At 52.6% G+C, this 114325-nt stretch carries 106 protein-coding genes, 7 tRNA genes, 13 pseudogenes and 1 riboswitch (2 of these 127 only partly in view); of the genes and pseudogenes, 57 read left to right on the plus strand and 69 right to left on the minus strand.

Going from position 1 to position 114325, the window contains the following annotated elements; all coding sequences use genetic code 11:
• Positions 1 to 784 carry the 3' portion of a c-type cytochrome biogenesis protein CcsB gene (gene ccsB / locus HT085_RS00535; protein ID WP_003687361.1) on the plus strand. Its footprint begins 404 nt before the window's first position, so the window shows 784 of its 1188 coding nt (coding positions 405-1188); its start codon lies beyond the left edge, outside the window; it ends in the stop codon at positions 782 to 784.
• Positions 785 to 899: 115 nt separating this feature from the next.
• Positions 900 to 1964 (plus strand): tRNA (adenosine(37)-N6)-threonylcarbamoyltransferase complex transferase subunit TsaD, encoded by a 1065-nt coding sequence (gene tsaD, locus HT085_RS00540; RefSeq protein WP_003687363.1) that lies wholly within the window; start codon positions 900 to 902, stop codon positions 1962 to 1964.
• 44 nt (positions 1965 to 2008) lie between these two features.
• Here the strand turns inward: tsaD and HT085_RS00545 are convergent, their stop codons facing one another.
• Positions 2009 to 2857 carry a lysophospholipid acyltransferase family protein gene (locus tag HT085_RS00545; RefSeq protein WP_020996767.1) on the minus strand — a complete coding sequence of 283 codons (849 nt, stop codon included), beginning with the start codon at positions 2855 to 2857 and terminating at the stop codon, positions 2009 to 2011.
• A gap of 97 nt (positions 2858 to 2954) precedes the next feature.
• Positions 2955 to 3064: riboswitch (SAM-I-IV-variant riboswitch) on the plus strand.
• Between the two features lie 183 nt (positions 3065 to 3247).
• Between HT085_RS00545 and metK the strand changes: the two genes are divergently transcribed.
• Positions 3248 to 4417: a methionine adenosyltransferase gene (gene metK / locus HT085_RS00550; RefSeq protein ID WP_003687370.1), complete on the plus strand. Its 1170-nt coding sequence runs from the start codon at positions 3248 to 3250 to the stop codon at positions 4415 to 4417.
• Positions 4418 to 4481: 64 nt separating this feature from the next.
• Here the strand turns inward: metK and dacB are convergent, their stop codons facing one another.
• On the minus strand, positions 4482 to 5891 hold the full coding sequence (dacB, locus tag HT085_RS00555; RefSeq protein WP_003700891.1) for a D-alanyl-D-alanine carboxypeptidase/D-alanyl-D-alanine endopeptidase: 1410 nt from the start codon (positions 5889 to 5891) through the stop codon (positions 4482 to 4484).
• Between the two features lie 158 nt (positions 5892 to 6049).
• Between dacB and HT085_RS00560 the strand changes: the two genes are divergently transcribed.
• From HT085_RS00560 to HT085_RS00575, 4 genes are all read left to right on the plus strand, one after another.
• Positions 6050 to 6622, plus strand: coding sequence for an NADPH-dependent FMN reductase (locus tag HT085_RS00560; RefSeq protein ID WP_003704526.1), 573 nt, complete (start codon positions 6050 to 6052; stop codon positions 6620 to 6622).
• Positions 6623 to 6999: 377 nt separating this feature from the next.
• Entirely contained in the window at positions 7000 to 8313 is a 1314-nt protein-coding gene (locus HT085_RS00565; RefSeq protein WP_003690578.1) for a CitMHS family transporter, read from the plus strand.
• 267 nt (positions 8314 to 8580) lie between these two features.
• Positions 8581 to 9210, plus strand: a complete 630-nt coding sequence (locus HT085_RS00570; protein WP_003687375.1) for a response regulator transcription factor — start codon at positions 8581 to 8583, stop codon at positions 9208 to 9210.
• An 81-nt stretch (positions 9211 to 9291) separates the two neighbouring features.
• Entirely contained in the window at positions 9292 to 10542 is a 1251-nt protein-coding gene (locus HT085_RS00575; RefSeq protein ID WP_025455763.1) for an ATP-binding protein, read from the plus strand.
• 34 nt (positions 10543 to 10576) lie between these two features.
• Here the strand turns inward: HT085_RS00575 and rng are convergent, their stop codons facing one another.
• Positions 10577 to 12070 (minus strand): ribonuclease G, encoded by a 1494-nt coding sequence (gene rng / locus HT085_RS00580; protein WP_003687377.1) that lies wholly within the window; start codon positions 12068 to 12070, stop codon positions 10577 to 10579.
• 218 nt (positions 12071 to 12288) lie between these two features.
• Here rng and grxC point away from each other — a divergent pair, with 218 nt between their 5' ends.
• The 3 genes from grxC to recG all read left to right on the plus strand — a co-directional run bounded on the left by grxC (position 12289) and on the right by recG (position 15138).
• Positions 12289 to 12546: a glutaredoxin 3 gene (gene grxC / locus HT085_RS00585; RefSeq protein ID WP_003687379.1), complete on the plus strand. Its 258-nt coding sequence runs from the start codon at positions 12289 to 12291 to the stop codon at positions 12544 to 12546.
• 20 nt (positions 12547 to 12566) lie between these two features.
• On the plus strand, positions 12567 to 13010 hold the full coding sequence (gene secB / locus HT085_RS00590; RefSeq protein ID WP_003687381.1) for a protein-export chaperone SecB: 444 nt from the start codon (positions 12567 to 12569) through the stop codon (positions 13008 to 13010).
• A gap of 85 nt (positions 13011 to 13095) precedes the next feature.
• A complete protein-coding gene (gene recG, locus HT085_RS00595; RefSeq protein ID WP_003690581.1) occupies positions 13096 to 15138 on the plus strand; it encodes an ATP-dependent DNA helicase RecG in 2043 nt (680 codons plus the stop codon).
• Positions 15139 to 15731: 593 nt separating this feature from the next.
• On the opposite strand, the gene argC is transcribed toward recG, so the two are convergent.
• Positions 15732 to 16775, minus strand: coding sequence for an N-acetyl-gamma-glutamyl-phosphate reductase (argC, locus tag HT085_RS00600; RefSeq protein WP_003687386.1), 1044 nt, complete (start codon positions 16773 to 16775; stop codon positions 15732 to 15734).
• Positions 16772 to 17053 carry a hypothetical protein gene (locus tag HT085_RS00605; protein WP_002221438.1) on the minus strand — a complete coding sequence of 94 codons (282 nt, stop codon included), beginning with the start codon at positions 17051 to 17053 and terminating at the stop codon, positions 16772 to 16774. The genes argC and HT085_RS00605 overlap by 4 nt, the downstream gene beginning before the upstream one ends.
• Positions 17054 to 17304: 251 nt before the next feature.
• On the opposite strand from HT085_RS00605, the gene HT085_RS00610 reads away from it, so the two are divergent.
• The 7 genes and pseudogenes from HT085_RS00610 to HT085_RS00640 all read left to right on the plus strand — a co-directional run.
• Complete coding sequence (locus HT085_RS00610) at positions 17305 to 18459, plus strand: cupin domain-containing protein (RefSeq protein WP_003690582.1); 1155 nt, start codon at positions 17305 to 17307, stop codon at positions 18457 to 18459.
• Positions 18460 to 18467: 8 nt separating this feature from the next.
• Positions 18468 to 18695, plus strand: a complete 228-nt coding sequence (locus tag HT085_RS00615) for a hypothetical protein (RefSeq protein ID WP_003694773.1) — start codon at positions 18468 to 18470, stop codon at positions 18693 to 18695.
• Positions 18696 to 18769: 74 nt separating this feature from the next.
• Positions 18770 to 19042 carry a hypothetical protein gene (locus HT085_RS00620; RefSeq protein ID WP_226888059.1) on the plus strand — a complete coding sequence of 91 codons (273 nt, stop codon included), beginning with the start codon at positions 18770 to 18772 and terminating at the stop codon, positions 19040 to 19042.
• Positions 19043 to 19102: 60 nt separating this feature from the next.
• Positions 19103 to 20377, plus strand: a complete 1275-nt coding sequence (locus HT085_RS00625) for an HlyD family secretion protein (protein ID WP_003690587.1) — start codon at positions 19103 to 19105, stop codon at positions 20375 to 20377.
• Positions 20378 to 20561: 184 nt separating this feature from the next.
• On the plus strand, positions 20562 to 20909 hold the full coding sequence (locus HT085_RS00630) for a hypothetical protein (RefSeq protein WP_003687399.1): 348 nt from the start codon (positions 20562 to 20564) through the stop codon (positions 20907 to 20909).
• Positions 20910 to 20922: 13 nt separating this feature from the next.
• Positions 20923 to 21138 carry a hypothetical protein gene (locus HT085_RS00635; RefSeq protein WP_003687400.1) on the plus strand — a complete coding sequence of 72 codons (216 nt, stop codon included), beginning with the start codon at positions 20923 to 20925 and terminating at the stop codon, positions 21136 to 21138.
• A gap of 101 nt (positions 21139 to 21239) precedes the next feature.
• Positions 21240 to 22958: pseudogene (locus tag HT085_RS00640) on the plus strand (peptidase domain-containing ABC transporter); the annotation flags it as partial.
• On the opposite strand, the pseudogene HT085_RS00645 reads toward HT085_RS00640, so the two are convergent.
• A pseudogene (locus HT085_RS00645) lies at positions 22959 to 23075 on the minus strand (IS5/IS1182 family transposase); the annotation flags it as partial.
• 78 nt (positions 23076 to 23153) lie between these two features.
• Between HT085_RS00645 and HT085_RS00650 the strand changes: the two are divergent.
• Positions 23154 to 23435, plus strand: a complete 282-nt coding sequence (locus HT085_RS00650; protein WP_003696701.1) for an ATP-binding cassette domain-containing protein — start codon at positions 23154 to 23156, stop codon at positions 23433 to 23435.
• 20 nt (positions 23436 to 23455) lie between these two features.
• Here the strand turns inward: HT085_RS00650 and HT085_RS00655 are convergent, their stop codons facing one another.
• A complete protein-coding gene (locus tag HT085_RS00655) occupies positions 23456 to 24682 on the minus strand; it encodes a YihY family inner membrane protein (protein WP_003690589.1) in 1227 nt (408 codons plus the stop codon).
• Between the two features lie 98 nt (positions 24683 to 24780).
• Between HT085_RS00655 and HT085_RS00660 the strand changes: the two are divergent.
• The 6 genes and pseudogenes from HT085_RS00660 to HT085_RS00685 all read left to right on the plus strand — a co-directional run.
• Positions 24781 to 24967 (plus strand): annotated as a pseudogene (locus HT085_RS00660) (NAD(P)H:quinone oxidoreductase); the annotation flags it as partial.
• A 203-nt stretch (positions 24968 to 25170) separates the two neighbouring features.
• Positions 25171 to 25830, plus strand: a complete 660-nt coding sequence (gene queC, locus HT085_RS00665; protein ID WP_003690590.1) for a 7-cyano-7-deazaguanine synthase QueC — start codon at positions 25171 to 25173, stop codon at positions 25828 to 25830.
• 27 nt (positions 25831 to 25857) lie between these two features.
• On the plus strand, positions 25858 to 26373 hold the full coding sequence (locus tag HT085_RS00670; protein ID WP_003687408.1) for a DUF1543 domain-containing protein: 516 nt from the start codon (positions 25858 to 25860) through the stop codon (positions 26371 to 26373).
• A gap of 87 nt (positions 26374 to 26460) precedes the next feature.
• Entirely contained in the window at positions 26461 to 26895 is a 435-nt protein-coding gene (gene queD, locus HT085_RS00675) for a 6-carboxytetrahydropterin synthase QueD (RefSeq protein ID WP_003690591.1), read from the plus strand.
• A gap of 270 nt (positions 26896 to 27165) precedes the next feature.
• The gene (locus tag HT085_RS00680; RefSeq protein WP_003690592.1) at positions 27166 to 27534 is read left to right on the plus strand and encodes a DUF1304 domain-containing protein; all 369 of its coding nucleotides are present in this window, start codon (positions 27166 to 27168) and stop codon (positions 27532 to 27534) included.
• Complete coding sequence (locus HT085_RS00685) at positions 27531 to 28169, plus strand: 7-carboxy-7-deazaguanine synthase QueE (RefSeq protein ID WP_012503371.1); 639 nt, start codon at positions 27531 to 27533, stop codon at positions 28167 to 28169. Before HT085_RS00680 ends, HT085_RS00685 begins: the two co-directional genes overlap by 4 nt.
• A 335-nt stretch (positions 28170 to 28504) precedes the next feature.
• Here the strand turns inward: HT085_RS00685 and HT085_RS00690 are convergent.
• The 6 genes from HT085_RS00690 to HT085_RS00715 all read right to left on the minus strand — a co-directional run bounded on the left by HT085_RS00690 (position 28505) and on the right by HT085_RS00715 (position 34397).
• A tRNA-Pro gene (locus HT085_RS00690) sits at positions 28505 to 28581 on the minus strand.
• 224 nt (positions 28582 to 28805) lie between these two features.
• The gene (gene nagZ, locus HT085_RS00695) at positions 28806 to 29891 is read right to left on the minus strand and encodes a beta-N-acetylhexosaminidase (protein ID WP_003690594.1); all 1086 of its coding nucleotides are present in this window, start codon (positions 29889 to 29891) and stop codon (positions 28806 to 28808) included.
• A gap of 56 nt (positions 29892 to 29947) precedes the next feature.
• Positions 29948 to 31468, minus strand: a complete 1521-nt coding sequence (locus tag HT085_RS00700) for a Na+/H+ antiporter NhaC family protein (RefSeq protein WP_003690595.1) — start codon at positions 31466 to 31468, stop codon at positions 29948 to 29950.
• A gap of 202 nt (positions 31469 to 31670) precedes the next feature.
• On the minus strand, positions 31671 to 33170 hold the full coding sequence (locus HT085_RS00705; protein WP_003687423.1) for a DegQ family serine endoprotease: 1500 nt from the start codon (positions 33168 to 33170) through the stop codon (positions 31671 to 31673).
• 137 nt (positions 33171 to 33307) lie between these two features.
• Complete coding sequence (nth, locus tag HT085_RS00710) at positions 33308 to 33937, minus strand: endonuclease III (RefSeq protein WP_003687424.1); 630 nt, start codon at positions 33935 to 33937, stop codon at positions 33308 to 33310.
• A gap of 46 nt (positions 33938 to 33983) precedes the next feature.
• A complete protein-coding gene (locus HT085_RS00715; protein ID WP_003687428.1) occupies positions 33984 to 34397 on the minus strand; it encodes a YqaA family protein in 414 nt (137 codons plus the stop codon).
• 436 nt (positions 34398 to 34833) lie between these two features.
• Here HT085_RS00715 and HT085_RS00720 point away from each other — a divergent pair, with 436 nt between their 5' ends.
• Positions 34834 to 36057: a sugar MFS transporter gene (locus HT085_RS00720; RefSeq protein WP_010356724.1), complete on the plus strand. Its 1224-nt coding sequence runs from the start codon at positions 34834 to 34836 to the stop codon at positions 36055 to 36057.
• 289 nt (positions 36058 to 36346) lie between these two features.
• Complete coding sequence (gene nhaC, locus HT085_RS00725) at positions 36347 to 37726, plus strand: Na+/H+ antiporter NhaC (RefSeq protein WP_003687433.1); 1380 nt, start codon at positions 36347 to 36349, stop codon at positions 37724 to 37726.
• A gap of 142 nt (positions 37727 to 37868) precedes the next feature.
• Here the strand turns inward: nhaC and HT085_RS00730 are convergent, their stop codons facing one another.
• Positions 37869 to 38693 (minus strand): CorC family transporter, encoded by an 825-nt coding sequence (locus tag HT085_RS00730; protein ID WP_003687434.1) that lies wholly within the window; start codon positions 38691 to 38693, stop codon positions 37869 to 37871.
• Between the two features lies 1 nt (position 38694).
• Positions 38695 to 39210 carry an rRNA maturation RNase YbeY gene (gene ybeY / locus HT085_RS00735; RefSeq protein WP_025455764.1) on the minus strand — a complete coding sequence of 172 codons (516 nt, stop codon included), beginning with the start codon at positions 39208 to 39210 and terminating at the stop codon, positions 38695 to 38697.
• 118 nt (positions 39211 to 39328) lie between these two features.
• On the opposite strand from ybeY, the gene hemC reads away from it, so the two are divergent.
• Entirely contained in the window at positions 39329 to 40264 is a 936-nt protein-coding gene (hemC, locus tag HT085_RS00740; protein ID WP_003696714.1) for a hydroxymethylbilane synthase, read from the plus strand.
• A 285-nt stretch (positions 40265 to 40549) separates the two neighbouring features.
• On the opposite strand, the pseudogene HT085_RS00745 reads toward hemC, so the two are convergent.
• Positions 40550 to 40915 (minus strand): annotated as a pseudogene (locus tag HT085_RS00745) (transposase); the annotation flags it as partial.
• A gap of 373 nt (positions 40916 to 41288) precedes the next feature.
• Here HT085_RS00745 and HT085_RS11530 point away from each other — a divergent pair.
• Positions 41289 to 42097: pseudogene (locus tag HT085_RS11530) on the plus strand (transposase); the annotation flags it as partial.
• A gap of 77 nt (positions 42098 to 42174) precedes the next feature.
• Here the strand turns inward: HT085_RS11530 and HT085_RS11995 are convergent.
• Both HT085_RS11995 and HT085_RS00770 read right to left on the minus strand, forming a co-directional pair.
• A pseudogene (locus HT085_RS11995) lies at positions 42175 to 43413 on the minus strand (NAD(P)/FAD-dependent oxidoreductase).
• 179 nt (positions 43414 to 43592) lie between these two features.
• Positions 43593 to 44966, minus strand: coding sequence for a DEAD/DEAH box helicase (locus HT085_RS00770; protein WP_003687439.1), 1374 nt, complete (start codon positions 44964 to 44966; stop codon positions 43593 to 43595).
• 213 nt (positions 44967 to 45179) lie between these two features.
• Here HT085_RS00770 and dusB point away from each other — a divergent pair, with 213 nt between their 5' ends.
• The 9 genes from dusB (at position 45180) to HT085_RS00815 (ending at position 53312) form a co-directional block, all read left to right on the plus strand.
• Entirely contained in the window at positions 45180 to 46184 is a 1005-nt protein-coding gene (dusB, locus tag HT085_RS00775; protein ID WP_003687441.1) for a tRNA dihydrouridine synthase DusB, read from the plus strand.
• Positions 46185 to 46196: 12 nt separating this feature from the next.
• Positions 46197 to 46346 (plus strand): hypothetical protein, encoded by a 150-nt coding sequence (locus HT085_RS00780; protein WP_003694809.1) that lies wholly within the window; start codon positions 46197 to 46199, stop codon positions 46344 to 46346.
• Between the two features lie 26 nt (positions 46347 to 46372).
• Positions 46373 to 46612: a Fis family transcriptional regulator gene (locus tag HT085_RS00785; protein ID WP_003687442.1), complete on the plus strand. Its 240-nt coding sequence runs from the start codon at positions 46373 to 46375 to the stop codon at positions 46610 to 46612.
• A 2-nt stretch (positions 46613 to 46614) separates the two neighbouring features.
• Positions 46615 to 47151, plus strand: a complete 537-nt coding sequence (ruvC, locus tag HT085_RS00790; protein ID WP_003687445.1) for a crossover junction endodeoxyribonuclease RuvC — start codon at positions 46615 to 46617, stop codon at positions 47149 to 47151.
• Between the two features lie 50 nt (positions 47152 to 47201).
• Positions 47202 to 48071, plus strand: coding sequence for a lipid A biosynthesis lauroyl acyltransferase (locus tag HT085_RS00795; RefSeq protein WP_010356740.1), 870 nt, complete (start codon positions 47202 to 47204; stop codon positions 48069 to 48071).
• Between the two features lie 653 nt (positions 48072 to 48724).
• Positions 48725 to 48859 (plus strand): hypothetical protein, encoded by a 135-nt coding sequence (locus tag HT085_RS12000; RefSeq protein ID WP_010951004.1) that lies wholly within the window; start codon positions 48725 to 48727, stop codon positions 48857 to 48859.
• Between the two features lie 115 nt (positions 48860 to 48974).
• Positions 48975 to 49769 carry a 3'-5' exonuclease gene (locus tag HT085_RS00800; RefSeq protein WP_003686851.1) on the plus strand — a complete coding sequence of 265 codons (795 nt, stop codon included), beginning with the start codon at positions 48975 to 48977 and terminating at the stop codon, positions 49767 to 49769.
• A 224-nt stretch (positions 49770 to 49993) separates the two neighbouring features.
• A complete protein-coding gene (pepN, locus tag HT085_RS00810) occupies positions 49994 to 52597 on the plus strand; it encodes an aminopeptidase N (protein WP_003690614.1) in 2604 nt (867 codons plus the stop codon).
• Between the two features lie 61 nt (positions 52598 to 52658).
• Positions 52659 to 53312: an IS1595 family transposase gene (locus tag HT085_RS00815; RefSeq protein ID WP_048596853.1), complete on the plus strand. Its 654-nt coding sequence runs from the start codon at positions 52659 to 52661 to the stop codon at positions 53310 to 53312.
• Between the two features lie 133 nt (positions 53313 to 53445).
• On the opposite strand, the gene HT085_RS12110 is transcribed toward HT085_RS00815, so the two are convergent.
• From HT085_RS12110 to HT085_RS00955, 28 genes and pseudogenes are all read right to left on the minus strand, one after another.
• On the minus strand, positions 53446 to 53637 hold the full coding sequence (locus tag HT085_RS12110) for a hypothetical protein (protein ID WP_003687452.1): 192 nt from the start codon (positions 53635 to 53637) through the stop codon (positions 53446 to 53448).
• 19 nt (positions 53638 to 53656) lie between these two features.
• Positions 53657 to 54205 (minus strand): hypothetical protein, encoded by a 549-nt coding sequence (locus HT085_RS00820; RefSeq protein ID WP_103195334.1) that lies wholly within the window; start codon positions 54203 to 54205, stop codon positions 53657 to 53659.
• The gene (locus HT085_RS11640) at positions 54193 to 54531 is read right to left on the minus strand and encodes a hypothetical protein (RefSeq protein ID WP_003687455.1); all 339 of its coding nucleotides are present in this window, start codon (positions 54529 to 54531) and stop codon (positions 54193 to 54195) included. Before HT085_RS11640 ends, HT085_RS00820 begins: the two co-directional genes overlap by 13 nt.
• Positions 54532 to 54575: 44 nt before the next feature.
• On the minus strand, positions 54576 to 54953 hold the full coding sequence (locus tag HT085_RS00830) for a hypothetical protein (RefSeq protein WP_003690617.1): 378 nt from the start codon (positions 54951 to 54953) through the stop codon (positions 54576 to 54578).
• Between the two features lie 57 nt (positions 54954 to 55010).
• The gene (locus HT085_RS00835) at positions 55011 to 55376 is read right to left on the minus strand and encodes a hypothetical protein (protein ID WP_003687460.1); all 366 of its coding nucleotides are present in this window, start codon (positions 55374 to 55376) and stop codon (positions 55011 to 55013) included.
• Positions 55358 to 55897, minus strand: a complete 540-nt coding sequence (locus HT085_RS00840) for a hypothetical protein (protein WP_003687462.1) — start codon at positions 55895 to 55897, stop codon at positions 55358 to 55360. The genes HT085_RS00835 and HT085_RS00840 overlap by 19 nt, the downstream gene beginning before the upstream one ends.
• Before the next feature lie 42 nt (positions 55898 to 55939).
• A complete protein-coding gene (locus tag HT085_RS00845) occupies positions 55940 to 56806 on the minus strand; it encodes a hypothetical protein (protein WP_003687465.1) in 867 nt (288 codons plus the stop codon).
• 219 nt (positions 56807 to 57025) lie between these two features.
• On the minus strand, positions 57026 to 57940 hold the full coding sequence (locus HT085_RS00850) for a metal ABC transporter solute-binding protein, Zn/Mn family (protein WP_003687468.1): 915 nt from the start codon (positions 57938 to 57940) through the stop codon (positions 57026 to 57028).
• 76 nt (positions 57941 to 58016) lie between these two features.
• Positions 58017 to 58892, minus strand: coding sequence for a metal ABC transporter permease (locus HT085_RS00855; RefSeq protein WP_003687469.1), 876 nt, complete (start codon positions 58890 to 58892; stop codon positions 58017 to 58019).
• 34 nt (positions 58893 to 58926) lie between these two features.
• Entirely contained in the window at positions 58927 to 59652 is a 726-nt protein-coding gene (locus HT085_RS00860; RefSeq protein ID WP_169577348.1) for a metal ABC transporter ATP-binding protein, read from the minus strand.
• A 320-nt stretch (positions 59653 to 59972) separates the two neighbouring features.
• Positions 59973 to 60338 (minus strand): 50S ribosomal protein L19, encoded by a 366-nt coding sequence (gene rplS, locus HT085_RS00865; protein WP_002217809.1) that lies wholly within the window; start codon positions 60336 to 60338, stop codon positions 59973 to 59975.
• A 14-nt stretch (positions 60339 to 60352) separates the two neighbouring features.
• On the minus strand, positions 60353 to 61102 hold the full coding sequence (gene trmD, locus HT085_RS00870; protein WP_003687474.1) for a tRNA (guanosine(37)-N1)-methyltransferase TrmD: 750 nt from the start codon (positions 61100 to 61102) through the stop codon (positions 60353 to 60355).
• Complete coding sequence (rimM, locus tag HT085_RS00875) at positions 61102 to 61611, minus strand: ribosome maturation factor RimM (protein WP_003690619.1); 510 nt, start codon at positions 61609 to 61611, stop codon at positions 61102 to 61104. Before rimM ends, trmD begins: the two co-directional genes overlap by 1 nt.
• A 15-nt stretch (positions 61612 to 61626) precedes the next feature.
• A complete protein-coding gene (gene rpsP / locus HT085_RS00880) occupies positions 61627 to 61872 on the minus strand; it encodes a 30S ribosomal protein S16 (RefSeq protein ID WP_003687476.1) in 246 nt (81 codons plus the stop codon).
• A 44-nt stretch (positions 61873 to 61916) separates the two neighbouring features.
• Positions 61917 to 64340, minus strand: a pseudogene (locus HT085_RS00885) (bifunctional acetate--CoA ligase family protein/GNAT family N-acetyltransferase).
• A 117-nt stretch (positions 64341 to 64457) separates the two neighbouring features.
• The gene (misS, locus tag HT085_RS00890; protein WP_003687478.1) at positions 64458 to 65864 is read right to left on the minus strand and encodes a two-component system sensor histidine kinase MisS; all 1407 of its coding nucleotides are present in this window, start codon (positions 65862 to 65864) and stop codon (positions 64458 to 64460) included.
• Positions 65865 to 65876: 12 nt separating this feature from the next.
• The gene (misR, locus tag HT085_RS00895; protein WP_002214312.1) at positions 65877 to 66554 is read right to left on the minus strand and encodes a two-component system response regulator MisR; all 678 of its coding nucleotides are present in this window, start codon (positions 66552 to 66554) and stop codon (positions 65877 to 65879) included.
• A 189-nt stretch (positions 66555 to 66743) separates the two neighbouring features.
• Entirely contained in the window at positions 66744 to 68558 is a 1815-nt protein-coding gene (locus HT085_RS00900) for a PglL family O-oligosaccharyltransferase (protein ID WP_003690624.1), read from the minus strand.
• A complete protein-coding gene (locus HT085_RS00905; RefSeq protein WP_003690627.1) occupies positions 68548 to 68901 on the minus strand; it encodes a DUF2069 domain-containing protein in 354 nt (117 codons plus the stop codon). The genes HT085_RS00900 and HT085_RS00905 overlap by 11 nt, the downstream gene beginning before the upstream one ends.
• 8 nt (positions 68902 to 68909) lie before the next feature.
• Entirely contained in the window at positions 68910 to 69518 is a 609-nt protein-coding gene (locus HT085_RS00910; protein WP_003690630.1) for a Maf family nucleotide pyrophosphatase, read from the minus strand.
• A gap of 43 nt (positions 69519 to 69561) precedes the next feature.
• Positions 69562 to 70332, minus strand: a complete 771-nt coding sequence (gene tatC, locus HT085_RS00915) for a twin-arginine translocase subunit TatC (RefSeq protein WP_003690632.1) — start codon at positions 70330 to 70332, stop codon at positions 69562 to 69564.
• Between the two features lie 12 nt (positions 70333 to 70344).
• On the minus strand, positions 70345 to 71031 hold the full coding sequence (gene tatB / locus HT085_RS00920) for a Sec-independent protein translocase protein TatB (protein ID WP_003687486.1): 687 nt from the start codon (positions 71029 to 71031) through the stop codon (positions 70345 to 70347).
• A gap of 3 nt (positions 71032 to 71034) precedes the next feature.
• Entirely contained in the window at positions 71035 to 71238 is a 204-nt protein-coding gene (gene tatA / locus HT085_RS00925) for a Sec-independent protein translocase subunit TatA (RefSeq protein ID WP_002214303.1), read from the minus strand.
• Between the two features lie 46 nt (positions 71239 to 71284).
• Positions 71285 to 71608: a histidine triad nucleotide-binding protein gene (locus tag HT085_RS00930; RefSeq protein WP_003687490.1), complete on the minus strand. Its 324-nt coding sequence runs from the start codon at positions 71606 to 71608 to the stop codon at positions 71285 to 71287.
• A 73-nt stretch (positions 71609 to 71681) separates the two neighbouring features.
• Positions 71682 to 72005, minus strand: a complete 324-nt coding sequence (locus tag HT085_RS00935) for a phosphoribosyl-ATP diphosphatase (RefSeq protein WP_003687491.1) — start codon at positions 72003 to 72005, stop codon at positions 71682 to 71684.
• Between the two features lie 140 nt (positions 72006 to 72145).
• Positions 72146 to 73210 (minus strand): 2,3-butanediol dehydrogenase, encoded by a 1065-nt coding sequence (locus tag HT085_RS00940; protein WP_003690635.1) that lies wholly within the window; start codon positions 73208 to 73210, stop codon positions 72146 to 72148.
• Positions 73211 to 73603: 393 nt separating this feature from the next.
• Positions 73604 to 73933: pseudogene (locus HT085_RS00945) on the minus strand (transposase); the annotation flags it as partial.
• A 357-nt stretch (positions 73934 to 74290) separates the two neighbouring features.
• Positions 74291 to 74520: pseudogene (locus tag HT085_RS00955) on the minus strand (IS1595 family transposase); the annotation flags it as partial.
• Between the two features lie 79 nt (positions 74521 to 74599).
• On the opposite strand from HT085_RS00955, the gene HT085_RS00960 reads away from it, so the two are divergent.
• The gene (locus HT085_RS00960) at positions 74600 to 75562 is read left to right on the plus strand and encodes an IS110 family RNA-guided transposase (protein ID WP_048596855.1); all 963 of its coding nucleotides are present in this window, start codon (positions 74600 to 74602) and stop codon (positions 75560 to 75562) included.
• 543 nt (positions 75563 to 76105) lie between these two features.
• Here the strand turns inward: HT085_RS00960 and HT085_RS00965 are convergent.
• From HT085_RS00965 to parC, 4 genes and pseudogenes are all read right to left on the minus strand, one after another.
• Positions 76106 to 76858: a class I SAM-dependent methyltransferase gene (locus tag HT085_RS00965; protein WP_003690639.1), complete on the minus strand. Its 753-nt coding sequence runs from the start codon at positions 76856 to 76858 to the stop codon at positions 76106 to 76108.
• 99 nt (positions 76859 to 76957) lie between these two features.
• Positions 76958 to 77134: pseudogene (locus HT085_RS12230) on the minus strand (helix-turn-helix domain-containing protein); the annotation flags it as partial.
• 87 nt (positions 77135 to 77221) lie between these two features.
• A pseudogene (locus tag HT085_RS00970) lies at positions 77222 to 78682 on the minus strand (sigma 54-interacting transcriptional regulator); the annotation flags it as partial.
• 19 nt (positions 78683 to 78701) lie between these two features.
• Entirely contained in the window at positions 78702 to 81005 is a 2304-nt protein-coding gene (gene parC, locus HT085_RS00975) for a DNA topoisomerase IV subunit A (RefSeq protein WP_047917667.1), read from the minus strand.
• Between the two features lie 148 nt (positions 81006 to 81153).
• Here parC and HT085_RS00980 point away from each other — a divergent pair, with 148 nt between their 5' ends.
• Positions 81154 to 81837 (plus strand): 2,3-diphosphoglycerate-dependent phosphoglycerate mutase, encoded by a 684-nt coding sequence (locus HT085_RS00980; RefSeq protein ID WP_003689726.1) that lies wholly within the window; start codon positions 81154 to 81156, stop codon positions 81835 to 81837.
• Between the two features lie 976 nt (positions 81838 to 82813).
• Here HT085_RS00980 and HT085_RS00985 read toward each other — a convergent pair.
• The 3 genes and pseudogenes from HT085_RS00985 to alaS all read right to left on the minus strand — a co-directional run bounded on the left by HT085_RS00985 (position 82814) and on the right by alaS (position 86893).
• A pseudogene (locus HT085_RS00985) lies at positions 82814 to 83467 on the minus strand (IS1595 family transposase).
• Between the two features lie 398 nt (positions 83468 to 83865).
• Positions 83866 to 84207, minus strand: coding sequence for a hypothetical protein (locus tag HT085_RS12115; RefSeq protein ID WP_003706751.1), 342 nt, complete (start codon positions 84205 to 84207; stop codon positions 83866 to 83868).
• 61 nt (positions 84208 to 84268) lie between these two features.
• Positions 84269 to 86893: an alanine--tRNA ligase gene (gene alaS / locus HT085_RS01005; protein ID WP_003689722.1), complete on the minus strand. Its 2625-nt coding sequence runs from the start codon at positions 86891 to 86893 to the stop codon at positions 84269 to 84271.
• Between the two features lie 203 nt (positions 86894 to 87096).
• On the opposite strand from alaS, the gene HT085_RS01010 reads away from it, so the two are divergent.
• Positions 87097 to 88227 carry a polyamine ABC transporter substrate-binding protein gene (locus HT085_RS01010; RefSeq protein WP_003689720.1) on the plus strand — a complete coding sequence of 377 codons (1131 nt, stop codon included), beginning with the start codon at positions 87097 to 87099 and terminating at the stop codon, positions 88225 to 88227.
• A 40-nt stretch (positions 88228 to 88267) separates the two neighbouring features.
• Here HT085_RS01010 and HT085_RS01015 read toward each other — a convergent pair whose 3' ends face one another.
• Complete coding sequence (locus HT085_RS01015) at positions 88268 to 89170, minus strand: DMT family transporter (RefSeq protein ID WP_003689718.1); 903 nt, start codon at positions 89168 to 89170, stop codon at positions 88268 to 88270.
• A 147-nt stretch (positions 89171 to 89317) separates the two neighbouring features.
• Here HT085_RS01015 and HT085_RS01020 point away from each other — a divergent pair, with 147 nt between their 5' ends.
• Positions 89318 to 89806 carry a membrane lipoprotein lipid attachment site-containing protein gene (locus tag HT085_RS01020; protein ID WP_025455765.1) on the plus strand — a complete coding sequence of 163 codons (489 nt, stop codon included), beginning with the start codon at positions 89318 to 89320 and terminating at the stop codon, positions 89804 to 89806.
• Between the two features lie 61 nt (positions 89807 to 89867).
• Here HT085_RS01020 and mtrA read toward each other — a convergent pair whose 3' ends face one another.
• A complete protein-coding gene (gene mtrA / locus HT085_RS01025; RefSeq protein ID WP_003689713.1) occupies positions 89868 to 90773 on the minus strand; it encodes an efflux transporter MtrCDE transcriptional activator MtrA in 906 nt (301 codons plus the stop codon).
• Positions 90774 to 90901: 128 nt separating this feature from the next.
• Between mtrA and HT085_RS01030 the strand changes: the two genes are divergently transcribed.
• From HT085_RS01030 to sohB, 9 genes are all read left to right on the plus strand, one after another.
• On the plus strand, positions 90902 to 91237 hold the full coding sequence (locus HT085_RS01030; RefSeq protein WP_002212800.1) for a carboxymuconolactone decarboxylase family protein: 336 nt from the start codon (positions 90902 to 90904) through the stop codon (positions 91235 to 91237).
• A gap of 130 nt (positions 91238 to 91367) precedes the next feature.
• The gene (locus HT085_RS01035; protein ID WP_003704792.1) at positions 91368 to 91838 is read left to right on the plus strand and encodes a hypothetical protein; all 471 of its coding nucleotides are present in this window, start codon (positions 91368 to 91370) and stop codon (positions 91836 to 91838) included.
• 105 nt (positions 91839 to 91943) lie between these two features.
• The gene (pgsA, locus tag HT085_RS01040) at positions 91944 to 92507 is read left to right on the plus strand and encodes a CDP-diacylglycerol--glycerol-3-phosphate 3-phosphatidyltransferase (RefSeq protein WP_003689710.1); all 564 of its coding nucleotides are present in this window, start codon (positions 91944 to 91946) and stop codon (positions 92505 to 92507) included.
• A gap of 80 nt (positions 92508 to 92587) precedes the next feature.
• Positions 92588 to 92663 (plus strand) — tRNA-Gly (locus tag HT085_RS01045).
• Between the two features lie 25 nt (positions 92664 to 92688).
• Positions 92689 to 92764: transfer RNA gene (locus tag HT085_RS01050), tRNA-Gly, on the plus strand.
• 25 nt (positions 92765 to 92789) lie between these two features.
• Positions 92790 to 92865 (plus strand) — tRNA-Gly (locus tag HT085_RS01055).
• A gap of 25 nt (positions 92866 to 92890) precedes the next feature.
• Positions 92891 to 92964 (plus strand) — tRNA-Cys (locus HT085_RS01060).
• 100 nt (positions 92965 to 93064) lie between these two features.
• Positions 93065 to 93154, plus strand: a tRNA-Leu gene (locus HT085_RS01065).
• 103 nt (positions 93155 to 93257) lie between these two features.
• The gene (gene sohB, locus HT085_RS01070; protein ID WP_003689709.1) at positions 93258 to 94310 is read left to right on the plus strand and encodes a protease SohB; all 1053 of its coding nucleotides are present in this window, start codon (positions 93258 to 93260) and stop codon (positions 94308 to 94310) included.
• 50 nt (positions 94311 to 94360) lie between these two features.
• Here the strand turns inward: sohB and HT085_RS01075 are convergent, their stop codons facing one another.
• The 9 genes from HT085_RS01075 to HT085_RS01115 form a co-directional block, all read right to left on the minus strand.
• Positions 94361 to 95215: an ABC transporter six-transmembrane domain-containing protein gene (locus tag HT085_RS01075; protein WP_003690652.1), complete on the minus strand. Its 855-nt coding sequence runs from the start codon at positions 95213 to 95215 to the stop codon at positions 94361 to 94363.
• Between the two features lie 10 nt (positions 95216 to 95225).
• On the minus strand, positions 95226 to 95657 hold the full coding sequence (locus tag HT085_RS01080) for a MarR family winged helix-turn-helix transcriptional regulator (RefSeq protein WP_003689706.1): 432 nt from the start codon (positions 95655 to 95657) through the stop codon (positions 95226 to 95228).
• A gap of 234 nt (positions 95658 to 95891) precedes the next feature.
• A complete protein-coding gene (locus tag HT085_RS01085; RefSeq protein WP_003692220.1) occupies positions 95892 to 96761 on the minus strand; it encodes an NAD(P)-dependent oxidoreductase in 870 nt (289 codons plus the stop codon).
• A 75-nt stretch (positions 96762 to 96836) separates the two neighbouring features.
• The gene (gene hisB / locus HT085_RS01090) at positions 96837 to 97748 is read right to left on the minus strand and encodes an imidazoleglycerol-phosphate dehydratase HisB (protein WP_003689701.1); all 912 of its coding nucleotides are present in this window, start codon (positions 97746 to 97748) and stop codon (positions 96837 to 96839) included.
• 16 nt (positions 97749 to 97764) lie between these two features.
• Positions 97765 to 98844 (minus strand): histidinol-phosphate transaminase, encoded by a 1080-nt coding sequence (hisC, locus tag HT085_RS01095; RefSeq protein WP_003689699.1) that lies wholly within the window; start codon positions 98842 to 98844, stop codon positions 97765 to 97767.
• A 45-nt stretch (positions 98845 to 98889) separates the two neighbouring features.
• Entirely contained in the window at positions 98890 to 100179 is a 1290-nt protein-coding gene (gene hisD, locus HT085_RS01100) for a histidinol dehydrogenase (RefSeq protein WP_003689697.1), read from the minus strand.
• Entirely contained in the window at positions 100176 to 101063 is an 888-nt protein-coding gene (locus tag HT085_RS01105) for an LEM-3-like GIY-YIG domain-containing protein (protein WP_003689695.1), read from the minus strand. Before HT085_RS01105 ends, hisD begins: the two co-directional genes overlap by 4 nt.
• 91 nt (positions 101064 to 101154) lie before the next feature.
• Positions 101155 to 101820 (minus strand): ATP phosphoribosyltransferase, encoded by a 666-nt coding sequence (gene hisG / locus HT085_RS01110; RefSeq protein WP_003689692.1) that lies wholly within the window; start codon positions 101818 to 101820, stop codon positions 101155 to 101157.
• A gap of 78 nt (positions 101821 to 101898) precedes the next feature.
• Positions 101899 to 102552, minus strand: coding sequence for an SCO family protein (locus HT085_RS01115; RefSeq protein WP_003689689.1), 654 nt, complete (start codon positions 102550 to 102552; stop codon positions 101899 to 101901).
• A 275-nt stretch (positions 102553 to 102827) separates the two neighbouring features.
• Between HT085_RS01115 and HT085_RS01120 the strand changes: the two genes are divergently transcribed.
• A tRNA-Leu gene (locus HT085_RS01120) sits at positions 102828 to 102912 on the plus strand.
• A 56-nt stretch (positions 102913 to 102968) separates the two neighbouring features.
• Here the strand turns inward: HT085_RS01120 and HT085_RS01125 are convergent.
• Positions 102969 to 103082 (minus strand): annotated as a pseudogene (locus tag HT085_RS01125) (IS5/IS1182 family transposase); the annotation flags it as partial.
• A gap of 523 nt (positions 103083 to 103605) precedes the next feature.
• Here HT085_RS01125 and ilvB point away from each other — a divergent pair.
• The 4 genes from ilvB (at position 103606) to ilvC (ending at position 107288) form a co-directional block, all read left to right on the plus strand.
• Positions 103606 to 105333 carry a biosynthetic-type acetolactate synthase large subunit gene (ilvB, locus tag HT085_RS01130; RefSeq protein ID WP_003689687.1) on the plus strand — a complete coding sequence of 576 codons (1728 nt, stop codon included), beginning with the start codon at positions 103606 to 103608 and terminating at the stop codon, positions 105331 to 105333.
• A gap of 10 nt (positions 105334 to 105343) precedes the next feature.
• The gene (ilvN, locus tag HT085_RS01135) at positions 105344 to 105835 is read left to right on the plus strand and encodes an acetolactate synthase small subunit (protein ID WP_002212817.1); all 492 of its coding nucleotides are present in this window, start codon (positions 105344 to 105346) and stop codon (positions 105833 to 105835) included.
• A 66-nt stretch (positions 105836 to 105901) separates the two neighbouring features.
• Positions 105902 to 106195 (plus strand): putative quinol monooxygenase, encoded by a 294-nt coding sequence (locus HT085_RS01140; protein ID WP_003689684.1) that lies wholly within the window; start codon positions 105902 to 105904, stop codon positions 106193 to 106195.
• 79 nt (positions 106196 to 106274) lie between these two features.
• The gene (gene ilvC, locus HT085_RS01145; protein WP_003689683.1) at positions 106275 to 107288 is read left to right on the plus strand and encodes a ketol-acid reductoisomerase; all 1014 of its coding nucleotides are present in this window, start codon (positions 106275 to 106277) and stop codon (positions 107286 to 107288) included.
• A 118-nt stretch (positions 107289 to 107406) separates the two neighbouring features.
• Here ilvC and HT085_RS01150 read toward each other — a convergent pair whose 3' ends face one another.
• The 4 genes from HT085_RS01150 to lptF form a co-directional block, all read right to left on the minus strand.
• The gene (locus HT085_RS01150; protein WP_003690657.1) at positions 107407 to 108402 is read right to left on the minus strand and encodes an ornithine carbamoyltransferase; all 996 of its coding nucleotides are present in this window, start codon (positions 108400 to 108402) and stop codon (positions 107407 to 107409) included.
• A gap of 141 nt (positions 108403 to 108543) precedes the next feature.
• Positions 108544 to 111129, minus strand: a complete 2586-nt coding sequence (gene acnB / locus HT085_RS01155; protein ID WP_003689681.1) for a bifunctional aconitate hydratase 2/2-methylisocitrate dehydratase — start codon at positions 111127 to 111129, stop codon at positions 108544 to 108546.
• Positions 111130 to 111442: 313 nt separating this feature from the next.
• The gene (gene lptG, locus HT085_RS01160) at positions 111443 to 112513 is read right to left on the minus strand and encodes an LPS export ABC transporter permease LptG (RefSeq protein ID WP_003690662.1); all 1071 of its coding nucleotides are present in this window, start codon (positions 112511 to 112513) and stop codon (positions 111443 to 111445) included.
• The gene (gene lptF, locus HT085_RS01165; protein ID WP_003697970.1) at positions 112510 to 113625 is read right to left on the minus strand and encodes an LPS export ABC transporter permease LptF; all 1116 of its coding nucleotides are present in this window, start codon (positions 113623 to 113625) and stop codon (positions 112510 to 112512) included. Before lptF ends, lptG begins: the two co-directional genes overlap by 4 nt.
• Between lptF and HT085_RS01170 the strand changes: the two genes are divergently transcribed.
• On the plus strand, positions 113614 to 113796 hold the full coding sequence (locus tag HT085_RS01170; protein ID WP_003704788.1) for a hypothetical protein: 183 nt from the start codon (positions 113614 to 113616) through the stop codon (positions 113794 to 113796). The genes lptF and HT085_RS01170 overlap by 12 nt on opposite strands.
• A 2-nt stretch (positions 113797 to 113798) precedes the next feature.
• Positions 113799 to 114325: the start of a leucyl aminopeptidase gene (locus HT085_RS01175; RefSeq protein WP_003689678.1), read on the plus strand. Its footprint extends 880 nt past the window's final position; only the first 527 of its 1407 coding nucleotides appear in the window; its start codon is at positions 113799 to 113801; its stop codon lies off the right edge, out of view.

Genomic DNA, 114325 nt, shown 5'->3' on the forward strand with positions numbered 1-114325 from the left:
AAGCGTGAAAAATGTGCCGACCAACACGCTGTTGGGTATGGGAACCGTGTTTGCATGGGTGTCTGCCGTAGCAGGCTTTACCGGTCTGCTGGTACGTTGGCACGAAAGCTATCTGCTCCGTCCCGATGCAGGGCATATCCCCGTGTCCAACCTTTATGAAGTGTTCATTCTGTTTTTGGTCATTACCGCGCTGATGTATTTGTATTACGAGGGTAAATTTGCCGTGCAGAAATTGGGCGGCTTCGTGTTCGGCTTTATGGCGGTCGTGGTCGGCTTTGTGTTGTGGTACAGCGTGTCGCGTGAGGCGCATACCATCCAGCCGCTGATTCCCGCGCTCCAGTCCTGGTGGATGAAAATCCACGTTCCGGCAAACTTTATCGGTTACGGCGCGTTCTGCATTTCCGCGATGCTCGGTATTGCCGAACTGGTTTCCCTGCGTGCGGAAGAAAAAGGCGGAAAACTGTGGCTGCCGCCGTCGGCATTGATCGACGAGGTGATGTATAAGGCGATTGCCGTCGGCTTTTTGTTCTTTACCATTGCCACCATTTTGGGCGCGTTGTGGGCGGCGGACGCTTGGGGACGCTATTGGAGCTGGGATCCGAAAGAGACTTGGGCGTTCATCGTTTGGTTGAATTACGCCGTGTGGCTGCATTTGCGGCTGGTGGCGGGCTGGCGCGGCAAAGTGCTGGCGTGGTGGGCGATTATCGGTTTGTTCGTAACCGCATTCGCCTTTATCGGCGTGAATATGTTTTTGAGCGGGCTGCATTCTTACGGAACGCTTTGATACGGTGCGACGATGCCGTCTGAAGGGCTTCAGACGGCATGTTCCGTTTTGGGGATACGGCAGTCGTGCCGAAATTCGCTAGAATACGTTTTTCAGTTTTTAACGGCATCAGACCATGTTGGTATTAGGAATCGAATCTTCTTGCGACGAAACCGGCGTTGCGCTGTACGACACCGAACGAGGATTGCGGTCGCACTGCCTGCACACTCAAATGGCAATGCACGCGGAATACGGCGGGGTCGTGCCGGAATTGGCGAGCCGCGACCATATCCGCCGCCTTGTTCCGTTGACTGAAGGCTGTTTGGCGCAGGCAGGCGCATCGTATGGCGATATTGACGCGGTTGCCTTTACGCAGGGGCCCGGTTTGGGCGGTGCGCTGCTGGCGGGTTCGAGCTACGCCAACGCGCTGGCTTTAGCGTTGGATAAGCCCGTCATCCCCGTCCATCATTTGGAAGGACATCTGCTGTCGCCGCTGTTGGCGGAGGAAAAACCCGACTTTCCTTTTGTCGCGCTGTTGGTTTCGGGCGGGCATACGCAGATTATGGCGGTCAGGGGCATAGGCGACTACGAGCTTTTGGGCGAGAGCGTCGATGATGCGGCGGGCGAGGCATTCGACAAAACGGCGAAACTGCTGGGTTTGCCGTATCCGGGCGGTGCGAAACTGTCGGAACTTGCGGAATCGGGCAGGCCCGAAGCGTTTGTTTTTCCGCGCCCGATGATTCATTCCGACGATTTGCAGATGAGTTTTTCGGGATTGAAAACCGCTGTTTTGACTGCCGTTGAAAAAGTGCGTGAGGCAAACGGTTCGGAAACCATACCCGAGCAAACCCGCAACAATATTTGCCGTGCGTTTCAAGATGCGGTAGTAGAAGTGTTGGAGGCAAAAGTGAAAAAAGCCCTGTTGCAGACAGGGTTCAGAACCGTAGTGGTCGCCGGCGGGGTCGGTGCAAACCGCAAACTCCGTGAAACTTTCGGCAACATGACGGTACAAATCCCGACCCCCAAAGGCAAGCCGAAACATCCGTCCGAAAAAGTCAGCGTGTTTTTCCCGCCGATGGCATACTGCACGGACAACGGTGCCATGATTGCCTTTGCCGGTGCGATGCACCTGGGCAAGGGCAGGGAGGTCGGTGCGTTCAACGTCCGTCCGCGTTGGTCGTTGTCCGAAATCGTCAAATGACAAGATGCCGTCTGAAACCTGTTCAGACGGCATTTTTATTTTCGTTACGGCGTTTTATAGCGGTTGTACATAAACAGATACTGCGTCGGAAAACGGCGTATCCAATATTCGGTATTGCGGTTGAACACGGCGGCATCGTGGGCTTTGTTGCCGTTCAATTCCCCTTGGACGGGGCGGATGTGCAACACGAAGCCTTGTCCGTCGGGCAGGCGTTCGCAGCAGAAAAACAGGGTTTTCACGCCTTTGACGTGTGCCAATTTTGCCGCCAGTGTCATGGTGTATGCAGGTTTGCCGAAAAAATCCGCCCACACGCCGCCGCCTTCCTGCGGAGAAGGGACGTGGTCGGGCAGGATGATGGTTGCCTCGCCCGCGCGCAGGGCCTTGATGATTTGTTTGACCCCTTGTATGCCGGTGGGCGCGGTTTTGCCTTTGCCGCGCACCCTGCCCGCCTGCATGATTTTGTCTATCGCTTTGATTTTCGGCGGCTTGTACATGGCGGTCAGGTGGAACGGAAGCTGCTGGCTGATGTAGCGTCCGCCCAAATCGTAGCTGCCGATGTGCGGCGTGATGAACAGCAGCCCTTCGCCCTTGTCCAAAGCCTGCTGCACGTGTTCCCAGCCGTGTACCGCTTTGAACATTGTTTCGATGTCTTCCGGTTTTTTGAAAAACGCGGGGGCAAGTTCCAAACCGCATTTTGCCGTTTCCGCAAAAACGGCTTTGACCGTCTGCGTGTCGGGGTTCAAACCCGCCTGCCGCATATTGGCGACGATGCGCGCGCGGTCTTCCTTTAAAAGGTAAAACGCCAGATGTCCGAGCCGGTTTCCCAGCGTGTGCAGACAGGAAAGCGACAGCAGGGAGAGGCATTTGAGCAGGGCGGTCAACAGGATGTGCATGGCGGTTCGCAAAGGGGGAAACAGCCTGAATTGTAAACGAAACATGCCGTCTGAAAAAGGGAAGTATTGCGGCAATATGCCTTTTCTGCTACGATGCGCGCTGCATTAAGAGTTGGGAATTCCATGCCAACCTGCTTTTCAAACGGAAAGGTAAGGTGGACGGTTGAAAAACCGATGTGGCTCGCCGGAGCAATCCAAACCCGCTTGATGCGGGAATTTTTTTGCCTGTACGAAACGTACGGACAGAGATTCCAAAGCGCCGTTTAAATAGGAATATTTCTCAACTGAATGGCACGAATAGGGAAATTTTGCTATATTTCCCGCTGTCGACATTATGTTCATACAACATGCTGTCTGAAGAAGATGGTTTGTTTTTCAAGGAAAATTTCAATGAGCGAATATCTGTTTACTTCCGAATCGGTTTCCGAAGGCCATCCGGACAAAGTAGCCGACCAAGTATCCGATGCGATTTTGGATGCCATCTTGGCGCAAGACCCCAAAGCGCGTGTCGCGGCGGAAACTTTGGTCAACACAGGCTTGTGCGTATTGGCGGGCGAAATCACCACCACCGCCCAAGTGGACTACATCAAAGTCGCACGCGAAACCATCAAACGCATCGGCTACAACTCCTCCGAGCTGGGCTTTGACGCCAACGGCTGCGCGGTCGGCGTGTACTACGACCAACAATCCCCCGACATCGCCCAAGGCGTGAACGAAGGCGAAGGCATCGACCTGAACCAAGGCGCGGGCGACCAAGGCTTGATGTTCGGCTACGCCTGCGACGAAACCCCGACCCTGATGCCGTTTGCCATCTATTACAGCCACCGCCTGATGCAGCGTCAAAGCGAATTGCGCAAAGACGGCCGCCTGCCTTGGCTGCGCCCTGACGCAAAAGCCCAACTGACCGTGGTTTACGACAGCGAAACCGGCAAGGTGAAACGCATTGATACCGTCGTCCTGTCCACCCAGCACGATCCTGCCATCAGCCATGAAGAACTGAGTAAAGCCGTGATTGAGCAGATTATCAAGCCCGTTTTGCCGCCCGAACTGCTGACCGACGAAACAAAATACCTGATCAACCCGACCGGCCGCTTCGTCATCGGCGGCCCGCAAGGCGACTGCGGTTTGACCGGCCGCAAAATCATTGTCGATACCTACGGCGGCGCGGCTCCGCACGGCGGCGGCGCATTCTCCGGCAAAGACCCGTCCAAAGTGGACCGTTCCGCCGCTTACGCCTGCCGTTATGTGGCGAAAAACATCGTCGCCGCAGGCTTGGCAACCCAATGCCAAATCCAAGTTTCCTACGCCATCGGCGTTGCCGAACCGACTTCGATTTCCATCGATACTTTCGGTACGGGTAAAATCAGCGAGGAAAAACTGATTGCGCTGGTTTGCGAACATTTCGACCTGCGTCCCAAAGGCATCGTCCAAATGCTCGACCTCTTGCGCCCGATTTACGGAAAATCTGCCGCCTACGGACATTTCGGCCGCGAAGAACCTGAGTTTACTTGGGAGCGCACCGACAAAGCGGCCTCATTGAAAGCGGCAGCGGGGCTGTAATTCCGGTTTGAAAATCAAAAATGCCGTCCGAACAGTTCAGACGGCATTTTTATATTTTCCCGATTCAGGCGCGGCGTTCTTTGCACATCAGTTTCGCATCCAGCCAGCCGTCGCCGCCGGAGATGATGTTTTTGGCAACGAAGTTGTCCAAGTCGGGCAGCAGGGAAACGGCGCGGCCGCTGTTGATGATGACGACCACCGCCATCGGTTTGTCGCCCAGCCAATAACCTGCAAGGGCGCGGACATTGTTGAGCGTGCCGGTTTTTAAGCGCAACAGCCCGCCGCTTTGTTTGAAGCGGTTGCGTAAAGTCCCGTCTGTGCCGGCGATGGGCAGCGTGTCGATGAAATCTTGTGCAAACGGGCTGAAATAAGCCGTTTCCAACATTTGCGCCATCATTCTCGCCGTTACCCTTTCTTTTCTGGACAGACCCGAACCGTTTTCCAAAACCAAATCCGCAACATCGATGCCCGATACGGCAAGTTCTCGCCGGACGGCAGACGCCGCCTGTTCGGAAACGGCGGGCAGTTTGCCGTCGCCGCCGAGTTTGAGGAAGACGGAACGCGCAATCAGATTGTCCGAACGCTTGTTCATGTCCGTCAAAATTTCCTTCATCGGTTTGGAGTGTGCAACGGCAAGCGTCTGCGCGCCTTCCGGTGTGTCGGCTATGCCGATGCCGTCTGAAATCCGTCCGCCGCCGAGCAGCCAGCGGTTGGTAAAACTTTGGCGGATCAGTTCGTCAAGCGCGAACATCCGGACACCGACAGGCTTGCCCAAACAGCTTTCGGGAATATTGCCGCGCAATTTCAGCGTATTGCCCGAAAAAGATGCGCGCATCAGTTTTTTGACCGAAGGGCAGGCAGCTTGGGAGGCGGTAATTTTCAAGTTGTTTTGGGCAAAAATATGCGGCAAAGGCGGATCGGTGAGGATGTCGGTACTGCCGGCGGCATTGCGTTCGGCGCGCACCATAACCATACCGGCAGACAGCATAGTCGGATTTGGGGGCGTCATAAACGGCGAACCGCTGTCGGCTTCAAAATGGTCGGGACTGCCGACTTCGCCCCACAGGCTGTGGTCGAGCATCAGGCGCCCCGTGATATTGCGGATGCCTTTGTCGCGCAACTGGCGTTGGACGGCAAGCAGGTTTTCCTGATTGAAAACGGGGTCGCCGCTGCCCGCCCAATACAGGTTTCCGTCAAGCGTGCCGTCGTTTACCGTACCGTTGCTTTTAAACTCGGTCGCCCAGCGGTAATTGCTGCCGAAGGTTTTGAAGGCGGCAAACGCGGTAACGAGCTTCATCGTGGACGCGGGATTGACGGGTATGCCGGCACGGTGGTCAATGATGACTTTTCCGCTGTCAAGCTCTTGGACATATACAGCGATTTCGTTTTGCGGAATGCGGCCGGTATCGAGCGCGTGTGCGGCGAGGGAGGCGAGAAGCAGCAGCAGGGAGGCCGCTGTTTTGGGGAAATTCATAGGTGAATCTGTTACATAAAAAAAGCAATTATAAGGCAAAGCCGGATAAGTGGGAACGCCGGGGCGGCGGACCGGCTTGTTTGCAGGGGAAATCGCATATATAATAATCGTTACCATTATGAAATGATTGAAACGCACAAACTTAATATTCAGGAGGAATGATTGTGGCTAAGAAAATCAGTATTTTGGTGGGCAGCCTGCGCCGTGCTTCGTTTGCGCGCAAAGTGGCATTGAATGCGGCGGAGATGTTCCCCGAAGGCTGGCAGGCGGAAATCGTCGAAATCGGACATCTGCCGCTTTACAATTTCGATTATGACGACCCTGCGGTGGAAGATGTGCCGCTGCCCGAAAGCTACACGGCTTTCCGCGAAACGATTAAGGCTTCGGACGGCATTTTGTTCGTTACGTCCGAAAACAACCGCACCATTCCCGCCTGTTTGAAAAATGCGGTGGACATCGGCTCGAAACCGAATGCCGACGTGGCTTGGAAAAACAAACCGGCCGGCATCATCAGCCATTCCGTCGGCAAGATGGGCGGTTACAGTTCCCAAAAAAACCTGCGCCTTGCCCTGTCGTATTTTGATATGCCCGTAACCGGACAGCCGGAAGTATTTTTGGGCAATTCGCCGACGCTGTTTGATGAAAACGGTAAGTTGATTGACTCGGCAAGGGATTTTGTTCAGTCATATATCAATCAGTTTGTCGGTTTGATTGAAAGAAATGCCAAATAAACAAACCAAATCGAAAAGCCGCAAAACCGGTTCGGGTTTTGCGGCTTTTTTATATGGGCCGGGCAGCGTCAAGGTTTGCCGTTTGCCGGATAATGCGCGGCAAATGATCGGCGTGTTTAAAATCCCGCGTGTACGGCACGCCCCGCGCTCCGCAATGATAGGGGGCAGTTTCGTTTGAATCGGTGCACCGGGACGGATGCCCCCGCGCCGTCCCGATACCGGTTTGCCGGTTGTTCCGTATCGGTTGCCGCCGTGAAATGACGGACGGATGCAGAAATGTCGGCAGGCGTGAATGGAATGCAAGGCTTATCCCGCATATGTTGGCGGTTTTGCCTGCACGGGCGGTTTTATGTTCAAAATAAAATAAAGGAGAAATAATGCTGACGTTTATCGGATTGCTGATTATCGGGGTCATCGTATGGCTGTTGCTGACGGAAAAAGTGTCGCCCATCATCGCATTAATCTTGGTGCCGCTGATTGGGGCGTTGCTGGCGGGGTTTGATGTATCCCAATTAAAAGAATTTTATTCGGGCGGCACGAAATCGGTGACGCAGATTGTGATTATGTTTATGTTTTCCATTTTGTTTTTTGGAATCATGAACGATGTGGGGCTGTTCCGTCCGATGATAGGCGGTTTGATTAAGCTGACTCGGGGTAATATCGTGGCAGTGAGTGTGGGGACGGTCTTGGTGTCGGTGGTGGCACAGTTGGACGGGGCGGGCGCGACGACGTTTTTATCGGTCGTCCCCGCCCTTTTGCCGCTTTACAAGCGTCTGCATATGAATCCTTACCTGCTGTTTTTGCTGCTGACTTCCAGCGCGGGGCTAATCAACCTTTTGCCGCGGGGCGGGCCGATCGGGCGGGTTGCAAGCGTGTTGGGCGCAGATGTGGGCGAATTGTATAAACCTTTGTTGACGGTGCAAATTATCGGTGTGGTGTTTATCCTTGTGCTGTCCCTGTTTTTGGGTGTGCGTGAAAAAAGGCGGATTGTCCGGGAGTTGGGCGCGTTGCCCGCCGTGGCGGATTTGATAAAGCCGGCGCCTTTGTCGGAAGAAGAACAAAAATTGGCGCGTCCGAAACTGTTTTGGTGGAATGTCCTGCTGTTTTTGGCGGCGATGAGCCTGCTTTTTTCGGGCATCTTCCCGCCGGGTTATGTATTTATGCTGGCTGCAACGGCGGCGTTGCTTTTGAATTACCGCAGCCCGCAGGAACAGATGGAGCGGATTTATGCCCACGCCGGCGGCGCGGTGATGATGGCGTCCATTATTTTGGCGGCAGGTACGTTTTTGGGGATTTTGAAGGGCGCGGGGATGTTGGACGCGATTTCCAAAGACCTTGTGCATATCCTGCCGGACGCGTTGCTGCCTTATCTGCATATTGCCATCGGTGTGTTGGGTATTCCGCTTGAGTTGGTTTTGAGTACGGACGCTTATTATTTCGGACTGTTTCCGATTGTGGAACAGATTACCTCGCAGGCGGGCGTTGCACCCGAAGCGGCAGGCTATGCGATGTTGATCGGCAGTATCGTCGGTACTTTTGTTACGCCGCTTTCGCCGGCTTTGTGGATGGGTTTGGGTTTGGCGAAATTGTCGATGGGCAAACACATCCGTTATTCGTTTTTCTGGGCGTGGGGTTTGTCGCTGGCGATATTGATCAGTTCGATAGCGGCAGGAATCGTGCCTCTGCCGTAAACGGCGAAGCCGCCTGAAGCCCGAATCGTTCCTGTGATCTGTCGCAGGCTTTGCCTGCCTGTCCGTGTGTTGCAATCGCGCCCCAATGCCGTCTGAAGGCAGTTGCCGGCGCGGTTTTTTTGTGCCGCAGTTTTGAAAAATACCGGCAAGCGTAAAGGCCGCTAAATTGCGGCTAATTTTGGGGTGTTAGAATAGGCACGGTTTATTTTGAAGGGAAAGTTGATGCGTGTTTTGCTGGTGGAAGACGATGCGATGATTGCGTAAGCGGTGTCGGCAAGTTTGAAAGACGGCGGCTATGCGGTGGATTGGGTCAAAAACGGCGCGCAGGTTGCGGCGGCTGCCGCTGCCCAGCCTTATGACTTGATGCTGCTGGATTTGGGTTTGCCTGGGCGGGACGGTTTGGATGTTTTGTCGGAAATACGCGCGGCAGGCTGTACCGTCCCCGTGCTGATCGTTACGGCGCGGGATGATTTGTACAGCCGGCTGAACGGTTTGGACGGCGGTGCGGATGACTATATCGTCAAGCCGTTCGATATGGCGGAGTTTAAGGCGCGGATGCGGGCGGTGTTGCGGCGCGGGAGCGGACAGGCGCAGGCGTGTCTGTCAAATGGTGCGTTATCCCTCAATCCTGCAACGTATCAGGTAGAAATTATTGCCGAGGGGAGGCAGGTGGCATTGAGCAACCAGGAGTTTTCGGTATTGCAGGCTTTGCTGGCGAGGCCGGGTGTGATTTTGTCGCGCTCGGATTCGGAGGACAAGGTTTACGGTTGGGGCGGGGAAGTCGAAAGCAATGCGGTGGATTTTCTGATTCACGGGCTGTGCAAGAAATTGGGTAAGGAAAGCATACAAAATGTGCGCGGTGTCGGCTGGCTGATGCCGCGTCAAGATGCCGTCTGAACAGGAACGAAGATGCCGGACCGTTTTTTTAAAATTTTAAAACATTCGCTTCAGGTCAGAATCAGCCTTGCCCTGATTTGGATGTTTGTTCCGCTGGCAATGCTTGCAGGTATGTTTTCCTACTACGAAACCTTCCACGAAACGGAAGCGTTGCAGGACGACCTGCTCCGTCAGGCGGCATTGTATGTCGGCCCTGATTCCAAATCCGAAACTTTGCCCGAAGGCGACGGCGATACGCGTATTTTGGTACAGATGCCGCAGCAGGAAGACCCTGTTGTCAGCCTGCCCGCGCATCTGGCGGACGGTCTGCACACGCTTCGGGCGGACGGGGACGACGATTATTACCGCGCCTATATCCGCACGACCGAACAGGGACGGATTGCCGTCATGCAGGAAAACGAATACCGTGAAGATTTGGCGGAGGATGCGGCACGGCAAAGCGTGTTGCCCCTGTTGGCGGCACTGCCGCTGATGATACTGCTGACTGTGTGGATTACGCACAAAGCCATGCGCCCCGTCCGCAAATTGTCGCAAAGTCTCGAACAACGCCGAATCAATGACCTGCCTGCTTTGAGTGTGTACAATATTCCCAGTGAAATCAGAGGGTTCGTAACCGCCATCAATCTGCTTTTGAAACGTGTTGATGAAGATATACGCCGCCGTCAGCGGTTTGTCGCCGACGCGGCACACGAATTGCGTACGCCGATGACTGCCCTTTCCCTTCAGGCGGAACGGCTCAACAATATGCCGCTCCCACCCGATGCGGGGCGGCAGTCCGCCGTTTTGCAGCAGAGCATCAGGCGCAACAAACACCTGCTCGAACAGCTTTTGGCACTGGCGCGTTCGCAGTCGGACGAAACCCCTTTGACGAAAACGACATTCGGTCTGCAAAGCCGTTTCCGCCAAGTGTTGCAGGAACTGATGCCGCTGGTTTTGGAAAAACGTCAGGACATCGGTGTGGCGGTCGGAGGCGATGTCGAAGTGTCTGCCGACGAAACGGAAATCTATACGCTGGTTAAAACCTTTGCCGACAACGCGGTACGTTACACGCCGAACGGGGGCAGGATAGATTTGGGTTTCACGGACGAAGGGAAATATCTCGCCGTGTGGGTGGAGGATAACGGGAACGGCATTCCCGAATCCGAATGCGCCCGCGTCCTCGATCCGTTTTACCGTATTTTGGGAACGGAGCAGCAGGGGGCGGGGCTGGGGCTGTCGATTGCCGACACGCTGGCCAAAAAATACGGCGGATATTTGGAACTGACCGACAGCCGACGTTTCGGACACGGGCTGTTGATACGCGCGCTGTTGGACAAGGAAACCCTGAAATAGACAGATGCCGTCTGAAGGCTTCAGACGGCATTTTTTACATCAGCACAATATCGTACTGTTCCTGCGTGTAAGCGGTTTCGACCGCCAAAGAAATCGGTTTGCCGATGAAATCTATCAGCATTGCCAAGGATTGCGATTCTTCGTCCAAAAACAAATCGATGACGTTGGGGGCGGCGAGGATGCGGAAACTTTCGGCATCGTAACGGCGCGCTTCGCGGACGATTTCGCGCTGGATTTCGTAGCACACGGTTTGCGGCGTTTTCAGGCGGCCCCTGCCTTGGCAGGAAGGGCAGGGTTCGCAGAGGACTTGGTTTAAGTTTTCGCGCGAGCGTTTGCGCGTCAGCTCGACCAGCCCCAGGCTGGTAAAACCGTGCAGGGTAACGCGGGTACGGTCGAAGGCGAGGGCTTTGGCAAGCTCCTGCAACACGGCTTCGCGGTGGCTTTCCTGCGCCATATCGATGAAGTCGATGATGATGATGCCGCCAAGGTTGCGCAGCCTTAATTCGCGGGCGATGGTGTGGCAGGCTTCGAGGTTGGTGCGGAAGATGGTTTCGTCGAAATTGCGCGCGCCGACGAAGCCGCCGGTGTTGACATCGATGGTGGTCATGGCTTCGGTGGACTCGATAATCAGGTAGCTGCCGAAGTTGAGGTTGACGCGCGGTTGCAGGGCGCGGCTGATTTCCTGTTCGATGTTGTGGGTTTCAAACAGCGGGCGTTCGCCTTTGAACAATTCTATCCTGCCCAATGCGCCGTGGACGTATTGTTCGGCAAAACGCGTCATGCGCCCGTGGTTTACGGTGGAATCGACGAGGATTTTCTGCGTGTCGCAGCCGACCATATCGCGCAACACGCGCAGGCTTAAAGGCAAATCCTGATAAAGCAGGGTTTCCGGCGGCCGGATTTTCGCCTGTTCTTGGATGTGTTCCCACACTTTGGTCAGGTAGTCGATGTCGGACTGGAGCTGTTCGTCGGTGGCGTTTTCGGCGTTGGTGCGGATGATGTAGCCCCGGCAGGCATTTTCCGGCAGGAGCTTGTCGAGGCGTTCGCGCAGGCTGCTGCGTTCGGCATCGTCTTCGATGCGTTGGGACACGCCGATGTGGTCTTCTTGCGGAAGGTGGACGAGGAAACGCCCCGCCAGCGAGATTTGGGTGGAAAGCCGCGCGCCTTTGGTGTTGATCGGGTCTTTGATGACCTGCACCAAAACCGACTGCCCTTCAAACAGCATATGTTCGATGCGCTGGGTTTCTTCGGGGTTGCGGCGTTGTTCGAGGACATCGACGATGTGTAAAAATGCCGCGCGTTCCAAGCCGATGTCGATAAACGCGCTCTGCATCCCGGGCAGCACGCGGCGCACCACGCCCAGATAGATATTGCCGACCAGGCTGTGCCCGCTGTTGCGCTCGATGTGCAGCTCGCAGATATTGTTTTCCTCCAACACCGCCACGCGCGTTTCCTGCGGCGTGATGTTGACCAATATCGTTTCGGGCGGGCGCGCGATGTCTTTGGGGATGGGGAGTCCTGACAACATGGTTTTTCCTGAAAATGTAATAAAAATATTTTTGCATCCGTTCCGCCCCGCCGCGCAGAGCGGGTGCAAAAATATTTTTCACAATGCCTATCATACTTTAAAAAAGAAACTTTGACACACTCCGCACATGCCGTCTGAACGTGCATCTGTTCCGCACTTGCCAAACGGAGCGATTGCCCCTATATTGATTATCATTGCAAAACTTTCGGAAAACCAATATGCAGACCGTTACCATGTACACAGGTCCGTTTTGCCCCTACTGCGCGATGGCGAAAAGGCTGCTGCACGCGGCAGGTGTCGGACATATCGACGAAATCCGTGTCGATGCAAGCCCCGAAGCCTTTGCCGAAATGCAGCGGCTTTCGGGACAGCGCAGCGTGCCGCAGATTTTCATCGGCGAAACGCACGTCGGCGGATTTACCGACCTCTACCGCCTTCAGCAGGAAGGCGGGCTGGACGGACTGCTGAACCCTTAACCCACAACTAGGAAAACAAAATGAGCGAAGAACTGCAACCCGTATTCAGCATCGAGCGACTGTATGTCAAAGACTTGTCTTTGGAAGTGCCGCACGCGCCGCAAATCTTTTTGGAACAGGGCGATCCCGAAGTGGATATGCGCGTTTCCACCGGCAGTCAAAAGCTGGAAGACGGCTACTACGACGTGGACGTTACCGTAACCGTTACCGCCAAATTGGATAACGAGCGCACGATGTTTTTGAACGAAGTAACCCAAAGCGGTATTTTCCGTCTGGAAAACATCCCCGAAGAAGATGTGCAGCTGCTGTTGGGCGTGGCGTGTCCGAACATCCTCTTCCCTTACGCGCGCGAAGCGGTTTCCGGTACGGTAACGCGCGCCGGCTTCCCGCCCGTCCTGCTTGCGCCGATTAATTTTGAAGCGATTTACCAACAACAGCAGGAAGCCGAAGCCGCCGGGGCTTGATTCCTGCCTGCCGATGCCGTCTGAATCCGTTTCAGACGGCATTTTTGTTTTCGGATAAAATAGGCGCGTCCAAAGGAATCTGCCTATGATGTCGCCCGAAACCCAGAAACAGCTCAAAATCACCGATGTTTCCGCCAAGAAGCTCGACAAACTCAACCTCCATACCGCGTGGGATTTGGTGTTGCACCTGCCGCTGCGTTACGAGGACGAGACGCACATTATGCCGATTAAGGACGCGCCGATTGGCGTGCCGTGTCAGGTCGAGGGCGAGGTTATCCATCAGGAAGTAACGTTCAAACCGCGCAAGCAGCTGATTGTTCAAATTGCCGACGGTTCCGGCAGCGTCCTTTTTCTGCGCTTCATCCACTTTTACGCCAGCCATCAGAAGCAGACGGCGGTCGGCAAACGCATCCGCGCCGTGGGCGAAATCAAACACGGATTTTACGGCGACGAGATGATTCATCCCAAAATCCGCGATGCCGAGGGCGGCGGTTTGGCGGAAAGCCTCACGCCGGTTTACCCGACCGTAAACGGTTTGAACCAGCCCACTTTGCGCCGCATCATTCAGACGGCGTTGGACGTTACGCCGCTGCACGACACCTTGCCTGATGCTTTATTAGGCCGTCTGAAGCTGCCGCGCCTTGCCGAAAGCCTGCGCCTTTTGCATTCGCCGCCGCCGAGTTTCACTATTCATCAACTTTCAGACGGCACGCTGCCGGCGTGGCAGCGGCTCAAATTCGACGAACTTTTGGCGCAACAGTTGTCCATGCGTTTGGCGCGGCAGAAGCGCGTCAGCGGCACGGCGGCGGCATTGCGCGGCGACGGCACATTGACCCAAGCCCTGCGCCAAGCCCTGCCGTTTGCCCTGACCGATGCACAAGAAAAAGTTGTTTCCGAAATCTGCCGCGATATGGCGCAAACCCACCCCATGCACCGCCTGCTGCAAGGCGATGTCGGCAGCGGCAAAACCATCGTCGCCGCCTTATCCGCGCTGACCGCCATCGAATCAGGCGCGCAAGTGGCTGTAATGGCGCCCACTGAAATCCTTGCCGAACAGCACTTCATCAAGTTCAAACAATGGCTCGAACCTTTGGGCATTGAAGTTGTCTGCCTTTTTGGCAGTTTGCGCAAAAAAGCCAAAGACGAAGCCAAAGCCAAACTCGCCGACGGCAGCGTCAAAATCGCCGTCGGCACGCACGCCCTGTTTTCAGACGGCGTGGCGTTTCACAATTTGGGCTTGAGCATTGTGGACGAACAGCACCGTTTCGGCGTTGCACAACGCCTCGCACTCAAAAACAAAGGGCGCGAAGTCCATCAGCTGATGATGTCCGCCACACCCATCCCGCGCACGCTCGCCATGAGTTTCTTCGCTGACTTGGACGTATCCGTCATCGACGAATTGCCGCCCGGGCGCACTCCGATTAAAACGCGCCTCGTCAACAACGTCCGCCGCGCCGAAGTCGAAGGCTTCGTCCTCGGCACTTGCCGAAAAGGGCGGCAGGCATATTGGGTCTGCCCATTGATTGAAGAAAGCGAAACCCTGCAACTGCAAACCGCCGCCGAAACCCTCGCCCGGCTTCAGACGGCATTGCCCGAACCCAATATCGGACTGGTACACGGGCGCATGAAGGCCGCCGAAAAAGCCGAAGTCATGGCGGAATTTGCCGCAGGCCGTCTGAACGTCTTGGTCGCCACCACCGTTATCGAAGTCGGCGTAGATGTGCCCAATGCCGCCCTGATGGTCATCGAACACGCCGAGCGCATGGGCTTGGCGCAGCTTCACCAATTACGCGGACGGGTAGGGCGCGGCGCGGGGGAAAGCGTGTGCGTCCTCCTGTTTGCCGAACCCTTGGGCGAACTCGCCAAAGCGCGGCTGAAAGTCATCTACGAACACACCGACGGCTTCGAAATCGCCCGCCAAGACCTCAATATCCGCGGCCCCGGCGAATTTCTCGGCGCGCGCCAAAGCGGCGTGCCTATGCTGCGCTTCGCCAAGCTCGAAGAAGACTTACACCTTTTGGAACAAGCGCGCGAAACCGCCCCGATGCTGATTGAACAAAACCCTGAAATCGTCGAAGCGCATTTGGCAAGGTGGCTTTCCGGCAGGGAAGGTTATTTGGGTGTGTGAGCAAAATGCCGTCTGAAATATTAGAAAAAAGTGTAACGGAAATCTGATTTTTTATAGTGGATTAACAAAAATCAGGACAAGGCGGCGAAGCCGCAGGCAGTACAAATAGTACGGAACCGATTCACTTGGTGCTTCAGCACCTTAGAGAATCGTTCTCTTTGAGCTAAGGCGGGGCAACGCCGTACCGGTTTTTGTTAATCCACTATATTATTTTTGACACATTTTCATGATTTTAAATCCCGTTATTCCCAAGCGGGCGGAAATCCGGCAATGAGAAGCCGCAGAGGCTTATCGGGAAAACGGCAAGCCCCCCGCCGTCATTCCCGCGCAGGCGGGAATCTAGAAATGAAAAACCACGGTGTTATCGGAAACGATTGAAACCGGAGAAATGACGGAATCGAAGCGTGTGGAAATGTGTCGGAAATTGCTGAAGCCGGATAAACTAGATTCCCGCTTTTGCGGGAATGACGGTATTTTAGATTTTTGTTTTCGCGGAATGATGAGCCAAAAGCCGTCCGAACCCAAAAAAACCGCCGCTTTCAGACGGCATCAAAAAACCGCAGGCACGATGCCTGCGGTTTGCCGTTTGCGCTTCAGGGGAGCAGGGGGATGCCGCCCAAGCCGTGTGTTTCCTCCAGTCCGAACATAATGTTCATATTTTGCACCGCCTGTCCCGCCGCGCCTTTGACGAGGTTGTCGATGACGGAAAGGACGACCCACACATCGGATTGCGCCGCCTGACGGATGCTGATGCGGCAGAGGTTTGCGCCGCGCACGCTGCGGGTTTCGGGTGTCGAACCGGCGGGCAGGATGTCCATGAACGGGCTGTCGCGGTAGTAGTCGCGCAGGACGGTTTCGGGGTCGCTGCCGTCTGAAAGGTGGAGGTAAACGGTGGCGTGCATACCGCGTATCATCGGCGCGAGGTGCGGCGTGAACACGAATCCTTCGGCGATGCCGTCCTGAAGCCCGGCGATGGTCTGCCTGATTTCGGGCAGGTGGCGGTGTCCGGCTGTGCCGTAGGCTTTGAAGTTGTCGCCGGCTTCGCACAACAGCGAACCGACATTGCCTTTCCTGCCCGCGCCGGACACGCCGGATTTGCAGTCGGCAATCAGCGGCATACCGGGCTTCAGACGGCATTGCCGCAACAGCGGCACGAGCGGCAGGGATACGCAGGTCGGGTAGCAGCCGGGGTTGGCGACGAGGCGCGCCTGTGCGACGGCTTCGCGGTTGAGTTCGCTCAATCCGTACACGGCTTGGGAAACGAGGCCGGGGGCGGCGTGGGTCATGCCGTACCAGTGTTCCCAGGTCGGAATGTCCCGTATGCGGAAGTCGGCGGAAAGGTCGATGACGCGCACGCCCTGTTCAATCAGGCGCGGCGCGTCTTTCATGGCGATGCCGTTGGGCGTGGCGAAGAAGACGATGTCGCATTGTTCCAAACCTGCCTCGTCGGGCGTTTGGAAGGCGAGGCCGTACACGCCGCGCAGACTTGGAAAGTAATCGGCAACTGCGGTTCCCGCTTCGCTGCGGCTGGTTACGGCGGCGACTTCGACATCTGGATGGGCGGCAAGCAGGCGCAGCAGTTCCACGCCCGTGTAGCCCGTCGCGCCGACAATGCCGGCTTTGATTTTTTTGCTCATGGTTTTTCCTTTGTGTGGTTGGCGGGTATGCCGTCCGAACGCTGTCCGACGGGGTTTTGATTGGCGGCGGAAGGACGGTACACAAAGCGTTTGAAAAGCGTGTCTAATTTAATGGCATCCGCCTCTGTTTTTAAAACCCAGCCCTGCCGTCCGGAATAAACATAACCGTAGGCGCGAAAGCCGGCAGGATATTTCGGTGCCTGCCCCAAACCCAAACCGTATGCGGCGAAAGCGGTGGTCGTGGAGAAGGAAAGCAGGAGGAGGACGAGGGTTTTCATAAGGTTCCAAACCGAACGGGGCGATGAAGCCCGATTATAGCAAAAGGTCGTCTGAAAACCGTTTTCAGACGACCTTTTATTTAATTACAATAAAAATGTTAACAACAAAAAACAAACCGCTTTTTTCCGTTTGGAGACAAATTTTTAACTAAAATTGTCAACAATTCCTTGACGCACACACAAAAAACTCTAATATTTGTAACTATATGTAACATTATAAATTTTAAATATTTTCTGAGTAAGGGGAAGTAATGGGCATCCATCTCGACTTCGGCATTAGTCCTAAAACGTTCCGACAGACTTATCTGTATCAAAAGCCCAAGCTCTTTAAAGGAGCGGTTCGGAATCTCGAAGCCGCATCTTGTAAATATATCAACGAGATATACCAACGAGCAGACCCAACCGCACCGCTGTTTCATCTGCGTAAAAAAGGCGCAATCGTTCCTAAAGAAGAATACGTCGAAAGTTTCGACGATTTGGGCAAAACTCGCTACCGTTTTATTAAATCCGTTATCTACGAACATATGAAGAACGGTGCGTCGTTAGTCTATAACCATATTAACAACGAGCCGTTTTCAGACCATATCGCCCGTCAAGTCGCCCGCTTTGCCGGCGCACATACTATTGTTAGTGGATATCTTGCTTTTGGCAGCGACGAATCTTATAAAAACCATTGGGACGCCCGAGATATGTATGCCGTCCAGCTTTTCGGCAAGAAACGTTGGCAACTTACTGCCCCTGATTTCCCTATGCCATTGTATATGCAACAGACTAAAGATACTGATATTTCCATTCCTGAACATATCGATATGGATATTATCCTTGAAGCAGGTGATGTCCTCTACATCCCACGCGGTTGGTGGCACAGACCTATCCCGCTCGGCTGTGAAACCTTCCACTTCGCTGTCGGTACCTTCCCACCAAACGGCTATAATTACCTCGAGTGGCTAATGAAGAAATTTCCCACCATAGAAAGTCTGCGCCACAGTTTCTCAGACTGGGAGCAAGATAGGACGCGTATCAACGATACTGCCGCACAAATTGCCGCCATGATTGCCGACCCCGTCAATTACGAAGCTTTCAGTGAAGACTTTCTCGGCAAAGAACGTACCGATACCGCTTTTCATCTCGAACAGTTCGCGAATCCCAACGCTACTCCGCTTTCAGACGACGTCAGGTTGAGACTAAATGCCAATAATTTGGATACGTTGGAAAAGGGATATTTGATTGGGAATGGGATGAAGATAAGCGTAGATGAGTTGGGGAAAAAAGTGTTAGAACACATCGGTAAGAATGAACCGTTATTGTTGAAAAATCTACTGGTTAACTTCAATCAGGCAAAACATGAAGAAGTTAGGAAGTTGATCTATCAGTTGATAGAGTTAGATTTTCTGGAAATTTTGTGAGGGATTCTATGAAAAACTGGAAGCAGTTTATATTTTTCGTAATATTAGTAATAGCTTGTTATCAATTGCTATATTCTTTATCAGATATGTTTCTTCTCGACTACATTAACAAATATAGTTGGAATTTGAATTTTATTCAGGGTACTTTGAATTTTTTTTCAATATATCTGCCATATGTTTTTGTTAGCCGAATTTTTAGGAATACCAACCAAGAAAAGGAGTATAAAAATGATTGAACTTCAACTTCATGAATTGAAGCTGGTTTCAGGGGGAGGTCCTGTAACAGACAATATAGCTGGAAATGTAGCTAATGCTGCCACAACCAAAGGAGGTCCCACATGGGGGGATTTTGTTGCAATACCTGCTGCTGCAGCGACAGTTCATTTCCTGCCGAAAAATTTTTTCGGTGCTATATGGTGCAAATGGTGTATACAATCTGACTCGTGATTGGGTAAATGATGCCGTTAATGCACCTCCTTATAACGGAAGACCAATCTTTGAGATTGAACATGGATTAACTGCTCCCGCAACAAAAGCAGATAAATCAGGAAACGGCTACACTGACGGTACAGATTACTGCTGATATTTCTCATTGTTCAGACGATCTCTAGGGGTCGTCTGAAACTTTCTTAACTTCAATTTTATGAATAGACCCAAGCAACCTTTCTTCCGCCCTGAAGTCGCCATTGCCCGCCAAACCAGCCTGACGGGTAAAGTGATTCTGACACGCCCGTTGTCATTTTCCCTGTGGACGACATTTGCATCGATATCTGCGTTACTGATTATCCTGTTTTTGATATTCGGTAACTATACGCGAAAGACAACAATGGAGGGACAAATTCTACCTGCATCGGGCGTAATCAGGGTGTATGCACCGGATACGGGGACAATTACAGCGAAATTCGTGGAAGATGGAGAAAAGGTTAAGGCTGGCGACAAGCTATTTGCGCTTTCGACCTCACGTTTCGGCGCAGGAGGTAGCGTGCAGCAGCAGTTGAAAACGGAGGCAGTTTTGAAGAAAACGTTGGCAGAACAGGAACTGGGTCGTCTGAAGCTGATACACGAGAATGAAACGCGCAGCCTTAAAGCAACTGTCGAACGTTTGGAAAACCAGAAACTCCATATTTCGCAACAGATAGACGGCCAGAAAAGGCGCATTAGACTTGCGGAAGAAATGTTGCGGAAATATCGTTTCCTATCCGCCAATGATGCAGTGTCAAAACAAGAAATGATGAATGTCGAGGCAGAGCTTTTAGAGCAGAAAGCCAAACTTGATGCCTACCGCCGAGAAGAAGCCGGGCTGCTTCAGGAAATCCGCACGCAGAATCTGACATTGGCCAGCCTCCCCAAACGGCATGAGACAGAACAAAGCCAGCTTGAACGCACCATTGCCGATATTTCTCAAGAAGTTTTGGATTTTGAAATGCGCTCTGAACAAATCATCCGTGCAGGACGGTCGGGTTATATAGCAATACCGAACGTCGAAGTCGGACGGCAGGTTGATCCTTCCAAACTGTTCTTGAGCATTGTTCCCGAACGTACCGAGTTATATGCCCATCTATATATCCCCAGCAGTGCAGCAGGCTTTATCAAGCCGAAAGACAAGGTTGTCCTGCGTTATCAGGCATATCCCTATCAAAAATTCGGGCTTGCTTCCGGCAGTGTCGTATCAGTGGCAAAAACGGCACTGGGCAGACAGGAATTGTCGGGATTGGGCATGGTATCCTCCGATTTGGCGAAGAGCAACGAACCTGTTTATCTCGTGAAAATAAAACCCGACAAACCAACCATCACTGCATACGGTGAGGAAAAACCGCTGCAAATCGGCATGACGTTGGAAGCAGACATCCTACACGAGAAACGGCGGCTGTACGAATGGGTATTGGAGCCGATTTATAGTATGTCGGGCAGGTTGTAAGGCTTGAGGCTGAAAGATAAAAAGTCGTCTGAAACCTCTTCAGACGACCTGTAAAACACTACATAAAAACATAAACACTGAAGCTGCCTGAAACTACCCCCTTTTACAGATACTCTGTCTGTAAAAGCAAGGATAGGGTATCTGCCCTTTCAATTTTTCGATTGACGATAAAAGGAGTTTTGAAATGAGAGAATTGACCATGAACGAAATGACCGCTGTTTTCGGCGGCACAGAAGGTACTTGGGGGCACAGGGGCAGAGTCTCCGGAGAATGGGTCGGAAGCAAGGTCGGCGGCGCTTTAGGGTCGTTTGCCGGAGCATTCACGGGAATGGCGGGCGGCGCATTGGTAACAGGCGGAAATCCTGCCGGAATTGCCATCGGCGGCGCAGGCGGCGGATGGGTAGGAGCTGAGGGCGGTTCTGCATTGGGTGGGCATATCGGCGGTTTTGCCGGTGCAAAATGGGGAAAAATGATCGACAGGCGCAACTGCCAATGCGGAGAAGACTGCCATTGCGACCCGTGCAACTGTTGATCGGGAGTTTGAAATGGATTTCGCACATTACCTGAAACACTGGAAAGCCGCTGTGCTGATTTATCTTGCCATCAGCATCCTGACCGACATCCTTTGCTATTTTTTAAACTTCGACGGTGTGTTTTACAAAGGCAGGTTTTTTTCGGTTACCGTCGCAGGACCTGTAGGGGCTTTGTCTTTTCTTGCGTATCTGCTGTATTTGAAACGCGAGGAAAACCGGTCGCATTGAAAGCCAATATGGGGCTGCAGGCCGTCTGAAACCTTTTCAGACGGCCTTTCCAAACCATTCCCGTCTTCCCATCTCTCTTTTCTGATTCAACAAGGAAATCTATGGATTATCTGCAAAACCTGTCTTTGGGCTTGACAAAAAAGCTGCCCGTTATACTGCAAACAGAAGTAGCGGAGTGTGGCTTGGCATGTCTAGCGGCTGTGGCCGGATTTTATGGTTTCTATACGGATTTGCGCGCACTGCGTTCAAAATACTGTCTGTCACTTAAGGGTGAGAATTTGGCAGATATTGTTCGTTTTGCTGATGATATGGGGCTGACGGGACGGGCGTTGAGGCTGGATTTAGACGAATTGGGCAGTTTGCGCCTGCCCTGTATTCTACATTGGGATTTGAATCATTTTGTGGTGCTGGAATCGGTATCTTCGGACGGGGCTGCCGTCATGGATCCGGCTTCGGGACGACGCAAAGTCAAGACGGAGGAAATATCGCGCAAGTTTACGGGAATTGCTTTGGAACTGTGGCCAAACACGCGTTTCGAGGCAGGGGAAGAAAAGCAGGAAATCCGCATCCTACCCATGTTGCGCGGGATTTCTGGGCTGGGGCGGACATTGTTTCAGCTTTTGGCTTTGGCAGCAGCAATGGAAGTGTTTGCTTTGGTGTCGCCGTTTTTTATGCAATGGGTCATCGACCATGTAGTGGTAACGGGCGATCGTAATCTGTTAGCGACGCTGGCTTTGGGCTTTACCTTGCTACTTCTGGTACAAAATACGGTGTCTGTCATGCAGGGCTGGTTGGGCATGCATTTTTCAACGACGTTAAATGTTCAGTGGAAATCAAACGTTTTCAAACGTTTGATAGATTTGCCTACAGATTATTTCGCTAAACGGCATTTGGGCGATGTGGTATCGCGCTTCGGGGCGGTGGATAGTATTCAGGGAACTCTGACTTCAACGTTTTTCGTGTTGGTTTTAAACAGCCTAACGGCTGTTTTTACTTTTGTGCTAATGATAGTGTACAGCCCGATACTGACAGGTTTGGTTGCAGCGACACTGGTAGTTTATATCGCAGTCCGTTGGGTAGCCTATTATCCGTTGCGACGGGCGACGGAGGAAAACATCATCCATGCTGCCAAACAAAGCAGCTATTTTATGGAAACGGTACGCGGTATCCGAGCAGTCAAGCAATTTGGTAAAGGTCCTCAACGATATTCTGCATGGATGGGGCTGCTGGTGGATACGGTTAATACGGGACTGACGGTGCAGAAACTGGGAATTTGGTTCGGCTTGGCAAACAAGCTGCTTTTCGGTTTGGCAAATATTTTGATTATTTACTTAGCTGCGGGCATGGTATTGGACGGCGTCTTTACCGTCGGCGTACTAATGGCTTTTTTGGCTTATAAGGGACAGTTTGAAGGACGTATTGGCTCGCTGGTCGATCAGTTTGTGCAAATTAAAATGCTGTCACTTCATGCGGAACGGTTAGCTGACACCGTATTGAATGAAACAGAATCGGAAGCTACGCCGGATGTAGGCATTCCTGATATTTCAGACGACATCGAAATCTCAGTGGAAAATGTTTCTTTCCGTTATGCCGATAACGAGCCATATGTTTTACAAAACGTCAGCTTCAAGATCGGACGTGGTGAATCGCTTGCGTTAATCGGACGATCGGGCTGCGGTAAATCGACATTTTTGGATATTTTAAGCGGCAATCTACCTCCCGAATCAGGCAAAGTCATGATAAATGGGCACGACATTTACAGCTTACCGCCACGTTTTATCCGCAATTTGAGTGCGATGGTCAGGCAGGACGATGTTTTATAGTGGATTAAATTTAAACCGGTACGGCGTTGCCTCGCCTTGCCGTACTATCTGTACTGTCTGCGGCTTCGCCGCCTTGTCCTGATTTAAATTTAATCCACTATATTTGCATTTGCTGGCTCAATTGCAGAGAATATCTGTTTTTTCGATACAGAACCGGATAGAGGAAAAATCGAACATTGCGCCTGCCTTGCTATGATTCGCGAAGAAATCTCCGCCATGCCTATGGGCTATGAAACCTTGATCGGCGATATGGGCAGCGCACTGTCAGGCGGACAAAAACAACGTATCGTATTGGCGCGGGCCTTATATTGCGAACCGAAAATCCTATTTTTAGATGAAGCGGCCAGTCATTTGGATATTGCCAATGAAAAAGCAGTCAATGCAAACTTGAATGGCTTGTCTATTATAAAAATTATGGCGGCACACAGAAAGGAAACGGTGGAATCAGCAGATAGGAAAATGTCTTTAGGATAAAAATACAGTTTCAAAAATACTCAAGACTGCTGCTGTTTTTTCGCCTGAGCGTCAAACTCCGCCAGCGTCATGTTCAAAGTCTGCAAACACGGCGTCATTACCGCATCGACAGCTTGGTTCACATGATCCCTTTCCACAGGCAACGGGCGGTACACGAAGAGCTTGAAGAGTTCGCTCAACTCAATCGAATCCGCCCCCGTTTTCAAAACCCAGCCCTGTCTGCCGGAATAGATATAGCCGTACCGCGCCAGCTTTTCCAAAAGCTCGCCCAATTCATCGTAACCCATATTGATATGCCGTCTGAACTCCTGAACGGACAGGGTTCGGCCTTCTTTTTGCGCCGCATCCAGAAGCAGCAGGATTTTCAACACGTCGTCAAACCGTCCGCGCGAGTCGAATCCCCTGCGGAAGGCCTCGCCCTGCCAATAAGACAGCGACGAAGTCAGCACCGCCCCGCCCAAGACCAGCGTCCACAGCAGGTTTAACCACAGCAGGAAAAACGGCACGGCGGCAAACGCGCCGTAAATCGAGCGGTAGCCGTCGAAATTGCCCATATACCAGGTGAACAGGAAACGTGCCGTCTCCAGGCAGAATGCCGTAATCAAAGCTCCGACAAACGCCTGCCGGGCGGGCACGAAGCGGTTGGGCACGAAGCGGTACAGCCCCCACAGCAAAAGCGTCATGAAAGCCAGCCTTGCCGCCGTCTTCAACGCGTCCGCCCATTGTTGCGCTCCGGAGGAGAGTACGGAGTCTTGAACCGACCCGACCATAAAGGAAATGCCCACACCCAAAGACAAAGGCCCGAAAGTCAGCAACGCCCAATAAACGAGGAACTGCATCATCCAGGGGCGTTGCGTGTTAACCCGCCAGATGCGGTTGAACGCATTGTCTATCGTCCGAATCAGCATCAGCGAGGTTACGACCAGCATCACGCTGCCGATGGCGGTCAGCCGGTTTGCCTGATCGCGGAATGCGTCGATATAGTCGAACACCATATCCGCGCCCTGCGGCACAATGGTTTGGTTGACGAAGGAGACGAACGAATCCGACCAGCGGTCGAACACGGGGAAAATCGAAGCGACCGCGACCATTACGGTCAGTACGGGGACGAGTGCCAGCAGTGTCGTAAACGTCATGCTCGCCGCTGCCTGCGGTACGCGCTCTTCACTGAAACGGCGGATGACGAACCATGCAAATGCACAGATTTTATTGTCCGCCAAACCTTGCCAACGTTGTAAAAAGGTCATAATCTCTTACCAGGTTTCATGTTTTCAAACTGTTTCAGACGGCATCTGGACAACCGTTATGCCGTCTGAACACCAAACTATTTTAACGGAATCCGCCCATGAACCCAAATCCCCTCAAAATCCTCGTCCTCTACTATTCCCAAAACGGCAGCACCCGCAATCCCGCACGCCGAATCACTCGCGGCATCGACAGCGTTGAAGGTTGCGAAGCCGTATTGCGCACCGTCCCCAAAGTGTCCGCCGTCTGCGAAGCCGTCAAATAAAGATATTCCCGACAGCGGCTCCCGTCCTGACCGCCGAAGAAAACAATATCGCCTTCGCACAAGGCAGACGCTTGGCGGAACTCGCCGTCAAGTCGGCATACGCCGCGTGTTCAGACGGCATGGCGTTCAGATGCCGTCTGAACGCGTTTGCCTGTATAATCCGCGTCTTTACTGTCCAACTTCGCGGTTCGCAAACCTCCCGCGTTACCAAAACTAGGATTCGATATGTCAAACCAAAAAGCCTTGGTCATCTTCTCGGGCGGTCAGGATTCGACCACCTGCCTGATTCAGGCAATCCAAACCTACGGGCGCGAAAACGTCCAAGCCATCACCTTCCGATACGGGCAACGCCATGCCGTCGAGCTGGAACGCGCAGAGTGGATCGCGCAGGATTTGGGTGTCAGTCAAACCGTACTCGATTTGAGCCTGATGCGGCAGATTACGCACAACGCCCTGATGGACGAAACCGCCGCCATCGAAACCGCCGACAACGGCGTTCCCAATACCTTTGTGGACGGGCGTAACGCGCTTTTCCTGCTTTACGCCGCCATTTTTGCCAAAGGGCAGGGTATCCGGCACATCATCGCGGGCGTGTGCGAAACCGATTTTTCGGGCTATCCCGACTGCCGCGGCGTGTTCGTCAAATCCATGAACGTTACCCTTAATCTGGCGATGGACTACGATTTTCAAATCCACACGCCGCTGATGTACCTGACCAAGGCGCAAACGTGGGCGTTGGCGGACGAAATGGGCGTGTTGGACTACATCCGCGAACAGACCCACACCTGCTACAAGGGTATCGTCGGCGGCTGCCGCGAATGCCCGAGCTGTATCTTGCGCGAACGCGGGCTGGCGGAATGTCTGGAAAGTAAAAAGGCCGTCTGAACGCGCGCAAAGCACAAGGAATACGATATGCCCAAGCTCCATATGTTTTACCTCGGCGGCAATGCCGGCCGGTCGAATATCGAAGTGCACGACATCCAATTTGCCGTGTGCGACGACTACCGCGAAGCCGTCCCCGCACTCAAAGCCGCGTGGTTCGGCGATACGGACAAAATCCACATCGACGGTTGGCAGGTTGTCGAATGGGCGGACGGTTACGACATCGCCGTATCCGAAACGCCCAAAACGAAAATGCCGCCTGAAAACGCTCCGCGCCTGTATTTTGCCAATGTCGGCGGCTATCGCGCGGGGCAGCTTGCCGAGGCGCACGCGTTCGGGCTGTTCGCCGCCGCCACGCCTGCCGAAGCCAAACAAAAAGCCCTGCAAACCCTGTTGACCGACTATGTTCGGCAGCATAAAGACAACTTGAAAGACGTGGACAACCTGCTTGCGCTCGAGCACATCGGCAATTTCCATATCCGCCTGACCCCGAATCCGCACGGCAAACCCGCCGAAATCGGCTTTCAAGGCTATTTGCCCATTTGAAGCAGCGGATATGTTTCCACGCAAAACGACACATCAAGCCACCCTCCGGGCGGAAAGCGGCGGGGTTTTCACTGAAAAGGAATCGGGATGAAAATTACCAAGATATTTACCTTCGACTCCTCGCATATGCTCGACGGGCATGACGGCAAATGCCAAAACCTGCACGGACATACCTACAAACTCGAAATCACCGTTTCAGACGGCACCATCAAAGGCGGAGCGAAAGACGGTATGGTGATGGACTTTACCGACTTGAAAGCCATTGTGAAACAACACATTACCGACCATTTCGACCACGCCTTCATCTACCACGGCGGCAACGGGCGCGAATCTCAAATCGCCGCGCTTTTGGAAGGCTGGAACATGAAAACCCTGCGCCTGCCCTGCCGCACAACTGCCGAAAATATGGCGGTCGAAATGTACTGCCGTCTGAAAAACGCGGGGCTGAACGTGTGCCGCGTCAAATTGTGGGAAACGCCGACATCGTGCGCGGAGTATGAAGGGGGGGAGGGAATATTTTGAACGTATCGATATAGTCAATTCAAATAAGGTATGGTGGATTAACTTTAAACCGGTACGGCGTTGCCTCGCCTCAGATCAAAGAGAACGATTTTCTAAGGTGCTGAAGCACCAAGTGAATCGGTTCCGTACTATCTGTACTGTCTGCGGCTTCGCCGCCTTGTCCTGATTTTTGTTAATCCACTATACCGTAAAGCGGTTTTTTCTCCTGCACGGATTCCCCGTTTTTTCAGACGGCATTTCATACCGGCACACCCATTGAAAGGAACACCCATGAAACTCCTCTCCACCATTCTCGTCCTCCTCGTCGCCGCCGAACATTTCTACATCGCCTGGCTTGAAATGACGCAGATTCCCGGCGAAAAAGCGGCGGAAATGTTCAAGCTGCCTTACGAATTTATGGAACAGAAACGCGTGCAGACCCTGTTTGGCAACCAAGGGCTGTACAACGGCTTTCTTGCCGTCGGGCTTTTGTGGGCGCAGTTTGCCGCTCCGGATAATGCCGTGTACGGCGCGACGGTACTGTTTCTCGGCTTCGTCCTGATTGCCGCCGCGTGGGGTGCGTTTTCGTCCGGCAACAAAGGCATACTCGTCAAACAAGGTTTGCCCGCATTTTTGGCGGCGGCGGTGTTGGCGGTATGAAAAAAATCAGCGTCGCCCCCGAAAATCCCCAGTACCGCATCGTCGAAATCTTTGAAAGCCTGCAAGGTGAGGGCCGAAACACGGGTATGCCTGCCGTTTTCGTCCGCTTGGGCAAATGCAATCTGGCGTGCGGCTGGTGTGATACCGATTATTTGACATTTGGTATGATGAGCCTGTCCGACATCTTAGGCTGTCTGAAAACTTATGCCGCCCGCAACATCATCATCACCGGCGGAGAGCCGACCATCCAGCCGCATCTCGATATGCTGCTGGACACGCTCAAGGCGGAAGGCTATTTCCTCTGTCTCGAAACCAACGGGCTCAAGCCCGCGCCGCCGCAAATCGACTATGTCGCCACCAGCCCCAAAGCCTGCTACGCCGCCAAGTATGAAACCAACTGCATCGCCGAAGCCGACGAAGTACGGATTGTTGCCGACGGCGATGTCCTTGCGTTTTGCGAAAATATGGAACGCAAAATCCGTGCGCGCCATTACTATCTTTCTCCCTGCGAACAAAACGGCGTGATGAACATCTACGACACCATCCGCCAAATCGGTATTTTAAACAGCCGCCCCGACGCGCCCGTGCATTGGCAGTTGAGCGTGCAGACGCACAAATGGGCGGGGATAGAGTAGTTTAAGCAGTGTAACCCAAAGGGCAGGCGTACCTTCTTGCCGATGTTTGACATACGGGGAAAGTGTGCCGCTTCCGCGTGAAACTGCCGACATTTCCGCCGCCCAATCAGGACGAAGCCTTAATGAATAAGATGCCGCGGTTGGGTACACGCCAGGCTTCCTAGATTCCGATGGTCTTTTGAACCTTGCCGATACCCTTTGTCAGTGCGCGCAAATGGCAGGATTGGGGAAAACGAAATGCCGTCTGAAACAGCATTCTGTTTCAGACGGCATTTTTTTGTTGCCGCCAAAAGGGAAAAACCGCCCCGGCAATCGATGTCGAGGCGGTCTGAATATGGTCGGAATGAGAGGATTCGAACCTCCGACCCCTTCGTCCCGAACGAAGTGCGCTACCGGGCTGCGCTACATTCCGAATTAATTAAGGTGTGATTATAGCGCAAAAAATACGGCGTGCCTATACCGTTTTGCCTTTTTGCCGCGTGTCGGGCGGATTTAAAGGGCTGTGTTTGAATACAGTATTGATAAGCATCCTTATCTCAAAGTAATTCAATAAGATAACTTTCTATTTGACCGAAAAAATCATTGCCTTTCCCTGACGAACGGTTGAAATCGGCAGATTGTTGAAACGCAGCCGGTTTAAAAGGCCTCTCCGACTTTTACGCCGCCCGCCGTGTCCTGCGGCGAGGCAAGGCCGGCAACAAAGGCTTGCGCCGCTTGGAAACCCGTTGTCTGTATAACGGCTTGTACCGCCTCATGACCGAGCGAGTTTTCCATGTATTGCCAACGTCCGGCCAAATCCTGGTTGTCGGGAATGGTGAAACCGTCGCGCAATTCATCGACCAAGTCGGGACGGTTGCAGACCAATATGATGTCGCAACCTGCCTCAAAGGAAATGCGGGCGCGTTCTTTGATGCCGCCTGCCCCGCACGCGCCCTCCATGGTCAAATCGTCAGAAAAAATCACGCCTTTGAATCCGATATCGCGGCGCAAAATTTGTTTGAGCCAGATTTCGGAAAACCCTGCGGGCTTTGTGTCCACTTGCGGATAAACGACGTGGGCGGGCATGACCGCCGCCATACCTTCGCGGCTCATAATGCGGAAGGGGGCGAGGTCGGCGGCTTCGAGTTCGTCGAGGCTGCGCCCGTCTTCGGGTAGCACCAAATGGCTGTCCCCTTCGACAAATCCGTGTCCGGGGAAATGTTTGCCGCATGATTTCATACCGCCTTTTGCCAAACCTTTTTGAAGGGCGAGGGCGAGGCGGGCGACCGCTTCGGGATTGCGGTGGAAGCTGCGGTTGCCGATGACGGCGCAGTTTCCCCAGTCCAAATCTAAGACGGGCGTGAAGGACAAATCGATGCCGCAGGCGGAAAGCTCGGTTGCCAAAACCCATCCGATGTGTTCGGCATGAGTTTCGGCAGTTTCCGCGCCTTCACTGTCCCAAATCTCGCCGAGCGTACTCATTGCGGGCAGGCGGGTAAAACCTTCGATGAAACGTTGCACCCTGCCGCCTTCGTGATCGACGGCGATAATGAGTTCGGGTGTGCGCAGGGCTTTGATTTCGGCGGTGAGTGTTTTGAGTTGTTCGATGTTTTGGAAGTTGCGGCGGAAGAGGATGATGCCGCCGATTGCGGGATCGAGCAGGCGTTGTTTTTCTTCTTCGGTCAGGCGGAAGGCGGCAATGTCTGCCATGACGGGGCCGCGCGGAATATGGGGGACGGTCATTGCGGTTTGCTCCAAAAAACTTCAGACGGCATATGCCGTCTGAACAGGGGGGAAGGTCAAACGTCGGCGCGTTTTTTATCTTTCAACAGAAAAATCAGCACCGCCAATACAATACCGGTCGTGCTAAAGCCCAACAGCGCGGATTTTGTCAGACCCAATGCGAGGTAGCCCGATGCGGCGGCGGCGGCAACCGTCAGGGCATAAGGCAGTTGCGAGGTAACGTGGTCGATGTGGTTGCAGCGCGCGCCGGTGGACGACAGGATGGTCGTGTCGGAGATGGGCGAACAGTGGTCGCCGCATACCGCCCCCGCCATTACTGCGGACATACACGGGATAATCAGCGCGGGTTCGACTTTGACCGCCATGGCGGCGGCAATCGGCAGCATAATGCCGAACGTCCCCCAGCTTGTGCCTGTGGCAAACGCCATCACGCTGGCGAGCAGGAAGAGGATGACGGGCAGGAAGCCGGGATGGATGTTGCCCGCAACCAGCGTGGAGAGGTAGTCGCCCGTGTGCATTTCGCCGACAACCGTACTGATGAGCCAGGCAAGGATTAAAATGGCGATTGCGCCGAACATGGATTTCGCACCCTGCCACACGGCTTTGGGATAATCGGCGGTTTTAATCGTGCCGAACGTGCAGAGGACGACGGCAAGCACGCCGCAAGTGCCGCCGAATACCAGCGAAGTGTTTACGTCGGTATTTTCAAATGCCCCCAAAATGCTGAAGGTTTCGCTTGCCTGCGCGCCGGTGTAGATCATGGCGGAAACCGTTGAGGCGATTAAGGCCAAAACGGGAATAATCAATGCGTAAACACGACCTTTGGTAGCGTCTGAAGCGGCGGTTTCGTCGTGGGCTTCGTTCAACGCAGCCTGTTCGAAACGCGCCATCGAGCCGATGTCGAAGGAGAACCATGCGACGACGAATACCATAATCAGGGCAAACAGCGCGTAATAGTTCATCAGGCTCATGGCGACAAACGTCCCCATCGGCGTGTATTCGGTAATTTTGTAGGTAACGAGCAATCCGGCAAGCGTGGCGATAATCGACGCGCCCCAGCTTGAAACGGGCATCAGCACGCACATGGGCGAGGCAGTGGAGTCGAGGATGTAGGCGAGTTTGGCGCGGGAAACTTTAAACTTGTCGGTAACGGGGCGGGCAATCGCACCGACGGCGAGGCTGTGGAAATAGTCGTCGATAAAGGTTACGAACACGAGGCAGGCGGTCAGCATTTTCGCGCCGCGCCGGTTTTTAATGTGCCGTTTTGCCCAGTCGGCAAACGCCTGATTGCTGCCGGAGTAGGTCAGCAGTGAAGTGAAAATGCCCAAAAGTATCAGGAAAACCAAGATTTTTGGTTTGCCCAGCGACCAATCGCCGTCTGCCCAAGCCAAGCCGACGACCATGTCTTTCAGGTGTGTCAGACCGTCGACGGGGTTGCCGCCGACCAAAAAGGCAACGCCGACCAAAATACCGATGCCTAAAGACAGCAGTACGCGGCGGGTAATGACGGCAAGTGCCAGTGCCAAAAAGGGTGGCACAACCGAGAAAAATGAATGTGAATAGTCAATCAGCTGCATGGTTTATGGGGGGTGTTAAGCGTCCGGATGGGTGGGTATCTGTCCGCCTCCGGTTTGGGTTTTGTTGGCAAAATGGGTGGAAATATTTTTTGTCGTAAAAAATATTTGTTTAAAATCAACCAACTGATTTTTGTAAAATGCCCGTTAATCGGTATTGACGGGCATTTTATCATTTAAAAATATTTTGGTTAAATTATGTGCGTTATTGCAGGTTTAATGCGATGAACAGCGTGTTGCCACGGCGCATGACCAGCAGGGGGACGTTTTTGCCTGCCTTGTCCATAGCTTTGCGGAAACCGGCTTCGTCATTGACGGGGACTTGCCCGACGGCGAGGATTTCGTCGCCGCGCCTTAAGCCTGCGCGTTCTGCCGCGTCGGAAACCCGTACGACGACGAGGTGTTTGCCGCTGCTGTCGGTATGTGTCTGAAGGGTAATGCCTGCGGATTCGACCGAGAACGTACCGGATTGCTGTTCGGTGTAGGGGGCTTCATCTGTTTTGGATGATGCGCCGGTATGCTCGGCGGCGTTGCCCAGCTTGGCTTTGATTGTGATTTCTTCGCCTTTGCGCCATACGCCGAGGCTGACTTCTTTTCCCGGCGTAATGGCGCCGACCATGACGGGAAGGTCGCCGGAAGAACGTATTTCTCCGCCGTCGAGGCTGAGGACGATGTCGCCCGCCTGCAGGCCGGCACGTTCTGCGGGGCTGCCGGGAAGGATTTTGGCAATCAATGCGCCGCTGGCTTTATCCAGACCGAACGACTGTGCCAAACCGTAGGATACTTCCTGAATAATCACGCCCAGTTGTCCGCGTTGGACTTTGCCGGTGTTTTTCAGCTGTTCGGCGACATTCATGGCAACGTCAATCGGGATGGCAAAGGAGATGCCCATGAATCCGCCGCTGCGGCTGTATATTTGCGAATTGATGCCGACGACCTGTCCTTTTAAGTTGAACAGCGGGCCGCCGGAATTGCCCGGATTGATGGCAACGTCGGTTTGGATGAAGGGTGTGTAGCTTTCGTTGGGCAGGCTTCTGCCTTTGGCGGACACGATGCCGGCGGTCACGCTGTTGTCAAAGCCGAAGGGCGCGCCGATGGCAGCGACCCATTCGCCCGGTTTCAAATTTTTGGGATTGCCGATTTTGACGACGGGTAGCTCTTCCGTTGCGTCGATTTTCAGAAGGGCGACATCGGATTGGACATCCGAACCGATGAGTTTGGCGGTATATTCGCGCTTGTCGTTGAGCAGGACTTTGATACTGCCCATACCGGCAACGACGTGGGTATTGGTCAGGATGTAGCCGTTTTTGCTGATGATGAAGCCCGAACCGAAGTTCAATCCGCCGTCATCTGCTTCTTCTTGGGGGATTTCGGGCATGTTCGGGACGAGGCGTTTGAAAAATTCGTAGAACGGGTCGCTGTCGGCAAGCGGGTCGGAATCGGTTTCGGCATTGCCGCTGCCGTTTTGGGTGCGCGGGGCGGGGGCTGCCTGAATATTGACGACTGCCGGGCCTTCGCTTTGAACCAGTTGGGCAAAGTCGGGCAGCAGCATACTGACACTGCCGTCGTCTTTGGTGTGTTCGATGCGTTCTACGAAGGATGCTTCTTTTTTGTCCGCACCGAAAAAGCTGCCTGCCTTTTCGCAGCCTGCCAGCAAGGCGGCACACAGTGCCGCCAAAGCGAAGTATTGGTATTTTTTGAACACGTTTTGTCCTTTGTCGGATGCCGGTACCGGCTTTAATGCCGTCTGAAGCGCATTTTGTCGGCTTCAGACGGCATAGGTTGAAATTCTACAACGTCCGTCCGAATTTTCAAGCGTTTCATTTTGAAGGGCGGCGGCGGTCAGGATTTGGCGGGATATTCGCACAAATCGTTGATGATGCAGGTTTGGCATTGCGGCTTTAAAGCCTTGCAGGTGTAGCGTCCGTGCAAAATCAGCCAGTGGTGCGCGTCCATCAGAAATTCTTTAGGAATGAAGCGCATCAGTTTGTCTTCGACTTCGCGTACATCTTTTCCGGGTGCGATTTTGGTTCGGTTGGACACGCGGAAAATATGCGTATCGACCGCCATAACGGGGTGTCCGAACGCTGTGTTCAATACCACGTTTGCCGTTTTGCGCCCCACGCCAGGCAACGATTCCAAAGCCTCGCGGTCTTCCGGCACTTCGCCGTTGTATTTTTCCAGCAGGATGCGGCAGGTTTGCATAATGTGTTTGGACTTGGTTTTATACAGCCCGATGGTTTTCGTGTATTCCATCACGCCGTCCAAGCCCAAATCCAGCATCGCCTGCGGCGTATCGGCAACCGGAAACAGCTTCGCCGTCGCCTTGTTTACGCCGACATCGGTCGCCTGCGCCGAAAGCAGAACGGCGATTAAAAGCTCGAAAGGGGAGTTGAAATTCAGCTCGGTGGTCGGATGGGGGTTGGCGGCGCGGAAACGCTCGAAGATTTCTTGGCGGATTTGTCTGTTCATTTTTTTTGTGCAGTCGGTTTGTGCGGTCGGCATTATAACGCACGGTTCAGGCGGCGTAATATTGCATTCCCCACAGAATGAAGGCGTAACGCGCCGTTTTGCCGATAACCAGCATCAGCCCGCTTGTCCACGGATTCAACCGCAGCCAGCCGGCGGTAAGCGGCAGTGCGTCGCCGACGACGGGCAGCCACGCAAACGCAAGCAGCCAAATACCGAAACGCCGTATCAGATTCAGTGTTTTTTCAGACGGCATTTTTCGGGAAGGCAGCAAACGTCCCATCCAATAGGAAACCATACTGCCCAATCCGTTGGCAAGGCCGGCGCACAGCAACGCGCCGTATGCGTGTTTGGGGAAGTTGCGGACGAACAGGGCGAAGGCGGCTTCGGACGTGCCGGGCAGGAGGGTGGCGGAAGTGAAGGCGGAAAAAGCGAGGGCGGCGTAGGTGTAGGAGGGTATCATTGCAAACAGTCCCAAACAGGTAAAAATCGGCGACGGATTATACGGTATTTTCACGCCCCCGCCGAAGGGCGGAGGACGGTGCAAAAATACGGCACAGCCGTATGCCCCTTTATTTGTCGGGCATACGACATTCTTTCCGCTCCGGTTTTGATGCCCCGATGCGGCATTTCCGAATTTTCCGGATACGGCGGAGGATTTTCATTTTATTGGGAACGGTTTTTGCAAGCCCGCCGGAATTTTTTAAAATCTATTAAAACCTATGCAAACAACTGTAAAATATTAATTTCTGCTGCTTGAATTTCAGATCGGCGCATTGCCTGCATCCGATAAAGTTTGCAAAATGTTCAAATATCAGTATGATTTGCATTGCCGTTAAGAAATGTCAATTTCTATTTTCTTGAAACGGGCAATATTCCGACACCACGAAAGGCAAATCATGTCTGCGCAATCACAAAACAACCATACGTCCCCATTGGTCGTCTTGACCACGCTGTTCTTCATGATGGGTTTTATTACCTGCATGAACGACATCCTTATCCCTCATTTGAAAGAAATTTTCGACCTCTCTTACGTTCAGGCGATGCTGATTCAATTTTGCTTTTTTACCGCCTATGCGGTAATGTCCATCCCGATGGGGGCTTTTGTCGGCAAAGTCGGCTACAAAAACGGCGTTATCGGCGGCTTTCTGCTGACGGCGGTCGGGTGCCTGCTGTTTTATCCTGCTGCGGGCAGCCATTCTTACGCGGTATTTTTGGGCGCGTTGTTTATTTTGGCTTCCGGCGTAACGCTGCTTCAGGTCGCCGGTAATCCTTATGTTACCCTGCTGGCGAAACCCGGCAAGGAATCGGCAACGCTGACGCTGGTTCAGGCGTTTAACGCTTTGGGTACGACCATTGCGCCTCAAATCGGCGCGTTCCTGATTTTGGCGGACGCAACCCAAACCGTCAGCAAGGCGGAACAGATTTCTTCCGTACAGATTCCCTATTTGGGACTGGCGGGGCTGCTGATTATCCTTGCCGTTTTCGTGAAAATGATCCGGCTGCCCGACGCGCGCAAAATTGCCGCCGAGGAAAGCGCGCACAACCACGACGGCAAAACCGGCGTATGGCAATACAAACATCTCGTGTTCGGTACGGCAGGCATTTTCTGCTACGTCGGTGCGGAGGTGTCTATCGGTTCGCTGATGGTCAATGTGTTGGGTTATCTGAAAGGGCTGGATCATGCTTCTGCCGCGCATTACCTGTCGTTTTATTGGGGCGGAGCGATGGTCGGACGTTTCCTCGGTTCGGCGGTAATGGCGAAATTCGCGCCCAACCGTTATTTGGCGTTTAACGCATCGGCTGCGGTCGTGCTGCTTGCCGTCGCGATGGCGACGGGCAGCGGCAATGCGGATGTGGCGATGTGGTCGCTGCTTGCCATCGGTTTTTTCAACTCGATTATGTTCCCGACGATTTTCTCTTTGGCAACCAAAGGGTTGGGCAAATTCACCAACGCGGCTTCCGGTGTGCTGTGTACCGCGATTGTCGGCGGTGCGGTCGTGCCGGTAATTCAAGGTTGGGCGGCGGATACTTACACCCTGATGTCTTCGTTTGTCGTTTCCGTTATCTGTTACCTGTATATCGTGTTTTTTGCGGTGTACGGATATAGGGCGGACAAATAATCTTTTTCTTGAGAAATGCCGTCTGAACATCTTTCAGACGGCATTTTTGCGTACCGGTGTTTGCGGCGTGTGTGCCGAGGTTTTAATACTTCAATCCATAAAAGTCTTATATGCCAACAAATAAAAAAATAAAAATTATATTTCAAAAAAATTAATTTAAATCGAGAAAATTGCCGTTTTGTTTCTGCCCGGCTTTTGTAAAACGCTAAAATGCCGTCTGAAAACGTCGGGCAGATTCGGCATGGTGTGTTAGAATCCGTTAACTTTATATCAAATCGGGCAAAGAATCATGTTTGCTTTCAAATCCTTACTCGATATGCCGCGCGGTGAGGCACTTGCCGTCGTCGTCGCTCTGATTGCCGCAATGGGCTATACCATCATTTCATTGGAGTGGCTGCCGCATATGTCCATTATTGCCGCCATCGTCGTGCTGATTTTGTACGGCTTGGCGCGCGGTTTGAAATACAACGATATGCAGGCAGGGATGATAGGCGCGTTGAATCAGGGTATGGGCGCGGTTTACCTGTTTTTCTTCATCGGGCTGATGGTCAGCGCGCTGATGATGAGCGGCGCGATTCCGACGCTGATGTATTACGGTTTCGGGCTGATTTCCCCGACTTATTTTTATTTTTCCGCCTTCGCGCTGTGTTCCGTCATCGGCGTGTCCATCGGCAGCAGCCTGACCGCCTGCGCCACTGTCGGCGTTGCCTTTATGGGGATGGCGGCGGCGTTTCAGGCCGATATGGCGATGACGGCGGGCGCGATTGTTTCCGGTGTGTTTTTCGGCGATAAAATGTCCCCGCTTTCCGACACCACGGGCATTTCCGCGTCCATCGTCGGTATCGACCTGTTTGAACACATCAAAAACATGATGTACACCACCATCCCCGCGTGGCTTATCAGCGCGGCACTGATGCTTTGGCTTCTTCCCAGCGTCGCCGCGCAGGATTTGAACAGCGTCGAATCCTTCCGCAGCCAGCTTGAAGCCACGGGATTGGTGCACGGCTATTCGCTGATTCCGTTTGCACTGTTGGTCGTTTTGGCATTGATGCGCGTCAATGCCGTGGTCGCCATGCTCTTTACCGTCATTGCCGCCGTTGCCGTAACGTATCTGCACAGCACGCCCGATCTGCGTCAGCTCGGCGCGTGGTTTTATGGCGGCTACAAACTCGAAGGCGAAGCGTTTAAAGACATTGCCAAACTGATTTCGCGCGGCGGCTTGGAGAGTATGTTCTTTACGCAGACCATCGTTATCCTCGGTATGAGTTTGGGCGGGCTGCTGTTTGCGCTCGGTGTGATTCCTTCCCTGCTGGAGGCCGTCCGTACCTTCTTGACGAATGCCGGACGCGCGACGTTCAGCGTTGCCATGACTTCGGTCGGGGTCAATTTCCTGATTGGAGAGCAATATTTGAGCATCCTGCTTTCGGGAGAAACGTTCAAACCCGTTTACGACAAACTCGGCCTGCATTCGCGCAACCTGTCGCGGACTCTGGAAGATGCGGGGACGGTGATTAACCCGCTCGTGCCGTGGAGCGTGTGCGGCGTATTTATCAGCCACGCCCTTGGCGTACCCGTTTGGGAATATCTGCCTTATGCCTTTTTCTGCTATTTGAGTTTGGCTTTAACCCTGTTATTCGGCTGGACGGGGCTGACTTTGAGCAAAAAATAAGCGGATAAGCGAAATGCCGTCTGAACCTGTTTTCCGGTTTCAGACGGCATTTTTATGTTTGGCGGATGGGGCGGATTGAAACAGAAAACGACCGTACCGTCATCCTAAACTGTGCAGAAACGGCGGTGCGGGCAGGCTCTGCTTACTTCACGCGGGTCGCCATCAGCGTGTGCAGGCGGCGGTTGTCGGCGCGGGCGACGGTGAACTGCAAACCGCCGATAAGGACTTTTTCGCCGCGCACGGGCAGGTGTCCCAATTCCTGAATGACCAAGCCGCCGATGGTGTCGGCTTCTTCGCTGCCGTATTCCGTACCGAAAAAGGCGTTGATGTCTTCGATTTCGGTAGCCGCGTGGATGCGCCAGCGTTCGGCGGAAACGGAGTGGATGTTGTCGGCGCTTTCGTCTTCGTCAAACTCGTCTTCGATGTCACCGACGATTTGCTCGATGATGTCTTCAAAGGTGACCAAACCCGACGTGCCGCCGTATTCGTCGATGACGATTGCCATATGGTTGCGCTGTTCGCGGAACTCTTTTAAAAGGGCGGTCAAAGATTTGCCTTCGGGCACGAAAACGGCAGGGCGCAAGACGGATTTCAGGTGGAACTGCTCGGGGTTGAACATATATTTGAGCAGGTCTTTGGCGTGCAAAATGCCCAAAACTTCGTCTTTGTCTTCGCCGATGACGGGGAAGCGCGAATGGGCGGTATCGATGACGTAGGCGGTGATGCGTTCGATGCTGTCGTTTTCTTTCAATACGTTCATGCGGCTGCGCGTAATCATCGCATCGCGCACTTCCAGCTCGGCAAAGTCCAATACTTTTTCCAGCCGGGTCAGTGTGTCGGCATCAAAAACTTCCTGTTCGTGCGCCTGCCGAAGCAGGTTTAATACGTCTTCGGCGGAATCGGGTTCGCGGGCGAGTCGGGCAATCAGGCGTTCAAAAAAATTTGTTTTCGGTTGTGCGCCGTCCATTTTAATGTCCGTCCTCTCGGTAGGGGTTGGGATAGCCTGCCGCCCGCATCAGGCGGATTTCTTCGGCTTCCATTATTTCGGCCTCATCGTCTTTGATGTGGTCGTATCCCATCAGGTGCAGCGTGCCGTGTATGGTTAAGTGGGCAAAATGCCGTTCAGGCGTTTTGCCCTGTTCGGCGGCTTCTTTTAAAACGACTTGCGGGCAGATAATCAAATCGCCGTACAGTCTTTCCGAAACTTGGCAGGGCAGGATTTCGCCTTCGTTGAGCGCGAAACTCAATACATTGGTGGCATAATCTTTGCCCCGGTAGTCGCGGTTGTAGGCGCGGGCTTCTTCTTCGTCCAAAAGAATCAAACCGATGTCGGCGCGGAGGTATTCGTTTTTCAAGGCAGACCACGCCCAGCGGTAAAAATCGCGTTCGGCGGGGATGCCGGCGGCGGAAGAGACGTTTTCAAAGTTCAAATGGAAACGTTGCCGCTGCAACGTTAAGAAAGGGTATTTTTTGGCGCGTTTCATTGTGGCGGGTTTCGTGTTTTGTGGGCGTAAATATAACATAGACCTGACGGTGCCGTCTGAAGAAACGTTCAAAATATGATAGACTCCACGCCGTTTCCATTCTTTGAACGCATTGAACATGAACCCGAAAAAACTTGTTATCGCCAGCCGCGAAAGCCTGCTTGCCATGTGGCAGGCGAAACATATCCAAGGCCGTCTGAAGGCGCTGTATCCCGATTGCGAAGTCGAAATTTTGGGCATGACCACGCGCGGCGACCGGATTTTGGACAGAACTTTGTCAAAAGTCGGCGGGAAAGGCTTGTTTGTCAAAGAGTTGGAACAATCCCTTCAAGACGGGCGCGCCGATTTGGCGGTGCATTCGATTAAGGACGTGCCGATGGATTTGCCCGAAGGCTTCGCCCTTGCCGCCATCAGCGAACGCGCCAATCCGTTTGACGCGTTTGTGTCCAACCGATACGCGCGTTTGGAAGAAATGCCCGAAGGCGCGGTTGTCGGCACATCCAGCCTGCGCCGTGAAGCCCAGTTGCGCGCGCGCTATCCGCATTTGCTTATCAAACCTTTGCGCGGCAATGTGCAAACCCGTTTGTCCAAACTCGACAACGGCGAATACGATGCAATTATCTTGGCTGCCGCCGGGTTGCAGCGTCTGGAATTGGATGAACGCATCCGCATGATTTTGTCGGAATCCGACAGCCTGCCTGCCGCCGGACAAGGCGCATTGGGTATTGAAATTGCCACGCATCGCGAAGATTTGTACGAAGTCTTGAAGCCGTTAAACCACGATACCACACACGCCTGCGTTACCGCCGAACGCGCTTTGGCGCGCGCTTTGGGCGGAAGCTGCCAAGTGCCGCTGGCCGCGTATTGCACTGAAGAAAACGGGCTGCTGATCTTGCGCGGATTGGTCGGGCACCCCGACGGATCGATTGTGTTGCAGGCGGACGCGCAAGCCCCTGCCGGATATGCCGATGCGCTTGGACGTGCGGTTGCCAAAAAACTGGCGGACGACGGTGCGCAGGAATTGATTGGAGCAGTATTGAATACGGAAAATTGATTTTATCGAAAATTTAAAGAAAATAATATAAGTTATTGTTTTTAATTAATTTATTTAATAAGTTCTACTTACCTTATTTCGTCATTCCCGCGCAGGCGGGAATCCAGTTTGCTCGGTTTCAGTTGTTTTTAATCAATTCTTGCAGCATTGGGTTTCCAGATTCCCGCCTGCGCGGGAATGACGGCGGAAAGGTTTTTGTGGCTTCGGATAATACTGTGGCGTTCAAATTTTGAATTTGAGAATGATGATATTCGTATTTTTTATTGTGGCTGTACTAGATTATCCCTAAATTCCACACCGATCCCGCAGGATTTTTAGCTGCCGGGACGGTGTGCCGAAGTTAAGTCGAAATTCGCATTCCCTCAACAACGGCGGGAAAGGTTTACGATCGATTCCGTTGTATTTTCGCAAGGCGCGTTTTGCCTGATTCCAAAAGTTCCCAATGCCGTTAATGTGGTTCCGACGGTCTGCAAATTCCTTGGAACGGTTGATGCGGCAACGGATAAAACCGCCCGCGTCCGACTTGCCGCGGCTGCCCGGGCTATCGGCATAAACAATACCGTCCGGCATGATTTTCTTTTTGACGGCAGGGGGCAACGTTTCAGGCTCGGCATTGTCCTCGGCAACGGTATAGGCCCGCCCGTTGCGTTTCGGGTTGATTTTATAGATGTTTTTAGCTTGTTTGAAATTGTTATAGTTTATTGTTTTTTAACAAAAAACAGATGCCGTCTGAACTGGTTAAGGTTCAGGCGGCATTTTCATATGGCTGCGCTTTTTACAGTATATTCAATTAAAAACAAAATAGTACAACACTCGACGTTGAAGGTTTAACCATGGCATACTCTGCGGACTTAAGAAACAAAGCTTTAAACCATAGCGGATTAACAAAAATCAGGACAAGGCGGCGGGCCGCAGGCAGTACGAATGGTACGGAACCGATCCGCCCGGCGCTCCATCACCTTAGGGAACCGTTCCCTTTGGGCCGGGGCGGGGCAACGCCGTACCGGTTTTTGTTAATCCGCTATATTACGGACAATGCAAAAACACCGGCCAAACCGCAGCAACGTTTAACTTGTCAAGAAACACGCTTTACCTGCGGATTCGCCTTAAAAAACAAACAGGCAGCCTAAAACATCAAGTTACCGGCCTAAATGCCGCCAAATCGGATAGGCAAAAACCGGCTCGATATGTCGGGCGGCATCCGGATGCCTGTCTGCATGAAATCGCCAAACATTTTGATTGTACGGCAGCCGCCGTTTGCCATGCGCCCAAACAGATGCGGATGGCGCGCAAAAAAAGACCGCCGCTTACAAAGAACAAGACCCGGCCAAAGTAACGCATTATTTGACACGGCCGGCCGGATTTTCCGACTGCCAACGCGTTTGTCCGGATGAAACAGGATTCGACCGCCGCCTGTTCCGCCCCTATGCCCGCAGCCTGAAAGGGCAAATGGCGAAAGCGCGGATAAGTGGGAAAAGATACCGGCGCTTATCTTTGGTGTCCGCACAAGTCGGCAACCGGCCGATTGCTCCGATGGTTTGTCAAAATACGGTGGCCGGGGTCTTTTTTGAAGCGCGGTTTCAGCAATGCCTACTGCCCGCATTGGCTCAAAAATCGGTGATTATTTCAGATAATGCGCGATTTCGCCGTATGGGTGCCTTACGGGGAACGGCGGAAAAATTGGGACATAAGGTATTGCCTCCCGCACCTTATTCGCCCGAGCCCAACCCGATTGAGAAAGTGTGGGCGAATATTAAGCGGTATCTGCGAACCGTTTTGTCTGATTACGCCCGATTTGACGATGCACTACTGTCCTATTTTGATTTTAATTGACTATATTTGTGTGAATGATGAAATAAAAATGCCGTCTGAACCCGATTGGATTCAGACGGCATTTTGTATGGCAGGATTTATTCGCTTTCCAACTGACCGACCCATTCTGACAAGGCAGTCAGGCGTTGTTCGGATTTCGCCACGAACGGGTTTTCGGTATCCCACGCGTAGCCTGCCAAAATCGAAGAAAGCATACGGCTGATTTCCGGGCTGCGGTCGGGCGCGTACACGACGTTTTGGAAGCGGAAATCATACCAGCCGTCCACATAGGTGCGGAACGCGTCTACGCCGATCATCAGGGGTTCGGCAAATTCGGTTTGCCAATCGGCGGCTTCGCCTTTGAGTTGTTTTGTCAGCAGATCGGCAGCAAGTTCGGCGGAGTGCAGCGCGATGGTTACGCCCGACGAGAACACGGGGTCGAGGAACTCGGCGGCATTGCCCAACAGCGCGAAATGCCTGCCGTGCAGTGATTTGACGTTGGCGGAATAGCCTTGGATGGAGCGGAACGGAAAATCGTTTTCCCAAACGGCTTTGTCCAAAATTTCGCTCAACATCGGGCATTCGTAAACAAATTTTTTCAACACCGTTTCCGATTCGCCGGCAAGTTTGTCGGGTGTGCCGACCACGCCGACGGAACAGCGGTTGTCGCCGAAGGGAATCAGCCAAATCCATACGTCGCGGTTGTTGCGGATGGGTGGTAATCAGGATTTTGTTGCGGTCGAATTTCGGGTGGGTAATGTTGTCGTCGATGTGCGTGAAATGCGTTTGGCGCGGCGGCAGGTGCGAGGGCGTTTCCAAGTTTAGCAGGCGCGGCAGCACGCGTCCGTAGCCGCTTGCGTCCAAGACGAATTTCGCGGTCAGTTCATAGCTCTCGCCGGTGTCGGTTTCGATGTTCAAGCGGGCAAAATCGCCGCTGTTGTCGAACGCGGTTACGCCGTGCCCGAAACGTACTTCAACGCCTTGTTTGGCGGCTTCTTCAATCAGGATTTTGTCGAACACGGCGCGGCGGACTTGGTAAACCGTGCCGGGGCCGTCTGAAAATTTATCGGTGAAATCAAACTCGGTATAGCGGCTGCCCCACGAAAACGCCGCACCGTTTTTCAACTGAAAGCCGGGCCCGGTGCGAACGGCATCGGCAAAACCGGCTTCTTCCAGCATTTCCATACAGTGCGGCAGCAGGCTTTCGCCGATGACGAAGCGCGGAAAGTGCTGTTTTCCAACACGCAGACTTGATAACCTTTTTTGCGGAGCAGGGCGGATGCGGCCGAACCTGCCGGACCTGCGCCGATTACGGCGACATCGAATTGGGTGGACATTGGGAAATCCTGATGGTTTGAGTGGAAAAGGAAATGATATTGTACAGGCAGGAAATGCCGTCTGAAACTGTTTGCGGAAGAAATTTATCCGGTGCGGGCGGTTGCTCCCAATGCGTCAGTCCGGTTTGAAAAATGCCGTCTGAAACGGGAAATGTTCAGACGGCATTTGATTTTCAGGGTTATTTTACGCCGTAACGCGGTTGGAGCAGGGCGCACGTCCGGTGTCCCCGGCGGCTTCGGCGGCTGCGCCCGGCAATTTTTCCGCAGGCCGCGCCCGCATCGTTTGCCGTGGTTTCCGGCCGGGTATTTTTTTCGCGCTGAGCCCTGGCGGATTCGTAGCGGTTGCGTTGTCTCGGTTCGCTTGTTTCGGTTTTTTCCGGTTTTGAGCCTTCCTGTTCCCACCATCGGGGCTCGAAGCCTTCGATGCGTTCGATGAGCAGCTTGTTGCCGGTCAGTTCTTTGATGGCCTCAAACATTTTCTGTTCGGATTCGTCCATCAGGGAAATCGCCACGCCGTCCGCACCGGCGCGCCCCGTGCGTCCGATGCGGTGGATGTAGTCTTCGGGCTGGGCGGGCATTTCGTAATTGATGACGAAGGGCAGTTCGGCGATGTCCAGCCCACGCGCGGCGATATCGGTGGCGACGAGGACGCGCAGGCTGCCGTCTTTGAAGGCGTTGAGTGTTTCGAGCCTGCTTTGTTGGGAACGGTCGCCGTGTATCGCCTGTGCGGACAGGTTGCGGCGCACCAGTTCGCGCGTTACGCGGTCGACGCTTTGTTTGGTTTTGCAAAAGACGATAACTTGGTTCATATGCAGATCGACAATCAGCCGTTCGAGCAGGTTGCGCTTTTGGAAGGTATCGACGGCGATGATGTGTTGTTCGACGTTGGCGTTGGTGGTGTTTTGGGCGGCAACCTCGACGGTTTCGGGCGCGTTCATGAAGTCTTGCGCCAGTTTGCGTATCGGGGCGGAGAAGGTGGCGGAAAAGAGCAGGGTTTGGCGTTGGCGGGGCAGCATCTGCATGATTTTGCGGATGTCGTCGATAAACCCCATATCCAACATGCGGTCTGCTTCGTCCAGAACGACGATTTCGGCTTTGTTTAAACTGATGTTTTTCTGTTTCACATGGTCGAGCAGCCGTCCGACGGTGGCGACGACTATTTCGCAGCCGGCACGCAGGTCGGCGGTTTGTTTGTCCATGTTGACACCGCCGAAGAGGACGGTATGCCGCAGCGGCAGGTTTTTAATGTAGCCCTGCACGTTTTGGTCGATTTGGTCGGCAAGTTCGCGCGTCGGGGTCAACACGAGCATACGCACGGGGTGCATTGCAGGCGAGGTGCTGGCGGTGGCGTAACGTTTGAGGCGTTCCAGACTGGGCAGCATAAAGGCAGCGGTTTTGCCTGTGCCGGTTTGCGCGGCGGCAAGCAGGTCGTGTCCGGCCAGTGCTTTGGGAATGGCCGCGGCTTGGATGGGCGTCGGGTTTTCGTAACCTTGCGCGGTCAGTGCGGAAACCAGTTCCGTACCCAAACCTAAAGAGGAAAATGGATTACTCATGATTGTAGTCTTTCTTTCAGACCTTATGCCGTCTGAAGCGGGAAACCGATAGGACGGGGAAATAAACTGCCCGCCTGTGAACGGCGGGGACGGGAATTTGTGTGCGGATTATGCCATAAAACGGTGCCCGCCCCAATCGCGGGCGCGTCCGCAGATTGGAAATCCTGCTTAAAAAATGTACAATGGCGCACTTTTTTGAAACGCGGGCCCATTATGCACATCGGCGGTTATTTTATCGACAACCCCATCGCACTTGCGCCGATGGCGGGCATTACCGACAAACCCTTCCGCCGCCTCTGTCGGGCGTTTGGCGCAGGTTGGGCGGTGTGCGAAATGCTGGCCAGCGATCCGACGCTCAGGAATACCGGAAAAACCCTGCACCGCAGTGATTTTGCCGATGAAGGCGGCATCGTTGCCGTGCAGATTGCCGGCAGCGACCCCGAACAGATGGCGGATGCGGCGCGTTACAACGTCGGACTCGGGGCGCAGGTCATCGACATCAATATGGGCTGCCCCGCCAAGAAAGTGTGCAACGTCCAAGCCGGTAGCGCGCTGATGCAGGACGAGCCGCTGGTTGCCGCCATTTTGGAGGCGGTGGTCAAGGCGGCGGGCGTACCCGTTACCCTCAAAACCCGTTTGGGTTGGCACGACGACCATCAAAACCTGCCCGCCATCGCCAAAATCGCCGAAGATTGCGGCATTGCCGCCCTTGCCGTCCACGGGCGCGCGCGCACGCAAATGTACAAAGGCGAGGCGCGTTACGAACTCATCGCCGAGACCAAAAGCCGTCTGAACATCCCGGTCTGGGTCAACGGCGACATCACTTCGCCGCAAAAAGCCGCCGCCGTCCTCAAACAAACCGCCGCCGACGGCATCATGATAGGGCGCGGCGCGCAAGGCAGGCCGTGGTTTTTCCGCGATTTGAAGCATTATGCCGAACACGGCGTTTTACCGCCTGCCTTGAGTTTGGCAGAATGCAGAGCCGCCATTTTGAACCACATCCGCGCCATGCACGCGTTTTATGGTGAGACCGTCGGTGTGCGCATCGCACGCAAACACATAGGCTGGTACATCGGCGAAATGCCCGACGGCGAACAGGCGCGGCGTGAAATCAACCGCTTGGACAATGCGGCGGCGCAATACGACACACTTGCCGGTTATCTTGAAAGGCTTGCCGGAAAAACCGACCGTTGGGCGTGCGGCTATCGGGAAGGGTAGGGCAGTATTGCCATGCCGCCGTTCGGGTTCGGACGGCATCTGTCTGCATGGTTCGGAGGTCGGGCGGAATCCAGGCCGGCGAATGTCGAAAACAATAAATGCCGTCTGAAAACGAGTGGAACGGGTTTCGCCAAAAGGCTTTCAGACGGCATTCCGTCTTAAAAACATTTCAATCAAAAGGATATGCGATGAACCCTGCGACTGCGGACATTGCGCAATGTATCGAGCAGAACTTGAACCAATATTTCAAAGACCTGAACGGCACCGAACCTTGCGGCGTGTACGATATGGTACTGCATCAGGTGGAAAAGCCGCTGCTGGTGTGCGTGATGGAGCAATGCGGCGGCAACCAGTCCAAAGCCTCCGTGATGCTGGGACTGAACCGCAATACCTTGCGTAAGAAACTGATTCAACACGGTTTGCTGTGAATATGTCGGCAACCGTCCGTATCTTGGGCATCGACCCGGGCAGCCGCGTAACGGGTTTCGGCATCATCGATGTCAGGGGGCGCGATCATTTTTACGTCGCCTCCGGCTGCATCAAAACGCCTGCCGATGAGCCTCTGGCAGACAGGATTGCCGTGATTGTGCGGCATATCGGCGAAGTCGTTGCCGTTTACAAGCCGCAACAGGCGGCGGTGGAACAGGTGTTCGTCAACGTCAATCCGGCATCGACGCTGATGCTCGGTCAGGCGCGCGGAGCGGCATTGGCGGCTTTGGTCAGCCATAAGCTGCCCGTTTCGGAATACACGGCCTTGCAGGTCAAACAGGCGGTGGTCGGCAAAGGCAAGGCGGCGAAAGAACAGGTGCAGCATATGGTGGTGCAAATGCTGGGACTTTCGGGAACGCCGCAGGCGGATGCGGCGGACGGTCTTGCCGTCGCGCTGACCCACGCCTTACGCAACCACGGGCTTGCCGCCAAACTCAATCCTTCGGGGATGCAGGTCAAGCGCGGAAGGTTTCAATAGTTTCAGACGGCATTTGTATTTTGCCGCCTGAAAAGAAAATGTGTACCGAGATGAAATTTATATTTTTTGTACTGTATGTTTTGCAGTTTCTGCCGTTTGCGCTGCTGCACAAGATTGCCGGCCTGATCGGTTCGCTTGCCTACCTTCTGGTCAAACCGCGCCGCCGTATCGGCGAAATCAATTTGGCAAAATGTTTTCCCGAATGGGACGAAGAAAAGCGTAAAACCGTGTTGAAACAGCATTTCAAACACATGGCAAAACTGATGCTCGAATACGGCTTATATTGGTACGCGCCTGCCAAATGCCTGAAATCGCTGGTGCGCTACCGCAATAAGCATTATTTGGACGACGCGCTGGCGGCGGGGGAAAAAGTCATCATCCTGTACCCGCACTTTACCGCGTTCGAGATGGCGGTGTACGCGCTTAATCAGGATGTCCCGCTGATCAGTATGTATTCCCACCAAAAAAACAAGATATTGGACGAACAGATTTTGAAAGGCCGCAACCGCTATCACAACGTCTTCCTTATCGGGCGCACCGAAGGGCTGCGCGCCCTCGTCAAACAGTTCCGCAAAAGCAGTGCGCCGTTCCTGTATCTGCCCGATCAGGATTTCGGACGCAACAATTCGGTTTTTGTGGATTTTTTCGGCATTCAGACGGCAACGATTACCGGCTTGAGCCGCATTGCCGCGCTTGCAAATGCAAAAGTGATACCCGCCATTCCCGTCCGCGAGGCGGACAATACGGTTACATTGCAATTCTATCCCGCTTGGAAATCCTTTCCGAGTGAAGACGCGCAAGCCGACGCGCAACGTATGAACCGCTTTATCGAAGAACGCGTGCGCGAACATCCGGAACAATATTTCTGGCTGCACAAGCGTTTCAAAACCCGTCCGGAAGGCAGCCCCGATTTTTACTGACTACATAAAATTACAAAACAAATCAGGCGTTTCAGATCAAAAACCCCGATTGTTTTTGGGAATTTGAAACCCGGGTTGTACAAACAGGATTTGCCGGACGGTTTTAACGGTTCAGTTGTTTGTAAAAACAATGCTTTTTTAAAATTGACAAAAAACGAAATCGGTTTTAAAGGCTTATTCCGAGAACAAAGGGGAGTGGATGCCGAAAACCCGGTTAATATATTATAGTGGATTAACAAAAACCAATACGGCGTTGCTTCGCCTTAGCTCAAAGAGAACGATTCCCTAAGGTGCTGAAGCACCAAGCGAATCGGTTCCGTACTATTTGTACTGTCTGCGGCTTCGCCGCCTTGTCCTGATTTTTGTTAATCCACTATAAAATTAAATTTGTTTAAAAACATAAAGTTGTAAACAAGTATCTCATATAAGCCTTTTTCATTAAACAGATAGTCAGATATTTTGTGCTAAAAATTTATATAATATTTAAATTAATATCAAGTTATAAAAAATATATGGAATTTTATTTTGTTTATTTATAATTTTAAGCAATAATCTAAATCAGGCATTTTTATTCCCCTGTTTTAAAAAATATTTGGCAAGGTGTGAAAAAAGGCGTACATTCCGCTACACAGAATTACAGATACAGCGGAGCAATGCCGTCTGAAAGGATTTTCCGGTCAGTCTTGCGGTTGGTCGGGGTTTCATCGGATACGGTGAAACGAAAGTTTGCCGGCGCAGGGTTGAGCTACGCGGGTAAAGCCGCAGGCGAAAGCCTGTATTGTTTGTGAAGCGTAAATCTCTGATTTGAGGTATTGGGGCAATCCTGTGGGGGTTGCCTCTTTTTTTATCCGCCTTTTAATGACACAATAGGCGCAAGTCTGTTTTTGAATGCAAGGTACTGCCATGAATACGATTTTGGCTTTCGATATTGAAACCGTACCCGATGTGCAGGGTATCCGTACGTTGTATGACTTGCCGTCTTCCCTGCCGGATGACGAAGTGGTGCTGTTCGCGCAGCAGAAACGCCGCGCACAGACCGGCGGCGATTTTATGCAGCACCACCTCCATCAGGTTGTGGCGGTTTCCTGCTGTATGCGCTGGGGGCAGGACAAGGTTCATGTCGGCACCATCGGCGAGATGGACGATGGCGAGGAAGTGGTTATCGCCAAATTTTTCGAGTTGGTGGAAAAACATACGCCGCAACTGGTCAGTTGGAACGGGGGCGGGTTCGATTTGCCCGTACTGCATTACCGCTCCCTGATATACGGCATCAACGCCGCGCGCTATTGGGATACGGGCGACGGCGATTTCGGCGACAGCCGCGATTTCAAGTGGAACAACTACATCAGCCGTTATCACCAACGCCACTGCGATTTGATGGATTTGCTCGCGCTTTACCAGCCGAGGGCGAATGTGCCGCTGGACGATATGGCGAAACTGTGCGGCTTTCCGGGCAAGCTGGGTATGGACGGCAGCAAGGTGTGGGAGGCGTTCCACGCGGGCAGGCTGAAGGAAATCCGCAATTATTGCGAAACCGATGCCGTGAATACGTATTTGATGTATCTGCGTTTCTGTCTGGTCAGCGGCAGATTCGACGCGGACGAATACGAAATGGAAATCAAGCGGATCAGAAACTATCTCTCCGCCCAAACAGAAGACAAACCGCATTGGGCAGAATTTGTCCAAGCGTGGAAATAGAAACCTGCTGTCCGAAGGCGGTACGCTTGTGCCGCCGTTTCGGTTTCAGACGGCGTATGGTGGATTAAATTCAAACCGGTACAGCCTTGCCTCTCCTTGCCTTACTATCTGTACTGTCTGCGGCTTCGTCGCCTTGTCCTGATTTTTGTTAATCCGCTTTAAAAGCTGTATCCGTGCCGTCTGAAGCCTTTTCCAGTCAAACCAAACAATATTGAAAGAAAAAAATGAGCAAAACCGTCCGTTATCTGAAAGATTACCAAACGCCTGCCTACCGCATTCTTGAAACCGAACTGCATTTCGACATTGCCGAACCGCAAACCGTCGTGAAGTCGCGTTTGACGGTCGAGCCGCAGAGGGCGGGCGAGCCGCTGGTGTTGGACGGTTCGGCAAAACTCTTGTCCGTCAAAATCAACGGCGCGGCGGCGGATTATGTGTTGGAAGGCGAGACGCTGACGATTGCAGACGTACCGTCCGAACGCTTCACCGTCGAAGTGGAAACCGAAATCCTGCCGGCGGAAAACAAATCGCTGATGGGGCTGTATGCTTCCGGCGGCAATCTGTTTACCCAGTGCGAGCCGGAGGGCTTCCGCAAAATCACGTTCTACATCGACCGTCCGGATGTGATGTCCAAGTTCACGACCACCATCGTCGCGGACAAAAAACGCTATCCCGTTTTGCTTTCCAACGGCAACAAAATCGACGGCGGCGAGTTTTCAGACGGCCGCCATTGGGTGAAATGGGAAGACCCGTTTGCCAAACCGAGTTATCTGTTTGCTTTGGTCGCGGGCGATTTGGCGGTAACGGAAGACCGTTTCACCACCATGAGCGGCAGAAACGTCAAAATCGAGTTTTACACCACCGAAGCGGACAAGCCCAAGGTCGGCTTTGCCGTGGAATCGTTGAAAAACGCGATGAAGTGGGACGAAACGCGCTTCGGGTTGGAATATGACTTGGATATTTTCATGGTCGTCGCCGTAGGCGATTTCAATATGGGCGCGATGGAAAACAAGGGTTTGAACATTTTTAACACCAAGTTCGTCCTCGCCGACAGCCGCACCGCCACCGATACCGATTTCGAAGGCATTGAATCCGTGGTCGGACACGAATATTTCCACAACTGGACGGGCAACCGCGTAACCTGCCGCGACTGGTTCCAGCTTTCGCTGAAGGAAGGGCTGACCGTGTTCCGCGACCAAGAGTTTTCCGGCGACCGCGCCGGCCGCGCCGTGCGCCGCATCGAGAACATCCGCCTGCTGCGCCAGAACCAGTTCCCCGAAGACGCAGGCCCGACCGCCCATCCGGTGCGCCCCGTCAGCTATGAGGAGATGAACAATTTCTACACCATGACCGTTTATGAAAAAGGCGCGGAAGTGGTGCGGATGTATCATACCCTGCTCGGCGAAGAGGGCTTCCAAAAAGGCATGAAGCTATATTTCCAACGCCACGACGGACAGGCAGTGACCTGCGACGATTTCCGCGCGGCGATGGCGGATGCGAACGGCATCAATCTCGACCAGTTCGCCTTGTGGTACAGCCAGGCGGGCACGCCCGTTTTGGAAGCCGAAGGCCGTCTGAAAAACAATGTTTTCGAGTTAACCATTAAACAAACCGTGCCGCCCACGCCCGATATGGCGGACAAACAGCCGATGATGATTCCCGTCAAAGTCGGGCTTCTGAACCGCAACGGCGAAGCGGCGGCATTCGATTATCAGGGCAAACGCGCAACCGAAGCCGTGTTGCTGCTGACCGAAGCCGAACAGATCTTCCTGCTCGAAGGCGTAACCGAAGCCGTCGTTCCCTCGCTGCTGCGCGGGTTCAGCGCGCCGGTGCATCTGAACTATCCGTACAGCGACGACGACCTGCTGCTTCTGCTCGCCCATGACAGCGACGCCTTCACGCGCTGGGAAGCCGCCCAAACGCTCTACCGTCGCGCCGTCGCCGCCAACCTTGCCGCACTTTCAGACGGCATCGGGTTGCCGAAACACGAAAAACTGCTTGCCGCCGTCGAAAAAGTCATTTCAGACGACCTCTTGGACAACGCCTTCAAAGCCCTGCTTTTGGGCGTGCCGTCCGAAGCCGAACTGTGGGACGGCACGGAAAACATCGACCCGCTGCGCTACCATCAGGCGCGCGAAGCCTTGTTGGATACGCTTGCCGTCCGCTTCCTGCCGAAATGGCACGAATTGGACCGTCAGGCGGCGAAGCAGGAAAACCAAAGTTACGAATACAGCCCCGAAACCGCCGACTGGCGCACGCTGCGCAACGTCTGCCGCGCCTTCGTCCTGCGCGCCGACCCCGCGCACATCGAAACTGTTGCCGAAAAATACGGCGAAATGGCGCAAAACATGACCCACGAATGGGGCATCCTGTCCGCCGTCAACGGCAACGAAAGCGATACGCGCAACTGCCTGCTGGCGCAGTTTGCCGACAAGTTTTCAGACGACGCGCTGGTGATGGACAAATATTTCGCCCTTATCGGCTCAAGCCGCCGCAGCGACACCCTGCAACAGGTTCAAACCGCCTTGCAGCATCCGAAATTCAGTCTCGAAAACCCCAACAAAGCCCGTTCGCTCATCGGCAGCTTCAGCCGCAACGTCCCGCATTTTCACGCACAAGACGGCAGCGGCTACCGCTTCATCGCCGACAAAGTCATCGAAATCGACCGCTTCAACCCGCAGGTCGCCGCCCGCCTGGTGCAGGCGTTCAACCTCTGCAACAAGCTCGAGCCGCACCGCAAAAACTTGGTGAAACAAGAATTGCAGTGCATTCGGGCGCAGGAAGGATTGTCGAAAGACGTGGGCGAAATCGTCGGCAAGATTTTGGGTTGAGGCAGTCAAACAGAAAAAACAAGGGTCTGTACCAGATTAGCAGATATGTTGCCCTCGAAATATGAAGATAACACACTGCAAATTAAAGAAAGAAGTACAAAAAGAACCGCTCCGTTCTTTTGTACCGGAAGTTACCGCCCGTTCTGCCGCCGATATTTTGGGTATCCATCCCGATTCGGCGGCACTGTTTTACCGTAAAATCCGCACGGTTACCAACCATCGTTTGGCCTTGGCTGCCGATGAGGTTTTCGAGGGCCCCGCCGGGCCGGGCGCAAGCTGTTTCGGCGGACGGCGTAAAGGCAGACGCGGTCGCGGCGCGGCAGGAAAAGCGGTTGTCTTCGGCATTCCGAAACGCAACGGGCGGGCCTATACCGTTGCCGAGGACAATGCCGAGCCTGAAACGTTGCCCCCTGCCGTCAAAAAGAAAATCATGCCGGACGGTATTGTTTATGCCGATAGCCCGGGCAGCCGCGGCAAGTCGGACGCGGGCGGTTTTATCCGTTGCCGCATCAACCGTTCCAAGGAATTTGCAGACCGTCGGAACCACATTAACGGCATTGGGAACTTTTGGAATCAGGCAAAACGCGCCTTGCGAAAATACAACGGAATCGATCGTAAACCTTTCCCGCCGTTGTTGAGGGAATGCGAATTTCGACTTAACTTCGGCACACCGTCCCGGCAGCTAAAAATCCTGCGGGATCGGTGTGGAATTTAGGGATAATCTAGTACAGCCCCTAAGATAAAGAAACGGCAACACACGCCAACAGAAAAACATATTTGAACTTCATCATATTTTCCACATAAAAGGCAGCCTGAAAATCTTTCAGGCTGCCCTTGTCAAATTATTCCTAGCTTTCGGCTTTTTTGGCAAACCAAACAATCCGATTACCCGCATAATACTTTCCATTTATTGAAATCCGACAAGCCGCGCCCAAAAAATGCCATGCACTGCCGATTTCCGCAGCAATCTTTGTACCGTTTTCTTCAAATTCCAAATATTCACCCAATAATAAACTTGAAACAGAACACGCGGGCAGCAAGTGCCCACCCTACGCTTATTCAAATAATTTGATTAAATAAAGAATAAAGAAAAGGCATCAGGAACAAAATTATAATCTGCCACTTGACTCGCACCGCTTTTAAAGTAAGGGGCATCAAAACCAAAACCGCAAAAAAATAATTTTTGCATTGATTTTTAATAGATTTAAAATTCAAATATAGTGTTTCTCCAGGTTTAAAAAGTTTATCTTTATCTATATATTTGATGCTTTCCCTATCCAAAATAAATATTTCAAACATTAAAAAATCATTACATGACCAAGCCAAATCATAAATTTGATTCAAATGGGTATCATAAAGATAAAAATAATAAGGTTTGGGAACAGGTAAAATATTTAATGGAAAAGGAGGATTAATTTTCTTAATATCTGATGACTGATATCCATATCTTTCTATATTCTTAAAAATTTCATCTTTCTTAAGATAACAAGACATTTTGACAATCATAACCTGTTCATCAGATATATTATTTATTTGCATGGCGCGTATAACACGCCATGCCTGATTAAAATTAGTCTCCCTTACCTTAGAATTTATTATCTTTTCCAAAGATGAAAATGCCCCTTATCTTGAACTCTCCAGTTAGAACCTGGAAGTTTCGTACCTCTTAAATGTGTATTAATATTTCTTATAGTTTCATTAAAATGCCACGCGCTGCCGATTTCAACGGTAATTTTCGTACCGCTTTCTTCAAATTCCAGGTATTCCCCCATTAGCGAACGCAAAGAAGCAGACGCCATCCCGGCTTCGTTATGATAAACCCGCCTGCCGTTGATATAGACTTCCGCCCCTGTCCGTTTCAAATTCCAAAAATTCCGTACTGAAATTTCCATATCCCGATATTGTGCAGACCATGTTTTTTCGAAGGTTTTCATAAAATTTCCTATACCTGTCCAATCGGCACATATCAATTGCATTATTACATCTCAATACGATAAATATTTCTTAAGTCAAAATGCAAGCCTGACCGTACCTCAACTGTCAAAATTTTATTATTTTTTATTGATTTTAAGACAATTTCTGAAAAATTCTCTTCGCTTTCTCCCTTTTGTAGAAGCACATCAGAAAAAATAAAACTTTCCCGATTAAATTCATAAATATGTTTCAACCATTCACCTCCTCTTTCTGTAAGGCAAGATTCAGTTTCATTCTTCCTTATTGTATAAATATTTCCTTCACAAAATCTGAAATAAATCCATAAATCCATCTTATCCATAATTAAAGAAAAAGTTTCACCTCGAGATTTTGTCAACAATTCGCAAGGTTGCGATGTTGCAATCAAATAGCCGAAAGACATTTTTTACCTCATACATGGTCGAAATCAGTTTCTGTTAGTTCAGAATCCATTTTTTCGTCAACAACTGAATCCGCATTTTTGAATTAACGTTTTCATCAGCTGCCGTTTATCTAAACCGGCAGGTTCAGTTTCAGAATAAGCCTTATATGAAGACTGTAAGCATTTCAGAAAAAGATCATCAGAAGGCATATCTGCCGAATCAAATACAACTGTTTTGATTTTGGTACTTACCCAAAACCCTTTTTGCTCTTTTTCTACTATACGGAAATTCAGAATATTTCCAACCGAATCAAAAGCACGGTAAACATCATCCATCAAATCCTGCGGCTCTATTTTCTTTTCCAATTCCGACAATCCTTGAAATATATCCAAAGACACATCTTCAAATAGAAAAAAAGGAGGAGTTAGAAGCGGTTTTTCCATGATCTGTCCGTAGATTTTGATTCCCAAGGGCGATGACGACCAATTCCCTGTCCAGGCAAAGTCTTGCCCGTATTATCCGTAACTCGACGATGATAATGGGGAAATTTTCCAATAGGATGACCTGTTCTATTACCGAAAGGGGCTATCCGCATATTATTGCCGATTTTAATCTCACGTCCATATTTAGCAAAGGAAACAACCTTTCCTGCAGCACCTACATCACCAGGAATTGCGCCTAATCCGCCAGCAACATCTCTAACAGAAGCTGGTCTGCCTGTCGTTGCATAACTAAAACCATGCTGTGTCCACATACCAATGGCAGCACCACCCAAGATAGCCAATGGAAGAAAAGCCCCTTCAGTCTCCTTCATCTCCTTCTGAGAAAGCTCCGCCAACTGCATCGGCGCATCTGCCCGCGTGTGGAACACTTGGTCTTCAAATGCCTGATTGTCCAATCCGTTTGCCATTGCGGGGGCGATCATAGACAGCATCATTACGGCTGCGGTGATTTGTTTTTTCATAATAACTCCTTTGGATTACAAGGTTGGAAAATCAAAATCTGCTTAAAATGTATGCTGTACGCCCAATTTCAGTTCGGAACTGCTTTGCCCTGAAACGTTGAAACGTGCGGATGCGTTTAAAGCCGCGGTTTTGGTGAAACCGAAACCTGCGCCGAAATGGGCGTAGGTGGATGTGTTTCTTGCGGATTCTTTTTTGCCGTCTATGCGGTCGGGCTGTTTGCCCAGCCATTGGATGCCTCCGGTCAGGCTGATTCTGTCGTTGGCGGCAAATGAGATGTTGGGATTCAGCATCCAGTAATTGCCTGCTTTGTATTTGACGTCGTCTGAAAGGGTTTTGCTGCCGTTGATGCGGTAGGCGGCGGTGAGGGAAAGGACAATCGGATCTATGGCTTTGTAGGTGGTGGCGCCGATGAGCCACGATTTTCCCGACGAGGCTTTGTTGCGCGATTTTTCGTAAACCGTGCTTTCGAGGAAAGCGATGAGTGCGGGATTTTTGCCGTCTTTGAGGAAGGTGTGGCTGATGCCGGCGGATATGTCGGACATCCGTTTGTTGCGGGTTTTGCCGTTGCCGTCGAGTTTGCGTTCTTCGTGCCACAGATAGCTGCCGCTGCCGTAAATGTCGGTATTGCCGGTCAGTCCGTAGCGCAAACCGAGCGTGCCGGCGAGCATATCGGTATTGCTGCCGTTTTCTTGAATTTCGGTCGGGACGGGGATAAAGGAAGCGGAGCCGGTCTGAATGTAAACCGGTGCGGCAAGTTCGGAACGGCTGTTTTCGCTGTTCAGGTAGGTAAGGGAAGTTTCCAGTTTCCATTTTCCCTTGTCGGTCATTATGTCTTCGATATTCAGCGGCAGATCAGTGCGGACACATAATGGCACAAAGCTAACAAATACTAAGAGAATATTTTTCATGACATTGTTTTCTTGATTGAAATCAAAGTCTACTGATGTTAATGAAATTCCATGTAATCTGTCTAAATAATATTTTTAACGATATTTTCAATACTGATTGTTTTTTTCTTATCAATATTTGTTTACTGCTTTATTGCACAAGAGAAGGCCGTCTGAAAACCTCGTATTTAATTTTCAGACGGCCTTTTGCCTTTTCAAATTCAAACCAATCAAACGGTTTTATTGCTTCATCGCGTTGGTCAAGGCTTTGACGTTGTGGCGGTACATGCCGATGTAGGTGTCTGCGGGCGCGTTGCCGAGTGCGTCGGAATACAGTTTGCCGCTGACGTTGACGCCGGTTTCTTTGGCGATGCGGTCAACCATGCGGGTGTCTTTGATATTTTCGGTAAATACGGCTTTGATGCCTTCGCGTTTGATTTGCCGGATGATGGCGGCGACTTGTTTGGCGGACGGCTCGGCTTCGCTGCTCACGCCTTGCGGGGCGATGAAGCTGATGTTGTAGCGGTTGCCCATGTAGGAAAATGCGTCGTGCCCGGTCAGGACTTTGCGTTTGGCGGCAGGGACGGCATTAAATGCGGCTTGTGCGTCGCTGTGCAGTTTTTTAAGCTGCATTTGGTAGTTGCCCAAGCGTTGTTGATAATAAACTTTGCCTTCGGGATCGGCCTTTATCAGGGCTTCAGCGACGTTTTGGGCATAGTCGGACATAAGAACAGGGTCGTTCCAGACGTGGGGGTCATATTCGCCGTGGTCGTGGTGGTGTCCTTCGTGGTCATGATCGTGGTCGTGATGGTGTCCGCCTTCTTCTTCGGCTTTGAGGGGTTGGATGCCTTTGGTCGCTTCGGCATAGGATACTTTGCTCTGTTTGACGGCGCGTTGGATGTCGGCGGCTTCAAGTCCCAAGCCGTTGAGCAGGACGAGTTTTGCACTGCGGATTTTTTTAATGTCGCCACTGGTCATGTGATAGGCATGAGTATCTTGGTTGGCTCCGACGAGGCTTTGTACGGCTACGCGCTCACCGCCGATTTGTTTGGCTACGTCGCCTAAAATGCTGAAACTGGTTACAACCGGAAGGGGTGCGGCAGTTGCGGCGGTGGCCAGCAATGCGGCAATAAGGGTAAGTTTGAGGTGTTTCATAACTGTTTTCCTGTGATATAACATAACATTCATTATGGTAAAACAAGCCGCCTGTTTGTTCAAGCGGCTTGCGGGGTCAGGTGGTGTGGTGGCGGTGGTTTTTGAACCATTTGGGCAAGATGCCGCCTTCTTTGCCGAGTATGACGGAAAAGAGATAAAGGACGCTGCAACAGAGGATGATGGCGGGGCCGGAAGGGATTTCGATGTGGTAGGAAATGAGCAGCCCGATCAAACCGCAAAAAAGGGCGATGAGGACGGACAACAGAATGAGCGTCCCCATATTTCTTGCCCATAAGCGGGCGGTAATGGCGGGCAGCATCATAAGTCCGACCGACATCAGGATGCCGAGAGCTTGGAAGCCGGATACGAGGTTCATAACGACGAGGATGAGGAAAACGACGTGCCAAAGCCCGCCTTTGCCGTTGACGGACTTGAGGAACAGGGGGTCTATGCTTTCTAGCACCAGGGGGCGGTAGATGACGGCAAGGGTAATGAGCGTGAGGCCGGAGACGGCGGCGATGAGTTGCAGTGCGGGAATATCGACGGCAAGCACAGATCCGAAAAGGAGGTGGAGTAAATCGACGCTGCTGCCGTTTTTGCTGATGAGGATTACGCCGATGGCGAGGCTGCTCAGGTAAAAGGCGGCAAAGTTGGCATCTTCTTTCAGGGTGGTAAAGCGGCTGACGAGTCCGGCAAGCAGCGCCATCAGCATACCGGCGGCAAACCCGCCCACACCCATAGCGGGCAGGCTCAAGCCGGCAAACATGTAGCCGACGGCGGCACCGGGCAGGACGGCGTGGCTCAATGCGTCGCCTATCAGGCTCATACGGCGCATGACGAGGAATACGCCGACGGGTGCGGCGCTGAGGGACAGGCAGAAGACGGATGCGAGGGCGTAGTGCATGAAGTCGAATTCTGCAAAGGGGGCAAGGAGCAGGTCGTAGAGGTTCATGGTGTCTGGTGTGGGGCGTGGTTTCGGGCAGTATTTATGAGGCGCACCAGTCGGGGCTTTCCTGTTGCTGCATTTTGGCGCTGGCTTGGGCGAGGTAGGATTCTGTCAGAATGGTCTCGGTTGCGCCTGCCGCAATTTTTTCGCGGGCGAGCAGCAGGGTATTGGGAAAGTAGGCACGGACTTGTTCGTAATCGTGCAAAACGGCAATGATAGCGTGTCCGCCGCAATGGCATTTTTGCAACACGTCGAGAAGCTCGTAGGTTGTCCGTGCATCAACAGCATTGAAAGGTTCGTCCAAAAGCAGGAATTTTGCATTTTGAACCAGCATCCGGGCGAAAAGGACGCGTTGGAATTGTCCGTTTGAGAGGTGGGCGATTTGGCGGCGGGCAAACTGCCGCATACCGACACGCTCCAAGGCTTCGTGAACGCGTTGTTTTTGAGCGGTATTTATCCCTTTGAAAAAACCGATTTCATACCACAGCCCCATTGCCGCCAAGTCGAAAACGGTCATAGGCTGGGAACGGTCGATGTCGGATTGTTGGGGGAGATAGGCAATGTTTTGACTGGTCAATCCGTCCAGCCGGATGCTGCCCGTATCGATAGGCTGCAATCCCATTAAGGATTTGAGAAAGGTAGATTTTCCTGCGCCGTTGGGACCGAAAACCGCCCACATACTATGTTCTTCAAAAGTAATGTCGACGTGGTGTACGGCGGGGCGGCGGCGGTAGCTGACCGTCAGGTTTTCAACGATGATGCTCATACCGATACCGCCCAAAGGTAAACACCCCATAAAAGGAATACGGCAATCAGGGCGAGGAAGAGTCGGAAGGTCAATCCTGACAGTAAGAGGGAAGGTGTCATAATGATTTGCAGTTTTGAAAGGGAAGTTGGCAAAGCGGTTATCGTTATATGGCGGATATGATACTGTATAACGTTTAGTCTGTAAATTCTGCTTGAATAGGCGGGAGTGATTGTTAATTAAGGTGGATGAGGGTCAGGCATATCGTTGCCTTGCCGGCATCGCGGCAATAAAAAATGCCGTCTGAACGTTCAGACGGCATTGGGGGAAAACGGTTTGAATCAACCTTTGCGTGCAGGCAGTTTTTCTTTGATGCGTGCAGCTTTGCCGGTCAGACCGCGCAGGTAGTACAGTTTGGCACGGCGTACGTCGCCACGGCGTTTGACTTCGATTTTCTCAACAGTAGGGGAATACAGTTGGAAAGTACGTTCAACACCTTCGCCGCTGGAGATTTTGCGGACGATGAAGTTGCTGTTCAAACCACGGTTGCGACGGGCGATAACCACGCCTTCGTAGGCTTGCAGACGGCTGCGGGTACCTTCCACGACGCGTACGGATACGACTACGGTGTCGCCCGGTGCGAATTCGGGGATTTCTTTGTTCAGGCGGGCAATTTCTTCTTGCTCGAGCTGTTGAATCAGGTTCATTGTTTTTTCCTAAATTATGATTGGATTTCCCGTTGCTCTTGTAGGATTTTATTCAAGAGGCGGGATTCCTTTGGGATTAAAACGCGCTTTTCCAAAAGATCGGGTCTGCGCTCCAAGGTGCGGCGCAGCGATTGTTCCAACCGCCATTCCGCTATCAAGCCATGATTTCCGGAGCGCAATACTTCCGGAACAGCCATGCCTTGAAATTCTAAGGGTTTGGTGTAGTGGGGGCAGTCCAAAATACCGCTTGAGAACGAATCCTGTTCGGCAGACTGAATGTCGCCCAATATGCCGGGTACGAGCCTCAATACCGCATCCATCAGCATCATGGCGGGAAGCTCTCCGCCGGAAACGACGAAGTCTCCGATGCTGATTTCTTCATCGACGCTGCTTTGCAGCAGTCTTTCGTCTATTCCCTCATAGCGTCCGCACAGCAGAATCAGATGCGTAAGTTCTGCCAGTTCTGCCGCTTTTTGGTGTGTCAGCGGTTTTCCTTGGGGGCTGAGGTAGATGACTTTTGCGGTTTGGGAAGATTGTGCTTTGGCGTGTTCTATCGCCGCATGAAGCGGCGGAGCCATCATAATCATTCCCGGACCGCCGCCGAACGGGCGGTCGTCGATATAGCCCAATCTGTTGTCGGCAAACTTTCGGGGATTGACTGCTTCAAACTGCCAGATTCCCTGTCTGTTCGCGCGTCCCGTTACGCCGTAGCGGGTAATGCTGTCGAACATTTCGGGGAAAATGGTAACTGCCTGGATAAGCATCAGTAGTCCAAACCCCAGTCGGCAGTAATGGTCTTGCTGCCGGTATCGACGGTTTCGATATATTGGGAAACGAACGGAATCAGAATCTGCCCGTGTTCTCCGTCAATCATCAATACGTCGTTTGCGCCGGTTTCCATCAGGTTGCTTACCTTGCCTAAAACGGTATCGTCTTTGTTGACGACGGTCATGCCGACCAAGTCTGCCCAGTAGTATTCGTCTTCTTCTGTCGGGGCGAATGCTTCACGGGGTATTTCGATGGTGTAACCGCGCAATGAGAATGCTGAATCGCGGTCGTCTATGCCTTCGAATTTGACTTGGAGTTCGCCGTTGACGACTTTTCCGGCTTCAAGGGTAACGCTGACGGTTTTGCCGTCCTTGGCCAAATGCCACTCGGGGTAGTCCAAAAGGCTGTCGGAATATTCGGTGTTGGCGGCAATTTTCAGCCAGCCTTTTATGCCGAATACGCCTTTGATGTAGCCCATGGCTACCCGGTTTTGAGTGTCTGTCATGGCGGCAAACGCGGATTAGACGGCTTTTTGTTCTTTAATCAGTTTTGCAACGGAGTCGCTGACTTGCGCGCCTTGTGCAATCCAGTGGTTCAGGCGGTCTGCATTGAGGCGGACGCGCTCTTGTTTTTCGTTGGCTACGGGGTTGTAGAAGCCTACGCGTTCGATGAAGCGGCCGTCGCGGCGGCTGCGTGAGTCAGTAACGATGACGTTGTAGAAGGGGCGGTGTTTCGAGCCACCGCGTGCCAAACGGATAACTACCATTTTGAGTCCTTTTGAGAAAATCGGATATATGGAAACTGCCGATTTTAGGTTATTTTGTGGCCGGTGCGCAAGTTTTTATTTGTTTTTCCTGTTGTTTTGTCTGCCGCAAGGTTCAGATATGCGCGGTACAGGTTTTTTTCGGTGTCCGATTCCTTGAGGGTAAATCCTGATTTTTCAGCAAGTTTGATCATGGGGGTATTGGTTTTGAGAATGTCGGCACTCATGCTCAGGTAGCCTTGCTGTGCGGCGGTTTGGATGATGAGTTCCATCATTTTCTGTGCCAGCCCGCTGCCGCGCATATGTTCCGCCAGTGTGATGCCAAATTCGCATTCGTTGCGGTTCAGGCGGCTGTGGCGGACGACGGCGACGATGTTGCTGTCGGCATCCCTTGCCGTCCATGCGGTTCACAGTGGTAATCGGGGTTGCACAGGCGTGCCAACGTGGCTGCGGGCAGTTCGTTGGTGTGGGTCATGAAGCGTGTGTACCGTGCTTCGGGGCCGAGGCTGCGGACGAACTGCTGTTTGGCTTCTGCGTCTTCGGGTAAAAGGGGGATAATGGTAACGGTCGTGTTGTTTTTTAGGGACAGTGTTTTGGGGTGTGCTGCGGGATAGGGGGCAAGTACGTTGGGTACGGCTGCTCCGGTTTCGGTTTTGCTGCCGAGCAGTTCTGCGGCGGCTTCGCTTGTGTGGCGGAGAAATTCGGCGGCTGTCGGGTTTTTGTGTTCCAGGTATGCGGCGGCACTCTGCATTTTTGCGGCGGCATGTTCGAGGGTTTGGGCGGCTTTGCCTGTGTTCTTGCGTTTGGGCGTGTCGTGTGTTCCGGGTGTCTTTAAGATGAAATCGCTGCTGTATTGTCCGCCGTTGAGGTTGAGGGTGATGCCGAAAATGTGTTGGCGGTATTCGGGGATGACGGTCAGTGTGTGCAGGAACTGATCGAGGGTTTGTGTGCCGTCGAGTTCGGCAAAGCGGGCAAGGTGGCGGCTGTCGAGCGTGGTAAACGGCGGGAGTACGGCAGTGGTTTGTCCGTTGCAGCGTGCGGTCAGGATGTCGCCATAGAGGGGGTGGCTGCCGAATTGGAATTGGACGGCGTTATGGGTGGTGTGCCGGTAGGGGGAGGTGCAGGGCTTCGGCGAGCAGGGCGGGATTTGCCGCTGCAAGGGCTTTTTTGATGTTTTGGGGTTGCGGTGTTTTCAGACGGCATGGCTGCGGCGGTGCAATGTCGAGCTGTGCCTGTTTCAGGGCGGCGGCGGTGTTACGGTAGGAAAGGGTGCGGATTGCCTGTGCGGGGGTGTCGAAATGTGTTATGCCGTCTGAAAAGGGGCTGTTGACGAGCAGGGGTTTGGCGGTCTGTTCGGACAGGCGGATAAGGGCGCGTGCTGTTTTTTTGTAATCCTCGTGTCCGGAGGGACCGAGGATGGTCAGGACGGCTTGGGTGTCGGGGCGGGCAAGCTGACGTGAGGCGATGTCGTGGCAGATTGAGGGTGTGGGTGTGCCGGTCAGGTGTCCGTTGCGGATGTGGTGGGGAAGGTTGGGAAAGTGGAGGGTGAGGTTTTTTGGTGCGTGCGCGTGCAGCCATTCGGCAGGCGTGTCGGACAGGATGTCGAGTCGGGACAGGGGTGGAAGGTCGGACAGTTGGGCGCTCAGTGCGGCTTCGAGGTCGTCGGCGTTGAAACTGATGAGGAAGTTGCAGTGTCGGGCGAGGCAGTGCAGTACGGCACGGTCGGTTTCTGTCGTGAGGCAGGTGATGTGGAGAATCAGCGGCGTATGGCGGGTAAATTGGCGGATTGCGCTGAACAGCCTGCGCTGATCCTCTTCAGGGTTGTGGTGTAGGACGGCGGTTTTGGTGTGCAGGCTGTGTCCGAAGCGGTTGAGCCAATCGGCGGATGTGATGGGGCTGATGCCGGGATGCAGGTTGATGTGGCGGGATGTGCCTTGACGGAGTTTGTTCAGGATGTTGTCGATTTGGCGGCTGACGGCGGCATTGCCGGTCAGTATGGCGGTATGGCCTGCGGCATATCCGTCTTGGGTACTGATGTTGAGTCCGAGTGAGGGCAGTTGGATGCCTGCGGTGGTGTAGGCGGTGATGTTGAGTCCGTTGCCGTGGTGTTTGCGGATGGCAGTTTCGGCGGTGTGCAGTTCTGCGGCAGACAGGCTGTCCCAGTCCTGTATGAGGATGATGTGTCGGAGCTGCTTTTTACGGCAGGTTTTGAGGAGGGTGTCGTAACTGTCGGGCGGGGTAACGGTAATAATCAGGTCTGCACTGCCGGGGATTTTGTTGAGGCTGGTGTAGGCGGGAAGCCCGGCTATGGTGTGGTGGCGCGGGTTTACGGGGGTGATTTTTCCTTGAAAGGGCGTACTCAGCAGGTTGCTGAGTACGCGTTCACCCAGGCTGTACGGTTGTTCGCTCGCGCCTATCAGGATAATGTGGTTGGGCATGAAGAAGTAGCCCGGATCGGTTTGTGCCGGCATGATATATTCCTTTGCGGACGGTATGTGCGTGATTTTTGGAGATGCACCCGCTGTGTGTTTGTTTTGGGGTAACTGTTTGTGCAATGCCGTCTGAAGCGGGTTCAGACGGCATTATGGTCAGTTCGCACTTTTTTCTGTTTTGAAACCGGTTTTTTTCTTGGGCAGGATAAAGCGCATCCGCAGACCGTTCGGTTTGATGTTTTCGGCGATGATTTTGCCGCAGTGCTGTTCAATAATATGTTGGGTCAATGCAAGCCCCAGTCCTGTTCCGGGTTTGTTGGCGCTGGAGTCTGCACGGTAGAAAGCGGTGAAGATGTGCGGGAGCTGCATTTCGTCCACGCCGGGGCCGTTGTCGGTAACGTCGATTATCCAGTGTTTGTGGTCTTGTCCGATGTTGATCAGGATGGTGCTGCCTTCGGGACTGTAGTTGACGGCGTTGCGGATGACGTTGTCGAAGGCGCGGTACAGGTAGCTTTCGTTGGCAAGGATGGTTGTGTTTTCGGGGATTTTTCCGTCGGCAGACAGGGCGACCGTCTGTCCGTTCTTTTGGGCGATACTTTGGTTGTCTTCTACCAGGTTGCCCAGGAAGGGCAGGAGTTTCAGGCTTTCTTTTTCCAAAGCCATATTGGAGGTTTCGAGGCGGGACAGGGTTAACAGTTCCCCGGCCAGCGTATCCATGCGGGTCAGTTCGCCTTCCAGCCGTTTGAGATATTGCTCCCGTTTTTGGGGCTGTGCCTGAATCAGTCCGACAATTGCCTGCATACGGGCAAGCGGGGAGCGCATTTCGTGGGAAACGTGGTGGAGTAGGTAACGTTCTTTGGCGACAAGTTTTTCGAGTTTTTCTGCCATTTTGTCGAATTGGATGGCAAGATGGGACAATTCGTCGTCGCGGTCGTCGACCTGTTGGGAGATGCGGGTTTCAAGTTCTCCGTTTGCCACCCTGTCCATGCCGTTGCCTAAGATTCTGATGGGTTTGGCAATGTTGCCGGCAAGGATATATGCCATCAGCAGTCCGACAATGATGATGAAGGAGAGGATGATGAATTCGTGCCAAATCGGGGCAAGCGGCAGGCCCGGGATAAACAGCGGGCTGGGCAGGCGTTGTGCCTGGTGGTTGTCCCAGCCTTTAATGAAGAACAGGTATTCTTCGCCGAAACGGTCGTATTCGATGCGGACAAGGTTGGAATGGGGGTTGTTGGCGGCAAACAACCGGGCGCGTTCTATGGTGTAATTGTCGATATAGCGGTTTAAGATGTCTTTTTTCTCGTCGCCCTGTATGACGTAAACGGCGGATGAGACGGGGCTGTTTTTCCATTCGGTCAGGATTTCGCGCGCGCCGTTGTCGCCCCGTGTCTTGAATGCGGAAATAATGCTGCCCATCAATGTGGTTTCGATGGTGCGGCGTTGGTTGAATTGGTTTTCGGCAAGGGTGTTCTGCACCAGCCAAAAAGAAAAACTCGCCACAAAGATTGCGCAGACGATAACCGCGCAAAATGTGGCGAAAATGCGTTGGAACAGTTTCATTTGCCCGCTGCTTCAGTTTTTGACAAACAGGTAGCCCAAGCCGCGTACGGTTTGAATCAGGGAGGCATCGCCCAGCTTGTGGCGGATGCTGGAGATGTGTACGTCGATACTGCGGTCGAATTTTGCCAGTTTGCGGTCGAGTGCTTCGACGGACAGGGTTTCTTTGCTGACTACCTGTCCGGCATGGCGCATCAGGACTTCGAGCAGGTTGAATTCGGTGCTGGTCAGTTCGAGCGGCATGTCTTTGACGGATGCCTGGCGTTTGGCGGGGTATAGGACGACATCGCTGACGGAGATGCTGTTGGGTGCGTTGTTCTGTTCGCCGCTGTGTTGTGCTCGGCGGAGGATGGCATTGATGCGTGCCAAGAGTTCGCGTGGTGTGCAGGGTTTGGGGACATAGTCGTCCGCACCCATTTCCAAGCCGATGATTCGGTCGATGTCGTCGCCTTTGGCGGTCAGCATGATGATGGGGACGGTGCTTCGGGCGCGTACGTTTTTCAAGACATCCAAGCCGTTCATTTTGGGCATCATGGAATCCAATACGACTACATCGTATTGCCCGCTCAGGATTTCCTGTACGCCTGCTTCCCCGTCGGGAACGCTGCGGACGTTCAGACCTTCGGCGCTCAGGTATTCGGTCAGCAGTTCGGTCAGCAGGGCATCGTCATCTACGAGTAATACGCGGCTCATGGTGTTTCCTTTTCGTAAGGGTATGCCCCGACCCTGTTTCGGGCGTGGCGTGAAAAGATTGTTTGACAGTTTATCTTAACACGGCTGCAATGTTTTTTGATAGCGTATTTCCCTACCGGTTTGCTGTTTTTTGCAATGTCTTGCATGGAGCTTTACATTTCGGGCGGTATCCGCATCCGCCGACGCGGGTCATTTGCAGGGTTTTGTTTCCGGATGGCCGGGAGCGGCGGCGAAGGCTTTGCAGTCTTTGAGCAGTTCGGGCAGCAGCGGTGCCCATACGGGCAGTTTGCGGATTTCGTCGGCGTATCGGGGCATCAGGTAGGGGTAATAGGACTGTGTTGCCCGCATCCATTGTTTTGCTTCTGCAACTTTGCCTTGCCGCATCAAGTAGAGGGCGATGCGGTAGGTGGCGGAGTAGGGGCGGTATTTTAGTGCTTTGAGGGTTGCTTCTTCCGCCCAAGTCTGGGTTTCGGGGTATTCCGGCAGGGCGAAGTTTACGAGGGAGAAGTCGGCATAAAAGGACAGCATCGGGCTGTTTGCGGAAATATAGCGCAGTTCGTTGATTTTCCGGTTGAGGGTTTTGGCACTGTCGTCAGCGGCGGGGGAAAAGGAGTTAACCAGCCGGGTGTATGTCCAGTCCAAGTGCAGCAATCCTGCGAATATGGCGGCGGAGGCGGTCAGTATGCCGAGATTGGCGGCTTTTTTGAAGGCGATGCCGTCTGAAGCCTCTGCGGGGGACAGAAAGAGCATCAGTCCGAAGGGGATGAGGAAATAGACATACCACAAAGGATATTCGAGCATACTGTGGCACATACTGACGGCAAGCGCGCACAGCAGGAAAAGTGATGCGGGGGTCAGGGAGCGTTTCAGCAGCCCGGCAATGCCCGTCAGCAGGGTTGCGGCAACCAGAAGCGTGCCGCTGATCCCCATTTCTGCAAGGAGTTGGAGGATGATGTTGTGGGAATGGGTGAACAAGGTGCTGAGGAAGTTGTCGTGTATGGTGTGCTGTTCGGCATTGATCAGGAAGGTTTGTTGGGCAAAACTGTTCCAGCCGTGCCCGAATATCGGGGCGGACTGGAAGGCGGCAAGGGCTTTATTCCATTCGCTTTGGCGCGGCAAGTCTGTGAAACCGCCGTTGGCGACGCGTTCGACGGCAGTTTCGTAGCGGATGCCTGTAAAGGTTTCCAGAATGGCGTTCATGGAAAATTGGAACAGCGCGGTAAGGAATACGGCTGCGGCTATGCCGAGCATCGTCCGTCTGTTGGATTTGTCCGAACGGAAATACCAGAAGGGAAGGATGAGGGCGATGGCGGCTATGTAGGTCAAGATGGTGCGCGAATTGACCAAACCTAAAACGGCGGTCTGCATAATCAGGCAGATTGCGCCGAGGGCTGCGGGGATTTTTCGTTGTCCGTTGAGGTAGGCGGAGGCGAGTATGCCCCACATGAGGTAGTGTCCGAGGTTGTTGCGCTGCCCGATGTGTCCGATTACGCCTTGCCCTCTGTGAACGATGATGTTTTGAAGCAGGGGGGTGTTTTCCCAGCCGGCAAACTGGATGACGACGATGCAGGATTGAAGCAGGGAGCCGATAAGCAGCGACCAGGCAAACAGGGTAACGATGCGTTCTTGTCCGTAGTGTGCGACCAAACTCTTGCAGGCCCACGCGCTGACGGCGAGCAAGATGAAAACCCAAGAGGCGATGTCGTTCATTCCGGGATAAATCAGGTTCATCAGGCGTGCCTGAAGCCACCAAAATGCCGCCATTGCAAACAGGAGGAAGCTGATGGCGGGGATTTTGACATCAAACAGCTTTTTTCCTGCCGTGAGGAACAACAGGACAATCAGGCCGGCCGCGGCGGCGGCATCGTGGTAAAAGTCGGGCGACGGTTTCAGCCTGAGTGCGAAGGTAAAGGGGATGATGCCTATCCAAAGGAAGCAGGGCAGGATGTAAATCGGCAGTTTGGCGGCGGGGCGCGCGCCGGATACGGTCGTTTCAGCGGACATTGTTTGTTTCCTTGTATTGTTTGACGAACGACAGGCAGGATATGAAGAAGATGATGCTGAATACTGCGGAAAGCGCGGCGCAAATTTTTTCTGCGGGATAGGCGTCGAACAGGCGCATGACGGCTTCGGCAAAGTAAATCAGAACCAGCATGGAGCTGTATTGGTAGGTATAGATTTTTTTCTTTAGAATACCTGAAAGCGGCAGGCAGAGGGGCAGGGCTTTGAGCGCGAGCCACGAACCGCCCGGGCGTAACGGTGCAATCCATAATTCCCAAGAAAGGGATAGGGCAATCAGTGCAATCAGGCTGAAGGAGGCAAGGAAGTAAGCGGTTTGTCTGTTCACGGCGGACTTTACGGTTTAAGGGCGGATAAGGGGGGGCGGTATCCCAAATCCTGCAACATGGAAACGGTTTCATAAACGGGCAGCCCCATAATGCCGCTGAAGCTGCCTTCGATAGATTGGATAAAGATACCGCCTATGCCTTGCACGGCGTAGGCACCGGCTTTCTCCATCGGTTCGCCGCTTTGCACATAGGCGGAAATTTCTTCCGAACTCAGGGGCTTGAAAACGACGCGGTTGGTTTGGACGCGGCTTGACGTTTTGCCGCGATAATGAATGCAGACAGCAGTCAGGACGGTATGTTGTTTGCCGGACAATCGGTTTAAAAATTCGATTGCTTCGGCTTGGGAGCGAGGTTTGCCCAATATGATGCCGTCTGAAAAGACGCAGGTGTCGGCGGTAATCAGGGGGAAATCGGGCATTGCGCCGTTGGTTTCGCAAAAGAGGGTCAAAGCCGCCTGATTTTTTTCTTCCGCCATCCTTTGGACGTAAGGGGCGGGCGTTTCGCCGGCTTTAACGGTTTCGTCGATGCCGGCGGGCAGCTTGACGACCCGATAGCCCAACTGTGTCAGGATTTCCATCCGGCGCGGGCTGCCCGAACCTAAGTAAAGGGTGTTCACGGTGTGCTCCTTAATGTGCGGCGGGGCTTCAGACGGCATAGTGTCAGGTTTTTGCAGGCGGCTGTATGTCGCCATCCTGTTCTGAACGTGGAGTGAAGAAGCGTCCGAACCAAATGCCCGCCTCGTATAAGAGGATCAGCGGAATGGCAAGTAGGGTCTGAGAAATAATGTCGGGCGGCGTGATGACTGCGGCAACGACAAACGCGCCGACAATGACATAAGGCCGGGCGTGTTTGAGCTGCTCGGTCGTGACTGCGCCGATTTTGGTTAACAGGATGACGACGATGGGCACTTCAAATGCCGTGCCGAACGCAACGAACATACCTAAGATAAAGGACAGGTATTTGTCTATGTCGGTCGCCATATTGACCCCGACGGGGGTTACGCCGGCAAGGAATTTGAAAATGACGGGGAAAACCAGGAAATAGGCAAATGCCATGCCGATGAAAAACAGGCTGACGCTGGAGAGGACGAGCGGCGTAATCAGGCGTTTTTCGTTTTGGTAGAGTGCGGGGGCGACGAATGCCCAGATTTGGTAGAGCGTATGCGGCAGTGAAACCAAAAACGCCGCCATCAGGGTAACTTTGACCGGAACGAAAAACGGTGCGATGACATCGGTCGCAATCATACTGGTGTCTTTGGGCAGGTTTGCCATCAGCGGGTCGGCGATAAAAGTATAGAGCTGCTGGGCAAACGGCATCATGCCGAAAAAGCAGACGAGAATGCCGACAACCATCCACATCAGGCGGCGGCGTAGCTCGATGAGGTGTTCGACAAGCGGTTGGACGGTTTGTTCGTTTTGTGTTTCGGACACCGGATGCCCCCTTTATGATTTACGGACGCGCAATTTCGGTTTGGCGCGGTGTTTCGGACGAAAATCGCGTTTGCGGTTTATTGCCTGTTTGCGCAGGGAAGTGGTGTGCGGAACAGGCGTTTCAACAGCAGTATCGATATAGCTGACTTCGACGGCCTGTACGACAGGTGCGGCGGCAGAAGCAGTCAGGTATTCCCGCCATGCGCGGTCTTTGTCGGTTTCCGCAGGTTCGGCTGTACTGCCGGTTTGCCTGTCGTCCCCAAGGGTTTCGGCGGAAGTATCGGAACGTTCAGACGGCATAACGTCGGAAATGCCGTCTGATACGGTGTTTGCCGTATCGGGAAGGGGATTGCCGTTTTCATCGACACCGAAATCGGCAGGCGTGCGCTGTTCGGGCAGTTTTTCCCAAGGCTTCAGACCGTCGGAAATGTCGTGCAGACTGTTCTGCATATCCGTATCGGTTTCTTTGAGGCTGTCTCGAACCTGAGCGGCGGCAGCTTCGAATGCCTGCTTGACCTTCCTCAGCTCTTCCAGTTCGATTTGAGTGTCAAGTTCTTGTTTGACGCTTCCTACAAAGCGTTGCAGCCTGCCGATAAGCCGTCCGGCAGTGCGGGCGGCTTCGGGCAGGCGTTCTGGACCAAGGACAATCAGGGCGATAATGCCGACAAAAATCAGCTCGCCCAAACCGAAATCAAACATAAGTTATGCTTTGTCTTCGTCTTTTTTGTGTTCGATTACATCGTCTTTTTGGGCTTCTTTGCCGTCTGTGCCTTCGTTCAGCCCCTGTTTGAAGTCATGAACCGCACCGCCGAGGTCTTTGCCGACGTTGCGCAATTTTTTGGTGCCGAATATCAAAACGACGATAATCAGTACGATAATCCAGTGCGTCAGAGAAAAACTGCCCATGATGTATCCTTAAGTAAGTATTAGGGGTTGATTGTGAAATAACGGTTTATACGGGTGTGCCCATGATGTGTATATGCAGGTGGAAGACCTCTTGTCCGCCGCCTTTGCCGGTATTGATAAGGGTTTTGAAACCGTCGGTCAGTCCCGAAGCTTTGGCGATTTCGGGAACTTTCAGCATCATTTTTCCCAAAAGGGGCTGATGTTCGGGCGCGGCGTGTGCCAACGAATCAAAATGGACTTTGGGAATCAGCAGCAGATGAAGCGGAGCGGCGGGGTTGATGTCTTTGAAACAAACCATTTCGCCGTCTTCATAGACGGTTTGCGCCGGAATCTCTTTGGCGGCGATTTTGCAGAAAATACAGTTGTCCATAACGGCTCCGTTGCCGTCTGAAAAAAGCACGCAGACGGATTAAACGTGGAAGGGATGAGATTGTAATATAAATTCAGGATTCTGTACGGGCGGCTTTTTCGGCCAGCCCCGACAGCCCCTGACGGCGGGAAAGTTCGTCCAATACGTCTTCCGCCTTCAGGTCGTGGTGTGTCAGAAGAATCATGGTGTGGAACCATAAGTCGGCAACTTCGTAAACCAGGTGGGACGGGTCTTTGTCTTTGGATGCCATCAACACTTCGCCCGCTTCTTCAATCACTTTTTTTAGGATTTTGTCCTCGCCCTTGTGCAGGAGCTGTGCGACGTAAGATTCGGACGGGTCGGCAGATTTGCGCTGTATAATGGTTTGTTGGATGGCGGATAGTACGGAATCTCCCATGATTTTCCTTCTGTTTGTTTCTGTTTGTTCGGAATGATAGGCTAAACGGCTGCTCTCGGGCAATACGCCTGTTGCGTTTCGTTGGAAAATGCCGTCTGAGCGTTTCAGACGGCATTTGTGCTGTTGCAAATGTAATTTGCTTACAGGTTTGGATTCACAATAATTTTAACGGCGGATTCGTTGTTGTGGATCAGACGCTCGAAGCCTTCGGAAACCAGTTTGTCCAGCTTGATGCGCTGGGTGATGAAGGGTTCGAGGTTGATTTTGCCTTCTTCGACCAGTTTGATGGTTTCCGCGTGGTCGTTGCAGTAGGCAATCGTGCCGCGCACATCCAGTTCTTTCATCACGACGCTGTGGACGTTGACGGTGGCGGGGTGGCTCCAGATGGATACGATAACCAAGTTGGCGCCGGGTTTGCAGGCTTCGACCAAAGTATCCAACACTTTGTTCACGCTGGTACATTCGAACGCCACGTCCACGCCTTCGCCGTTGGTCAGTTTTTTCACTTCTTCAACAACATCGACTTCGGACGGGTCGAGGATGTAGTCGGCAACGCCGGATTCGCGGGCTTTGTCTTTGCGTGCTTTACTCAACTCGGTAATGATGACTTTGATGCCTTTGGCTTTCAACACGGCGGCCAACAGCAAACCGATCGGGCCTGCGCCGCCGACCAATGCGACATCGCCTGCTTTCGCGCCGCTGCGTACATAGGCGTGGTGTCCGACAGACAGAGGTTCAATCAAAGCAGCTTGATCCAACGGGATTTTGTCGGAAATCGGATGCACCCAACGGCGTTTGACGGCGATTTTTTCGGACAGGCCGCCGCCGCAGCCGCCCAAGCCGATAAAGTTCATGTCTTTGGAGAGGTGGTAGTTGCTGCCTTCGCCGGTCGGTACGTCGTCGCGGATGATGTAGGGTTCGACCACGACGTGTTGGCCGACTTTAATGTCGTCCACGCCTTCGCCGACGGCATAAACCACGCCGGAGAACTCGTGTCCCATCGTTACGGGCGCGGACTCGCCGGAAATCGGATGCGGATGACCGCAGGGCGGGATGAAAATCGGGCCTTCCATAAATTCGTGCAGGTCGGTACCGCAGATGCCGCACCAGGCGACATTGATGCCGACGGTGCCGGGGGCGACGGTCGGTTCGGGGATGTCTTCGATGCGGATGTCGCCTTTGTTGTAAAAACGTGCTGCTTTCATTGTAACGCTCCTTGTTTTCAAGTAGGAATGCCGTCTGAATCTAGCAGGCGGCGGTTGAAATGGGAATGGCGTGAAGAAGCCTGACCGTTTCCGATTGAATCTGTTTAGATATTTTACTACAAACTGAGACCTTTGCAAAATTCCCTTCCCTCCCGACATCCGAAACCCAAACACAGGTTTTCGGCTGTTTTCGCCCCAAATACCTCCTAATTTTACCCGAATATCCCCTTAATCCCCCCCGGATACCCGATAATCAGGCATCCGGGCCGCCTTTTAGGCGGCAGCGGGCGCACTTAGCCTGTTGGCGGCTTTCAACAGGTTCAAACACATCGCCTTCAGGTGGCTTTGCGCACCCACTTTGAGCAGCCCGAAATAGGCTGCCCGCGCATAGCGGAATTTACGGTAGCGGCATAAGGTGCTGCAACCGGGGATGCCCGGTTCGTCAAAACGGCAAAACAGGTTGAAACCGATGCGGGTGATGAGGCTGTGTTCGAGTTCGGGATCGGAGAGGCTGTGCCATTGTCCGGGCAGGACGGCTTTGAACATGGACGACAGGGGATGGGCGGGACGGCCGCGGCGGTCTCGGAGGTAACGGGTTTTTTGACGGATCAGGTATTGTTCGATCGGCTGCCAATCAATCACCTGGTCCAACTCCGATAGCGGGAAGCGGCCGATGTGTTTGGCAGTCATGGCTTGGGCGGTTTGCCGGAAGAAGGTGTTCATGGGAAATCCCCTAAATGCCTTGGTGGGAATTTAGGGGATTTTAGGGGAATTTTGCAAAGGTCTTCGGGTTTGTATTATAAGATTTGGGAAGGTGGTTGGAGAATGCCCGCGCTGCCGTTTTTCAGAACATCTATCCCTATGCTTGTCCAAAATCGTATGGAGTCGATTTTCAACCACAACAAAGATGCCATTTTCTTGGAAGGATGGAGCTTGGGTGATGCCGCCATGATTATGGAACTTTTGTGGCAAAACATAAGCACTTCACGAAGAGAACTTACCAAACTGTTTTTATATAAAAACTTTTGGGGTTGTACTAGATAACCAGACCAAATTCCCATTAACTAATTGTCTTAAAATCTAAATTTGAGATTCTATTTCAAATGCCATTGGCATTTCTTTAAATATAGCCCCAAATGCTCTTTGGGAATGCCGTTAAACTTACGTAAATGGCTAAATTCACTAACATCAAGCACATCATAACTACGAAAGGTATCCGTGTATACAATGCCATCAGGCTTAACTTTCTTTCGGATAATTGGCAACAATGTCGCTGATTGCGCATTAGGGACAACGACGGTATAAACCTTATATATTGCGTCCCTAAGAAAGGGCATTAATTTTTGTTAATCGCCCCTTCTTAGGGACGCAATATATAAGGGTAATCCCATGCGTAACACCGTAGGATTGGACATATCCAAGTTGACTTTTGACGCAACGGCCATTGTCGGCAATGCCGAATATTCGGCAAAGTTTGACAACGATTCAAAAGGTTTAGATCAGTTTTCGGACCGGTTGAAAAGCTTGGGATGTCAGAATCTGCATATCTGCATGGAGGCAACGGGAAACTATTATGAAGAAGTTGCCGACTACTTCGCGCAGTATTACAGCGTTTACGTAGTGAACCCGCTGAAAATAAGCAAGTATGCAGAAAGCAGGTTCAAGCGAACCAAAACAGGCAAACAGGATGCAAAACTGATAGCGCAGTATTGCCGGTCGGCGCAGGAAAGCGAGCTTGTAAAGAGGCAGAAGCCTACGGACGAGCAATACAGGCTTTTACGGATGACCGCAGCATACGCGCAAATCAAAAGCGAATGCGCGGCAATGAAAAACCGTCATCACGCGGCAAAAGATGAAGAAGCGGCCAAAGCATATGCGCAAATCATCAAAGCCATGAATGAACAGCTTGAAGTTTTAAAGGAGAAGATAAAAGAGCAGACGGAGAAGCCTAACTGCAAGGAAGGCGTGAAGCGTCTTGAAACCATACCGGCAATAGGCAGAATGACCGCAGCCGTATTGTTTCATCATCTAACATCTTCGAAATTTGAAACATCAAACAAATTTGCAGCGTTCGCAGGCTTAAGCCCGCAACAAAAAGAATCCGGGACAAGCGTAAGGGGAAAAGGCAAACTGACCAAGTTTGGCAACAGGAAATTACGCGCCGTCTTGTTTATGCCGGCCATGGTCGCATACCGGATAAGGGCATTTCCCGACTTCATCAAAAGGCTGGAAGAAAAGAAGAAGCCTAAAAAAGTCATCATCGCAGCATTGATGCGTAAACTCGCCGTTATTGCGTATCACGTACATAAGAAAGGCGGAGATTACGATCCATCGCGTTACAAATCGGCGTAAATCCCGAAAGGAAAAAAGGCATTTTTTAAATGCCTGCTTTGCCGCGTCTGAAATCCGGTGAATTTTCAAATATTGAAATTCAATGGGTTGAAAATGAATTGTAAAGATGCTGTTGTCAATTAAAGTAGTATCTTGTCATTCCCGCAAAAGCGGGAATCCAGATCATTGGGTAGCGGCAATCTTCAAAAGTCGTCTGAAAAATCAGAAGTTCTAGATTCCCGTTTTCACGGGAATGACGGAATTTCAGACGGCATCCTCCCGCCCCGTCATTCCCGCGCAGGCGGGAATCTAGTCCGTTCGGTTTCAGTCATTTACGATAAATTCCTGTTGCCTTTCATTTCCGGATTCCCACTTTCGCGGGAATGACGGTTTGGAAGTTGCCTGAAACTTGAAAACAACTAAAACTGAACGAATCGGATTCCCACTTCCGTGGGAATGACAAACTTTAAGGTGTGATGACTTATCCAAAACAGTCGAAACGCAAAAACCGGTTTCTCGTTTGCATAAGAACGGCAAATTTTTCGGTGTCTTGTTTTATGGGCGTTATCCCTTGTCCGCTCCGTAGGGCAGGTAAACGTCGAAGCGGGTGCTTTTGCCGGTGTATTGGTAGGCGGGGGCTTGTCCGGCAAGGTGTTCGCCGAGGCGCGGGCGTTTGACGACGACGCGTTTTTTTGCCGTTTGGCGTGCGGTATGAAGGAGGATGACCTCATCTTGCGCTTCGCCGACAAGCCGGTGGAAATAAGCCATTTCTTTTTTGACGGCGGCACTTTTGCGGCGTTCGGGATACATCGGGTCGAGATAAACGATGTCGGGTTTGCCTTGTGTTTTAACAAGGGCAGGCATTTGTTCGGCGGCATTGCCGAAATGGAGGTTGATGCGCGCGGCGGTGTCTTGCGTTTCGGGATTGAGGAGGGCGCGGCGGATGCCGTCTGAAAGCAGGCAGGCGACGGCGGGATGTTGCTCGAAGGCGGTAACGGTCAGTCCGAGCGAGGCGAGGACGAAGCTGTCGCGCCCCAATCCTGCGGTTGCATCCCATACGGTGGGGTGCGCGGTGTGGTTGACGGCTTTGGCGATGAGTTCTCCTCCGCCTTTTGTGCGCCGGTATTGTGCCGCGCCGGAGGTAAAATCGACGATGACGTTGCTTTTTTCCCCGACAAGCCTGAGGCTGACGGTATCGTGTTCAGCAAGGAGGTAACTGCCTTGTTCGGGCGGTTGGGAAACGGGCACGAGGGGGAATGCCCGTATCAGGGTGCGGACGGCTTCGGTGGCGGTATCGTCAATGAGGATGTCGGTCATGGTGTATTGTGTCCGTTCGGTCGTGGGGCGAACCCGCTTCCCCGTGCCGTTTCAGACGGCATTTTTTCGGGTGGGCGGAGATGGTGCGGATGCCGTTTGTCAGTCTATGTTGAGGCGTTCCATACGGTAGCGCATAGAGCGGAAGCTGATGCCCAAGCGTTTGGCGGCTTGCGTGCGGTTGCCTTCGGTTTGTTTGAGGACTTGTCCGATGATGTCGCGTTCGATTTTGTCGAGATAGTCCTGTATCTGCATGGTATCGGGGTCGAACGGGAGAAGGCGGGACGGTGCGGCGGCTGTTTCAGACGGCAAGGTATCGGCAACGGGGACGGCGGTTTCCGTCCGGACGGGTTTGTGGTGCACATCTTGGATTTGCAGGTCGTCGATTTGCACTGTATATCCGACGCACAGGGCGACGGCGCGTTCGAGGATGTTTTCGAGTTCGCGGAAATTGCCCGGATAACTGTAATTCAGGAGCATCTGTTGCGCGGCGGGGGAGAGTGTGTAGGGCCGGTTGTTGTGGCTGTGTTTGTACAGGAGGTAGGGGGTGGGCAGCTTCAAATTTTCGCGCATTTCACGCAGGGACGGCATATTGAGGCTGACGACATTGAGACGGTAATACAGGTCTTGGCGGAATGCGCCGCTTTCGACAAGGGCTTCGAGGTTTTTGTGGGTGGCGCAGACGATGCGGACATCGACGGGCTGCTCGGTCGCGTCGCCGATACGGCGCACGGCTTTTTCTTGAATCGCGCGCAAGAGTTTGACCTGCATGGAAAGGGGCAGGTCGGCCACTTCGTCCAAAAATAAAGTGCCGCCGTCGGCGTGGCGGATGGCGGACATCGGGTTGCGGATTTCGTGGGCAAGGTTGGCGGTCAGTTGTCCGAGCGCGGCAAGTTTGACGGACAGGGCTTCCGCCTGAATTTCGCTTTGCGGGCGGATATAGAGGATGAGCAGCTTGTTCTGCTTTTTGTTCATCGGCACGGCGCGGATGCGGGCGGTCAGTTCGGGCGTGTCGATATAGTGTTCGAAGGTGCGTGAGGATGTTTTATCCCATAAGATGGCGACAGGGTCGAACAGGGAGGTATGCTGTCCGATTTCAAGCATGGGGAGCAGATCTTTTGCCTTTTTATTGAACAGTATGGTCTGATGCTCGACGTTGATGACGACGACCGCTTCCTGAACGCGGTTGAGCACGATTTGGTTCAAGCCCCTGATACGGCGGTAGGCGACGTGGTTTTCATGGGCAAGTTTGCCGGCACGGTCGATGTATCTGACCGACAGCGAGGCAATCATAGCGACGAAATAGGAGCCGGCTACGACGACGAAGGTATTGGTGACGGTTTTTGCATCCAGAATCAGCGGATACATATTGATATTGCTGTCTGCAAGGGCGTTGAATATCAGCAGGATGGATGCATAGCTGGCATAGAGCAGGGGATAACGCCCGTAACTGAGTAGGCAGGAGCTGCCCACGAAGGGCAGGATCAGGATGCCGAACCCCGAATCGATGCCGCCGAACAGGTAGGTCAGCACGCCGATCATCGTGATGTCGGCCACGGCGCTGAAACTCGGTATTCTCAAAGCCTGCCATTGCCATTGCCATTGCGGGTTGAGGGTGGAAAAGAAAATCAGCCAGCAGGCAATGGCAAGCCACAAGTAAAACGCCCACGCCGTCCATGAGGCGTGCAGGTTCGCACGGCTGCCGGTTTCCAGCCCGAGGATGTGCATAATCATCAGCGGGAAAACGATGGCGACGCGGATGATGTTGATCAGATTGGGAATCCGGTCTTTGAGTTTTTCAAGTTCGCGGGGGTTGGAAATCACCATAATATGTGCGGAACCGGGTTTATTTGGGGGAAGAAAGCTGTTTCAGGCTGCCCGATATGGGCAACAGTCTGCCTTTTTTGCCGCGTTTTGCCTCAATCAGGGCGACGGGGAGGCGGTCTTTGTGCGCCGCGCCGCGCCTGCCTTCGCTTTCAATCAGGATTTCCGGCTCGGAAGAAACGGCGGTATGCGTCATCGATTCGCCGGCGTTTAATCCGATGATTTGCAGTCCTTTGCCTTTCGCCATAATTTTCAATTCGCCGATGGGGAAGGCGAGGGCGCGGTTTTGACTGGTGGCTGCAATGATTTTGCAGTCGGGGTTGATGAACGAGGAGGCATAGACGGCAACCGGCGGCAGGACGGTTTCGCCGCTGTCTGCGGTCATCACCACTTTGCCCGCTTTCACGCGTCCGACCATATCGCCCAGCTTGGCGATAAAGCCGTAGCCGCCGCTGCTTGATAATAAATAATGTTGTTCCGGCAATCCTGTCAACATCGCGACGGGTTTCGCGCCGTTTTGCAACTCGATTAAGGAGGAAACCGGTACGCCGTCGCCGCGTCCGCCGGGGATTTCGGCGGCATCGATCGAGTAGGTTCTGCCCGATGAATCGAGGATGACGACGGGTAAAACAGTGCGGCCTTCAAGGGTTTGTTTGAGGCGGTCGCCTTCTTTGAACGCGGTTTGGCTCAAATCGAGATTATGTCCGGCACGGCTGCGTATCCAGCCTTTTTCCGACAAAATCAGCGTGATGGGTTCGTCGGCGGCGGTTTGTGTCAGCACGGCGCGTCCGGCCTCTTCCACCAGCGTGCGGCGCGCGTCGCCGAACTGCTTCATGTCCGCCTGCATCTCTTTGATAATCAGCTTGCGTTTTTCGTTTTCGTCGCCCAAAAGGATGTTCAGACGGCCTTGTTCTTCGCGCAATTCGTTCAATTCTTTTTCGAGTTTGAAACCTTCCAAACGCGCCAGCTGACGCAGGCGGATTTCCAAAATGTCTTCGGCCTGGATTTCGGTCAGCCCGAATGCCGCCATCAAATCGGCTTTCGGGTCGTCCGATTCGCGGATGACTTTAATCACTTCGTCGATGTGCAGAAAGACTTTCAGACGGCCTTCGAGGATGTGCAGCCGTTTTTCCACTTGGTTTAAACGGAATTTCAGACGGCGTGTTACGGTAACGATGCGGAAATCCAGCCATTCCTGCAAAATCGTTTTCAGGTTTTTCTGCGCGGGGCGGTTGTCCAAACCCATCATCACCAAGTTCATGGACACATTGCCTTCCAGCGAAGTTTGCGCCATCAGCGTGTTGATGAAGGTATCGGTATCGATGCGGCTGGATTTCGGTTCAAATACAAGGCGCACGGGATGTTCGCCGTCGGACTCGTCGCGCACGCGGTCGATTAAATCCAGCATCAGCTTTTTGGTATTAAGCCGGTCTTGGTTGAGCTGCTTCTTGCCCGCTTTCGGTTTCGGGTTGGTTTGCTCTTCGATTTCGGCAAGGATTTTGGCGGAATTGGCGTTCGGCGGCAGTTCGGTTACGATGACGCGCCACTGTCCGCGCGCCAATTTCTCGATTTCATAACGCGCACGCACGCGCACGCTGCCCTTGCCGGTTTCGTAAATACGGCGCAATTCGTCCGCCGGCGTGATGATTTGACCGCCGCCGGCAAAATCGGGAGCAGGAATATATTGCATCAGGTCGGCGGTTTCCAGCGTCGGTTTCTTCAACAGTGCAATCGCCGCCTGCGTGACTTCGTTCAAATTGTGCGACGGAATCTCGGTCGCCATACCCACCGCGATGCCCGACGCGCCGTTGAGCAACACCATAGGCAAGCGGGCGGGAAGGTGCAGCGGCTCGTCAAACGCGCCGTCGTAGTTCGGCATAAAATCCACCGTCCCCTGATTGATTTCGGACAATAGCAATTCCGCAATCGGCGTCAGCCGCGCTTCGGTGTAACGCATCGCCGCCGCCCCGTCGCCGTCGCGCGAACCGAAGTTGCCGATGCCGTCGATTAAGGGATAGCGCAAGGTAAAATCCTGAGCCATGCGCACCATCGCCTCATAGGCGGAACTGTCGCCGTGCGGATGGTATTTACCCAAAATCTCGCCGACCACGCGCGCCGATTTCACCGGCTTCGCCCCCGCCGTCAAACCCATATCGCGCATGGCAAACAAAATGCGCCGCTGCACGGGCTTTTGGCCGTCTGAAACTTCAGGCAGCGCGCGGCCTTTGACCACGCTCATGGCGTATTCGAGATAGGCGCGTTCGGCGTATCGGCCGAGCATCAGCGTGTTGGAATCGGTATGGGAAGCGTGCGGTTGCGTATTCATTGTGTATGCGGAATGTAAAGCAAAGGACATTATTGTAAATCAAAATGGCAAACCATAGTGGGCGCCGTGCCTGAATCTGAATCAAATACGGGAAATGTGAAAATATGTTATAAATAAAGCTTTCCCACTTTCACACATTGGAGACGATATGGAATTGGTATTTATCCGCCACGGACAAAGCGAATGGAACGCGAAAAACCTGTTTACAGGCTGGCGCGACGTGAAGCTGAGCGAGCAGGGGCTTGCCGAGGCCGCCGCCGCCGGTAAAAAACTGAAAGAAAACGGCTATGAGTTCGACATCGCCTTCACATCCGTCCTGACCCGCGCGATTAAGACCTGCAACATCGTTTTGGAAGAATCCGACCAACTGTTCGTACCGCAAATCAAAACATGGAGGCTGAACGAACGCCACTACGGCCGACTGCAAGGTTTGGACAAAAAACAAACCGCCGAAAAATACGGCGACGAGCAAGTCCGCATCTGGCGGCGCAGCTACGACACCCTGCCGCCGCTTTTGGACAAAGACGACGCGTTTTCCGCACACAAAGACCGTCGCTATGCCCATCTGCCTGCCGATGTCGTACCCGACGGCGAAAACCTGAAAGTAACGCTGGAGCGCGTATTACCGTTTTGGGAAGACCAAATCGCCCCCGCGATTTTGAGCGGCAAACGCGTCTTGGTAGCGGCGCACGGCAACTCCCTGCGCGCGCTGGCAAAACACATCGAGGGCATTTCCGACGAAGACATCATGGGCTTGGAAATCCCGACCGGCCAGCCGCTGGTGTACAAATTAGACGACAACCTGAAAGTCATCGAGAAATTTTACCTGTAAGGGTGCGAAATAAAAAATGCCGTCTGAGGGCTTGAGCATTTCAGACGGCATTTTTGACGGTAAACGTAGGGAGGGCTTCAGCCTGCCAATTAATAATCGAAAAAGAAGAAACAGTAACCGCAGGGTGGGCTTCAGTCCACTAATTGACAAGCAAAAATGAAGAAACGGTGGGCTGAAGCCCACCCTACGCAATTACGCAACTGTTATCGCGGGAATGACGGGATTTTAGGTTTTTGTTTTTCTGTTTTCGTGTGAAGGATGGGTTTTAGGTTGCGGTCATTTATCGGAAAAGCAGAAACTGCTCCGCTGTCATTCCCGCGAAGGCGGGAATCTGGAACCTCTGAATTTTCAGACAACCTTTGAATATTGCCGCCGTCCCGCGTTCTGGATTCCCGCCTGCGCGGGAATGACGATTCATCAGTTTCCCGAAAAAACCGAAATCCGACAGGCAGGATTTTTGCTTTCGCGGGGATGACGGGATTTTAAGTTACGGTCATTTATTGGAAAAGCAGAAACTGCTCCGCCGTTATTCCCGCGAAGGCAGGAATCTGAACACGTCCGTAGGGAAACCTATATCCCGTCATTCCCACGAAAGTGGGAATCCAGGATGCAGGGGAAACCGTTTTATCCGATAAGTTTTCGCACCGAAAGGTCTGGATTCCCGCCTTATATGATGCGCTCTACGCGGGAATGACGGGATTTTAGTAATCGTAGGGTGGGCTTTAGCCCACCAATCAACAACCCAAAATGAAGAAAAAACGGTGGGCTGAAGCCCACCCTGCGCAACTAAAAATTACCAACTACGCTTTTTCATTTATTCCTCCCAAACATGACCATCTATGAGGCGAACCTTGTTGCAATAGATATTTGCTAGAGATTGAGCAGCGGATAGTACTTCTACCTCAAGGCAATTCCATTCATATCCTTTTTCTAATGGTAAAACTACTAAAATAGTAGGGGCTGTACTAGATTATCCCTAAATTCCACACCGATCCCGCAGGATTTTTAGCTGCCGGGACGGTGTGCCGAAGTTAAGTCGAAATTCTCATTCCCTCAAGAACGGCGGGAAAGGTTTACGATCGATTCCGTTGTATTTCCGCAAGGCGCGTTTTGCCTGATTCCAAAAGTTCCCAATGCCGTTAATGTGGTTCCGACGGTCTGCAAATTCCTTGGAACGGTTGATGCGGCAACGGGTAAAACCGCTCGCGTCCGACTTGCCGCGGCTGCCCGGGCTATCGGCATAAACAATACCGTCCGGCATGATTTTCTTTTTGACGGCAGGGGGCAACGTTTCAGGCTCGGCATCGTCCGCGGCAACGGTATAGGCCCGCCCGTTGCGTTTCGGAATGCCGAAGACAACCGCTTTTCCTGCCGCGCCGCGACCGCGTCTGCCTTTACGCCGTCCGCCGAAACAGCTTCCGCCCGGCCCGGCGGGGCCCTCGAAAACCTCATCGGCAGCCAAGGCCAAACGATGGTTGGCAACCGTGCGGATTTTACGGTAAAACAGTGCCGCCGAATCGGGATGGATACCCAAAATATCGGCGGCAGAACGGGCGGTAACTTCCGGTACAAAAGAACGGAGCGGTTCTTTTTGTACTTCTTTCTTTAATTTGCAGTGTGTTATCTTCATATTTCGAGGGTAACATATCTGCTAATCTGGTACAGACCCGAATAGTGTCATGTTCTTCACTAAGAGATAATTTATCTTCATTATATGGATTACCGAGTTTTAAAAAATTTGCTGCTTTTTCTATAGCAACTTGCCAAGTTTTATATTTATCGTAATTTTTATCAAAACGTACTCCCCCTTGTTTATTGGATAAAAAAGTAATTATCTGATTCATATTAAAAATATTTCCATTATGGAAAACTCGTTTTAAAGTTAAAAATTTTTCAGCAGGACATAAAATTATATTTGTTTCAGCATAGATTATTGGTTCACCAGAAAATTCTTGTGATGAATGATATATAGGGCTAATAATTTTTCCGCCTAAATAAACTCCACCAGCCATATAGAGTGGATTAAATTTAAACCGGTACGGCGTTGCCTCGCCTTGCCGTACTATTTGTACTGTCTGCGGCTCGCCGCCTTGTCCTGATTTTTGTTAATCTACTATAAAAATTAACTTTATTCTCTAAGGTTGACAATTTTTCAAATACCAAACTTGTATCAAGGATGGGCAATTCTATAGTTAAACCTATTTCTTTTGCGAGAATATTTAATTGTTTGTCAATTAACCATCGACGGACAATAGGAGTTGCAATGCTACGTACATATCTTGGAGGAAGAGCATCTACACGAATTAGTGTTTCTTTTAAAGTTGATATATCCTCTTCTAAAAGTTTTTGTAACTCTGTTTTAGTATTCATTCTAACAATCCAAAATATAAGCCATTTGAACAAGACTCAAATGGCTTATTAAGATTTAAATTTAACTTAATTTCTGACAAAGCCAACCTTCCGCGCTTGCCAGCATTTCGGGCAATTTGTCGGCATCCGTACCGCCGGCTTGCGCCAAGTCGGGACGGCCGCCGCCTTTGCCGCCGACTTGTTCGGCTGCAAATTTAACCAGATCTCCTGCTTTGACTTTTCCGGTCAGGGCTTTGGATACGCCGGCGCACAGGGAGACTTTACCCTCGTTTACTGCCGCTAAAAGAATCACGGCGTTGTCGGATTTTCCGGTCAGGTCGGTTACGGTTTCGCGCAGGGCGGCTGCGTCGGCTTCGATTTGTGCGGCAACGAGTTTGGCCGCGCCCAGGTCTTTTGCGTCGTCCAAGAGTTTGGCGCCTGCGTGGACGGCGAGTTCGGCTTTGGCGCGTGCCAATTCTTTTTCCAATGCTTTGGCGTGTGCCGCGCCTGCTTGGATTTTCGCCAGTACGTCTTTTTCGGTTTGGGCTTTGGTTTCGGCAATGATGTCTTTTACCAAACGCTCTTGCTCTTGCGCCCATTTGAGTGCGTTCAGGCCGGTGATGGCTTCGATACGGCGTACGCCTGCGGCAATACCGCCTTCGCTGATGATTTTGAAGAGGCCGATGTCGCCGGTGCGTGAAACGTGTGTGCCGCCGCACAATTCGGTAGAGAAACCGCCCATTTGCAGTACGCGTACTTCGTCGCCGTATTTTTCGCCGAAGAGCATCATGGCGTCGGTTTTTTGCGCGTCTTCCATGCTCATAATGGCTGCGTTGACGGCAACGTTGGCTAAAACGGCTTCGTTGACGCGGCGTTCGACTTCAGCGATTTCTTCGGCGGTTACCGCTTGGGGATGGGAAATGTCGAAACGGGTGGATTCGGCGGTAACCAAAGAGCCTTTTTGTTCGACGTGTCCGCCCAATACGTCGCGCAGGGCTTTGTGCATCAGGTGGGTCGCGCTGTGGTTGCGCATATTGGCATTGCGGATTTCGTCATCCACTTTGGCGGTAACGCTGTCGCCGACTTTCAGACGGCCTGAAGTTTGTACGCCGAATTGTCCGAATACGGCCGCTTTGATTTTTTGGGTATCGCGTACTTCAAAGCGGTTTTCGCCTGCGAAGATATAGCCGACGTCGCCGACTTGGCCGCCGGATTCTGCATAGAACGGGGTAAAGTCGATAACGACGGCACCGCTGTCGCCTTCGTTCAATTCGACGACTTGCCCGCCGTCTTTGTAGAGGGCGAGGACTTTGGATTCGGTTTGGCGTTCGCTATAACCTTTAAACTCGGTGTCTTGACCGTCGTAAGGCAGTTGGGCGTTGGCTTTGAAGCTTTGGGCGGCGCGTGCGCGTGCGCGTTGGGCTTCCATTTCGCGCTCGAAGCCTGCTTCGTCCGGTTCGATATTGCGTTCGCGGCAGATGTCGGCAGTCAGGTCGTATGGGAAGCCGTAGGTATCGTAGAGTTTGAAGATAATTTCGCCGCCGAGTGTTTTGCCGCCTTTGGCCAGCGCGTTTTCCAACAAAGCCATACCGGTTTCCAGAGTTTGGGCAAAACGGCTTTCTTCGTTTTTCAAAGCTTCTTCGATTTGCGCCTGTTTTTCTTTCAATTCAGGATACGCGCCGCCCATCTCTTGAACCAAATCGGCAACGAGTTTGTGGAAGAACGGTTTGCTTTGACCCAGTTTGTAACCGTGGCGCACGGCGCGGCGGATGATGCGGCGCAATACGTAGCCGCGTCCTTCGTTGGAAGGCAATACGCCGTCTGCAATCAGGAATGAGCAGGAGCGGATGTGGTCGGCGATAACTTTCAGGCTGGGTTCTTCCATACTGAACGGCGCGCCGGTTTCGCGGGCAACGGCTTTGAGCAGGTCTTGGAACAGGTCGATTTCGTAGTTGCTGTGGACGTGCTGCATCACGGCGGCCATACGTTCCAAGCCCATACCGGTATCGACGGACGGCTTGGGCAGTGGATTCATATTGCCTTGTTCGTCGCGGTTGAACTGCATGAATACGCAGTTCCAAATTTCAATCCAGCGGTCGCCGTCTTCTTCGGGGCTGCCGGGAATGCCGCCCCAGATTTCTTTGCCGTGGTCGTAGAAAATTTCGGAGCAGGGGCCGCAAGGGCCGGTGTCGCCCATTTGCCAGAAGTTGTCGGACGCGTATTTCGCGCCTTTGTTGTCGCCGATGCGGACGATGCGTTCAGACGGCATACCGATTTCGTTCAACCAGATGTTGTAGGCTTCGTCGTCTTCTGCGTAAACGGTCGCCAAGAGTTTGTCTTTGGGGATGTTGAGCCATTCGGGGGAAGTGAGAAACTCCCAAGCGAAGTGGATCGCGTCGCGTTTGAAGTAATCGCCGAAGGAGAAGTTGCCCATCATTTCAAAGAAGGTGTGGTGGCGGGCGGTGTAGCCGACGTTTTCCAAGTCGTTGTGCTTGCCGCCTGCGCGTACACATTTTTGCGCGGTGGTGGCGCGGCTGTACGGGCGTTTGTCGAAACCTAAAAATACGTCTTTAAACTGGTTCATGCCTGCGTTGGTAAACAGCAGGGTCGGGTCGTCGTGCGGCACGAGGCTGGAAGAGCGGACGACGGTGTGGCCTTTGGTTTCAAAAAATTTTAGGAATTTTTGGCGCAGTTCGGAGGTTTTCATAATTTTTTCAATGTCTCTCAAATGTCTTGTCATGGTAAAAGCAGGGAAAACGAACGGCGGTATATTACCGCAAATCCCTGTTTCTAGCTATGGAAGCGGCGGCTTTCAGACGGCATTGCGGGATTTTGAATGCCGTCTGAAGCCCTGTTACCAATATCGGCTATAATGGCCGCTTTCTCCAACCCGATATGCAAGGAATGATAATGGTCAAACATCTGCCACTCGCCGTCCTGACTGCTTTGCTGCTTGCAGCGTGCGGCGGTTCGGACAAACCGCCTGCCGAAAAACCGGCACCGGCGGAAAACCAAAACGTATTGAAAATTTATAACTGGTCGGAATACGTCGATCCGGAAACCGTTGCCGATTTTGAAAAGAAAAACGGCATCAAGGTTACTTATGATGTGTACGACAGTGATGAAACGCTGGAAAGCAAGGTGCTGACCGGAAAATCCGGTTACGACATTGTCGCGCCGTCCAATGCGTTTGTGGGCAGGCAGATTAAGGCAGGTGCGTATCAGAAAATCGATAAGTCGATGATTCCCAATTATAAACATCTCAACCCTGAAATGATGAGGCTGATGGACGGGGTCGATCCCGACCACGAATACGCCGTGCCGTTTTATTGGGGGACAAATACCTTCGCCATCAATACCGAACGCGTGAAAAAGGCTTTGGGTACGGACAAGCTGCCGGACAACCAGTGGGATTTGGTGTTCAACCCCGAATACACGTTCAAACTCAAACAATGCGGCATCAGCTATTTGGACAGCGCGGCGGAAATTTATCCCATGGTGTTGAACTATTTGGGCAAAAACCCGAACAGCAGCAATACGGAAGACATCAGGGAGGCAACCGCCCTGCTCAAGAAAAACCGCCCCAATATCAAACGCTTTACTTCGTCCGGCTTTATCGATGATTTGGCGCGCGGCGATACCTGCGTAACAATCGGTTTCGGCGGAGATTTGAACATCGCCAAACGCCGTGCCGAAGAAGCGGGCGGCAAGGAAAAAATCCGCGTGATGATGCCGAAAGAGGGCGTGGGGATTTGGGTGGATTCTTTCGTGATTCCGAAAGATGCGAAAAACGTCGCCAACGCGCACAAATACATCAACGACTTCCTCGATCCGGAAGTGTCGGCGAAAAACGGCAATTTCGTTACCTACGCGCCTTCGAGCAAGCCGGCGCGCGATTTGATGGAGGACGAATTTAAAAACGACAATACGATTTTCCCGAGCGGGGAAGATTTGAAAAACAGCTTTATCATGGTGCCTATCCGGCCGGCGGCATTGAAGTTTATGGTGCGCCAGTGGCAGGATGTGAAGGCGGGGAAATAAAGCCCGATATGCCGTCTGAAGGATGTTCGGACGGCATTTTTTATCTTTGGCGGAAGAGGGCTTGCAGCCGCTGTTTGAAGGCAATGGGGCGGATGCTGCTCAAAATGCCGCTGAGGATAATGATGCACATACCGAGTATTTCCTGCCAGAAAAGCTCTTCGCCCAGAAAAAATGCGGCAGACAGGGCGGAAAAGACGACGGTCATATAGGAAAGCGAGGCAACCGTGAATTTGTCGCCGACTTTGTAGGCGCGCGTCATCGACAGTTGGGCAATCAGCGCGGACACGCCGATGCCCGACAGATAAACCGCCGATGGAAAGGACAGGGTGTGCCAGCCGGTCAGCGTCGCCCAAACCGACGACATCGCCACGCCGGTTGCGGAAAGGTAAAAGACGACGCGCCAGCCGGGTTCGCCCGCCAAAGACAGTTCGCGCACTTTCAAATACGCCCAGCCGGACATCGCGCCGCCCGCCAGCCCGGCGAGTGCCGCCGGTTCCTGACCGCTGCGGAACGAGGGATTAAGCAGCAATACCACGCCGGCAAAACCAAGGAGCAGCACCGCCTGCGTGTAAACGGAAATCCGTTCTTTCAAAATCAGGAAGGAAAATACCGCCAAAAAAATCGACGAGGTGTAACTCAGGGTAACGCCGGTTGTCAAAGGCAGATGCGTTACCGCGTAAAACAGCAGCAGCATCGCCCCCGTCCCGACCATACTGCGGTTTAAGTGGTTTTTCCAATGGGGCGTGCGGAAGGTGTCGCGCCGCAATACGGCGGCAGCACCGAGCGTAACGGTTGAAAACAGCATGCGCCAAAAGACCAATTCGCCGCTGCCGAGGGCAAATTTTGCCGATGCCTCTTTAATCAATACGTTCATAACGGTGAAGCAGGCCGCCGCCACCAGCATCCAGCCCGATCCTAAAATGTCTTTTTTTGCGGTATCCATAAACGGTCGTTGCGATAAGGACGGTCGGATTGTAAACCTTGCGGCAAGGCTTGTGGAATGTGTTTTTGCCTGCTTCTGATGCCGAAATTTTATTTTTCTTGCCGAACAATTTGTTTTCTCAAGGCAAACTTGATTATAATGGCGGGTATGAAAAAATACCTTATCCCTCTTTCCATTGCGGCAGTCCTTTCCGGCTGCCAGTCTATTTATGTGCCCACATTGACGGAAATCCCCGTGAATCCTATCAATACCGTCAAAACGGAAGCACCTGCAAAAGGTTTTCGCCTCGCCCCTTCGCATTGGGCGGATGTTGCCAAAATCAGCGATGAAGCGACGCGCTTGGGCTATCAGGTGGGTATCGGTAAAATGACCAAGGTTCAGGCGGCGCAATATCTGAACAACTTCAGAAAACGCCTGGTCGGACGCAATGCCGTCGATGACAGTATGTATGAAATCTACCTGCGTTCGGCGGTAGACAGCCAGCGCGGCGAAATCAATACGGAACAGTCCAAGCTGTATATCGAGAATGCCTTGCGCGGCTGGCAGCAGCGTTGGAAAAATATGGATGCCAAACCCGATAATCCCGCATTTACCAACTTTTTGATGGAAGTGATGAAGATGCAGCCCTTGAAATGACGCGGTACGCAAATGCCGTCTGAAAGCTTTTTCAGACGGCATTTGCGTTTGAAGCCCCGATTTATTTTTGCCCGCCTTCTTTCCGGTATTGCCCCGGCGAAACGTGATATTGCCGTTTGAACGCCTTGCCGAAATGCGTTTCCGACTGAAAGCCCACCGACAGCGCGACCTCCAAAACCGAATCCGGGGTTTTCTTCAGCAGCAATGCGCCTTTTTGCAGGCGGATATGGTTCACAAAGGCGTGCGGGCTGAGTCCGACTTGGCTTTTGAAGCGGCGCATCAGTTGCGCGCGCGACATATTGGCGGCGGCAACCATTTTGTCAATATTCCATTCGTCTTCCGGTTTGTCTATCACCTTTTGGATCAAATGTCCCAAACGTTTGTCCTGCCAACCTTTCAATACGCCCGAGAGTTCGACATCCTTATCCTGTTCGAGATAGGCGCGCAGGATAAGCACCAGCAGGACGGACGGTAATGCGTTGACCACGGAAACCGTCCCCGTCAAAGGTTTTTCGCTTTCCAGTTGCAGCATTGAAACCACATACTGCAAACTTGGATGGGCAATGTTCAGAAAAACGGTTTCCGGCAGCCCGTTCATCAAATCGGCGTGGGTGTCGTAGCGGAAACGGGCGCAAAACAGGCTCATATCCAGCCCGTTGCCGCACTGTTTGACCATAAATGTGCCGTTTTGCCGTATGTCCGGTTGTAAACTTTCTCCGTATTTTCCGTCGTGGCTCAACACATGACCCAAGCCGCGCGGGAAAAATACAATATCGCCCGTGCCGACCGGACGCGGGGAAGTTTCGCCGTCGATGCAGAGATAACCGCTGCCCGCCGTAACAATGTGTACCAGCCCTTCGCATTGCAAGGTTTCATGCCGTACCGACCATTGTCCGCCCAAAAGGCACTGCACATCCGCACTGCCCGTCAATTGGGCGAGATCGACCAGTTTGTCCAGAATGTCCATAAATCTTTTTGAACCATAAAATGAGATGATTAAACGAGAAACACAACTGAATAATTGCAATAATACGCACATCAAAAACAGATACGCAAGCGCGTATCAGGGTTAAACGCAAGAGAAAGGAAAAGAAAATGTTTAAAGATTGGAAAGAACATACCGCATTGGTTAAAAAATCATTCGGCGAGCTGGGTAAGGCGCATCCTAAAATGCTGCAAGCCTACGGCGCATTGGAACAGGCCGCCGCCGCCGAAGCACTCGATGCCAAAACGCGCGAACTGATTGCCATCGCCGTTGCCATCACCACCCGTTGCGAGAGCTGCATCAGCGTTCACGCCGCCGCCGCCGCCAAAGCCGGTGCGACCGACAGCGAGATCGCAGGTGCATTGGCAACCGCCATTGCCCTGAATGCGGGTGCTGCTTACACTTACGCCCTGCGTGCATTGGAAGCGGTTGAAACGCAAAAATAATCCGTTTCGGATAAGAAATGCCGTCTGAAAATATTTCAGACGGCATTTTGCCTGTTATGCTTCCCGATATTTTGCAGACAACATATGCAGCCGTTTTTTTCAGACGGCATTTGAGAAACATGGAACAAGTATGAAATATCACCGCTTGGCATTGTTTGCCGCCATAAGCTGCCTGTTGTTGTCCGCCGTTTTTATTGCACCTTACCTGACGGCATTTCACGAACAAGAAAAAATATTTGAATATGCGGATTTGACCGTTACCGCCCCCAACCGCAGCGGACGGGCAATCAAATTGGAGGCGGACGGGCGGCAGTACCGGCTTTCCTGCTACGGGTTCGACAGTTTGTGCACAGGCGGCAATATCGGCAGAGCCATCAGGGCGCGGCAGGTTAAGATTGTTTTAAGCGAAACCGTCGGCAAAGGTTTTTTAAACGGCGTTCTGTTGGAATACCGCAACAGTGGCAGTGTCTATAGCAATAAAGATTTTTCCCGCACGGAAGACCGCCTTGTCGAAGTGTTGGCACAACCTGCCGTTTTCAGCCTGAAACCGGGTATTTTGCTTTTATTGCCCGCCATTTTCCTGCGTTTGAAAAAAATGTGAAAACAGATTGGCGGGGCGGGGGAATGACTATGCGGCAATTTTACGTTTTGGGTTATGAGGATAACCGTTATAATCATAATTTTACAGTCCGCACAGAGAAAACCGATGCCTTGGAACATCCCCATCTTCCTCACATGGTTGAGGGTCTTGCTCATTCCCGTACTGATTGTCCTTTTCTACCTGCCGTTCTCATGGTTTTCAGAAGAAGCAGTCAATGTTGCCGCCGCCGTCATTTTTGCCGTTGCCGCCTTGACCGACTGGTTTGACGGATTTTTGGCAAGGTTGTGGAAACAGACTTCCGATTTCGGCGCATTCCTCGACCCCGTCGCCGACAAGCTGATGGTTGCCGTATCGCTGCTGCTGCTGGTCAAACTCGACCGGACCTATGTTTTGTTCGCGATGATTATCATCGGCAGGGAAATTACCATTTCCGCATTGCGCGAATGGATGGCGCAAATGGGAAAAAGGAGCAGCGTTGCCGTCGCCGCCGTCGGCAAGTTCAAAACCGCCGCGCAAATGCTGGCGATTTTCTTTTTGCTGCTGAATTTTCCCGATTTTTACGGATTTAATCTTGTTGTTATCGGCAACATATTGATGTTTATCGCATCTTTGCTGACAGTCTGGTCGATGCTGTATTATCTGAAAATGGCGTGGAAAGAAATTGCCTGAAAAAAACATAAAAATAGCTTGACGGTAAAAACATAATCCATAATAATTGCGTCTTCTTCGATGTCGGAGAGTGAAATCGGGCGGGAATAGCTCAGTTGGTAGAGCGCAACCTTGCCAAGGTTGAGGTCGCGAGTTCGAGACTCGTTTCCCGCTCCAAAAATTTCATTCTTCCGTAATCATTGCGGGAATAGCTCAGTTGGTAGAGCGCAACCTTGCCAAGGTTGAGGTCGCGAGTTCGAGGCTCGTTTCCCGCTCCAAAAATTTCATTCTTCCGTAATCATTGCGGGAATAGCTCAGTTGGTAGAGCGCAACCTTGCCAAGGTTGAGGTCGCGAGTTCGAGACTCGTTTCCCGCTCCAAGTTTTGTAGACAAGCCAGTTTTAGGGCGAGATAGCAAAGTGGTTATGCAGCGGATTGCAAATCCGTCTACGCCGGTTCGATTCCGACTCTCGCCTCCATATATCTTACGGCGGGGTGGCAGAGTGTTTATGCTATGAGGGGTGCAACCTTCATATAGGCCGGTTAAAATCCGCGCCCCCGCCTCCACCTTTCACAAATGCCCGGGTGGTGAAATAGGTAGACACAACGGACTTAAAATCCGTCGGGACTAAACATCCCATGCCGGTTCGATTCCGGCTCCGGGCACCAAGCTGAAAATGACAATGCCGCTCCAAGCGGTTATTTTTTTATCTGTCGGATGGGGATGGACAATATTGATATGTTCATGCCTGAACAAGAGGAAATCCAATCAATGTGGAAAGAAATTTTACTGAATTACGGTATTTTCCTGCTCGAACTGCTTACCGTGTTCGGCGCAATTGCGCTGATTGTGTTGGCTATCGTACAGAGTAAGAAACAGTCGGAAAGCGGCAGTGTCGTACTGACAGATTTTTCGGAAAATTATAAAAAACAGCGGCAATCGTTTGAAACATTCTTTTTAAGCGAGGAAGAGACAAAACATCAGGAAAAAAAAGAAAAGAAAAAGGAAAAGGCGGAAGCCAAAGCAGAGAAAAAGCGTTTGAAGGAGGGCGGGGAGAAATCTGCCGAAACGCAAAAATCCCGCCTTTTTGTGTTGGATTTTGACGGCGATTTGTATGCACACGCCGTAGAATCCTTGCGTCATGAGATTACGGCGGTGCTTTTGATTGCCAAGCCTGAAGATGAGGTTCTGCTCAGATTGGAAAGTCCGGGCGGCGTGGTTCACGGTTACGGTTTGGCGGCTTCGCAGCTTAGGCGTTTGCGCGAACGCAATATTCCGCTGACCGTCGCCGTCGATAAGGTCGCGGCAAGCGGCGGCTATATGATGGCGTGTGTGGCGGATAAAATTGTTTCCGCTCCGTTTGCGATTATCGGTTCGGTGGGTGTGGTGGCGGAAGTGCCGAATATCCACCGCCTGTTGAAAAAACATGATATTGATGTGGATGTGATGACGGCGGGCGAATTTAAGCGCACGGTTACTTTTATGGGTGAAAATACGGAAAAGGGCAAACAGAAATTCCGGCAGGAACTGGAGGAAACGCATCAGTTGTTCAAGCAGTTTGTCAGTGAAAACCGCCCCGGGTTGGATATTGAAAAAATAGCGACGGGCGAGCATTGGTTCGGCCGGCAGGCGTTGGCGTTGAACTTGATTGACGAGATTTCGACCAGTGATGATTTGTTGTTGAAAGCGTTTGAAAACAAACAGGTTATCGAAGTGAAATATCAGGAGAAGCGAAGCCTGATCCAGCGCATTGGTTTGCAGGCGGAAGCTTCCGTTGAAAAGTTGTTTGCCAAACTTGTCAACCGGCGAGCGGATGTGATGTAGTTTGCCGAACGGATGGAAATGCCGTCTGAAGTGTGTTCAGACGGCATTTTTCAAGTTCCGGCTTTGATGTTCCGTTCCGACCACTCTATCCGTTGTCCGATGTCTTTCAAATTGGAATATTGTTCGACCAATCGCGGCACATCGTCCAAACTCATGGCAAACATCCACAGATAAGTGCCGACCGAATAAATATGCCCCGCGCTGCCGTAGCCTTTGAGCGTCATCATCACAAAAGCAAAGCCGAACAAAATACCCATCGCCGCGCCGACGCAGAGATAGCCGAAGGCTTCGCGGTTGGAAATCAGCACACGCAGGCGCGAAACCAGTCCGTAATGGCGGTACAGCTGCCGCTCGTCGAAGTGGTTGTCGCGTTCCAAGCTGTTGTTCAGGCGGAAATACAGGTTTTCGCTGATGGCGGCAAAACGTGGCAAAAGCCATAAAAACAACGCAAGTATGCCCACCGCCGACACGCCGACCCAAAATTCCAGCACCAGCAGCATGATGCACGCGCCGAATATGGATACGACGGATGTCGCGGCAATCGGCAGGTGTTCTTCAAAAAAGCTGACAAATTCACGCGACAGGGCAACCCGTGCAGTTACCGCTGAATGCGGGACTTGCCGCTGCCGTTGTTCCAACACAACCGGCACGGCGATTTCGGTATAAATCCGCGTAAACGTGCGCGTATCGGCAATCCGCCGTGCCGCACCGACCAGCCACATCAAAAATACAACCAAAGCGTACAGCAACGCCTGCCACACCCTCCCCGCAATCACGGCATTAATCGCCCAGCCGCCAAACACCGGATACCCCAGCATCAAAAGGTTTTCCAGTCCGACCGGGGAAAATGTGCCAATCAATCGCTTGCGGTGGGTTTTGGCTATGTGTTTCAACATTTTCCACATATTTGTCCCTCTATTTTTTATTTTCCGAGATTGTTTTTTCCATCACTTCCGCCAGTGCATCCAAATCGGCAAACAGCCGGGTTGTGCGCTTGTCGCCGAATGTGGAAAATACTTTGTCGCTGAATTCCTGCGCGTTTTCTGTTAAAGGTGCGGCATGGACTTTGCCTTTTTCGGTCAGCGACAGCAACCGTTCGCGCCTGTCCTGTTCGCCTTCCTGCCATTCAATCAACCCTTGTCCGGCAAGGGTTTTGCATACGCCTGAAACGGTCTGTTTGGGCAGACTCCACTCTTCTCCGATGTGCTTTTGCGTGCGGCTGCCTTCGGTTGCCAGGGTATAAAGTACGGTAAAGAGGTTGTAATTCAAATCCTGCTGCCCGATCCATTTGTCAAAGACATTGCAAATCAGGTTGATACGGATTCCAAGTTGGTCGAGTCGGTTCATAATTGGTCTTGATATTGACTAAATTTGTGCGGATTATAGTGGATTAACAAAAACCGGTACGGCGTTGCCTCGCCTTGTCGTACTATTTGTACTGTCTGCGGCTTCGTCGCCTTGTCCTGATTTTTGTTAATCCACTATATAGTCATAATCGGGACTGATTTCAAGCGTGGGGCGATAAAAATGCCGTCTGAAACGCTTTCTGGCTTCAGACGGCATATTGTTTGGAAAGGGAAGTCAGTGTTCTGCCAATTTCAGGTAAACGCCGGAAACGTCCTGTTCGCCGTAGCCGGCTTCAACTGCTTTGCGGTAGCTGGCAGCAACGGTTTCGACGGCGGGCAGGGTGTTGCCTGCCTGTTCAAGCTCTTTGACGGCGAGGTTAAGGTCTTTGGAAGCGTGTTTGAGTGCAAAGGCAGGGGGGAACTCACGGTTTGCCCATAGTGATTTTTTTGTTTGAAACATAGGCGAGTCCATTGCCGAGCCGCCGATGGCTTCGACGATGGTGTCGGTATCGATGCCGAACTGCCGCGCCATCAGCATCGCTTCGCTGTACGCTTCGCCGAAAATGCCTAAGAGCGAGTTCAAGACGAGTTTCGCGCCCGAGCCTTTGCCGACATCGCCGAAATGGAAGGTTTTTTTGCCGACAAGGGAAAATATTTTTTGCAGCGGGTTTAAAACGGCTTCGCTGCCGCCGAACAGAATCAGCAGTGTGCCGTTGGTGGCGGGTCCGACCGATCCGGAAACGGGTGCTTCGGCAAACTGTCCGCCTGCGGCTTCGACAAGTGCTTTGACGGCGAGGTTTTCGGTCGGGGAGATGGTGCTCATGTTGACGATGATTTTGCCGGCCAATCCGTCGCGGACTCCGTTCAGGATGTCGCACACGGCGGCATAGTCGGAAACCATCAGGAAAATGACGGGACAGGCGCGGACGAGTTCGGCGGTGCTGCCGTAAACTTTTGCTCCTTTGGCGGAGATGGGGGCAGTTTTGTCGGGCGAGCGGTTGTATACGCCGACTTCGATGCCGCCGTCCAAGAGCCGCGTTACCATAGGCAGACCCATTTGCCCTAAGCCTACCCAGCCGATTTGTGTGTATGTTTCTGCGGACATAGTGTTTCTCCTTTGTTGGGGCGCTGTAATGCCGTCTGAAGGCTTCCTGCGCTTCAGACGGTCTGTTTGGGGATGTTATGCGGTCAGCGTGCCTTTGGTCGAGGGGGTTTGCCCAGCCATTCTCGGGTCGTGTTCGACTGCCATACGCAGGGCGCGCCCGAAGGCTTTGAATACGGTTTCCGCCTGATGGTGGGCGTTTTTGCCGCTGAGGTTGTCGATGTGCAGGGTCATCATGCTGTGGTTGACGATGCCGTGGAAAAATTCTTCAAACAAATCGACATCGAAACGTCCGATTAGTGCGCGGGTAAATTCGATGTTGTACACGAGTCCGGGGCGGCCGGAAAGGTCGATGACGACGCGGCTGAGGGCTTCGTCGAGCGGGACGTAGGAATGTCCGTAACGGCGGATGCCTTTTTTGTCGCCGAGTGCCTGCCGGATTGCTTGTCCGAGTGTGATGCCGATGTCTTCGGCGGTGTGGTGGTCGTCGATGTGCAGGTCGCCTTTGCAGCTGATGTCGATGTCAATCATGCCGTGGCGGGCGATTTGGTCGATCATGTGTTCGAGGAAGGGAACGCCGGTATCCAGCCTGCTTTTGCCGCTGCCGTCGAGGTTGATGGAGACGGTGATTTGGGTTTCGCAGGTATTGCGGTTGACGGTAACGCTGCGGCAGCCGGCAGCAGATGCGGTTTCGGCAATTCGGGTTTCGGCAGTTCCGGTGCTTTCTGCGGCGGTTTCGGGGACAGTGCGTTCGCGGTGTTTTCTGTCGAGCCAGCCTTTGGGTTTGCCGGTGTGTTTTTCGAGTTTTGCCATCAGGCTGGGACGGATGCCGCGCGCATCGGGGTCTTCTGCCTGCTTTTCAAGGCGTTGTTTGAGTTTGTAAAGTGCGACGGGGGTACGGTAGCCGCAGAGTTTGGCAAGCTTGGGCAGCGAACCTGCTTCTTGGGCGAGAGTCAGGAAGTTGTTCAGGTGGAGTTGTGTCTTGGTCATAGGGATTCCGTTTGGTTTATCGGTAGAGCCGGCGGATAACGTCGAGGACGGCATCGTTTTGTGCGGAGCTGCCTATGGTAATGCGCAGGCAGTGTTCCAAAAGCGGATGTGCGCCGTGCAGTTTTTTGACGAGGATGCGGTTTTGTTTGAGTGTGTCAAACAACAAATCGGCATCGGGTACGCGTATGGTAATGAAGTTTGCCTGACTTGGAAAGGCGTTCAGACGGCATATTTTGCCCAATTCGGCGAACATCCGTTCGCGTTCGTTTTTCAGGCTGTCGATGTTGGCAGAAATGATGCCGTAGTGTTGCAGGGCGAGTTTGGCGGTGGTCAGGCTCAGTTGGTTCATATTGTAGGGCGGCAGGATTTTTTGCAGTTCGCCGATGACTTCGGGACAGCCTGTCGCATAACCGATACGCAGTCCGGCAAAACCGATTTTGCTGAGGGTGCGTAAGACTATCAGGTTGGGAATCCTGCCCGCCTGCGGCAGGAAGCTGTCGCCGTTGAATGCGCCGTAGGCTTCGTCGACGACGACGATGCCGTCTGAAGCTTCGATGGCGGCTTCGATTTCGGCACGCGTGAAACATACGCCGGTCGGGTTGTTCGGGTAGGCGATAAAGGTCAGGGCAGGGCGGTGCTTCCTGACGGCTTCGAGGACGGCGGGCAGGTTGAGGGTGAAATCTCCGTTCAGTGGAACGCCGACATAATCCATGCCGTACAGCGCGGCGTTGTGGCGGTACATGATGAAACCGGGTTCGGCTGCCAACATTGCCGCGCCGGGTTTGGCGGTCAGCATGGTGATGAACTGTATCAGTTCGTCCGAACCGTTGCCTAAGGCGACGGCGGCGCAGTCAGGGATGTCGAACGCCGAACGCAATGCTTCCTGCAAACCGCAGCCGGAGGGGTTGGGATAGAGGTGGATGGGGGCGGATGCCAGTTGCGCCCGCCATTCCCGCATCAGGGCTTCGTGCCCCTCAAAAGGATGGGCGGGGCTTTCCATCGCATCGAGTTTGGCAAAACCGGGCGGAACATCGGTGATTTTGTATGCGGACATGGCGAGGATGTCGTTGCGGATGAAGGAGCGGACGGATTTCATCGTGTTTCCTTAATGGTTGGAATATGCCTGTACGCCGTTTCGGCATTATTTCATACGGAACTCTGCCGCGCGTGCGTGGGCGGTCAGGCTTTCGCCGTGTGCCAGCACGCTGGCGGTTTCGCCTAATTTTTGCGCGCCCTGTTCCGAAACCTGAATCAGGCTGGAGCGTTTTTGGAAATCATATGTCCCCAAAGGCGAGGAAAAGCGGGCGGTTCGGCTGGTGGGCAACACATGGTTCGGGCCGGCGCAGTAGTCGCCGAGGCTTTCGCCGGTGTAGCGTCCCATGAAAATCGCGCCGGCATGGCGGATTTTTTTCGCCCATTCCTGCGGGTTTTCGACTGACAGTTCCAAGTGTTCGGGGGAAATGTAGTTGGAGATTTCGCAGGCTTCGTTCAAGTCTTTAACGAGTATCATCGCGCCCCTGTTGCCGAGCGAGGCCTCGATGATGTCGCGGCGCGGCATGGTTTCGATGAGCCTGTCCATGGCGGCTTCTACTTCGTCGAGATACGCTTGCGACGTGCCGATGAGGATGGCTTGGGCAATTTCGTCGTGTTCGGCCTGGCTGAACAAATCCATCGCCACCCAATCGGCGGGTGTCGTGCCGTCGGCGATGACCAGTATTTCAGACGGCCCCGCCACCATGTCGATGCCGACCACGCCGAACACGCGGCGTTTGGCGGCGGCGACGAAGGCGTTGCCCGGACCGGTGATTTTATCGACTTGGGGGATGGTTTCCGTGCCGTAGGCGAGGGCGGCGATGGCTTGCGCGCCGCCGACGGTGAAGACTTTGGTTACGCCGGCGACGTATGCGGCGGCAAGCACGATGTCGTTGCGTTCGCCTTTCGGTGTCGGTACGACCATAATGATTTCTTTCACGCCTGCGACGTGGGCGGGCATCGCGTTCATGATGACGGAACTCGGATATGCCGCCTTGCCGCCTGGGACGTAAATGCCGACGCGGTCAAGCGGGGTAATCTGTTGCCCCAGCAGCGTGCCGTCTTCATCGGTGTAGCTCCACGATTCCATTTTTTGGCGTTGGTGGTAGCTTTCGACACGGCGGGCGGCGGTCTGCAATGCTGTCTGAACGTCGTTCGGAATGCGCTCGAACGCCGCGTTCAAATCGGCTTGCGTGAGTATTAAATCATCGATGCTTTTAGCGTTTGTCTGATCGAATTTGTTGGTGTATTCAATCAAAGCCGCATCGCCGCGCTTTTGCACGTCGGCGCAAATGTCGGCGACGATGCGTTCGGTTTCGGGGTTTTGCGCGGTTTCAAAAGCCAGCAGGGCTTTGAGTCCGGCTTGGAAATCGGGCGATTGGGTGTTGAGTTTTTTCATGATTTGGGATTCTCCTTTGTTATTTTGGGACTTGGGATCGTCTGAAGCGTCTCTTGCTCGGTTTTGGGTCTGATATACGCTTTTCCTCCCCCGCTACCAAACTTCAATTCGGGCAGGCATTTTTGTTGCAGACCGAGTTTGGCTAATACCTCTTCGCTACGAGAGGTAGTACGGAAACGGTAACGGGTTTGTTTTCTGCCGTTTTTGGTTTCCTCAGTCATTGTTTCAAAACCGTCCACTTCGTACGCACTGACAACAGCGTTTTGCAGACCGGTGTGAACGCCGATAACGTATTTCACTTTTGAAGCAACATCTTTACCGATAACCCAGTTGCCCAACGTACGCGATTTGAGGTTGGCATCGTCTTGGTTGTCGAAAAGGTAGTCTAATTCTTCGTCAGTATCTAAATCGAAAGCATTGTGGATCTTGATGGCGAGAATCAGCCCGTCGGGGTTAATCTCGCTAAGTGGGAGAGAAGAGAATCCAAAGCGGCGATCTAGTTCTTCTACGCTAATACCACCCGGACCATGCCCGGCAATTTTATTTTTGAGTTTTTTACCCAAGACAGATTTAACAAAATGAATTAAGGCAGATTCGGCGGCGAGCGCTTCGACTTCAGTCAGATGATAGCTGATGATATAGCGACCGAGTTTCTTGCATTTGGAGATGGCTTTGAGTTTCCGATCGATAATCTCGCCGGAGACTGGGTCTTGTGAACGACTAGCAACCCATTCATGCTCGAAGATACGATTACCGCAACCTTTTCCGATGTAGAGGATTTTGTCTTTTTTCAGGTCGGTCAGACAATAGACATAAAACCGACGCTCGCCGTTATTCAAAACGGAAAGGGTCGAATCTGAGAATTTTTTTATTTTTGCAACCATTTTAACTTCTCCTATACAGTTTACTGCCGGTGATATTTTCAGACGGCCTGTCGGCGGGAACGGATAGGGTCGTCTGAAAACGCATCTTTATTCAAATGAATGCCCACTTCGCCTTCACTGCGCCGCCGAACGACTGAATAATCGGCTCCAGCAGCGCGTATTTCGTTTTCAAAGCAGCCTTGTTGACCACCAGGTAGCTGGAAATGTCGACGATGTGTTCGACTGCCTCCAAGCCGTTTGCCTTCAAGGTGTTTCCCGTCGAAACCAAGTCCACAATCGCATCGCTCAAGCCGACCAGCGGCGCAAGTTCCATCGAGCCGTACAGTTTGATAATGTCCACATGGACACCCTTGCCGGCAAAATGAGATGCCGCGATTTCAGGATACTTCGTGGCAATCTTCAGACGGCATCCGGGTTGCGAAGCGGCTTCGTAATCAAACCCTTTACGCACAGCAACCATCATGCGGCACTTGGCAATCTCCAAATCCAAAGGCCGGTAAAGCCCCGTGCCGCCGTGTTCGATCAGCACGTCTTTGCCCGCAATGCCGAAGTCCGCCGCGCCGTAGCGGACATAAGTCGGCACATCGGTTGCGCGGACAATGACAAGGCGGATGTTTTCATGGTTCGTCCCGATAATCAGCTTGCGCGATTTTTCGGGCTCTTCAGTCGGAGCAATGCCGGCAGCGGCAAGCAGCGGCAGCGTCTCCTCAAAAATGCGCCCTTTGGATAAGGCGATGGTCAAAGCATTATCCTGCATGGTGTGGATGTCCTTTGTCGGTTGAAACAATAATGCCGTCTGAACAGGCGCCGGCGGTGCAGACGGCATACGGTTTTGTCAGAGCAGGGTCCTTACATCGGCAGCAATCGTTTCCGGCTCGCTTCCGTAAGGCGAGAAAATGGCAACCTCACCGTTTTTGTCGATGAGATACGCACCGGAAGAGTGGTCGACCAAATAGTTTTCGCTGTCGTCTTTTTGATTGATTTTGGCAGAAACCACGCGGTATTGCTGCTTGATGACCGGCAGGTTTTGACCGCCCGTTGCCGTCAGACCGATAAAGTCCGGATTGAACTGTTTGGCATACTTGCCGATGATTTCAGGCGTGTCGCGTTCCGGATCGATGCTGACGAACACCACTTTCACGTCCTTAGCCTGCCCGCCCAACTGCTTCAAAGTGTCGCTGTACGTCAAAAGCTCTGTCGGGCAGACATCGGGACAGTGCGTAAAGCCGAAAGACAGAATCACGACCTTGCCTTTCAAATCGCTCAGGCTGAAAGGCTTGCCTTCGCCGTCGGTCAGCGTGAAATCGCCGCCGATGTCTTCCTTACGCATATCCGTACCGCGCGTTTGCGGCTTTGCCGCATTTTCCGCAGCCGGCGCGGATGCACTTGAAGAAGCGGCTTGCGCCGCACTGTTGTCTTGAGGTTTGCAGGCGGCAAGCGCGGCAAGTACGAAAACGCCCGGCAAAAAGGAACGCGGTACGGAAAACATGACAATCTCCCAAGAATAAATAGAAAAACCTGATTCGTACGGAATTTGAATATTTCCATCTTAACGCGTTTGGCAGATTTAATGTAGTATTTTTTTACGTTGTCCGTACGGCAGGAATTGCCGAATCATACAGAATCTTTGGAGCGGAAAGAACAGTAAGATTAAAATAATAAAAATTCTATTTAAAATCAAAAACAAAATAAAAACAGATAAAATAATTTCAAAAAAAGGTTTACAGAATCTCAAAATCCATTATAATGGCAATTTCTTCACCAGCCCAGGTGGCGAAATTGGTAGACGCAGGGGACTCAAAATCCCCCGCCGCAAGGTGTGTCGGTTCGAGTCCGACCCTGGGCACCACAACCGCTTTTGGAGCGGTTATTTTTTTGTCTATTGCTGTTTAATGAAATAGATAAGACTAAATATAGTGGATTAAATTTAAACCGGTACGGCGTTGCCTCGCCTTGCCGTACCATCTGTACTGTCTGCGGCTTCGTCGTTTTGTCCTGATTTAAATTTAATCCACTATACAATCAATATATTTAAGTCGTTGTTAGCCCTCTTGGTTCTGTCAATGCCGTCCGGTGCAATGAGCCATTTTCAGGAAGTATGGTTGGGAATATTTTTGATATATCAAAAATAAAATCAAGTTCAATCAATATCCCGAGTGAAACCCTGTAAATTTTAAAATTCTTGATACTTTCACATCTGCCCCCATGCAAACTGTCAACAATTTCCATCTTTCAAAAAAGGTACTCCTGATTTTATTCTTTTAAAATCAATCAATAATTTCTCCGCTTTCAAAAAAATTTCTCCGCTTTCAAAAAATATTAAAAGATGAAAGATTTTTCTTGATTGAACTGTCGGTTTGCGTTATCGTTTTTACTCTTTTTCACAAACTCTGTGTTCCTTTCCAATTGATTGGATAATCTGTCTGTTGCCGTGTTCCCCCAATGCGCGTACCCTAAATCGCTGCTTGGTGGAATTGCATTACAGGTGCTGTGGCAAAGCGGTTTGTCCCTATTGGTTTGAAACCGTATAAAAGAGGTCGTTATGCAGTTATCAGGCGCGCAAATCATAGTGCAGAGTCTCAAAGCCGAAGGCGTCGAGTACGTTTTCGGTTATCCCGGCGGTGCGGTTATCGAAATCTACGATGCCCTGTTCCAACTCAATAAATTCAAACACATTCTTACCCGCCATGAGCAGGCGGCAGTACACGCGGCAGATGCGTATGCGCGCGTCAGCGGTAAGGTGGGCGTGGCATTGGTTACATCCGGCCCGGGCGTTACCAATGCGCTGACCGGTATTGCTACTGCCTATACGGATTCGATTCCGATGGTGGTCATCAGCGGACAGGTAGGCAATTCCCTGATTGGTACGGATGCGTTCCAAGAAGTTGATACGGTGGGTATTACCCGTCCGTGCGTCAAACACAATTTCTTGGTTACGGACATCAATGAGTTGGTGGAAACCATTAAAAAGGCGTTCCAAATTGCCGCAAGCGGCCGACCGGGGCCCGTGGTGCTTGATGTCCCGAAAGATGTTACGCAGGCGATGGCGAAATTCAGCTATCCTCAGGAAGACATTTTTATCCGTTCGTATCAACCGGTTGTTCAAGGGCATATCGGTCAGATTAAAAAGGCCGTGCAGATGTTGGCATCTGCCAAACGCCCGGTCGTCTATTTTGGCGGCGGCGTGGTGTTGGGTAATGCTTCTGAAGAGCTGACCCGATTTGTCCGAATGACGGGTGCTCCGTGCACGGGTACGCTGATGGGCTTGGGCGCTTATCCTTCCGGCGACCGCCAATTCCTCGGTATGCTCGGTATGCACGGTACTTACGAGGCAAACCTTGCCATGCAGAATGCGGATGTCGTTCTTGCCGTAGGTGCGCGTTTTGACGACCGTGTGGTTTCCGTACCGTCCAAATTTTTCGAGAAGGCGAAGAAGGTTATCCATATCGATGTCGATCCTTCCAGCATCGCCAAACGCGTGAAGGCGGACATTCCGATTGTCGGCGACGTGAAAAACATTTTGTCCGAGATGGTTGCGCTGTGGCAAAAACAAGAGTCCGTGCCGTCTGAAGATGCTTTGGGCAAATGGTGGAAAACCATAGAGGAATGGCGTTCCCGCGATTGCTTGTGGTTTGACAACGGCAGCGAAATTATCAAGCCCCAATATGTGATTCAGAAGCTTGCCGAGATTACCGGCAATTCGGCAATCATCACATCGGATGTAGGGCAGCATCAAATGTTTGCGGCTCAATATTATCCTTTCGAACGTCCGCGCCAATGGCTCAACTCCGGCGGTTTGGGTACGATGGGCGTGGGTCTGCCTTATGCGATTGGTGCAAAACTTGCCGCCCCGGATCAAGACGTATTCTGTATTACCGGCGACGGCTCGATCCAGATGAACATCCAAGAGTTGTCCACCTGTTTCCAATATCGGATTCCGGTTAACGTCATTACGCTGAACAACGGTTATCTGGGTATGGTACGCCAGTGGCAGGAAATATATTACGGCGGTCGAGAGTCGGAAACCTATTTCGATTCTTTGCCCGATTTCGTCAAACTTGCCGAGGCATACGGCCATATCGGCATCCGCGTGGACAAGAAATCTGATGTGGAAGGTGCCTTGTTGGAAGCATTGAACCAAAAAGACAGGCTGGTGTTTATCGACTTCCTGACCGACCAGAAACAGAATGTGATGCCTATGGTCGGCAACGGCAAAGGTTTGGACGAAATGGTACTTCCGCCGCATATGCGTACGGACGGAAAGGCGTAAGGAGAGGCAAATGCGACATATCTTATCTGTTCTGATCGAAAACGAATCAGGTGCGATGAGCCGCGTGGTCGGTTTGTTCTCTGCACGCGATTACAATATCGATTCTTTGGCGGTTGCGCCGACCGAAGACAAAACCCTGTCACGGATGACCATCGTTACCCACGGCGACGAGCAGGTTATCGAACAAATCACCAAGCAACTCAATAAATTGATTGAAGTGATTAAAGTGGTCGATTTGAACGAAAGCCGTTTTGTCGAACGCGAACTGATGTTGGTAAAAGTCCGTGCCGCCGGCAAAGACCGCGACGAATTTTTACGCTTGACCGAAATCTACCGGGGCAGCATCATCGACGTAACCGACCGCAGCTATACGATTGAAATTACCGGCTCGACCGACAAGCTGGATTCCTTTTTGGAAACGGTCGGACGCGCCCAAATTTTGGAAACCGTACGTACAGGTGCGGCCGGCATCGGTCGCGGTGAGCGTATTTTGAAAATTTAACGCCGTAACCTTTCAGACGGCATGGTATTTGAATGCCGTCTGAAAAACGAACGGCAGGAGAGATTTATGTCGAACATTAAAATTGTCGCACTGGTTACCGTCAAACCGGAATACACGGAAACACTGGCAGCACAGTTTAAAGAACTGGTCAAAGCCAGCCGTGCGGAAGAGGGCAACATCAGCTACAATCTCCATCAGGAAATCGGCAAACCGAACCGTTTTGTTTTCGTGGAAAATTGGAAATCCCAAGCAGCTATTGACGAACATAATGCCAGCGCGCATTTCCAAGCCTTCGTCCAGTCCGTCGACGGCAAAACCGAAGCGTTGGAAATCGTATTGATGAATGAAGTTGCCGTTTAAGCGGCACACTCTGTTTAACCCGTCCGAAGCCGCTCAACATTTTAAGGCTTCGACAACCATTTACCTTAAAGGAAATCAAATGCAAGTCTATTACGATAAAGATGCCGATCTGTCCCTGATCAAAGGCAAAACCGTTGCCATCATCGGTTACGGTTCGCAAGGTCATGCCCATGCTGCCAACCTGAAAGATTCGGGTGTAAACGTGGTGATCGGTCTGCGCCACGGCTCTTCTTGGAAAAAAGCCGAAGCAGCCGGCCATGTTGTTAAAACCGTTGCTGAAGCGACCAAAGAAGCCGATGTCGTTATGCTGCTGCTGCCTGACGAAACCATGCCTGCCGTCTATCACGCCGAAGTTGCAGCCAATTTGAAAGAAGGCGCGACGCTGGCATTTGCACACGGCTTCAACGTGCACTACAACCAAATCGTTCCGCGTGCCGACTTGGACGTGATTATGGTTGCCCCCAAAGGTCCGGGTCATACCGTACGCAGTGAATACAAACGCGGCGGCGGCGTGCCTTCTCTGATTGCCGTTTACCAAGACAATTCCGGCAAGGCCAAAGACATCGCCCTGTCTTATGCGGCTGCCAACGGCGGCACCAAAGGCGGTGTGATTGAAACCACTTTCCGCGAAGAAACCGAAACCGATCTGTTCGGCGAACAAGCCGTATTGTGCGGTGGCGTGGCCGAGTTGATCAAAGCAGGTTTTGAAACCCTGACCGAAGCCGGTTACGCGCCTGAAATGGCTTACTTCGAATGCCTGCACGAAATGAAACTGATCGTTGACCTGATTTTCGAAGGCGGTATTGCCAATATGAACTACTCCATTTCCAACAATGCGGAGTACGGCGAATACGTTACCGGCCCTGAAGTGGTCAATGCTTCCAGCAAAGAAGCCATGCGCAATGCCCTGAAACGCATCCAAACCGGCGAATACGCAAAAATGTTTATCCAAGAGGGTAATGTCAACTACGCGTCTATGACTGCCCGCCGCCGTTTGAATGCCGACCACCAAGTTGAAAAAGTCGGCGCACGACTGCGTGCCATGATGCCTTGGATTACGGCCAACAAATTGGTTGACCAAGACAAAAACTGATTGTTTTCAAACGGGACTGCCTACACATCGTGTAGGCAGTTTGTTATATGGATACCGTCTGAACATCGTGTTCGGACGGTATCTGTGTTGCGGATGAATTTAAACAGGCACAGTTCTGTCAGTCGCCCAGAGCCGCGACCATTACCGCTTTAATCGTGTGCATACGGTTTTCCGCCTGATCGAACACGATGCCGGCCGGACTTTCGAATACTTCTTCTGTAACTTCCACACCGTTCAGCCCGAAGGTTTCGTAAATCCATTCGCCGACTTTGGTTTCGCGGTTGTGGAAGGCGGGCAGGCAGTGCATGAATTTGACTTGCGGATTGCCCGATGCCGCCATCAGTTCGGGCGTAACGCGGTAATCTTTCAGCAAATCGATGCGTTCCTGCCAGACTTCTTTCGGCTCGCCCATGCTGACCCATACGTCAGTATGAATGAAACCGACACCTTTGACGGCTTCATGCGCGTTTTCGGTCAGGGTAATTTTTGCACCGGTTTCTTTGGCGGCGGCGTGTGCGGCGGCGATAATGCCTTCAGACGGCCACAGGCTTTGAGGTGCGCCGATACGCACGTCCATCCCCAATTTTGCCCCTAAAATCAGCAGGGAATTGCCCATGTTGTAACGCGCGTCGCCGACGTAGGCAAACGCGGTTTGGTTCAAAGGTTTGCCGCTGTGTTCGCGCATAGTCAGTGCGTCGGCAAGCATTTGTGTGGGATGGAACTCGTTGGTCAGCCCGTTGAACACGGGTACGCCCGCATATTTTGCCAATTCTTCGACAGTTTCCTGAGCGAAGCCGCGATATTCGATGGCATCGTACATTCTGCCTAAGACGCGCGCCGTGTCTTTGATGCTTTCTTTGTGCCCGATTTGGCTGGCGGACGGTTCCAGATAGGTTGCATCCGCGCCTTGGTCGCGTGCGGCGACTTCAAACGCACAGCGTGTGCGCGTGGATGTTTTTTCAAAAATCAGGGCGATGTTTTTCCCTTTCATCCGCTGAATCTCGCGCCCTGCCTTTTTGGCGTCTTTCAACTCGGCGGCAAGGTCGAGGTAGGCGGTGATTTCTTCCGGCGTGAAGTCCAAAAGTTTCAGAAAATGGCGGTTTTTCAGGTTCACTGTCGTTTCCTTTATGTGGGGGCGTGAACGCCGTATTTGCAGCGTTTGCGGAAAGAAGGGTTAGCGGAATGTTGCAATGCCGTCTGAAGGTTGTTCAGACGGCATTGCGGTCAATCCCTTACTCCATACGGATGACGGGGATCAAACATTCACGGTCTCGGCTACTTCGTTGTAGCTGTCGATTTCGTTGAAGTTCATATAGCGGTAGATTTTATCGCCCTGTTCGTTGATGATGCCGATATTGGCTTGATATTCTTCAACGGTCGGGATTTTACCCAGTTTGGAGCAAATCGCCGCCAACTCTGCCGAGCCGAGGTAAACGAAGGTGTTTTTACCCAAGCGGTTCGGGAAGTTGCGGGTCGAAGTGGACATGACAGTTGCACCTTCGCGTACTTGGGCTTGGTTACCCATACACAACGAACAGCCCGGCATTTCCATACGCGCGCCGGCGCGGCCGAGTACGCCGTAGTGACCTTCGTCGGACAACTCTTTCGCGTCCATTTTGGTCGGCGGCGCTACCCACAGGCGGACGGGGATGTCGCTCTTGCCTTCCAAAAGTTTGGAGGCGGCGCGGAAGTGGCCGATGTTGGTCATACAAGAACCGATGAACACTTCGTCGATTTTGGTGCCGGAGCGTTCGGACATAAAGCATACGTCGTCCGGGTCGTTCGGGCAGGCGATAATCGGCTCTTTGATGTCGTCCATGTTGATTTCAATCACGGCGGCGTATTCGGCATCTTTATCCGCTTCGAGCAACTCGGGATTTGCCAGCCATTTTTCCATAGCTTTGATGCGGCGTTCCAAAGCGCGCGGATCTTGATAGCCGTTGGCAATCATATTTTTCATCAACACGACGTTGGATTTCATGTACTCGATAATCGGCTCTTTATTGAGCTTCACGGTACAGCCGGCGGCGGAGCGTTCGGCGGATGCGTCGGTCAATTCAAAGGCTTGTTCCACTTTCAAATCGGGCAGGCCTTCGATTTCGAGGATGCGGCCGGAGAAGATGTTTTTCTTACCGGCTTTGGCAACGGTCAGCAAACCTTGTTTAATCGCGTAAAGCGGGATGGCGTTCACCAAATCGCGCAGGGTTACGCCCGGTTGCAGCTTGCCGCTGAAACGTACCAATACGGACTCGGGCATATCGAGCGGTATTACGCCCGTTGCGGCGGCAAAAGCGACCAAGCCTGAACCTGCGGGGAAGGAAATACCGATGGGGAAACGGGTGTGGCTGTCGCCGCCTGTACCGACTGTATCAGGCAACAGCAGGCGGTTGAGCCACGAGTGGATGACGCCGTCGCCCGGACGCAGGGACACGCCGCCACGGGTAGAAATAAAGGCGGGCAGTTCTTTATGGGTTTTTACATCGACAGGTTTCGGATAGGCAGCGGTGTGGCAGAAAGACTGCATCACCATATCGGCGGAGAAGCCCAAACAAGCCAAGTCTTTCAACTCGTCGCGGGTCATCGGCCCGGTCGTATCTTGCGAGCCGACCGTCGTCATGCGCGGTTCGCAGTAAGTACCCGGACGCACGCCTTGTCCTTCGGGCAGACCGCAGGCGCGACCGACCATTTTTTGCGCCAAGGTGAAACCGACTTTGCTTTCGGCAGGCGCTTGCGGCAGGCGGAATGCAGTAGAGGCAGGCAGTTTCAGGGCTTCGCGCGCTTTGGCGGTCAGACCGCGACCGATAATCAGGTTGATACGGCCGCCGGCTTGCACTTCGTCCAGCAATACTTGTGATTTCAATTCAAACTCGGCAACAGTCTCGCCGTTTTTCACGATTTTACCTTCATAAGGAAGGATATTGACGACATCGCCCATTTTCAGCGCGGAAACATCGACTTCAATCGGCAGCGCGCCGGAGTCTTCTTGAGTGTTGAAGAAAATCGGCGCGATTTTACCGCCCAAGCACACGCCGCCGAAGCGTTTGTTCGGCACGAACGGGATGTCTTCGCCGGTATGCCAAATGACGGAGTTGGTCGCGGATTTGCGTGAAGAACCGGTACCGACCACGTCACCGACGTAGGCAACCGGATGGCCTTTGGCTTTGAGTTCTTCCAACAATTTAATCGGACCGACTTCGCCCGGTTTGTCGGGCGTGATGCCGTCGCGCGGGTTTTTCAGCATGGCCAGCGCGTGCAGCGGAATATCGGGACGACTCCACGCGTCGGGCGCGGGAGAGAGGTCGTCTGTATTGGTTTCGCCGTCAACTTTGAAGACGGTAACGGTGATTTTTTCGGGAACTTTGGCACGGGAGGCGAACCATTCGGCATCTGCCCAAGATTGCAAAACTTCCTGCGCGTATTTGTTGCCTTTTTCGGCTTTTTCCTGAACGTCGTGGAAGGAATCGAACATCAGAAGCGTATGTTTCAAGCCTTTGGCGGCAATGGGCGCGAGTTTGTCGTCGTCCAAGAGTTCGATTAAGGCGTGGATATTGTAACCGCCGAGCATCGTACCTAAGAGTTCGGTCGCATATTTGGGGGAAACCAGCGGGCTGGATGCGCTGCCTTCGGCAACGGCAGCCAGGAATGAGGCTTTGACTTTGGCGGCATCGTCCACACCGGGCGGAACACGGTGGGCAAGCAGCTCGACCAAGAACTCGCCTTCGCCTGCGGGCGGGTTTTTCAGCAGCTCAACCAAATCGGCGGTTTGCTGCGCATTCAAAGGGAGGGCGGGAATGCCGAGGGCGGCGCGCTCGGCGGCGGCTTTACGATAGGCTTCTAACATCTCTTTGTTCCTTTTTCCGTTTTTCTTTTGTCGGGTTGCAAATGATCTGCGTTAAATATTGTAAACAACATTTGTACCGCTATCATAGACTAGTTTTAACAAAAATGGAACTGTTATGACAGGTAATGTATAGTGGATTAACAAAAATCAGGACAAGGCGGCGAAGCCGCAGACAGTACAAATAGTACGGCAAGGCGAGGCAACGCCGTACCGGTTTAAATTTAATCCACTATAATAGGGAACGGCTATATGTCTGCGGGAATGTGTCAATGAAAACAAATGCCGTCTGAAGAGAGGTTCGGACGGCATTTGTTCAACGTTTTTCCTGTTTGCGTATCAGCCAAACAGCGAGCAAGGCGAAGGCTATGGTAGGCAGTGCGCCGGCGAGGAAGGGTGGGGTGCCGTAGAGTTGGCTGGTAAACCCGAAGAGCCTGCCGGCAAGGTGGAACAGCAATCCGAGACAGATGCCGCCGAAGAGTTTTAAGCCCATATTGCCGTGGCGCGTGGTTTGCGGCGTAAAGGCGAAGGCAACGAGCGCCATGACCCATGCGGCGACGGGGTAAACGAGTTTACGCCACCATGCGATGGCGTAGATTTGGGTGTTTTGGCTGTTGTTTTGGAGGTGGCGGATGTAGGTGGTCAGCTCGCCGACGGACATTTGGTCGGGCTTGACGAGCAATACGTCCATCAGGTTGCGTCTGACGGCAATCGGCCAAGTTTCTTCGGCGGCGGCGGATGTTTCGATTTTGTCTGTACCCATGATGCTGCGGCGGATGTTTTTCAACTGCCAGCTGCCGTCGCTGTTCAAAACGGCGGAATCGGCTTCCACTGCCTCTGCCAATTCGTTTTTATCGTTGCGCGCCCAAATTTTGATGCCCAAAAGCGTATGGTCGGGCAACATTCCGCGCACATTGATAATGCTGTTTTTTTCTTTCAGCCAAAGGCCGGTATGGCCGGTGCTGATTTTGCCGTTAATGGCGGCGGCTTTGATGTTTTCGGCTTTTTGGCTCAGCGTGGGCGCAACCCATTCGCCGAGCGCGACGGCGGCAATAGCAAAAATAAAACCGAACTGAGACAGAATCAACAGCAGCTTTTTGGTGCTCATGCCGCTGGCTTTGATGACGGCCAGTTCGCTGCCGGCGGCAAGCTGGCTGAGAGAGGCCAGTCCGCCGATGAGGACGGCGAGGGGCATGAGTTCGTAGGCGCGGGCGGGCATTTTGAGGGCGGTGTAGCCCAGCATTTCCCATATGCCGTAACTGCCTTTGCCGAGGTTGCCGGTTTCGTACAGGATTTCAAAAAAGCTGTACAAAGCGAGGAAGGCAAGGAGCGCGCAAACCGCCATAACCGCCATTTGGCGGATGATGTAACGTGAAATCAGGTTCATTTTCCGCCTTTCAATGTCAGACTTTTGCCAACCGCCTGCCAGAAGGGCTGGCTGGGCATACTGCGGACGCGCAGAAGTACGATTGCGATGACGAACATGATGATGTGCATAGGCAGCAGTCCGAGCCAAAAATGGATTTTGCCGTCTTCCACGGCTTCAAAAAGCAGGGTCAGCCCGTTTTGGTAAATTAAAAACAAACCGATGGCAATCAAGATATTGTAGGTATGTCCGCTGCGCGGGTTGAAATAGGAAAGCGGCACGGCGAGTAGGCAGAGCAGGAGGACGCTGACGGTCAGCGAGATGCGCCACATCAATTCTGCCTGATGTTGCGGATTGCTGCTGCCAATCAGTTGGGCGGTCGAAATGGTGCGGCGGTGGGAAACGGGGTCGATAAGTTTGGGCGTGGTGCTGATAATCAGGTTGAGTTTTTGGAAGGAAACCTGATTGTAGTCGGCGCGTCCGGGCGTGCCGCTGTAACGGTAGCCGTGGCGCAATTCGAGCGTGCGTTTGTTGTCGTTCAGCGAGAAGTTACCTTCTTTGGCGAAGATGATGTTGTCGCCGCCGTTTTTGTCCTGTTCGCGCAGGAACAGGTTTTTCATGATGCCGGATTCGGTGTCAAAGGTTTCGACGAAATAAACCCTGCCGTTGCGCTTGCCCAAGTTATTGAACTCGCCGGCTTCCACCAAAGACAATTCCTGCTTCTGCTTCAAAATTTCGGCATATTCGCGGCTGCGCAGTTCCGCCCACGGTATCACCCAAAGCTGCATGACGGCAATCAGGATGGCAAACGGCACGGCAAACTGCATGACGGGGCGTATCCACTGTTTCAACGCCAATCCGCAGGATAGCCAGACCGACATTTCGCTGTCGCGCCAGTAGCGGGTCAATACGGTCAGCGTGCTGATGAATGCGGTCAACACCAGCAAAAGCGGGGTCATACCGATGACCCAGAAGCCGACTAAGGCCAACACGGCATCGATGGCGACACGCCCGTCAGCTGCGCGGCCAAGCAGGTTGATCGCCTGCGTGGACACCAACACCGCCAAGAGGACGACGAAAATGCCGACGGCGGTAAAAGAGAGTTCTTTGATGAGGTTTCTTTGATAAATCATAAAATCGCGGTCAGGGGGGCGGTAAGCGGTTCGGCGCAGGCGGATTGTCCGCGCAAGGTTTCAGACGGTGCTTCAAAAAATGGGGTACAATCGTGCCAGCCGTCTTCAGACGGTCTTTTGAGCGAAAGGCCGTCTGAAAACTACCGACAACCGTCTCAATCAGGAGAATAAACGTGGAATTTAGCACAAAAACCGAAATCTTGCAGGAACAGCAGGCAGGCGCGCAGTTATTTGTCTGTGCCGACAAAGCACCCGAGCACAACACCGCCGCACATGCGCTCTTCTCTGCTTTGGAAGAGGGTCAGAATTTTTCCGACACCAAAATCCCGACGGACAACGGTTTGCAGGCAGTCGCCGTCGTCCGCCTCGAAAAAACCGACCGCGCCGCGCTGAACAAAGCCGCCGCCGAAGCCGCCAAATGGGCGCAAAATCAAGAAACGGTCAATGTGGACGTTCACGCCTTTGATGAGGCGCAAGCAGCAGCCGTTGCCGAAGCTTTTGCCATCGCGTTCGGCAACGCTGCATATCGTTTCGACCGCTACAAAAAAGAAGCCAAGCCCGCCAAATTTTCGCAAGCCGTGTTCCACAGCGCACACGAAGCCGCCGTCAAAGAAGCCCTGCGCGTTGCCGAAGCACAAGTTTACGGACAAAGCCTCTGCCGCGACTTAGGCAATGCCGCACCGAACGAATGCACGCCTGA

It is taken from the genome of Neisseria gonorrhoeae (assembly GCF_013030075.1).
Lineage (GTDB): Bacteria > Pseudomonadota > Gammaproteobacteria > Burkholderiales > Neisseriaceae > Neisseria > Neisseria gonorrhoeae.

Bases quoted from the DNA above. Each gene is read 5' to 3' on its own strand.
- hisD (WP_003689697.1), bottom strand. From the start codon at position 100,179: ATGAAAAAACTCAACACCCAATCGCCCGATTTCCAAGCCGGACTCAAA.
- HT085_RS00785 (WP_003687442.1), top strand. From the start codon at position 46,373: ATGAACCCTGCGACTGCGGACATTGCGCAATGTATCGAGCAGAACTTG.
- trmD (WP_003687474.1), bottom strand. From the start codon at position 61,102: ATGCTTATCCAGGCAGTTACCATTTTCCCCGAAATGTTCGACAGCATT.
- HT085_RS00800 (WP_003686851.1), top strand. From the start codon at position 48,975: ATGAATACGATTTTGGCTTTCGATATTGAAACCGTACCCGATGTGCAG.
- nagZ (WP_003690594.1), bottom strand. From the start codon at position 29,891: ATGACCGTCCCCCATATTCCGCGCGGCCCCGTCATGGCAGACATTGCC.
- HT085_RS01075 (WP_003690652.1), bottom strand. From the start codon at position 95,215: ATGTGGAAAATGTTGAAACACATAGCCAAAACCCACCGCAAGCGATTG.
- dusB (WP_003687441.1), top strand. From the start codon at position 45,180: ATGCACATCGGCGGTTATTTTATCGACAACCCCATCGCACTTGCGCCG.
- misS (WP_003687478.1), bottom strand. From the start codon at position 65,864: ATGAAACTGTTCCAACGCATTTTCGCCACATTTTGCGCGGTTATCGTC.
- HT085_RS01010 (WP_003689720.1), top strand. From the start codon at position 87,097: ATGGTCAAACATCTGCCACTCGCCGTCCTGACTGCTTTGCTGCTTGCA.
- HT085_RS00715 (WP_003687428.1), bottom strand. From the start codon at position 34,397: ATGATACCCTCCTACACCTACGCCGCCCTCGCTTTTTCCGCCTTCACT.
- HT085_RS00780 (WP_003694809.1), top strand. From the start codon at position 46,197: ATGCCGCCGTTCGGGTTCGGACGGCATCTGTCTGCATGGTTCGGAGGT.
- HT085_RS00815 (WP_048596853.1), top strand. From the start codon at position 52,659: ATGAAGATAACACACTGCAAATTAAAGAAAGAAGTACAAAAAGAACCG.
- HT085_RS00560 (WP_003704526.1), top strand. From the start codon at position 6,050: ATGATTGTGGCTAAGAAAATCAGTATTTTGGTGGGCAGCCTGCGCCGT.
- ilvC (WP_003689683.1), top strand. From the start codon at position 106,275: ATGCAAGTCTATTACGATAAAGATGCCGATCTGTCCCTGATCAAAGGC.
- HT085_RS00650 (WP_003696701.1), top strand. From the start codon at position 23,154: ATGATTCGCGAAGAAATCTCCGCCATGCCTATGGGCTATGAAACCTTG.
- parC (WP_047917667.1), bottom strand. From the start codon at position 81,005: ATGAATACGCAACCGCACGCTTCCCATACCGATTCCAACACGCTGATG.
- rimM (WP_003690619.1), bottom strand. From the start codon at position 61,611: ATGACAGACACTCAAAACCGGGTAGCCATGGGCTACATCAAAGGCGTA.
- HT085_RS00730 (WP_003687434.1), bottom strand. From the start codon at position 38,693: ATGGACGGCGCACAACCGAAAACAAATTTTTTTGAACGCCTGATTGCC.
- HT085_RS00545 (WP_020996767.1), bottom strand. From the start codon at position 2,857: ATGCACATCCTGTTGACCGCCCTGCTCAAATGCCTCTCCCTGCTGTCG.
- alaS (WP_003689722.1), bottom strand. From the start codon at position 86,893: ATGAAAACCTCCGAACTGCGCCAAAAATTCCTAAAATTTTTTGAAACC.
- HT085_RS00845 (WP_003687465.1), bottom strand. From the start codon at position 56,806: ATGAAAAATATTCTCTTAGTATTTGTTAGCTTTGTGCCATTATGTGTC.
- pepN (WP_003690614.1), top strand. From the start codon at position 49,994: ATGAGCAAAACCGTCCGTTATCTGAAAGATTACCAAACGCCTGCCTAC.
- HT085_RS01080 (WP_003689706.1), bottom strand. From the start codon at position 95,657: ATGAACCGACTCGACCAACTTGGAATCCGTATCAACCTGATTTGCAAT.
- HT085_RS00720 (WP_010356724.1), top strand. From the start codon at position 34,834: ATGTCTGCGCAATCACAAAACAACCATACGTCCCCATTGGTCGTCTTG.
- HT085_RS00980 (WP_003689726.1), top strand. From the start codon at position 81,154: ATGGAATTGGTATTTATCCGCCACGGACAAAGCGAATGGAACGCGAAA.
- mtrA (WP_003689713.1), bottom strand. From the start codon at position 90,773: ATGGACATTCTGGACAAACTGGTCGATCTCGCCCAATTGACGGGCAGT.
- HT085_RS00635 (WP_003687400.1), top strand. From the start codon at position 20,923: ATGGATTTCGCACATTACCTGAAACACTGGAAAGCCGCTGTGCTGATT.
- ilvB (WP_003689687.1), top strand. From the start codon at position 103,606: ATGCAGTTATCAGGCGCGCAAATCATAGTGCAGAGTCTCAAAGCCGAA.
- HT085_RS01035 (WP_003704792.1), top strand. From the start codon at position 91,368: ATGAAATATCACCGCTTGGCATTGTTTGCCGCCATAAGCTGCCTGTTG.
- HT085_RS00630 (WP_003687399.1), top strand. From the start codon at position 20,562: ATGAGAGAATTGACCATGAACGAAATGACCGCTGTTTTCGGCGGCACA.
- HT085_RS00960 (WP_048596855.1), top strand. From the start codon at position 74,600: ATGCGTAACACCGTAGGATTGGACATATCCAAGTTGACTTTTGACGCA.
- ilvN (WP_002212817.1), top strand. From the start codon at position 105,344: ATGCGACATATCTTATCTGTTCTGATCGAAAACGAATCAGGTGCGATG.
- HT085_RS00830 (WP_003690617.1), bottom strand. From the start codon at position 54,953: ATGTCTTTCGGCTATTTGATTGCAACATCGCAACCTTGCGAATTGTTG.
- hisB (WP_003689701.1), bottom strand. From the start codon at position 97,748: ATGACCAAGACACAACTCCACCTGAACAACTTCCTGACTCTCGCCCAA.
- hemC (WP_003696714.1), top strand. From the start codon at position 39,329: ATGAACCCGAAAAAACTTGTTATCGCCAGCCGCGAAAGCCTGCTTGCC.
- HT085_RS00795 (WP_010356740.1), top strand. From the start codon at position 47,202: ATGAAATTTATATTTTTTGTACTGTATGTTTTGCAGTTTCTGCCGTTT.
- HT085_RS00860 (WP_169577348.1), bottom strand. From the start codon at position 59,652: ATGAGCATCATCGTTGAAAACCTGACGGTCAGCTACCGCCGCCGCCCC.
- HT085_RS00685 (WP_012503371.1), top strand. From the start codon at position 27,531: ATGAAAAAAATCAGCGTCGCCCCCGAAAATCCCCAGTACCGCATCGTC.
- HT085_RS00610 (WP_003690582.1), top strand. From the start codon at position 17,305: ATGGGCATCCATCTCGACTTCGGCATTAGTCCTAAAACGTTCCGACAG.
- HT085_RS01015 (WP_003689718.1), bottom strand. From the start codon at position 89,170: ATGGATACCGCAAAAAAAGACATTTTAGGATCGGGCTGGATGCTGGTG.
- HT085_RS01115 (WP_003689689.1), bottom strand. From the start codon at position 102,552: ATGTTTTCCGTACCGCGTTCCTTTTTGCCGGGCGTTTTCGTACTTGCC.
- queC (WP_003690590.1), top strand. From the start codon at position 25,171: ATGTCAAACCAAAAAGCCTTGGTCATCTTCTCGGGCGGTCAGGATTCG.
- tatB (WP_003687486.1), bottom strand. From the start codon at position 71,031: ATGTTTGATTTCGGTTTGGGCGAGCTGATTTTTGTCGGCATTATCGCC.
- dacB (WP_003700891.1), bottom strand. From the start codon at position 5,891: ATGAATTTCCCCAAAACAGCGGCCTCCCTGCTGCTGCTTCTCGCCTCC.
- HT085_RS00935 (WP_003687491.1), bottom strand. From the start codon at position 72,005: ATGGGAGATTCCGTACTATCCGCCATCCAACAAACCATTATACAGCGC.
- ybeY (WP_025455764.1), bottom strand. From the start codon at position 39,210: ATGAAACGCGCCAAAAAATACCCTTTCTTAACGTTGCAGCGGCAACGT.
- HT085_RS00620 (WP_226888059.1), top strand. From the start codon at position 18,770: ATGCTGCCACAACCAAAGGAGGTCCCACATGGGGGGATTTTGTTGCAA.
- HT085_RS01020 (WP_025455765.1), top strand. From the start codon at position 89,318: ATGAAAAAATACCTTATCCCTCTTTCCATTGCGGCAGTCCTTTCCGGC.
- tsaD (WP_003687363.1), top strand. From the start codon at position 900: ATGTTGGTATTAGGAATCGAATCTTCTTGCGACGAAACCGGCGTTGCG.
- HT085_RS00605 (WP_002221438.1), bottom strand. From the start codon at position 17,053: ATGAAAACCCTCGTCCTCCTCCTGCTTTCCTTCTCCACGACCACCGCT.
- acnB (WP_003689681.1), bottom strand. From the start codon at position 111,129: ATGTTAGAAGCCTATCGTAAAGCCGCCGCCGAGCGCGCCGCCCTCGGC.
- rpsP (WP_003687476.1), bottom strand. From the start codon at position 61,872: ATGGTAGTTATCCGTTTGGCACGCGGTGGCTCGAAACACCGCCCCTTC.
- HT085_RS00565 (WP_003690578.1), top strand. From the start codon at position 7,000: ATGCTGACGTTTATCGGATTGCTGATTATCGGGGTCATCGTATGGCTG.
- HT085_RS00680 (WP_003690592.1), top strand. From the start codon at position 27,166: ATGAAACTCCTCTCCACCATTCTCGTCCTCCTCGTCGCCGCCGAACAT.
- hisC (WP_003689699.1), bottom strand. From the start codon at position 98,844: ATGAAATCCGTCCGCTCCTTCATCCGCAACGACATCCTCGCCATGTCC.
- pgsA (WP_003689710.1), top strand. From the start codon at position 91,944: ATGCCTTGGAACATCCCCATCTTCCTCACATGGTTGAGGGTCTTGCTC.
- rng (WP_003687377.1), bottom strand. From the start codon at position 12,070: ATGTTGTCAGGACTCCCCATCCCCAAAGACATCGCGCGCCCGCCCGAA.
- HT085_RS00655 (WP_003690589.1), bottom strand. From the start codon at position 24,682: ATGACCTTTTTACAACGTTGGCAAGGTTTGGCGGACAATAAAATCTGT.
- HT085_RS00855 (WP_003687469.1), bottom strand. From the start codon at position 58,892: ATGAACCTCTACGACCTGCTCCTTGCCCCCTTTGCAGAATTCGACTTC.
- lptF (WP_003697970.1), bottom strand. From the start codon at position 113,625: ATGATTTATCAAAGAAACCTCATCAAAGAACTCTCTTTTACCGCCGTC.
- HT085_RS12000 (WP_010951004.1), top strand. From the start codon at position 48,725: ATGCCGTCTGAAAGGATTTTCCGGTCAGTCTTGCGGTTGGTCGGGGTT.
- nhaC (WP_003687433.1), top strand. From the start codon at position 36,347: ATGTTTGCTTTCAAATCCTTACTCGATATGCCGCGCGGTGAGGCACTT.
- HT085_RS11640 (WP_003687455.1), bottom strand. From the start codon at position 54,531: ATGAAAACCTTCGAAAAAACATGGTCTGCACAATATCGGGATATGGAA.
- argC (WP_003687386.1), bottom strand. From the start codon at position 16,775: ATGAGCAAAAAAATCAAAGCCGGCATTGTCGGCGCGACGGGCTACACG.
- HT085_RS00670 (WP_003687408.1), top strand. From the start codon at position 25,858: ATGCCCAAGCTCCATATGTTTTACCTCGGCGGCAATGCCGGCCGGTCG.
- HT085_RS00965 (WP_003690639.1), bottom strand. From the start codon at position 76,858: ATGACCGACATCCTCATTGACGATACCGCCACCGAAGCCGTCCGCACC.
- HT085_RS00940 (WP_003690635.1), bottom strand. From the start codon at position 73,210: ATGAAAGCAGCACGTTTTTACAACAAAGGCGACATCCGCATCGAAGAC.
- HT085_RS01030 (WP_002212800.1), top strand. From the start codon at position 90,902: ATGTTTAAAGATTGGAAAGAACATACCGCATTGGTTAAAAAATCATTC.
- nth (WP_003687424.1), bottom strand. From the start codon at position 33,937: ATGAACAGACAAATCCGCCAAGAAATCTTCGAGCGTTTCCGCGCCGCC.
- secB (WP_003687381.1), top strand. From the start codon at position 12,567: ATGAGCGAAGAACTGCAACCCGTATTCAGCATCGAGCGACTGTATGTC.
- sohB (WP_003689709.1), top strand. From the start codon at position 93,258: ATGTGGAAAGAAATTTTACTGAATTACGGTATTTTCCTGCTCGAACTG.
- tatA (WP_002214303.1), bottom strand. From the start codon at position 71,238: ATGGGCAGTTTTTCTCTGACGCACTGGATTATCGTACTGATTATCGTC.
- hisG (WP_003689692.1), bottom strand. From the start codon at position 101,820: ATGCAGGATAATGCTTTGACCATCGCCTTATCCAAAGGGCGCATTTTT.
- grxC (WP_003687379.1), top strand. From the start codon at position 12,289: ATGCAGACCGTTACCATGTACACAGGTCCGTTTTGCCCCTACTGCGCG.
- HT085_RS01140 (WP_003689684.1), top strand. From the start codon at position 105,902: ATGTCGAACATTAAAATTGTCGCACTGGTTACCGTCAAACCGGAATAC.
- HT085_RS00615 (WP_003694773.1), top strand. From the start codon at position 18,468: ATGAAAAACTGGAAGCAGTTTATATTTTTCGTAATATTAGTAATAGCT.
- HT085_RS00700 (WP_003690595.1), bottom strand. From the start codon at position 31,468: ATGCAGCTGATTGACTATTCACATTCATTTTTCTCGGTTGTGCCACCC.
- HT085_RS00770 (WP_003687439.1), bottom strand. From the start codon at position 44,966: ATGAGTAATCCATTTTCCTCTTTAGGTTTGGGTACGGAACTGGTTTCC.
- HT085_RS01105 (WP_003689695.1), bottom strand. From the start codon at position 101,063: ATGGTTGCAAAAATAAAAAAATTCTCAGATTCGACCCTTTCCGTTTTG.
- HT085_RS00575 (WP_025455763.1), top strand. From the start codon at position 9,292: ATGTTTGTTCCGCTGGCAATGCTTGCAGGTATGTTTTCCTACTACGAA.
- HT085_RS00930 (WP_003687490.1), bottom strand. From the start codon at position 71,608: ATGGACAACTGTATTTTCTGCAAAATCGCCGCCAAAGAGATTCCGGCG.
- rplS (WP_002217809.1), bottom strand. From the start codon at position 60,338: ATGAACCTGATTCAACAGCTCGAGCAAGAAGAAATTGCCCGCCTGAAC.
- HT085_RS00625 (WP_003690587.1), top strand. From the start codon at position 19,103: ATGAATAGACCCAAGCAACCTTTCTTCCGCCCTGAAGTCGCCATTGCC.
- metK (WP_003687370.1), top strand. From the start codon at position 3,248: ATGAGCGAATATCTGTTTACTTCCGAATCGGTTTCCGAAGGCCATCCG.
- recG (WP_003690581.1), top strand. From the start codon at position 13,096: ATGATGTCGCCCGAAACCCAGAAACAGCTCAAAATCACCGATGTTTCC.
- HT085_RS00835 (WP_003687460.1), bottom strand. From the start codon at position 55,376: ATGGAAAAACCGCTTCTAACTCCTCCTTTTTTTCTATTTGAAGATGTG.
- HT085_RS01085 (WP_003692220.1), bottom strand. From the start codon at position 96,761: ATGTCCGCAGAAACATACACACAAATCGGCTGGGTAGGCTTAGGGCAA.
- HT085_RS00840 (WP_003687462.1), bottom strand. From the start codon at position 55,897: ATGAAAAAACAAATCACCGCAGCCGTAATGATGCTGTCTATGATCGCC.
- lptG (WP_003690662.1), bottom strand. From the start codon at position 112,513: ATGAACCTGATTTCACGTTACATCATCCGCCAAATGGCGGTTATGGCG.
- misR (WP_002214312.1), bottom strand. From the start codon at position 66,554: ATGAGCCGCGTATTACTCGTAGATGACGATGCCCTGCTGACCGAACTG.
- ruvC (WP_003687445.1), top strand. From the start codon at position 46,615: ATGTCGGCAACCGTCCGTATCTTGGGCATCGACCCGGGCAGCCGCGTA.
- HT085_RS00850 (WP_003687468.1), bottom strand. From the start codon at position 57,940: ATGAAACACCTCAAACTTACCCTTATTGCCGCATTGCTGGCCACCGCC.
- HT085_RS12115 (WP_003706751.1), bottom strand. From the start codon at position 84,207: ATGAATACTAAAACAGAGTTACAAAAACTTTTAGAAGAGGATATATCA.
- HT085_RS00900 (WP_003690624.1), bottom strand. From the start codon at position 68,558: ATGTCCGCTGAAACGACCGTATCCGGCGCGCGCCCCGCCGCCAAACTG.
- queD (WP_003690591.1), top strand. From the start codon at position 26,461: ATGAAAATTACCAAGATATTTACCTTCGACTCCTCGCATATGCTCGAC.